Raw genomic sequence first — 115,343 nt, 5'->3', positions numbered from 1 at the left:
AGCAGCAGCATTATCACCAATAGGTGCCCCAGCACCAACAGCTCCACCAAGAAAAGAACCAGCAGGCAACCCTATTTTCTCTTCTAAAACTTTTACAAGTTCAGAAGCCTCTAATAGGTTTAAAGATAATATTTTATCAACCAAATCACTTGTTACATTACTCATAATTACCACCTTACTTAACAACAAATTTATTTTTTAGAACTATAATAATCCAAAACTCTCATAAGCCTCATAGAAGATGAATTAATAGACAACGCTAACCGAGCAGGAATATCATAAGATATTAAACGCATAATTTTAACACGCAATTCATCCAGAGAAGGCAACTTAGCCAGTTTATTAACATCTTCCACTGTTAACAATTCATTTAAATGAGCTGCGCAAATCACAGACATTTTTTCTTTGTTAGCATTAGTAAAATCAACTATTAATTTTGCAGCTTCTACTATGCCACTAGAGTATATAATAGCAACAGGACCGGAAAATTTGCCTGATAAATAAGAGAATTTACCAGTCCTTTCCAAAGCCAAACGCGCTAGAGTGTTTTTAACTACTAATACCCCACCTGCTATAGACTTCAGACTATTCCTCAGAGTTAATGAATCATTAGCATTTATAGATTTAAAATTTACTAATATCAAGAAATCATTATTTACAAATACGTTTATTGTGCTCTGTATAAATTCATCCTTATCTTTACGCTTCACGGTATCACTCCCTTAAATTATATCTTCCACTTTGCCTATCTTATAAGCTTTACCCATAGTTGAATTTAAAAAAACACCCTTAAAGTAAATTCCTTTCGCAGAAATAGGTTTATTATCTTTAATTACTTTAAGAAAGGCTTTTAAATTTTCTAGCAAGTCATCAATATCAAATTTAATATTTCCTAATTTACCATGAATAACACCATTTTTATCTGTTCTAAATTTTACCTGACCAGACTTAATGGTTTTAATAGCTTCTGCAATGTTAGAAGTCACAGTACCAAATTTAGGGTTAGGCATCAGCCCTTTAGCACCCAATACTTTTGCAATAGGAGTGATTTTTGCCATAAAATCAGGAGTAGTAATGCACCAATCAACATCTAACTTTCTACCTTTTTTTATTTCTTCAACTAAATCCTCTCCTCCTGCAATATCAGCACCAGCTTTTTCAGCTTCTAATAAATGTTTATCTTGAGCAAAAACAGCTACTTTAATATTCTTCCCGATACCTTTAGGCAAAACTACTGTACCACGCACCTGCTCTTCAGATTTACGTGAATCTACGCCTAAATTGACCGCAATATCAACTGATTCATTAAATTTTGCTGAAGCAGACTCAACAATCTTCTTCAAACACTGCTTAGGATTATCATTATATGTATTCATTTACCTAACCTTCCACAACTTCTATACCCATAGATTTTGCAGTGCCTACAACCATTTTCACTGCTGAATCTTCATTATCCACTTTCATATCAACCATCTTGCACTTTGCTACTTTAATTATAGCAGACATAGGTAATTTAGCCACTAATTCTTTACCAGGATTACCAGAACTTTTACTTAATTTAGCCTCCTGCTTAAGTAAATAAGCCACAGGCGGACCGCTGACAGTAAAATCATGAGAGCGATCATCCTTTATGGAAATTCGCACTGTTACTAAATCGCCTACTTTATAATTAGCGTTAGCAGCACTAGTAACTTTATTAAAAGCTTCACAAAACTTAGGAACAGGTATACCACGTGGACCAAGTACTGAAGCAATTTTCGGTCCTGGAACTGCTTTCCCAGCTTCCATAAGTAAGTTAATCTTAGCAACTATAACACTCATAATTAATCCTCTATTTTCTCTACTTGAGCCAGATCAAGCTCTATTATTGTCGGCTTACCTAAAATCGATACTTCCACATTAATAATTTTTTTCTCATCGTTTACCATATTTACCTTACCAGTAAAATTTTGAAAAAGACCATCATTAATTTTCACTTTTTCACCTTTTTCATAACCATAACCTAACTTCTTTGTCTCTTGAGCATTATAAAGTGCATTACACATTGAGTGAATCTCATCATCCAAAATCACCTTTGGAATATTACCGTTTTTCAAAAATCCATAAACCTTAAGAGATTTTGGTATATTATTGATAAAATTCAATACTTCATCGCATAAATTCACGTATAAAAAGACATAACCAGGAAAGCATTTCCTTCGTGTAGCAATTTTCTTAGATTTCAACTCTACTTCACTTAGCTCTTCATATGGAATAAAAACTTCCTTAAAGTAATCATTAACACCCAATCTCATAGAATTTTCCAATATATGTTGGCGCACTTTCTCTTCACAATTAGAAGCAACTCTCAAGATATACCATTTATACCTATTAAATTCCTTACACTTTAAACTTATCTCATCATCTAAAATCATCTCAAAATTACCAGATTCGCCACTGCAGAATCCAGGCGTTTGATTCAAAATATTTTTGCTTTCATCACACAGATGCATATATACATACACTTCACATAATTCTTTTATATCAGACTTTGAATTACATACCGTTTGATAAGGAATAAACACTTCCTTAAAATAAACAGCATTACTTACCAATTCGCGTATACCTTGCTCATATCCATAATCAACTTTAATGATATACCATTTATATTCACATTCCATAAATAATTCCAAATAAAGCCTTAATTACGTAAAGAGACATAAAATCCACAAAACAGAAGAAAATCGAAAAGCATAATATAACAATCATTACAACAAATAGAGATGACAACACCTCCTGTTTCTTTACCCAAGCAATTCTTCGTATTTCTTGCTTTATATCACAGAAAAAACCACACAAACTTTTTAACATTTCCACCACAACATTAATGCAGGAGCGATAGGAATTGAACCTACAACCTCTGGTTTTGGAGACCAGCGCTCTACCAATTGAGCTACACTCCTATAACTCAAACTCTCACTCCAAAATTTCAGAAACAACACCAGAACCAACAGTTCTACCGCCTTCTCTTATCGCAAAACGCAATCCCTTATCCATTGCTATCGGTACTTGCAATTCTACTTCTACACTCACATTATCTCCTGGCATTACCATCTCCTTCCCATCTAGTAATTTTATGCTCCCAGTTACATCCGTTGTCCTTAAATAAAACTGTGGCTGGTAATTCGCAAAAAATGGTGTATGCCTTCCTCCTTCCTCTTTCTTTAATATATAAACCTCCGCCTTAAACTTTCTATGCGGCGTTATCGTCCCCGGTTTTGCTAATACTTGCCCTCTCTCCACTTCTTCTCTTTTTGTTCCTCTTAACAATATTCCTACATTGAGTCCTGCACTTCCCTTATCCAGCAACTTCTTAAACATCTCAACCCCTGTGCATATCGTCTTTTGCGTCGCTTGCAGACCTATTATCTCTATCTCTTCTCCCGTCTTTATCTCTCCCTTCTCTATTCTTCCTGTTACCACTGTTCCTCGCCCCGATATCGAAAATACATCTTCGATTGGCAATAAAAATGGTAAATCCACAGGCCTTGGTGGAACCGCCACATATTCATCTAACTTTTCCATCAATTTGTCTATTGATTTTTTTCCATATTCGCTGCTGTCATCCTCCAGCGCCTTGAGTGCTGAACCAACCACAACAGGCACTTCATCCCCTGGAAATCCGTATTTATTCAGCAATTCCCTCACTTCCATTTCCACTAAATCTATCATATCAGCATCAGCAACATCAGCTTTATTTATATACACCACGATATATCCAACACCCACCTGCTTCGCCAGCAATATATGCTCTCTCGTTTGTGGCATTGGCCCATCAACCCCTGACACTACCAATATCGCCGCATCCATCTGTGCTGCACCTACTATCATGTTCTTTACATAGTCAGCATGTCCAGGACAATCAACGTGTGCATAATGCCTTTTTTCCGTCTGATACTCAACATGCGCTGTTGCTATCGTTATCCCCCTCTTCCTTTCTTCTGGCGCTTTATCTATCTGATCGTACGCTACAAAATTTCCATAATGCTTCGTTATCGCCGCTGTCAACGTTGTCTTCCCATGATCCACATGTCCTATTGTTCCCACATTTACATGCGGCTTTCCAAATGCTTCCACTACTGCTGTCATAATTATTACCCTTAATTATACTCTAACTTTAACTCATCAACCACATATTGTGGCACTTGCTCATAACAAGAAAAATGCATACTATACTGCGCCCTTCCCTGAGACATAGAACGCAAAACGTTGATATAACCAAACATATTTGCAAGAGGTACCGAAGCAGTAATTATTTTACTATTATTACCTAAATCGAGCATATCAGCAACATTTCCTCTTCTACTATTTATATCACCCATAACATCACCCATATATTCTTCAGGAGTAATGATTTCAACTTTCATTATAGGCTCCAGCATTTTTGGACCAGCTTTATTTGCCATCTCTTTAAAAGCACCTTTAGCAGCAAGTTCAAAAGCTAAAGGACTAGAATCAACCTCATGAAAAGCACCATCAAGAAGGGTAGCCTTAAAATCAATCAACGGAAATCCCGAAATTATACCACCTTCTTTTATCAACTCCAAGCCATTTTCTACCCCAGGAATATACTCTTTTGGAATAGCACCACCTACAATTTTACTTTCAAATTGAAACCCAGAACCAGGCTCAAGAGGTTCAAATTTTATTTTAACCTTAGCAAACTGACCAGCTCCACCAGATTGTTTTTTATGAGTGTAATCAATTTCAACAGATTTAGTGATAGTTTCACGATATGCAACCTGAGGAGCACCGACGTTAGCCTCAACGTTAAATTCGCGCTTCATTCTATCAACAATAATCTCAAGATGGAGCTCACCCATGCCTTTCAATATAGTCTGGCTACTTTCCGCATTTACTGACATTCTCAAAGAAGGATCTTCTGCAACCAACCTATTTAGAGCAATACCTAATTTTTCCTGATCTGAAGTGGTTTTAGGTTCCACAGCAATTTCAATAACAGGCTCAGGAAATTCCATACGCTCCAATAATATAGGAAAATCAACAGAACATAAAGTATCTCCGGTGGTTGTTTTCTTTAGCCCAACTAAAGCAACTATATCTCCAGCCCTAGCCTCAGTTATATCTTCTCGGTTATTTGCATGCATAAGTAACATTCTGCCAATCCCTTCAGTTTCGTTTTTTAACGCATTTGAAACGGTAGATTTAGACTTTAATTTACCAGAATAAATACGGATAAACGTCAAGCTGCCTACAAATTTATCCGTCATCACTTTAAATGCAAGAGCAACAAATTTCTCTTTTTCTGAAGGTTTGACCTCAATTTTCTTTTCTGAATCTTTAGGATCAATTCCAACAATTACATCAACATCAATAGGAGAAGGTAAAAAGTCAACCACACCATCTAAAAGTGGTTGTACGCCTTTATTTTTAAAAGCTGATCCACATAACACAGGAACAAATTTTCCTTTAATGGTCCCATTTCTCACGCATTTTTTCAGTAAATCCACTGGCAGATCATTAGACTCAAAGTAAGTATTCATCGCTTCATCATCCATCTCAGCTGCAGCATCTAATAAAAGATTTCGATATTCTTGAGCCTTATCAAGCAAATCAGAAGGAATATCTTCATAAGAAAATTTAGCGCCCAACGTTTCTTCTTGCCATATAATGGCTTTCATAGAAATAAGGTCAATTATACCTTTGAAATCTTTCTCACTCCCTATTGGTAAATGAATAACTAAAGGTGCTGCACCAAGCTTCGTCTTTATCATATCAACACATCGATAAAAATTTGCCCCTATTCTATCCATCTTATTAACAAAGCAGATACGAGGAACGCTATATTTATCAGCTTGACGCCACACTGTCTCAGATTGAGGTTCAACTCCAGCAACTCCATCAAATACAGCAACTGCACCATCCAAAACCCTTAAAGATCTCTCAACTTCAATAGTGAAATCAACGTGACCAGGAGTGTCTATTATATTGACCCTATGATCATTCCAAAAACATGTTGTTGCAGCAGATGTGATTGTAATACCACGCTCTTTTTCCTGCTCCATCCAATCCATAGAAGCTGCACCATCGTGCACTTCACCAATTCTATTTTGCTTACCAGTATAAAATAAAATACGCTCTGTTGTGGTAGTCTTACCAGCATCTATGTGAGCCATTATCCCTATATTTCTGTATTTAGATATTCCAATTTCCATATCACAATTAATTAGCTAACATTAAAAACGAAGATGAGAAAATGCCTTATTAGCTTCAGCCATTTTATATTTTTCTTCGCACATCTTAAACGCACCACCGCGTTTATTATAAGCATCCAATATTTCAGATTGCAAACAATCAACAGTGGTTTTTCCACTCTTTTTTCGAGCAGCAGAAGTTGCTTTAGCAATCCACCTTAACGCTAAAGAAACCGCTCTATCTTGTCGAACTTCAACAGGTACTTGATAAGTTGCACCACCAATGCGTCGAGAACGCACTTCTATAGAAGGAGTAACATTTCCTACTGCTGTCTCAAAAATTGATAACCCACCTTCGCCTATTTTCTTTTCAGCTAAAGACAAAGCGTCATAGATAATCTTTTCTGCAGTAGATTTTTTACCACATTTCATGATTGTATTAATGAAACGCATCAGCAAAACACTGCCGTAACGCGAATCAGGACTTATTTCTCTTTTTTTTGCTTTATTCCGACGAGCCATAAACTTTAACCAGATTTCTTTACACCATATTTTGAACGAGCTTTCTTTCGATTTTGCACACCACGCAGATCAAGGGCACCTCTTATTATGTGATAACGCACACCTGGCAAATCTTTAACCCGCCCACCACGTATCAAAACAACAGAGTGTTCTTGTAAATTATGACCTTCACCAGGTATATAAGCCGTCACTTCACCATACCCACTAATTTTTACTCTGGCTACTTTACGGAGTGCTGAGTTAGGCTTTCTAGGAGTTGTAGTATACACCTTAGTGCAAACACCTCTCCTTTGAGGGTTGCTTTCTCCCAAAGCTGGTACCTTTTTCTTATGGGTCAATCCTAATCTACCCTTACGTATTAATTGATTTATCGTAGGCATATGTTATAAACTCAAGCTCATTAAAATAACTAAGTTTTTAGTTATAAAATAATAAACCTCAATAGTCAATATAAAAATAAACATTACTACTCTAATAATTAAGCTCAACTGCCTTGAAAGCCATCAGTAGACTTCTTGCACTACCTCCCAAGCCACAACTGTCATTCAGTAGAAACGAAAAAACTTACTTGACACCCTTCGCCAGCCCCATTATCATGGTACTGAAGGTATTCATTTATCTTCAATCTGTGCAGATTAAATGACAACAGTATTACGTAATTGGCGTCTTATTTTTAATTTTTTGCACTATGCACACTTTACGTCTTCACAACATTTCTGGGTTTTTACCTATATAAGCTGAAACGCGCTTATAAAGCGTTTAAGACAGTATAGTACGCCAATTTGCAGGATTAGAGAGTGACAACTAGCTAATACGGGATATCTTTTGCCTTTTTTTCTGCTTGGTAAATTTCTTAAACATTTAAACTAAGGTGAGTTGCATTTAAAATGCAGCTAAATTGCAGTGTTTAAGACTTAAAAAACGCCAATACTGAAAATAGACAATGACTAGGGCTTCTTTTGCCTTTTTTTTGCTTGGTAAATTTCTTAATATTTATGGCAACATGAACTGGGCAGGAAGGTGTCATTCCAGTGCTTGACACTGGAATCCAGTTTTCCATATAATCTCATCGAAAATGTTGTAACCACTTTCTGTACTAGTTTGCTTGCTTACAAGCAAACTTTTCTGGATCCCAGTGTCTGAGCACTGGGATGACAGGGGAGGGAGGCTACTTGGATGACACCATTCTTTTTCCTGGATCCAAGTAGTCAGGGCACTGGGATGACAGGAGAAGGTACTAGGATGACACCCTGACCTCGTCGTCCCGCTGCTTGTTAGCGGGATCTCTTGTTAGCGCCGCGGCAGTATGACGGTTCGCGGCGGCATGACGTAGAAGCTATACTTTTATGCTCACCAACTTAGCTGGATCCAAGTAGTCAAGCTACTTGGATCTGCAAATTGCAATGTTCGTACAGCTGCGTGCTTGACACTGGGATTTAGTGCAGCTACCCTAAACTGGAAGCTCATCTTGCTATTTTTGGCTGAAAGGAACACATTTTTAGAATAATGAAAACAATCAGCACTTTAATTCAAGAAGGATCGGAGTTATTATCGTCACATAAAGTTGAATCACCACATTTAGATTGTGAAATCATCATGCAGCACGTACTTGGAGTGGAAAGATCATTTATAATTGTGAACCATGCTGATCAAGTGCCGATGGAAAAAGAACTTTTATTTTGGAAATTAACAAAAAAAAGAGCGGAAAGATATCCAATATCGCAAATAATAGGTAATCGTGAATTCTGGGGTAAAAATTTTATAGTTAACCAGCATGTTTTGGATCCAAGACCAGATAGTGAAACAATAATCCTAGCAGTGTTAAAATATTACCCAAATAAAAAGCAGAAACTAAAAATCGCGGATTTTGGTACAGGTACAGGCTGTTTATTGATATCCGTACTTAGTGAGTATGAATATGCTGTTGGCGTCGGTTTTGAAAAAAGCTTGGAAGCATACAAAATTGCCTATCAGAACACAAAAAAACATGATCTTCTCAGCAGAGCCAAAATATTTCCAAATTCATGGACAGAGTGCAGAGGCTCATTTGATCTGATAATTAGCAATCCTCCATATATTAAAAGAAGCAAATTGAAAGACTTGCAAGCTGAAGTGCAAAAAGAGCCAAGAATTGCTCTTGATGGTGGAATTGATGGTTTGAACTGTTACTTGAGCATTTTTCCAATATTAAGGAGGTGCCTTAAAAAAAATGGGTTTGCGATATTGGAGATAGGTGAAGATCAAAGCAATATTGACAAAATAATCCCCTCATACGAATTAGCTTTTCAGGAATATGTATATGATTTGGCAGGAATGAAGAGATGCATAGTTATGCAAAAAACATAGCTAATGTTTTCTTGTATTATCTCCTTCATCCCATATTATCCTATGTCATCCCAGTACCCTCTACCTCGTCATCCCAGTGCGTGACACTGGGATCTATATTTAACTAGATCCTATGGTCAAGCCATAGGATGACAGGAACGGTTTTATGCATTTTTTAAAAGGGCAACATGTTTAAGCTTTGCTGGCAAAGTGGAAAGTAAGGCCAGCCTCTATGCCGTGTGTATGAAAAAAGCCGTTCTGTATGGTAGTGGATACTTGATTATTACCTGTTTGTTTAGCCATTTGACTTGTTGCGGTATCCCACTTTAAGGTTTCTAGTTTGTACTCACTGCTACCAATAGCACCAAAACCTCTATATCCGATATGCATATTTACATCTTCGTTTATGCGATAATCAAGGCCAGCTTTTAATTGACCTGCGGGTCTTATTGACGATTTTTCAAACATTGTCATTCTTGTTGCACCGACTCCAACCCCAACATAAGGAGAAAAAGAGAAACGGTCACTTTTCCAATGATGATAAACATTTGCCATTACAGATATGTTCTCAATTTGGTCATGATTAATAATTGATCCATATTTATCGCTGCCTTCTGTGTACGATATTGTCATCTGGCCGCTTGTTAAACCAATATTATCCACTTTTACAGAAGAATACATTCCTTCCAATTCAGCTCTGTAGCTATTGCCATTCAATTCCCCTGTATAACCCAATGCTACATTTGCAGCAAAAGGCGGATTATAATCTCCTTTATACTTACTTAGTAATTGACCTTCTGTATTCTGAGCATCCCTGTCATTTATAGATACCTTATTAGTATCTGCAGCATCCTTATCTCCAATTTTTGCTTTCAATTCACCCATGCCATTAAAAAATTGACCATAATACCCACTACCAAAGTAAAATCCTTCTGTTTCACTCGCAAAAGATTGTTGTGACAACAATAAAGCAAGTGCTGTAACCGCTAATGTTTTTTTACTAATCATTACTACTCCCCTAGTTAAAATAGCTAATCTAATACTAATTAATTAAAAATGGCTTAATATGAAAAACCTAATTATTTGCATAACTTGCACTTTTCTGAGCTAAAAATAGGCAAAGTTAACCTTACTTCTCGTCATTTTTTAATTTATCGTCAATATCCTCATCTTCAAATTCATCCTCCTCTTCTTCGTCATCAAACCCATCATCGCTCCTATCCTCATCTTCCTCGTCATCATCATCTTCAAACTTATCGTCGATATCTTCGTCTGCAAATTCATCTGATTCATCATATACTGCATCTTCGGTTTTAGTTTCAACAGGATAATCAACTGAATTAGGTCCCTCAAGAACATTATTCCCCTCGTTATTAACCTTATCTTTGCTCGCAGCGGCAGAAAGAACTTTGTTTGGGTCATATGGTTCTTGTGTAGGCACACGAGTTTGTTTGAGCAGCCTTCTTGTGAAGGTGGTATCACTGTAGTACAAAATTTTCTTTGATTTAATTGGGTAAGTCGACTCTATTAAAATTATCTGATCGTCACGTGGCAACATAATAACTTCTTGAGGCAATAGCAATGCTCTTTGTATTTCAGAGATATGTAATGACCTTGAAGCAGGATTTAAATCTAAAAATTTAGGCTTATTCAACGATTCTTGTTGTACAGTTTTGTTTCCTATAAGTTGCGATATTAAATTAGCTGTTTCAATATTATTGGCTGCAAAAGTTATTCTGTAAGTCGAGTTTGACAAAAAGGAGTTCATCCCTGCTTCTTCGTATATTCCTTTGAGCTGCTCAGTATCTTGAACAATTAAGAATAACCTAACTCGATAACCACGAAAATATGCAATACCTGTTTGAAATTGCTCCATTTTTCCAAGTGTAGGAAACTCATCCATTAAAAACAATACACCATAAGGCTCATCATCCGATGGCAATTTTCTACATAAAAACTCAGTTGCCTGTTGGTAAAAAACCTGCATTAAAGGCCTGAGCCTAGTCAAGTTGTCAGGAGTTAAACCAACATAAACTGTAATTTTCTTCTTTTTAAAATCTAGAATATTAAAATCACTTGACGCAGTTGCAGTATCAATCAATGGGTTTGCCCACAATTCAAGTGATGAGTTCATGGTTGATACAACACCTGACCTTTCTTTATCAGCTTTTTGTAAAAAAGCTGCAATATTCATATATGCTACAGGGTGTAGTATTTTACCCATTGTATCAAGAGCAACAGCAAGATTATAAACTACATCATCACTACGCATCGTACGCACAACTTCACCAAAAGATTTAACTTTCTCTGGTGCAGCAAGTAAGTATAATACCACTCCAACAAATAAGCTTCTTGCTTCATTCTGCCAAAAGTCTTGTTCAGGCATGATTAGGTTAGCTATTTTCTGCACATCGTCAACCATCTGCCCAGGTTTTTCACTAATCCATTGTAATGGATTGTAACAGTGACTTATTCCATCTGGCTGCGCTGGATTCCATACGTATACTTTTTGTCCTTGTCGTTCTCGCCAACCACTTGTTATTTCATAGTTTTCTAATTTTATGTCGTGTACAATTACCGAGTCAGTCCAAAATAATAAATTAGGAATTACAAAGCCAACACCCTTACCAGAACCTGTAGGTGCAAATAACAATGCATGCTGAAACCCATCAGAAATGAAGTATCCTCTTTTATCTTTACCAAGCAATAATCCCTTTTTGCTTCTTAATCCTGCTTTTCGTATGTCTTTCTCTGATGCCCACTGCGAATCTCCATGAAGTGATTCTTTCTTTTTAAATGGTCGCCACTCAATTATCCTTTCTCTTAAATTCCATAAAATAATCATTAAAACAATGATAGGCAGTGCAGAAGATATAATTAATGTGATTTTGAGCTCAAGGCTATATAACTCTGGATGATGCCAACAATATTGTATATGATCAAAAATCGTTGGCCAAAGAGCTTGAGGGAAAGGCGTCAAACTAGGATTAATTGCCTTAAAATCCACAGCATCCGGACCATCAGCAAACAGAACAAACAATATACCAGATAGATAGAAGCAAAAATCAAGTACGCTAAAAGCTACTACACCTCCTATGAGAATATTACGTAGGTGATTTCCATTACTCATAAACTACTCTTCCTTAACTTATGTATAAATTTAAGCATTTTCGCTCGCAGATCTAGTAAATAATATCTCAGAAATGCTTCTTTTGCCCCCACCGGTTCTTTTTAGCTGAATAACAATATCAATCACATTTCTAATGTATGGTATAATTTGGTCTGGAGGAATGCCAAGATTTGCCTGCATAACCATCAATTTTATTTGCTCAAGGGCCATTGTTGGACTATCTGCATGAAGGGTTGATATTGATCCAGGGTGACCAGTATTTATCGCCCTAAGAAAACTAAAAGCTTCCGCTCCACGGAGCTCACCAACTATTATTCTGTCTGGCCTTAAACGTAAGCACGCTTCTATCAAATCTTGAGTGGTTACTTTTGCTCTGCCCTGCCCTCCTTTAGAGGCAATTAGATGGACTTTATTGGGATGATCGTTCAAAACGATTTCCCTTGCATCCTCAACAGTAATAATTCTTTCCTCAGCTGGAATAGCACGCAAAGTAGCATTAGTAAAAGTAGTCTTACCAGTGGAAGTTCCACCACTAATTATAATATTTTTCTTACTTATTACAGCGTATTCTAAAAACTCTTTTATTTTTTTTTGCCTTAACAATAAATCCAAATGACGGTCAACTGGATTATCAGTTGCTTCTGTAACAGTTTCAGAAAAAGCCCCCATTTTTTCGTAATCATCGAGTGCTAACTGCATGCTAGAAGGCTTACGAATCGACATGACTACTTTATCAGGTTCACATGCTGGCGGAAATACTATCTGTATACGATAACCATTTGGTAATGTTGCCGAAAGTAACGGCGCTTCTTCGCTAAGTTTTTGTTCTGTAGCTTGAGCAATCAGTCTGCCAAGAGATTTCAAATGGTTAAGATCGAATACTTCTAATTTTTCACACCTTATTTCACCGCGATTTTCAATCCATACTTCCTTTGGCTTATTTATTGATATTTCATTTACGCCTTCTTCTTGAAATATGCCTTGTAATGGCTCCAAATATGTATCAAGTGCAGCATAGTTCATTTCATTGATTTAATATTGCCTGTGGAGGAAATACTATATCTTGGTTAATAAATACTTTCAATGCAGTGCCTTGATCAACATAAATAGTTGGTTTTTTATCTGTGTATCTGCCTACTATATCCCGCATATCTTTAGAAAAATCCTCGATTGACTTCCCGATTGCTTCATCATAAACAGACTTGCTTTTTCTTTGAATTTGTTCTAACAGTTGATTTACAATTTCCAGGCTTATATTTACCTTGTCTTCTCCAATTCCTAGTGCTTTTGCTATTTCCTCTTTCATTATTTTTAGTAAATCTTGTCTGCTTTTGGCACTCCGAATTCTTCCGATAGCCCCAAGGCCTAATTTCCATTTGTCACTAGATATCTTCTTTTCTGGGTCAATAATGAGTTGGAGAGAAGAAAAATCTATTTCGGTTGCAGTGATAGACTTTACTGCATCCATGGCAGTTAGCGCATCAATAAGATTAGAAGCCTTTTGCCCTATAACAGCCGAACCAATCGAAACGCCAGCAAGTGTCACTGAAGAGAATAACGCACTTACTATTTTGTTATCAACTATTCCTGCTATCCCTGCTCTACCAAGCTCGTCAGTACCAAGTGATGAGATTGCAATATCTATTCCATGTGGCAGAATCACTCTATTCCAGTTTATATTTACACGAGATTTAGCAACATTCGAGTCAAATGAATAACTGCCTATCAATCTTGAGCCTTTAGGTATTAAAACTGTATCACCAGTTTCTGCATAAACATCTCTACTCACCATAGCACGCAGCATTCCTTGCAGATCAGAGTTTATTGCAGTTTCAAGCACAGCATCAATAATTTTACCTTGAGTAACCATTAAACTAAGCTTTCCTACTCTGGTAGCTTTGCTCGATTGTGCTGAAGTGTCGGATAAAATAGCATCAGCAGCCTTGTTCTCTCCACTACCACCTGAAATTGTTAACATTTGTGCACTACGTCTGTCTCTAGGATAACCGCCACCCCCTATTGTAGGAAACGAGGTAGGTAAATTGCCCATAACATTACTAGAAGGAAAATTTTGCTTTGGCAAAATAGGTATATTTGACACAGGAGTTTCTTTTGGTTTCTCTTCTTCTTTTCTAATTTGTTTTATTTCTGGTATGATTGGTGGTGTAGGAAGAGGAGGTAAGGGTGGTAAGGGATCAGTTATTATTCTTTCAGGAACCATTACATTATCTGGAACTTGTTCCAACTTTCCTTTCAATTCTTGAACGTTTTGCTTTGTTTCCTCTTTTTTAATAACTTCTGAACCCTCTTTATGAGAAGGACTAAAATAGAGATAATACACTCCACCAACCAGAAGCACTAAAATAATGACCATCAATGCCCTATGACCTTGATTAGAGCCAACTGTTACTACCTTATTCTCTATTTCTGATTCATCTTCTAAATTGTTACGCCTTTCTTTATTCATATTGCATGTACCACAGCTAAAGTGACCTATTTATAATTTCAACTTCACCATCTTCATAACGCATAAATAGCTTTTTATGTACTCCTTTTATTATAACATAATCATCAAATAACAGCCTTTTACAAGGTTTATCCTCCCCTTCTACAAAAACCTGAGGTATTTTATTATTATTTCTAAATTTTAAATAGGTTAAATAACCATCATCAAATAACTCGATCGGAACTATATCCGCATTACCACCTTCATCAATATATGTATAATTGTACTTCGTATCATTTTCTTGTATTATTTTTTCTAGCTTGTCTGTAGTATATTGCATTTGAGTAGGTAAAGAAACCTCATCTAAATCAACATCAAATTCACCTTCTTCTTGAGGATAATAAAAACGTACTACGTAAGATATATCCTTTTCAGCAGAATAATCGTGATCCACTTTCTTAGCATCAGTATCCGGGTATTTATCGTAGTTTGGCCTTGAGATTAAATCAAAAATGTAATTTCTTTTTTTAGTTGTCGTAATAATCATGTTAGTGCGACTACTAACTTCAAATGGCATAATAAGCAATTTATTGTCATAAGGATTAATTTTCCAACTTGATGCATCACCAACAGCGATATTTTTAACTTTTTCTCCTTCCGCAAATTCAATATAAGAATAGTAACCCTGACTAAAAACCACCGTAAATACTTCATTAGGGCTATACACAAAAGTCTTTATTCTACTATCTACAGAAATAGGCTCATTATAATTAATGGATGCGTTTAAATTGCCACTGACAAGTAAAGCTAAAACTAATAATATCCTATACATATTCATCATCCACTCTATATGAAATAACTTGAAATCCTAATGGGTTAATATATCTTTGCTGATCATCCATTTCAAGCGATGCATACCTATATGACATAATAACTATCTTGTTTTTTCTTGTGGAACTTCCATCTTTCCGTGTAAATTCCACAAAAAATCTCACCTGAAGAGCATCGTTACCCAATTTTTGAATTGAGCGAATTTTAAATTCACTTTTGGTATCTGAATATAAATTAAAAAGATCATCCATATTCTGCGATCCTATATAATTTCTAAATTCATTATACACATTAGGTGAGGAAAACAACCTCACCTTTGTATAATAGTTATAATTATAATGATATGGATCAAAAACCTCCCTTGCTTTTATATACTCTGAAATAAAATAATCGTTTAGCGCTTCATCTGCAGAATACTCTTTTACTGTGACAGGATCAACCAATTGCACTATTCCTGATTTCTTGTCAATTTCTATAACAAATGGCTCAATAGTGCTACTTGTGCTAATTTTAAATATGACTAATATGCTGATAGAGATCGTTGCTAATAATATTAATGCAAATAAAAGTAGAATATTTCTTTGAGCAATAACTGTGCTGTAGCGGTTTGAATTCCAATTTATATCCTTATCTAAGGATTCAGTATTTTTTTCTCGTTTAAAAAATCTTAGCATTTTAGTATTCCTAAAAATCTTAACTTATGTTAATAAACATAGCAAATTAACAAAGTAGTTACAGCAAAAAAGCTAAAAAACTCTTAATCTATGGCCTAATTTACCAAATTTTGTCTCCATATATGAATCGTTATATTTATTACGTTCCACAATAAGTGGTAGACACTTTGTAACTCCTATACCACTACTTTCCAATTCTGACAATTTTCTATCATTGTTTGTAAGTAATTGGATTTTGTTAATGTTCAATTTCTTAAGCATTTTAGCTGCAACAGCAAAACTCCTTTCATCATCTTCAAAACCCAATGTTCTATTTGCATCAACAGTATCAAGATTATGTCCTCTTTGCATACTGTACGCTCTTAACTTATTAGTTAAACCAATGCCCCTTCCATCTTGCATCAAATACAATATAATACCACTTCCAGAGTCAGCTATCATTTGAATTGCTTGATGTAACTGACTTCTGCAATCGCATGACAAGCTATCTAACAAGTCACCCGTATAACACGAAGAATGAATTCTTACTAATGGTTCGCCATCTTTATCTGGATTGCCAATGATAATTGCATGATGTTCTCTTCCACCACTTTCGGTTCTATAAGATATGATATTTACTTCTTGAGTCTGTTTTAAAAATAATGATGTTTTGCACACTTCATATACATCCTGATTTTCTTGAAAATTATTTATGAATGACGTGTCCAGTGCAATAACGTCATTTTTCTCGCACCAATTTCGCATTTCATGATTATTCTCAAAAGTCATATCAGCCACTAACGCGTATGGCAATAATTCTGAGAACTTAAGCAAGGCAATAGCACATTCATCTATTGTCTTTGAGCATTGCAACTCTTTTATGCAATCTTCCTTTGAACAGTTTATTAAATGGAGCAGTTCATCAAAATTATTCACCAACAGACGTTTGCTGTTATGTTCTTTATTCTGAGATATGTATTTTACCTTACTTGAAGTTAAAGTAACATATACATTACTTGATATAAGCTTGTATTGATTAAATAAATCTCTTTCTAAAGCCTCAGCAGCAGCGAACAATAGGTAATTACTTTCATCATATATTACAATTGGCCGACCGCGCCTGATTTCGCTGATAGCTCTTTCTACCTTATTGCTACTCTGATTTCCTATAAACATTTTTACCCATATTAAACAGCGATAAAAACTGGTGCGGCCGAGAAGACTTGAACTTCCAAGGCCTTATGAGCCACAGCGACCTCAACGCTGCGTGTCTACCAATTCCACCACGGCCGCACTATATTCTAGTTTTTATATAATTATTTTAAATTACTTAATCATTTTAGAATTTTTCATCTAGAGTGTCAATCTGATACTAGAATAATTTAGAAATTGTTTGTATAATTTGATTATGAATTTTGTGATTACAAATTTTAATCATTTAAGATAACCTTACTACTAATTTTTAACTAAGGTTCTTATACAAATGAATATAGCTAATATCTTTATTTTTTTAACTCTCTCTCTTATAACTAGCTTTCATTTCGTCCATGCACAAATATTATACACATGGTCTCAAGTTATCCCAGAAAATAAACTAAGCATACGTGCAATTACAGACAATGACATGTGTCCCATTGTTTATGTCGATGGCGAAGAAATAGAAATGCTGAATCGCAGCTCAATTAACAATGGTGATCATAACGAAACAGTTTGTGAACTGACAGTACAAACAAGTGCCAAAAACATTAGTATTGAGGATCTACGGGTTCCTATATTACCAAAAAAGGTTAATAAAATTGCTTTCATTGGTGACACGGGCTGTAGAATAAATATGTTATTTCAGCAGGAATGTAATTCGGTAGATAGCTGGCCTTTAAAAAAAAATTTAGATTCAATCGCCCTTCATAAACCAGATTTAATTATCCATGTTGGTGATTATCATTATAGACAAACAAAATGTAGAAATACAAAAAAGTGTGGCGATATTTATGGATATAATAAAGAAGTTTGGTACGCTGATTGGTTTGAGCCTGCAAAGGATATTTTATCACAATCCCCTTTCCTTTTTGTTCGTGGAAACCATGAGAGTTGTGATAGAGCTTATGAAGGATGGTTCAGGTATCTAGATTCATACCCCTTTTCGTCTGAAAAATGTGGAAACTTCGTTTCTAGTTGGTCCTTAGATGCTGGACCGATGAAATTTTTTATCTTCGACTCTTCATCCGGTGAGGATATTTTTACAACCCAAAGCACAATTGATGCTTTTGAGAGGCAATTTGATAAATTGATACAAAATAGTTCTGACAAGCCCATGTGGTTTTTAACTCATAAACCGCTTTGGAGATCTCCAAAAAAAGAATTTTTGACATTAAAAAGCCATGGCAATCTTACACAAATTGAAGCTTTTGGGGATAGATTTCCAAGCAATGTTACTACCATAGTTTCTGGCCACATTCATATAGCCCAGATTTTATTAATGGATAATGTTCCAGACCAGATTATAGTTGGGAACGGTGGTGCATTATTACATGCTCAAGATCAAGAACCCGTCTACCAAAATGTAGAATTTGACTATTCAAATGGTAGAAACTACTTAGCACACGAAGTTAGAAACTTTTTCGGCTTTGGCTTTGCAATACTAAACTTAGATGATCACAAATTTACCTTCTATAACCAAGATAATAAGGAAATGTATTCTGCAAAGCTAACAGAAGATTTTAAACTTAAACGGATTAAAACTATAGTCGATTCATTTTAGGATTTGTTATTAGCTATTTTAAAAACGCTACTTAAACATTTTTTTTAATCGATTGATTTCATCAGCAAATTTTGAGTCGGTCTTTATAAAATTTTCTACTTGTTTTACTGCATGTATAACAGTAGCATGGTCTCTGCCACCAAAGTTTCTCCCAATATCTGGTAGGCTTTTTTGCGTAAATTTTTTGGCAAAATACATAGCTATTTGTCTTGGCCTTGCAAGACTGCGAAGCCTTCTATTAGATTGCATATCTGCAACCTTTATATTGAAAAATTCAGCTACTTTCTTTTGTATTTCTTCTATTGTAATTGACCTATGATTTGACCTAAGAAGATCGATTAGGGTTTCACTAGCTGACTCCACCGTCATACTTCTTCCAATTAATGAGGTATGGGTAACCTTATTTAATGCTCCTTCTAATTCTCTTATATTAGATTTTATGTTCCTTGCTAAAAACTCTAGGACATCTTTCGGAACATACATATTCATCTGCTCCACTTTTGCCTGCAATATACCAAGTCTTAATTCAAAAGTTGTTTCATTAATATCTGCCACCAACCCCCAACCGAGTCGTGATTTTATTCTTTCTTCCACTCCATCAAGATCACTAGGAGACCTATCAGCTGATATAACCAATTGTTTATTTTGGTCTATCAATGCATTGAAAGTGTGAAAAAATTCTTCTTGTGTACTATCTTTACCACTGATAAATTGCACATCATCTACCATCAATACATCTACTGATCTAAATTGCTCTTTAAATAACATAATATCTTTGCTTCGCAGCGCTGTAATATATTGGTACATGAATTTCTCTGCTGATAGATATACCACTTTTCTTTTTGCTGATGGGGAATTGACTATGTGCCAAGCTATAGCATGCATTAAATGTGTTTTACCAAGTCCCACTCCACCATATAGAAACAAAGGATTGCTGCCTGATATTGGATCTATAGATTCCGCTACACGCTTTGCCGCTGTAAATGCTAATTCATTTGACTTTCCTACCACAAAATTATCAAAAGTGAATCTGGGATCCAGTGGTGAACCAAGATTATGATTACTTTCCTCTCTGTTTTTTAGTATAACATTAGAATTTGAATTCCTTTCTTCAATTACTTGAATATCAATAGAACATATACTTTGATCCTCGCTTTGCCATAATGATAATATTTTTTTCATGTAATGAACTGTAATCCACTCTTTTATAAACCTTGTTGACACGGATAAAAGAACTTCCCCATTTCTGCTACTGACAAATTTTAGTGAACTCAGCCAGCTGTTATATGTTGCTTCTCCATAGAGATTATAAAGACAATTTTGAATTTTTTCCCAAGTAACATTGTGATCCGTTACTGTAATAATCTGATCAAAAAACATAGTAGAAACCTTAGGGCTAGTTAAGTTCATATACCACACCAAGAAAAAACAATAATCAGAAAGATGCAAGATAATCAACAGCTTACTGCAAAATGAAAAGCTAATATTACTTAATACATACTAAAAATTATGGTGATTTTTTGATGAGTTGTAAAGGGTATAAAAACACTAAAATTGATCATTTTTATTTCAAAAAAATGAAAAATTTGTAAATGTCGCTTGTATCGAGGATTAGAAGCATGCTATTAAAAACAGTAATACATTATGTATAAATAAGATGTTAAATTTACTGGCAAATAAGTAAAGTATTCATATAAATATAGCTAACCTAATATAGATTTACTGAAGCAAATTTATGATTATATTAAGTAATTTGAGTTGTTATGCTGTATTCGGTATTGAACTAGAGTTTTACATTGAAGGAATAGAAAAAGAATACTTATTTCTGAATAGCATCAAAAATAAAATAGCATCTCTTGAATTTTCTTGCGAGAAGGAGAATTCTACACATCAGTATGAGATAAAAAGTGGTTGTTATACGAACTCCGACAATTTAATTAAGCATTTTGAGTTAGCAAAACAATCACTTACTGAAACAGCACAAAAACTAGGTGGGAATATTTCTTTTAAAGCAAAGCCCTATTTGGATAGAGCAGGCAGTGCATTAAATGTGCATGTTAATCTCGTGAATTCAAATAACGATAACTTATTTTATATCAATGAGCAAAAGTACAGTGACTATCTGATTCACAGTATTGGTGGATTATGTGCAATGATGAAAAAACATATGTTGTTTTTCGCTCCAAATGATGATTCATATTTAAGATTTCAGTACCCGGATATTTATACTCCAACTACGATTAGTTGGGGGGTAAATAACAGAACTGCTGCGATAAGAATTCCCTATTTTGGCAACGATTCCAAAAGATGCCGCCTAGAGCACCGTGTTCCTGGAGCAGATTGTAACCTTGAAAAAGTACTCACAGCAATAATTGAAGGCATAGTTTTTGGTATAGAGAACAAAATTGCTCCGCCAAATAGAGTGTATGGCATTGCATCTGATCCTCAATATAAGATGGAGAGTTTGATATAGCAACTACCTGTTAAACCCTAACCCATTAAACTCCTTTGAGATAATTGGCCATTCTAGCACTTTCCTCACATCATTATTTACATTCCCATACTGTAATAGCAAGTCTGCAGCAGATAGTTTCTGCGTACTTTTAGATGATCCAAGCCCTATATTGGTAAGGTTGCTCGGTGGCTGCTCAGGAAGTGGATTACCAGATACATCCATGTGTTCAGGGAGAGATTTCATCTGATTCTTTATAGAGCTAGAGTTATTTTGTGCAGGATTTCTATCATCTGACATGTCAAGAATAATTTTCTCAGGTACTACCATAGTTTTTGTATAATCAGCAGAATGACTGCCTTCAGTGTTCTTAAATTCATCAAGAATTGGTTCGCCAAACGCATTTATAGGGCCACCAAGTGATCCTTTCTCCATGCGCTCTTCTGCTCTTTTCCTTATTATTTCTTCTGCTAGCTCAGTTTCAGTTCTTTTTGGTTCTTTTACAGTACCTTTTTCTTCACCTTCATCTCCTGAAACACCAGTAATTTCAGCAGGCTGTTCTTTTTTAGTTCTTATTTTATGAATCAGCGAAAGTAATAAGTAAGTAACTGCAGCAGCAGAAACGATAATGGCTATCTTTGCGGCAATGTGGATTGCTGTTAAAAATATTAAAGCTGATAAAGCTCCAGCTAATCCAGACACAATAACTTTATTTTTGCCTTTTGTTATATTTAGAATTGCCACCATAATAACCTCTCAAATACTGTTCTAGAATTATTATACAGAAATTTTCTTATACTTGCAATTTTGCAAAAATTTTAATTATTTGCGTAAAGTTTTAAAGCTACACAAGGATTAATTAATATGCAATGTATCTCGACTATAATATTGTACAAACGCACATATTCAGCTAACATTCAACATGCAGAGCTTACTCATAGAGCGAAACAGGGCGGTGGTATTATTACTTATAGTAATTTTTATCTTCGGTTCATACGTTTATGTAAAAATGCCAAGGGAAAGCAATCCTGATATACAGATTCCTATAATCAGCGTGTTTGTTGGACTTCCTGGGATTTCTGCTCAAGATAGTGAAAAGCTATTAGTGCTTCCTATAGAAAATGAACTAAGATCCATCGAAGATGTAAGAGAATTGAGAGCTTTTGCAACTAATGATGGTGCTCACATGGTACTCGAATTTGGAACAGAGTATGATAATAAAGAAGTGCTCGATAATGTCCGTTCAAAGCTTTCAAACATAAAATCGAAGTTACCTGTTGAAGCGGAATCTCCGATAATCAATGAAATAAACTTGAGCTTATTTCCGATACTCAATGTCGGCTTAATTGGTAATTTGCCAGAAAGAGCCTTAACTGAAATAGCACGCAAGTTAAAGAAAGAAATAGAATCTCTGCCAAATGTTCTCAAAGTTGAAGTGGCAGGTATGCGTAAAGAAACAGTGGAAGTTATAATTGAGCCCACAGTTCTAACAAAATATAACATTCAATCAAACGAAATATTCCAAGCTATATCAAGCAATAACAGACTAGTGGGAGCTGGGTCACTGGAAAATGATACCGGTAAATATTCGATTAAAATATCAGGGTTATTAAAAGATATAGAAGATATTATGAATATTCCTATTAGATCTCAAGGCGATGCAGTTTTGAGAATCAAAGATATAGCAAAAGTATACCCTAGGTTTGAGGATCACCAAGGATTTGCTCGCATTAATGGATTACCTAGTGTCGTGCTAGAAATTTCAAAACGTAACGGAAAAAACATAATAGACACAGTAAATCAAGTAAAACACTTAATGGATAAGGCAAAAGATCAATTACCTGAAAATTTAAAAGTGGTGTACTTAAATGACCAGTCAAAAAACGTCCGCGATGTGCTTGATGACTTGGAAAACGGCATAATATTTGCTGTGTTGTTAATATTGATCATAATGATGCTTTCTATGGGAACAAGGATTGCTATTCTTGTGGCACTCTCGATACCCGGTTCCTTTCTGATTGGGATAATAGCTCTTTACTTTATGGGTATAACCTTAAATATCGTTGTGCTCTTCAGTTTAATTATGGCTGTTGGCATGCTGGTTGATGATGCAATTGTGATCAGCGAATCTGCCGATAGAAAGATGATCTGCGGAATGGACAAAGTAGAAGCTTTTTACACTTCAGTTCGCGATATGTTTTATCCGGTTCTATCATCAACGTTAACTAAATTAGCAGTGTTTTTTCCTCTATTATTCTGGCCTGATACTGTTGGTAAATTCATGCAGTACATACCAATTACAATAATTCTAACTTTGACTGGATCGCTCATTATGGCTTTGGTTTTTATACCAACACTTGGTGCAATATTTGGTAAGCCTTCGATAACTTCAAAAAAAGAAATAAAAAAAATGAGTGCTATAGAAAGTGGTGAAATAAAAAATGCTGGGCCTATAATAAGAGCTTACGTACGCATGCTAGAGAAGGTTTTGGATCATCCTAAAAAATTCGTATGTGCTACTGTATTCGTTTTGTTTTCATTTAGTGTGCTGTACTTTACTTTTGGTCCTGGAGTAAAGTTTTTTCCGAAAGTGGATTCAGATAATATTTTAATCAGTGTTAAAGCAAAAGAAAGCTTATCAGCCAAAGAACGAGATCTGATACTCAAAGAAGTGGAAGAACGCATTTTGAGCATTGAAAAAGAAATTCATGTTTCTTATGCTAGATCAGGAGCATTTTCAGACAACGTTATCGCCAGAATACAACTAGAACTTATGGATTGGCGCTTCAGGCGCAAAGCTAAGCACATACTAAATGATATAAGGAGCAGTGTGCAAGACATGAAAGGAATAATAATTAATGTTCAAGAGGAAAAGCCAGGACCGTCGGCTGACAAGCCAATACAAATTAACCTCAGCGGGAGTGTATCCAGTTTGAATTTAGCAGCAGAGAAAATTCTAGAAATTATGAACCAACCTTCATCCGGGTTTATAAATATTCAAGATAGCAGATCAGCACCTGAAATAGAGTGGAATATGAGTGTTGATAAGAGTAAGGCTACAAGCTCTGAAGTAAGTGTTGCAACCATTGGCGATTTTATAAAGATGGTTACAAATGGAGTGTTGATTGGAAAATATAGACCAAATAACACGGATGAAGAAATCGATATTGTACTCCGTTTCCCTGGAAAGGATCGCAACATGAAGACTATAGACAATCTTTTTATCAATACAGTTAATGGCCCGTATCCTATGAGCAATATAGTAAAATATGCTCCCGAAAAAAAGGTAAACAAACTAAACAGGATTGATGGATTACGCACAGTGACAATCTCTGCTGACGTTGATACTGGCTATCTTGTTGATGAAAGAGTAAAGTTCATTCAGAATTCTATTGCCCAGGATTGGGACAAGGGAGTAAAAATTGATTTTAAAGGCGACAAAGAAGATCAACAAAAATCAGGAGCATTTTTGTTAAAGGCTTTTATATTAGCGATTACACTAATGATATTGGTATTAGTGACACAGTTTAAGAGGTTGTCCACAAACCAGTAAATCAAGCATATTCCCTACTTAACATAACTTTACTCATAGCCAGATATATGAAACTTTCAGTAGATGTTGTAAGTAAATCGTACTCCTTTGATAGCCTTCTATTTCTATTGATCCAAGCAAAAGTCCTCTCTACCACCCACCTTCTCGGCTGTACTGAAAATCCAGGATCCCGTTGTGGCAATAGTTCTAGTGGTGTATCTTTATGCACCCAAAACCTACATGGAGGCCTTTTGACAATTTCAATATCTATCCCATATTCTCTCTTTACGTAATCCTTTAAATCTTTTCCTTGGTATCCCATATCAGCCCACATTTTCTTAATATTGCTGTATTTTTCCTTCATATTGTCCAATGCCATCTTCACCCCATCTCTGTCATTTTCGCTTGCAGCTCCTACATAGCAACCAAGCACAAATCCTTGAGTATCTGTGATTATATGTCTTTTTCTCCCCTTTACCTTTTTCGCACCATCATAACCTTTGACCCCCCTTTTTCCGTGGTTTTTACCGATTGACTGTCCACTATGCATGCGCTCGGCTCCTCATTTCTTCCCATTTTTGACCTACTATATTTAGTGATATCATAGTTCATTTTCTCAAAAATTCCCTGCTTTTTCCATCTTCTAAACTGTTCATGCACAGCCTTCCACGGCGGAAAATCGTGTGGTAAATAGCGCCATTGACATCCTGTGCGCAGTATATAAAGAATTGCATTTACTATCTCACACTTACTGTATTTTGGTGGCCTTCCTCCTTTCTTGTACGATACTCTGAAGTGTTTTTCTATTCTTGCCCATTCCCTTTTACTTAAATCTGTTGGATATTTTTTCCTCATCTCTTACCTCAATATTCTTTCTTTATATACTACGTATTCCTTGGTTTGTGGACAACCTCTTACAATTACGTTGTACAGTTCTCCTTCTATTTCGTTATACACTTTATAAGCCTCACAATAAAAATTGAATATAAAAATTATTACTAATATAGTATAATTATTATGAAAAAGCGTGCTATGCTTTAACAATAAGCTAGTATATAAATATGGGGCTGTAAATCAAAAATTTTAGCAATCTAAAGAAATTTTACTATTACCTTCTATATTGAATTCTCTACGAAGATCAGCAGACAAGTTTATGCTTTCCCAAGAAAATCCACCGTCACTTTTTGACTCTTTACCAAAATGTCCATAACAGGCTGTACGTTTATATATAGGGCAATTAAGCGATAAATGCTTGATTATGCCTTTTGTTGATAAATCTATATTATTCTCGATAAACTTTTTAATTACTCTTTCCTCTACCTTATTCGCACCAAATGTATCAATATAGAATGAAGTAGGTTTTGATACACCAATTGCATAAGAAAGCTGCACAAGACAACGTTCAGCCAAACCTGCAAAGACAATATTTTTAGCAAGGTATCTTGCCATATAAGCCGCAGATCTATCAACTTTAGTTGCATCTTTTCCGGAAAATGCCCCTCCACCGTGTGGAATATAACCTCCATAAGTATCAACCATAATTTTTCGTCCGGTTAATCCACAGTCACCAACTGGTCCACCAATAACAAATCTACCAGTTGGATTGACTAAGAGATTTTCCTCAGAACACATCCATCCTTCAGGTAAAGATGAAACTATGTAAGGGTAAATTATTTCTTTTACTTTTGATTGATCCAAATCCTCAGGGTGCTGTATTGAGACAATAATACTTTCAGCACGTACTGGAAGGTTATTCTCATATGCCAAAGTGATTTGTGACTTTGCATCTGGACCAAGTTTTGCTTCTTTAACTGCACTCATGATATTTTTCAGAATCGAGTGTGCATAAAAAATGGGTGCCGGCATAAGGTTTTCTGTCTCTATTGTTGCATAGCCATACATTATGCCCTGATCCCCAGCACCTTGATCCAACCCTATTGCAATGTCATTTGATTGCTCATGCAGCAATATATTTACCTTCACTTTTTTCCAGTGGAAACCATCATGCTCATAACCAATATCTTTTATTGTATTCCGTACAATACTTTTAATCTTGCTATTCTTAATGTTAGGCCCAAACACTTCCCCAGCTATAATAACGTTATCTTTGGTGACTAAAGTCTCTATTGCAGCTCGCGCAAAAGGATCAGTAAAAAGGTATTTATCAAGTATTGCATCTGAAATTTGATCTGCTACTTTATCTGGATGACCAGCCGCAACTGATTCACTGGTTACTAAATTTTTATACAAACTCATGTTTTTGCTTATACAATATCAAAACCGCTATAGAAAACACAGTTAGTAACTACTAAATGGTGGGTCTGGGAAGAGTTGAACCTCCGACCTCACGCTTATCAGGCGTGCGCTCTAACCACCTGAGCTACAGACCCATGATTTATTCAAGCTGAAGCTTTCATATTATCTGTAGGCACGATATCAATAAAAGTCTTTTTATTTGCTGACCTTCTAAAACTGACCCAGCCTTCTACTTTAGCAAAAATCGTATGATCTTTACCTATACCAACATTCTTCCCAGGATGGAATTTTGTGCCTCTTTGGCGCACAATTATGTTACCAGGAATAACCTTCCCATTCTTCTTTATTCCTAACCTACGACCCGCTGAATCTCTACCATTACAGGAACTACCACCTGATTTTTTAGTTGCCATATCTTACCTCTTACTTTTGAAGACTAATTTCATTTATACGAAGAACAGTTATATACTGCCTATGACCAGTTTTCCTACGGTAATTTTTTCTTCTTTTCTTCTTAAAGATTATAATTTTTTCCCCCCTGCACTGCTCCAACACTTCAGCTTTAACAGTAGCATTAGATGAATAAGATAAGCCATTATTTGAAATACAAATCACCTGATTGATTTCCACCTCTTTTTTTTCTTCAGCTTCTAACTTCTCTACCTTTATTATACTACCTTCTTTTACTAAATATTGCTTTCCACCAGTCTCAATTACTGCAAACATGATAAATATAAATTATTGTTATTAACTTTAATCGTAAACGATGTCATATACGCTGTCAATATAAATAAAAAGCATGACTTAACGTTCTTTTTGAGCTATCTAAACACTTCTATCTTTCTTCACCCTTTATCTACTTTTTCTCAGACAGTAGACTTCTTGCATAACCTAAGCAGAAAAAAGGCAAATAGTTATTATAGCTCTAAGTTTACCGACGATAAGAACCGTCATTCAAGTAGCCCCTCCCTGCCATCCAAGTAGCCTCCTTCTCCTGTCATCCCAGTGCCCAGACACTGGGATCCAGGTTGGATACTGAGTTGGTAAGTATAAAAGTGTTGTGTTATGGCTAACGCTAACTCTACGTCATACTGCGATTCATTCGCGGTATCTCTAGATCCCGCTCACAAGCAGCGGGATGACGGTTGTCGTTTAGCCATAAATATTTAAGAAATTTACCAAATGAAAAAAAAGGCAAAAGAAACCCCGTGGTGCTGGTTTTGACCCTCTAATACTTTAAATTGGCGCTATAATAATGTGCTGACGCTTAGTTTAAGCGCGGTTTGGCTGAATGTAGAAAAAATTTAAAAGACATGCAGCAGCTATAATTTTATGTAATCCGCCAAAAGATACCCTGAGTTTTTTACTGAATTTTGTCATTGAACCTGCGCAGATCAAAAACAAGTTTTGAGTCAAAAAGACCCTTAATACTATAATAAGGGGGCTGGCGAAGTTTGTAAAGCAATTTTTTTTGTTTCTATTGAATGACAGTTGTGGCCTGGGAGGTAATGCAAGAAGTCTAATATAATTACAGCGAATTACTTTATTCTCTTAATCACCTGCTTTTCCCTTGCTATTGCAAGGCTTTTTTCTGGTACATCCTCAACTATAACACTACCTGCTGCAATTACAGATTCATCATGAATATTAAGCGGCGCAATTAGTGAGCTATTGGCGCCAACAAAGCAATTGCTCCCTATATTCGTTTCATGTTTATTTTTCCCATCATAATTACAAACAATAGTGCCTGCTCCTATATTACTCTCCTGCCCTACTTTAGCATTTCCTATATAACTTAAGTGTTTTATTCTAGTGTTTTGACCAACTTCACTTGTTTTCACTTCCACAAAATTTCCTATTTTTGCCTTATTACCAATTGTTGTGTTTCCGCGTATTCTGGTAAATGGACCGACCTCAGCATTACTTTTAATTAAGCAGTCTTTTAAATGCGAAAATGGCAGTATTTTCGCACCAGACTCTATTTTCACTCCAGGACCAAAAAAAACGTATGGGTAAATCACTGAATCTCTGGTAATTTGCGTATCAAGAGAAAAGAAAACAGTTTCTGGCGCAACAAGCGTTACTCCGGAGTCGGTAAAAACTTTTCTTTTATTTTCTTGAAAGTAAAATTCAGCTTTTATAAGGTCATTTCTGTTATTTATTCCAGTTGCTTCTTCTCCACCGGTAATAACGTAACCGACGTTCAAACCATGTTCCACCGCAATGGAGACTATATCGGTTAAGTAATACTCATGAGTTGAGCTATTGCACTCTATTTTCTCCACCAATTCACGTAAATTCTTTGCATATGCAACCATTATTCCAGCATTGGCAAGGAACTCTTCATCAACATTTTTGTCATTTTGTGCCTCTAAGATTTCTACTAAAGAACCATCCTTGATGATTAACCTACCGTATTCTTTATTGCTTGTTTTGAAACCAAGACAAACTAGAGCCTTGCCTTCTAAGCAACCAACCATTTTAGTTATTGTGCTGCTTTTTATGAGCGGAGTATCTCCATACTGCACAACAACTATGCTTAAATCTGGCAATTCTTTCAGGTTTCTCATCGCAGTTTTGACTGCATCTCCCGTACCGAGTGTTGATTCTTGTGTAATTAACTGTATATCCTCAAAGCACTTTAGTCTTTCAATTAAAGGCAGATCAACTACAACAGCAATATTTTCAGGATTTAACTGTTTTGCATTGTAAATGACATGCTGGAGCATGGAAAAATTGCCTATTTTGTGCAGAACCTTAGGCAAATCTGAATTCATCCGCCTGCCATGCCCGGCAGCAAGTATGATAAAAGTATGAGCTTTATTTATCACTTATCTTAAAGATGAAAAATGAAAACCATAATGATCAAGCCAACTGATTTTGTTATCGTAAAAGCTTCTTAGGTCACTGATTTGATATTTTAGCATCGCAAGCCTTTCTATACCAATGCCAAACGCAAAACTGTTGTATTTAGTATGGTCTATTCCAACATTTTGAAAGACATTTGGATGCACCATACCACATCCAAGCACTTCTATCCATTTACTATCTTTATAACTTATGTCCACTTCCGCAGAGGGTTCAGTAAAAGGAAAAAAACTATTACGAAAACGTATCTTCAGCCCTTTATCTCCAAAAAACTTATTAAGGAAGTGATGAATAGTAAATTTTAACTGGCCCATATTGACGTTTTCATCGACATATAACCCTTCTATCTGGTGAAACATAGGAGTATGAGTTGCATCAAAGTCGTTTCTGTATACTCTACCTGCGGCTACTATTTTAATTGGGAATTTTTTTGTTTTTTCCATGGTTCTAATCTGTACAGATGAGGTATGAGTGCGCAGCACCATTCTTTTATCATCTATTTTATTCTTTAAGTAGAAGGTATCTTGCTCCTCTCGCGCAGGATGGTGACTTGGAGTATTCAGTGCATCAAATACATGAAATTCATCTTCAATGTCAGGGCCATCAACTGCTTTAAAACCCATATGTGCAAAAATAAGCTTTACTTCATTTATAACTTTACTGAGTGGATGGATCTTGCCGATTTTTTCTGGTCTAACAGGCAACGTAATATCAACTGCCTCGTTCTGCAATTTAAAGTTAACTTCTTCTGTTTTTAGCACATTTTCCCTATTCATGATAAGATGATCTATCTTATCACGTAAAGCGTTAATAACTGCGCCTAAATCACGCTTTTTTTCTGCATTTTCTATCTTTTTTAAGTTATCAAAATACGCTCTAACTACACCCTTTTTTCCCAAATATAATAGCCTAACTTTTTCTAAATCTTGCAAAGAAGAAGCATTCTCAATTTCGGAAACTGCTTTATCTTCAAGTGAAAGTATGTCATCTAATAACTCTTTATTCATCTTAAAAACGCTGGCTTAAACTTTCATTATAGTGAAATTTTAAATATCATCAACAATCCGAAAAATTGCCCTATTCTGATTATTAATTTATTGACTGATTAATCTTTTTTATTTACCTTTGCGTTGATGAATTTGCTGTATCAACTATGCACAACAGTAACACTGAAACTAAGAATAAGTATAAAATAGAGGATTTATCTAAGCTCTTTAAGGAAAAATCAAAAAACATAAGTAAAGCATTTTCTAGCGAAACAATTAAGATCAGTACTATTCGCTCGAGAAGTATTGAAAGCAATATACAAAAATTTTCATTTGAGCTAACAGCAACAGATAAAGACACCTTTAATATAAGATTATTTAGAATAAACCCTTTAATTGATTTTTTCAAAATCTGCCTTCCTCAGGAAAAAAATTTTACAGTCAACATGAAAGTGCCGAAAGAAAGCAGTGAATTATATAATAACCACTGTAAAACTAACAGTTATAAAACTGTAGAAGAATTCATAAATAATGCTCCATCTCAAATTCTCTTACAAGGAGTAACAATAACACTACAAACAGATGCTAAAGACATTAACCTGGATAATTTGCACCAAATCGAGTTATTTCTAAATGAAAAGCTACAACATGCAGAAAAAACTGAAAATCAAGACAAAAAAGAACAGAGTGAGACTAACCAAAAAAACGCACAAAATAGACAAATCGTACCAGTTACAGGCCTGTTTGGCTATAATTTAACAAGTAGTAAAAAGCAAGTGATGCGGGTTCCAATAGTTGTTGCTGCAATGCGTGACAATTTTTTTTGGTTTGGATCTTTTTTTCGGCTACCCAATTTTTTTAATACAATACAATTCTTCTTTCAACAGCCACCAAAACTGTCCATACGAAACCAGAGGGCTTTGACTTACCACCCAACACTTCAAGAGGCAAAACAGGACAAGGTAACACAAAAAGATGGAATCGATGAAAGAAGAATAGAAGACGTCACAACGCTTATTTCTGATTTCGGTCAAACTACTTCGCACACAGAGTATTTTAAAGCTAATAGAAAAAAATCGAAAAAGCAAGCTCAAGAACTACCAGAAGAAGAAAAACAACCTACCATAAAACAAGCACGAAATGATGCTAGAGTAGCTATGATAGATAACCAGATTGAGCGCAGGGGAAAAAAACTCGATGAAATATTTATTGAAGTGATAAATGGATACAAAGATCAAGATCCAGAAACATTTCGCAATGTTTTTAACTCAATATTCAATATTATTTATTTTCAAGATAAACAATTACATGAAATATTAGAGTCAGGTGAGATATTAGAAGTATTAGAAATACCACAACTAGCTGGCAAGTCTTCTTTTCCAAAAGAGTATCTACAAAAGCAAGTATATAAAAAAAAAGAGCAATTGCTCAAATTAGTTTCAGGTGTTTACATACAACAACCTCCTACGCAACATAAAAATACTCCTCATAAATCTACAAACCCTTTACCAATTAAAGATCCTTCACCAGCAACAAATGAAGCCACACCTACTAACATTACACTCAAATCACCGTTAAAAACTGTATTTTCCTCAAAAAAGGCTTATTTTTGTCTATTTATAATAGTAGCATCTGCATCAACACTTTGCTTATGGCATTTTCCATTAGGAAAAGTGTCAATGTTAAAAGGATTAGTGCCACCAGAAAAAAGGGAAAGTATTGGGTTAGCATTGAACATAGGGTTGCCAATATTAATCGCGCTGTGTATTTTGAATTTAGCTCGCTTTATATATTCTGAATATTCTATAGAATCTATTAAGCAAGTAAGTGAAAACGATCCCCTTTCTCGCACCTATAGCTAGTGCAGACTCAGTTTTCCTGCGTCATACCGCGATTCATTCGCGGTATCTCTAGATCCCGCTAACACGTAGCGGGATGACGAATTTGTCGTTTTTTAAATTGTCGGTAAACCAGAATTACTTTAACTATAACAAAATAGAAATAAGTTGTTGTAAAAAATTTTTCATGGTAAAATTATTTATTTTCACCATATGTTTAAAGGAATTATCACGGATATCGGGACTATAACTGATACTACCACTCACTCCAACTCTGATCAAATTTTCCATATCAAGACACAAAATTTATCCTCTATAAATAAAGGAGATTCAATAGCTTGCTCTGGTGTGTGTTTAACTGTTGTTGATATAATGAGCGATACATTTACAGTCCAAGCATCTCAAGAAACTATGAAGGTTGCTAACTTAAATACGTGGAGAATAGGAAAAAAAATAAATCTCGAACAAGCAATGAGATTAAGCGATAAGATCGATGGCCACCTGGTTCAGGGTCATGTTGATGGGATAGTAAAAATTTTAACAATTAATCAAAGTTTAGATTCTCATGAAATCAAACTATCGTGCCCACAAGAATTAATTAAATTTGTTGCAAAAAAAAGCTCCGTTACACTAGATGGGGTTTCCCTCACAGTGAATTCAGTTATTAATCAGGAATTTACAGTAAATATCACTCCCTATACATGGGAAAATACAACTTTTCAGTACAACAAAGTAGATGATTATCTGAATTTAGAAATTGACATGATCGCTAGGTATTTAGATCAACTGATGCAGCATAAATACAATTAATTTTACAACCTCGTTATTTATAACTATTATATCTTGAAAACCATACAGATATAAAATATGCTTTTCGATAGTCTAATTATCTTCATTGTTGTTCTATGTGTAATAATCTCGGTAACTAGAGGCTTCATAAAAGAGCTATGCGCACTAATGTTTCTATTTTTATCAGTTTTTCTGACAGCTAATCACTATGATTTTTTCACTCTAAATTATAGTAAATATTTTGATTCTAAAGTTACGTTAAACATACTCTCTACAATTTCTGTATTTATTATACTTAATCTTATATTGATGATAATAAATAACTGGCTAATGTACATATTATCGCCCATAAGATTGGGGTTTATTGATAGAGTTACTGGAATCTTTCTCGGAGTGCTTAAAGGAATATTGCTCTCTTATGTATTATTTTTTGCTGTGCACTTATATTGCTACACAGTATATGACAAAAAAGAGGGAGAGTATAAAATAGAAGCAGAAGACATATTGCCTAATTGGATAATAAATTCACACTCTTATCAGGCTTTATTTGTGACAGCAGAAGAAGTAATTGACATGTATGTACCAGAGTCGTTGATACTAAAAATAAAAGAGATCGGTGGAGAAATGGTTGATCAAGAAAAACCTAAAAACAATAAAAAAGAAGAGTAAATATTTATTTATAAATATGTTCATTGGAAGTATTCAAAAATCCATATGTGTCAGGTTAAGAGCACAGAATTTTTTACTGGAAATCTTAATTTTGTTTTAGCAATAAATCAACTTAAGGTCATAATATCTTGACATTTATTTAATGTTGCTATATAATAGCTATGTACATTTTGTGTACTATAGCAATAAAATTACCTTGTAATAGGTGTATTGGACCCGAGGGCAGTACTCGGCGCCTCCACCATGTTTTTTAATTATACGGGGGCGATTAAGGATCGACATGCATAGTAAAGATGGTAGCTTTGCTCGGTTAGACACCACCGCTAAGAGTTCATAATTTAAATGCAAACGATAATTTTGCTGCTGAAGGATATCGTGTTGCTGCTTAATTTAGCACAACCGGTTTATTACTAAAGCACGGTTTAGGGAACGCCGGGTAACAGAAGTTCCCCCAAAATTTACGTATGTGAAAGTTATATGGAGCAAACAGATTACAAAAAACTGCTTAATTCTGCTAAGTTTCAAGTTATCAAAAAGACTTTAGATGTTATATCAGGTAATGGTTTTATCCCTCACTTAGAAATATTATTTTTCACATATTTTAATGGTGTGACCATGCCAGATCGTTTGAAAAAGTCATACCCTACTCAAATGCTTATTATATTACAGCATCAATTCTATGATTTAAAAGTTTCTGAGGATAAATTTAGCGTCAGTTTGAGTTTTCAAGGAAAACAAGAGCGAATTACTATACCGTTTTTTGCTATTAGTGAGTTTCGTGATAAAATTTCAGGAGATGTTTTAATATTTGACAAAATCAGTATCGACTCTGATAAAGAATACAAAAGTGAAAAATGTACTGAAAAACTATCAAACGGTAGTATTATATCCATAGATCAACTGCGTGATGAGTAACTGCTCATCTTTATAAACAAAAAATATTAATAGAAAAAAGTGGTCTAACTTAAGTAATAGAATAGAGGGTAGATAAATATGCTAAATCTTTAATTATTTATTAACGCAGGTGGCAAAATTTTTCTTACATATCATCAACTTCCTTTATTGAAAAATTCAGAAAAATGTTGTATAATTATTAGTAGACTTTGGTAAAACATATGACAGATTCAGGAATTAGTATAACTTTTGACCCAAAAACTTCACATAACCTTACTAAGTTAGCTGAAATCACCAAGGAATCCGTTCAAGAACTAGCAGAAAGGTTAGTCATCGAAGGAATCGAGTGCGAAGTAGAAGATATTGCGTTATATAAAACTATTAAGGAATGTGAGGATGTAGACTGGAACACAGTACTATCTGAAAGGGAGAGGACATAAACTGAAATACGATATTGTCTACTCAAAAAACTTTACTGAAAGAGATTTTCTAAATCTTCCAAAAACAATAAGATCAAGGATTACAAAAGCGATAAACGAGCGGCTTACAACTGATCCAATTAAATTTGGTAAACCATTACGTGGCAGGCTAAAAGGGTATAGAAGAATAAGGGTTAGTGATTATCGAATTATTTATACTGTAAATATTGCAAAACATAAGGTGTTTGTTGCTACAGCAGGACATAGAGACACCATTTATGAGAAGGCTACTTGATAAACATTAAATATATTTTTATACAGCCCTCCTTCCTTTCTTTATTGAAAAATTAAAAAAAATGTTGTATAATTATTAGTGGATTTTGGTAAAACATATGGCAAATTCAGGCATTAACATAGCTCTTAGCGAAGAAACTTTAAAGCATCTTGCTGAATTATCTGAATTTACTAAACAGCCCGTTCAAGAATTAGCAGGAAAACTATTTAGAGAAGCAGTTGAGCTTGAAATGGAGGATTTTTTAGTATCTAAAATTTCTGATGAGCGTGATGTTGAAGGTGCAGAAACAGTTGATTTTGAAGATATTAAGTGGGATTAGAGTGTTACAAGGTTAAGTCTCTAAAGAGTGTTGTTGAAAAAGATTTACCAAACCTTCCAAAGACAATAAGGCTAAGAGTTCAAAAGGCTATAAAAGAACGTCTTACAGTTACCCAATAAATTTTGGTGAACCACTACATCATAACTTAAAAGGACGTAGAAGGCTAAGAGTTGGTGACTATTGTGTAATTTACAGAGTAAATCAATTAGATCATATAGTAACTATCACAGAGATAGGACATAGAGATGATATTTATAAGAAATAAATATCAACATTAATATATATTATACACCCCTCCTTCCTTGTCCATTCTCTACTTTAGGTGGCTTTGCGCAGCTCAAAAAATGAAGTTTTTTTGGTTCAGCAAAAACAACATTTTGAGTTTGAAAAGGCTAAATACTTGTCTTTTATATAACTTTCGTGTAATAGATATGTATGCATCCAATCATATATCTACTCAATACGTTACTTGATCTTTATAGCTTCATTCTAATATGTTGGGTTGTCCTAAACTGGCTGGTTAAACTTAATATGGTGAACATATATAATGAAACTGTCAGTAGCATAATGCACATCTTGAACCAATTGACATATCCACCACTAAAGATTATTAGAAGATATATACCACCGTTCAACGGATTAGATTTATCTATAATGATATTGCTAATAACAATTCACTTTGTAAAATATACAGTAGCTTACTACTTTAGGTAGATGTTAAAAAAATATCTAAAATCAGCAATATATCTATCCCTTTTAATATATATATCAGTTTTTAGCTATAACTATAAAGATCCTTCCTTAAACACGGCTACAAATGAGGAAGTGACAAATTTAGGTGGAATAGTAGGTTCATATTTAGCTGATATATTGGTTCAATTTCTCGGATTAACTAGTGTTACAATAGCTACAACCATAGTTTACTTGTTGATCTTCAGGCCATTAAAAAGGCTGCTGAAAATTCTCTATTTAATATTAATCAATTTAGGGGTATGTGCTATATTACCACAACTTTCGCTAGGCGTCACTGCAAGGTACAGACACAGTGGAATAATAGGGAATGTACTCGTTAATCACTGTCCGTTTTATGTATTTGTGATAGTAACATCAATAGGTCTTGTAGGATTGGTTGGTTGGAAGAGAACAACTTACTCTATATTTTTCCTATTCAAAAAAATAGCTTGCTTATTTGTAAATGTTCTATTCTTCAGATCGCGTAAAACTGCTGAATATTCAGTTGCACCATTAGTAGTAGAAGAAAAACATAGAACTCAAATCACCACTAAACAGCAACCAAGAAAAAGACAGGAAAAAGCCACTGAGGAGATTTTTAAACCTTCCAGTGAGTTCGAATTTCCAAGCATTCATTTACTTTCCAAAGCAGAGGAGTCTTTGCAGAGAAAACAGCTGAATGAAATGGAGAGCAATAAAAATTTATCTCTGCTGGAACAAGTCCTGAGTGATTTTGGCGTGCAAGGAAAAATTATCAGTGTATGCTATGGGCCGGTTGTGACTTTATACAAACTTGAACCACAAGCTGGTACGAAATCTGCAAGAGTAATTGGCCTTGCAGATGACATTGCACGTTCGATGAGTGCACTCTCTGCACGTATTTCAATAATTCGTGGGCAAAATGCTATGGGAATAGAGTTGCCGAACAAGGAACGGGAAATTGTAATGCTGCGTGATTTGCTTGAATCACCAGAATACCAAAATGCAAACTTAAATCTTCCAATTGCGCTTGGCAAAGAAATAAGTGGAAAACCAGTTATTGCAGATCTAACTAAAATGCCTCACTTGCTCGTTGCTGGAACCACAGGGTCTGGTAAATCAGTTGCGATTAACACTATGATTCTGTCGCTCGTTTATCGATTAAGTCCTGATGAATGCAAGATGATAATGATCGACCCAAAAATGCTTGAGCTTTCAATATATGATGCAATACCACATCTAATAACGCCAGTGGTAACAGAGCCAAAAAAGGCTGTAATTGCTCTTAAGTGGATAGTGAAAGAAATGGAAAACCGCTATCGCATGATGTCGTATTTGAATGTACGCAATGTTATAAACTATAATCAAAAAATCACAGAAGCGATGAATAGTGGAATAGAATTGGAGCGCGTTGTGCAGATTGGCTTTAACTCAACAACAGGCAAACCTCTGTTTGAAAAAATACCAATCAAGATGGAAACATTTCCGTATATTGTAGTGATCGTGGATGAAATGGCAGATTTGATGCTTGTTGCCGGCAAAGAAATAGAGTGCTCTATTCAACGCTTAGCTCAGATGGCTCGTGCTGCAGGAATACACATCATAATGGCAACACAACGCCCATCTGTGGATGTGATAACAGGTGTGATAAAAGCAAACTTTCCAACAAGAATCAGTTTTGCTGTTACTTCTAAGATAGATAGCCGCACAATACTTGGCGAACAAGGGGCTGAACAATTGCTTGGTATGGGTGATATGCTCTATATGGCTTCTGGTGGTAAGATTATTCGAATTCACGGCCCATTTGTGAGCGATGATGAGGTACAAGATATAGTTGATCATCTGAAAATGCAAGGTGAGCCAAACTACATGGAGGAAATCACCAAAGAAGATGAAAATTCTTCTACGGAATTGGGTGATGAAACAGAGGATGAAGAAAATGACCTCTATAACCAAGCAGTGGCCATCATTCAAAGAGATCAAAAAGTTTCAACCAGTTACATTCAAAGGCAGCTTAGAATAGGCTATAACAGAGCAGCAAACATCGTTGAAAGAATGGAAAAGGAAGGTATTGTCAGCGCTCCAAATTACTCAGGGAAAAGAGAGATATTGGTTGAATAACAATCTTGTAATACCTTAATTTAAGTTTTCGCACTTTCAAAAAGCAAGTCAAACAAAATTATTAAAAGGTCAATACATAATGACAGTTAATTTAATAATAATTTAAACATTGGGAATGTAAAATTATAATATATTAATTAACTAGGGGGTTAAAATGGTAAAAGGAATTTTGTGCAATTGGTTAGGTGTAACAGAATTGCAAGAAAGTCAAAAAATCGATGCTGAGCAGTTTGAAAAAGTTTTTGGTGCATTAAAAGAATGGCAAGAAGCTCAAAAGATAGATGCTAAACAGTTTGAAGAGGTATTTAGTGCATTAAAAGAATGGCAAGAAGCTCAAAAGATAGATGCTGAGCAGTTTGAAAAAGTTTTTAGTGCATTAGAAGACAAGATTGGTACTGAGCAGTTTCAAGCTATGCAAGAGCACTTAAACGGCCTGCAAGAAAAAGTGGAAACACTTGCAGAGGCAGTAGCAGATCAAGAAAAAACACTACTAATTTGTACCATAGCCACTGCTGTTGCCGTAATAGCGATAACTAGTTTTGTTGCATTCTGTATCTATCAGGGAGTTAAGTGTGAAAGGGAGAAAGAAAAGAACTTGTCTAAAGATACACCAGACGCAAAACTTAATAATGTAGATGCTACCGATGGTACTAAAAAACTACGGAATGACTTAAAAGTTGACAAACATATAGCTGCATAACACTTTTCTTGAAAAGGTGTTACGCAACTTGTAACACCTTCCTCTTCTCTTAGCCTATGTAGATTTTTTGATAGTAAACATATCACTTTTTAGAAAAATATTTGTATTGTAAAGTTAGTAAAGATTCTGGTTTACTTAAAGTTTGTTAATTGCTATCTTTTAAAACACGATATTTACTATAGCACCATATGCTTAGGATTTTTTCTAAAGTTTTGTTTATATTAATGTTTTTGGTTTCTAGCTTTTTTACTGTGCATAGTGCTGGAGCTAAATCTAAGCTCAGTAAGAGATACATACCTCCTGGTAACCCTGGTGGTGCAAACTTTCATACAGATGAGGATTTTGCTGAGTCATATAAACTGTATGAGAAGCGTAGGGAATTGCTCAAGAAAAAAAAGTCACAAGATCGGGCTATAAATAAAGAAGATCTAATCAAAAAATTAAAAGAGAAAAAAATTGCTAGTCTTGATAATGAGCCAAATGACATGGAAGCGTGCATAGTCGACGATGAAGAGAGCGCTATGATAAATCAGCATGGTATTAATATCGCACGTTTAAAGGGTGCTGTATTTATAGATCAAGAGCCAGTTTCTCAGTATGAAAGTAAGCAGCATGAAAGTGAACAACAAGAAGGGAAGAAAGTTACTTCAACACGAGAAAAGAAAGTTTCTCCTATAAATATCACTATAAAAGAAACTCCTTCAAGAAGAACGTGCTCACATGATTCTATTGCTAATTTGGATAACGTAGATGCTTATAGTTTGAATGGTTCAAGTTCATTTGGCAGCGTAGCTGACACAGTAAAATAGTATCACAATTAATAATATGCTAGATACAGACCTGATATTGAATGACGATGCATGTGAATTATCGCCAATTTCCAGGCACAAAACTCATGTTGTAGAAGTTGGAAAAGTAAAGATAGGCGGAAATAATCCTGTAGTTGTACAATCTATGGCGCTTGGTGTGCATATAGATTCTGATAATATAAAAAGTAGCGCAAAACATTATGCAAAAGAAATAACGGAATTAGCGCGTGCAGGTTCAGAGTTAGTACGGATTGCTTTGAATTCAGAGGAAGTAGCAAGGGCAATACCTTATATAGTAGAAGAGATAAATAAAGAAGGCTTTGACGGTAAAATATTGGTAGGCTGTGGTCAGTATGAGCTAGATAAATTAGTTCAAGATTATCCAGACAACATCAAAATGCTGGGTAAAATTAGGATAAACCCAGGCAATGTAGGCTTTGGCGACAAACGTGATGAGAAGTTTGAAAGGGTGATAGAGTATGCAATAATGCACGATCTTCCGGTTAGAATTGGGGTAAATTGGGGTAGTCTTGATAAATACCTTTTGCAAAAATTGATGGATGAAAACTCTTCGCTTAGTAATTCAAGGCCTTCTGACGTTATACTGCGCAAAGCACTTGTAATGTCTGCTCTTGATAGTGCAAAAAAAGCTGAAGAAATTGGTCTAAGTTCAAACAAAATAATCATTTCATGTAAAGTTAGCAAAGTGCAAGATTTAATTTTAGTTTATACGGCACTTGCAAAATCTTCCAATTATGCGCTGCATTTGGGTTTAACTGAGGCTGGTATGGGCAATAAAGGTGTGGTAAATACCGCAGCAGGGCTTACTTATTTATTGCAAAATGGCATTGGAGATACAATACGGGCTTCTTTGACTCAACGTCCTGGTGAATCGCGTACTAATGAAGTGGTGGTGTGTCAGGAAATATTGCAGTCTATAGGCTTGCGATACTTTAACCCTCAGGTTAATTCATGTCCTGGTTGTGGGCGCACGAGTAGCGATCGTTTTTGTATATTAACTGAAGAGGTGAATGGCTATATAAAAACTCATATGCCGATGTGGAAGAAAAAAAATCCAGGTGTAGAGCATATGAGCATTGCTGTTATGGGATGCATAGTAAACGGCCCTGGAGAAAGCAAACACGCAAATTTGGGAATCAGCTTGCCTGGATATGGAGAAAAACCTGTTTCAGCAGTCTACAAAGACGGCAAATATTTCAAAACTTTACAAGGTAATAATGTCTCTGAAGAATTTAAGGCAATTATTGATAATTATGTGAAGGAGCATTACACGTAACCTTTCACGGTTAATTAATAGATAAATCGCAAATAAAAAAGAAAATTAAACCTTGTTTTTCTTTTTTCGTTGGGAATGTTCAAAAAAGTGTGTCAAACCAAAAAAAAAGTAATGAATTGATATAAAAAAAATGGAGGTTTGACAATGAGTCAAAAAATAGTAAACAGAATTACCGGATTGGTAGATTATAAAGAATTAGAAACAAATATCCTGTCGTCTATACGAGAAGGAAGGCCGTTGACAGGAAGGGATGGAGCATTTACACCATTTATAAAAAGACTGCTGGAGGCAAGTTTGGAAGGTGAAATAGAAAATCACTTATTAGCTGAAAGTGAAGAGAATAATCGAAGAAATGGGAGAAATGGAAAGACTTTACGGACAAGTGCAGGTTCATTTGAGCTTTTGACGCCTAGAGATAGGGAGGGAAGCTTTGAACCCCAAATAGTCAAAAAAAGGCAAACAAACCAGAGCTTGAAACGAAGATTTTGAGCACATTTGCCAGTGGTATGGGCTATAGAGATATAGCGTCACATGTTGAGGAAATTTATGATCACAAAATGTCGGCGGCAGAGATATCAAGTATTACCGACAAATTACTGCCGGTAATCAATGAATGGCGCAGTCGTCCATTACAGTCTGTGTATCCAATAGTGTTCATGGTTTTTTAAAGTCAAAGAGGACGGACATTGTGTAAGTAAATGTATGTACAATATATTGGGCATAGACCAAAATGGCAGAAAAGAAGTATTAGGTTTTTATTTGGCTGAAAGTGAAGGAGCTAACTTCTGGTTGGGAGTACTAAATGATCTCAAAGAAAGAGGAGTAGAAGATATTCTAATTGCCTGTGTAGATGGGCTAAAAAGCTTTCCTGCAGCCATAAATAGTGTATTTCCTAATGCAGAGGTACAGCTATGTGTGGTACATCAGATACGCAATTCTCTAAAATATGTATCTAGCAAAGATGTGAAGATTTTTATGAGTGATTTGAAAAAAGTATATCAGGCTTCAAGTAGAGAAATTGCTGAAAATTATCTGCTTGAGTTGGAAGAAAAATGGGGAGAAAAATATCCACTAGTCATAAAATCCTGGCAGAATAATTGGATCCGGCTATTTCAAGTATTCTGGCCCAGTCAGGAGGCTAATTTATACTACCAATCCTATTGAGGGACTGCATAGACAGATTAGAAAATTTACTAAAACTAAGGGCTCATTTACCAGCTTGTATAAACAGGTATATTGTGCTATAAAAAAGGCAGAGCAAAATTGGACTATGGCCATACCCAATTGGGCTTTAACTATATCTCAACTTGATATCTTCTTTCCCGGCAGATTGAAAATTGACCTTACCCAGAAAAAGTAGAGAGAAAGTTTGGAATGTTTTTCACAAAGAGAATGATGAATCAAAATGCTCAGGAATGCAATAGTTAATAGTGACGTTGTTTGTTATAAAAAATTTCTATATATTCAAATATAGCAGTTTTGATATGCTGTTTAGAGTGCCGAGAGGTGTCTATTGGTAACTCCCTTTTTAGAGAACTGAAGAAGCTTTCCACAACAGAATTGTCGTAACAACAACCTTTATGACTCATCTATGTTTTTTATGGATAAGAGATATTGATAACCTTGCGAAGTATATTGTGAACCTTGATCACTATGTAATAGTAGATTTTTGGCAGGTTTACGCTTGTTAACGGCCATTAATAAAGAGTCCATAACCAATTGTTTATTTATTGAACTGCTCATTGACCAGCCAACTACCATGCGTGAATATAGATCGATTATTGTTGCCAAATATAGCCATCCTTCTTTGGTTTTTATATAAGTAATCCCATACTTTATTTGGTTGATCGACAATAAAGTTTTGGTCTAATATATTGGGAGCTACGACTCTACTGTCCGTTTGTTGTTTCTTAATTTTAAATTTTCTTCTCAATATAGCCTGAATACCATTTTTCTGCATAATACTTTGCACTGTTTTTAAGTTGCAACTTTTACCCAAAGCCTTTAATTCAGCATGAATTTTAGGAGCTCCATATCTACATTTAGAAGCTTGATATATTTTTTGAATATCTGCTAATAACTCTTTATTTGCTGATTCTCTACTGCTTATTTTCCTTGTAGTCCACTTATAGTAGCCACTAGCAGAAAACCCTACATAATTCCTGCACTTTATAGTGTTTACTATGCTCTTTTATGAAAAAATATTTTACTCTTTTTGACTGGCCAGGGCTTTTTTTAAAATGTCTCTTTCTCTTGTTACTTTTGCTAACTCTTTCTGTAAATCAAATCTCTCTTTGTCATAAGGTGCTACATCTGGAAATGCATTTGCCGCTGACTTTTTTTCGTTATATTTCTTCATCCATTTTCCTAATACACTATCCCTTATTCCTAGATCTCTTGCTACTTTTGCAACTGGTTGACCTACCTTTCTTTGTTCATTTGCCAGCTTAACAGCTTCCAATTTGAATTCTGCCGTATATTCTCTTACCATTTCTAATCCTCCAAAATTTTATTTTACCCGAAAAAACTCCTTTCTTTCTCTCCACTTTTTCTGGGTAAGGTCAGAGTTTTTTTACCTAATTTTAGTGAATGAAACCTCTCTCCTTTTCTGCAATATCCGTATGGGTAGTCTTCTGTATTGTCTATCCCAGATTCATCAATATATACAAGATTATCACGATGTTTTGTCGCTATAACCCTTGCAAATTGAGCTCGCTTTTCTTCATTTCTTTCTTTATATCCGTAGGTCTTTTTTTCTTGTAAATCCAATATTTTTAAGTGCGCGGTGAATCATTTGTCGACTCCAGAGTTTGGCCATCTCTGACTGAGTCTTGCCACCATGGTTTTTTGCAAATTCGGTGAAGACATTCCAGTCGGTAATTTTATGCTACGCTTCCAGGCTTTTTTGACTGAAAATCTCCCGTTTCCTCACGCCTTTTCTGCCACTCATATAAAGTCGTTTTTCCAATTTTAAATCTCTTGGCAACAGTTGCTCTACTTTCTCCTTCATCCAATGCTTCCATTGCTTTTTTCCTTAAGTCGTAACTATACGCTGCTGGCATACAAACCCCTCTACCATAAATCCATTCTTACCTTATTTGGGTTATTATGAGAAGAGCTATAACTCTATGGGAGGGAAGCAAAATCTGGGATTCGGCCTTAATGGCATTAGCGTCGCATCAGCTTCACCCTCCCTGTGAGGTATTTTAGCTCTAATGCCTCACATCATAAAGATACAAGTGTCAAGCTACTTGGATGACAGGGGAGGGAGGCACTGGGATGACAGGAGAAGGTAGTGGGATGACACCCTGACAACCGTCATCCCGCTGCTTGTTAGCGGGATCTAGAGATACCGCGAATGAATCGCGGCATGACGTAGGACTGCTTTCATTCCAGTGCTTGACACTGGAATCCAGCCTTTCTGCAATCTCATCGAAAACGTTGTAACCACTTTCTATGCTAGTTTGCTTGTGAGCAACCTGGATTCCAGTGTCAAGCACTGGAATGACACCGTTATAAAGGAACCAGTGTCAGCTACTTGAATGACACAGTCTTTGCTTAAACCCGTAACGTTCGTACATTTTGCTAAAAGTTCAAATATCAACATCATGCACGTTGAGTGCATTGCTATTAATAAAATCACGGCGTGGTTCAACTATATCACCCATTAGTATTGAAAATATGGAATCAGCTTCTTCACAATCTTTTATTTCAACCTTTAGTAAAGTTCTAGCCTCAGGATTTAACGTAGTATCCCATAGCTGATCAGCATTCATTTCACCAAGACCTTTAAATCTCTGCAGAGTTAAACCCTTTTTACCATAGTCTATTATTATTTTTGCAAGCGTACTTGGAGAAGTGATTCTTATTTCAGTTTCTTGTGATTTTAAAAATGAATCACCATTAAATAAATTACTTATACCATCAAGCAAACTTAATATGTTTTGCATATCTTTGCCTTCAAGCATACTAAGTGCAAATATATATTTGTCTGCCAATCCTTGAAACAATTTAGAGATGTGAATTTCTTTTTCTTCATCTTTTATTTCCACTTCCCAAGTATATTCGCTGTACATTAACTTCAAATACTTTAATATATCATCAGCCGATGATAGAGCATTCTTTTTGCTTAAAATTAGCAATGACTCTAAGAGATTTTGTGGTATCTCTCTATCATAATTTTTGCTAATATTAGAAATGCTAACGCATTTATTCAAAATAAGGCGCAAATCGTTAAATTCTGTAGCTGTACTACTTAGTGTTAATCTTTTAACTGCTGAGTTTATTATATACTCTTCAAAAGTTTCGTCATCTTTAATATAAGTGTCTTTAGCATTCTTTGTAACTTTATAGAGGGGTGGCTGTGCTATGTATAAGTAGCCTTTTTCAATAACTTCACGCATGTGTCTAAAAAAGAAAGTCAGAATCAAAGTTCTTATATGTGAACCATCAACATCTGCATCTGTCATGATGATAATTTTATGATATCTAGCTTTTTCAATATCGAAGTGTTCACTCCCTATTCCAGCACCAATTGCAGTAATTAAAGAGCCTATTTCTGCAGATGAAAAAATACGATCTAAACTTACACGTTCTACGTTTAGAATTTTTCCTCTTAAGGCAAGCACTGCTTGTGTTTTACGATTACGCCCCTGCTTTGCAGTACCACCTGCTGAATTACCCTCTACTATAAATAATTCCGATAACTCAGGAGCTTTTTCCTGACAATCAGCAAGCTTTCCTGGCAGAGTTGCAATATCAATATTGTTTTTGCTTTTAACTAGCTCTCGTGCTTTTCTTGCGGCTTCTCTTCCTTTTGCTGACCTAATTGCTCTTTCTACTATGCTTGCCGCCAATTTGGGATCAGTTTCAAGGATTGTGCTCAATTTATCAGAAACTATACTTTCTACAACTGCACGTGCTTCAGAACTAACTAGTTTATCTTTTGTTTGTGAAGAAAACTTAGGGTCAGGCATCTTGAGAGATAAAACACAAGTTAAACCTTCTCTAACGTCCTCTCCAGTTAAATTTACTTTTGCTTTCTTTAAAAACCCTTCATTAGTTGCATAGTTATTGATACATCTAGTTAGTGCAGATCTAAATCCTGCCAAATGCGTACCACCATCTCGTTGTCTTATATTATTTGTGAAGCATAACATATGTTCATAGTAGGAATCATTCCATTCCATCGATATTTCCAAGCTGATGCCGAGATCTTCTGCATCTCCTTTCATACTGGCAATTTTAGTTACATGTGTCTTATTCTTATCTAAGTACCGCACAAAATTCGCTGTACCAAAATTGTCTTTAGATTGATTGCTCTGATTGAAATGAGATTCTATATATGGTTCATTGCGCAGATCACGTAAAGTAATGTCGATATTTGAATTTAAAAATGCTAATTCTCTTATACGACTTTCAAGCGTTGAGTAACTGAAATTAATGCCATTAAAAGTCTCTGTTGATGGCATGAACGTGACTTTAGTTCCTCTTTTATTTGTATTTTCGTTGACTACCTTTAAAGGTTCAATAGACTCACCATCTTCAAAACGTATAAAATGTTCTTTCTTATTGCGCCAAATAGTTAATTCCAACCAGCTTGATAATGCATTCACAACTGAGATTCCAACACCATGTAATCCCCCAGAAACTTTATAGGTATTACTGTCAAATTTACCACCAGCATGGAGTTGAGTCATTATTACCTCTGCTGCTGATATTCCTTCTTCTTCATGAATGTCAGTTGGAATGCCACGACCATTGTCGGTTACTGATACTGAACCATCTTTATTTATGCTAACTTCAATTTTATCACAATATCCAGCTAAAGATTCATCTATTGCGTTATCAACAACCTCATATACCATGTGGTGCAAGCCAGATCCATCGTCAGTGTCACCAATGTACATACCTGGACGTTTTCTTACAGCATCAAGACCCCTTAAGATTTTTATTGCATCGGCATTATAACTATTTTCCATTAGATTGCTTCATTTATACACGTTAATTGATGTTACATTCAGATATACTAGTTAGCAACATTTTTAAACTGATAACCCATATTAAAAGCACAATTTTACGAGTATCTGTTCAGATGCATGGCTAATGCTGAAACAAAAATTCCAGTGCTCCCTTTCTTGTCATCCCAGTGCTTGACACTGGGATCCAGATTGGGCACTAAGTTGGTAAACACGAAAGCGCTTTACAACGTTTTTGATGAAACTGTGCAAAAGGACTGGATGCCAGTGTCACGCACTGGCATGACACCCATTTGTTCCTATAGTTGTCTTTTCTCGTCTACCTTATTTTGCCACTCTGCTCAACAGATACCTTTACGAACGTTTATTTTTGAAGACAGCAAATAGTGTCATTCCAATGTACCTTCCCGGTGGAGATTGAATTATAATGCTCATGCAGTTGCGTGCTCGACTAATTAACAGAAAAACCTATAATTCAGTTTACGTATTTTCTTATCTCAGCCAAAATCTTATCAGATTGACTTTCGTCTGAATTTAAATCAGCTGCAAAGTGTGTAACATATTTTCCTCCAGGGCCAATAAGATATATTATTGAAGAATGGTTGATTTCTTCTTCTCCGTCTACTTTGCTTGCATATACTTTATATTTTGCAACTACTTCGTTTATTTTTTCTCTTTCACCAGTTAACATTTGTATTCTATGGTCAAATTGCTGCTGAAATTCTTTAAGTCTTTCCGTGCTATCGCGCTCAGGATCAACTGTGATGAAGAATGTTTGTAGCTTGTTGTTAGTTTTCTCATCTAACTTTGCAAGTGTTTCTGAAATTATTCCAAGGTTCATAGGGCAAATTCTTTTGCATGAGGAAAACCCAAAGAAAATCATCATGTATTTATCTTTAAAATCACTACTGCGCAAGATCTGTCCGTCCTGATTAATTAAAGAAAAATCTCCGCCTATCTTAACTTCTGCGTTGTGAATCGCTGCTGGGGCAAATATGCCTTTTTTAGTGAAATAACAATAACCTAAAAAAACAACTATTAATGCTGCTAGCACATTAGATAACAATCTTATAAACCTTACCATTAGAATGCTCTCAGTAAAATTAAATTGTATCTTTATTAGTTGACCTATTCAATATATTTATTCCAAAGTGTATTGTTAATTTTGTCTAACAGTTTCTTATGTTCATCAATTTCTTCACTATTTGGTAAATGTTCTCTGGGAGTTAGATTACGTACTTTATGCTGAACGAATGTGGAGTTACTGTCCTGATTGCATTCATTATCAAACAGAAAGGTTTGTAACCCTCCTGTAAGTTCAACATATACCTTTGCAAGCAATTGAGCATCAACTAGTGCTCCGTGCAATTCTCTATTCTCTAGCGATATATCAAAACGCTTACATAATGCATTCAAAGAAGCAGGTGATCCTGCGAATTTTTTCCTCGCAAGAGGTAATGTATCTAGCACTCTGTCTGAGGAAATTAACCCAGCATTCAGCTTGCTTAACTCCATGTTAAGGAACTTAACATCGAATTCAGCGTTGTGAATTACCAAAATATCATTAGATATAAAGTCAAGAAATTCAAGTGCAACATCTGAAAATAATGGTTTATCTTCTAAAAATTCTTCACTAATACCGTGAATCTTAAACGAGTGATAAGGTATATCTCTTTCTGGGTTAAGGTACCGATGGAATACTTTACCTGTTGGAATACGATTAATTAATTCCACACACCCTATTTCAATAATTCGATGACCAGATTCAGTGTCAAGACCTGTCGTTTCAGTGTCAAGTACTATTTCGCGTAGCTTGCTTTCCATTTCAAATAAAACTCATCTTACTTGTCATTTGTCTTATCGTTACTTGTCTTTTTATAGTGAATAGAAACAAGCAACCAGCTTGGGTCTGATGAATTAACATTTTTTTTGAATTGCCATACATCCTCAACTTTATTAATAGTGGATGTACTACCTGATATGATATCCCCTTTATTATTCTTAACGAAGTTAATTTGCTCTGAAAGGAAATATGCTGCAATAAACACTACATTTTTTACTAGCTTTATTTCTAAAATCTTTTGTGAAACGATAGAAACAATGATAGACTCGTGCACCTCTTTACGATGTTTAATCTTCTCTGCAAAATTATCATATAAGTCTTTATCGAGAAGTGGTTTTAACTGAGACAAATTTCCTTGATTGAAATACTTTATTATTAATTCAAAAGCTATGCTTGAACCTTCTATAAAGTGGGAAATAGAAAAATCTTTATTTTTTTTTAATATTTGTTCATAAGTAACTTTTATTGAATTTTCATCATTGCTATCAATGTAACCCTCAATGTTTTCTACTACGTCTTCTCTACTTCGGCTTACATCCAATACACTAGTTAGCTTTTTTAGGTTGAGGTTGGCTGATCTTCCTAAAGAATTATACAAACGTGAAAAAATGAACGCCGCTAATAAAGCATATATTACAAGCTCTATCATAGTAACTCAACTCCTTGGCATATAAAGTATCCGAACATTATTAATTATTAATGAAAATATGTTTTTCATATCAACTTATAATCAGGTTTGCTATTCGTTTGTAAATGAATATATTATATAAGAAAGTATTAAATATCTCAACTTAATTAAAGGAGACGTAAGAAATGCCACAACAAAAAATGAGAATTCACGGTCAATATGTTAAAGATCTGTCATTTGAGAATCCGAATTCGCCATTCCTTTCTTCTAGTAAAGCTCCAGATATTAATGTAATGGTTAATATCAATTCAGCAAAATTAGAAGGGACGAAAAACAAAGAAGAAATGAATGAAGAAAAATCTTTCCATGAAATTACTTTACATATAGAAGTCAGAGCAACAGTAAAAGATGAAGGTATAAAAGATGGTGTAGCTTTCATTTGTGAGACGAAATATTGTGGTATTTTTTCAATAGAAAATTTAAAAGAGTTGAGTGAAGAAGAGGTAAGACGAGCTTTGTTTATTGGCGGACCTACTTTTCTTTTCCCTTTTGCAAGAGAAATAATTGCAAGAGTTACAAGTAGTGGTGGATTTCCCCCACTGATGCTAGATCCTATGGATTTTGAAACTATGTATGAGCAGCAAGGTCAACAACAAAAAAGTAACGGTAGTAATTCCAATTTTAACTAATACAGTGTAATATATAGCTGAAAATAGCTGTGCTACTGAGGTACCAAAGGAGGAAATATCTGAAATGAAGCAGAATATGCATAATAATTTTGAATGTGATCTATATATCCAGTTGTCATCCAAATGTACTTCATCCTTGTCATCCAGGTGCAAATTATTCTTGTCATCCCAGTGCGTGACACTGGGATCTAGTTCACAACTGTACGAACGTTGCAATGTGACACGATGTTGCATAATAAATGATGTCATTCCAGTGCGTGACACTGGAATCCAGTTCTTATTATACAGCTATCTGGTGTACTTATTTAAAATTAAGTTTTCTGGATCTCAGTGCCAAAGCACTGGGATGACACCCTTCCTGGCGGAGATTATTCTCAAATCACAATGTTCGTACAGTTGTGGATCCAGTTTCGTTGTTCAATTTCATCAAAAGTGTTGTATAGCGTGCTTATTTGCAATCAAATTTTCTGGATCCCAGTGTCTGGGCACTGGGATGACATTGGTAGTTATGCTTACTCTACTGCAACACGGGACGTTCGTACAGTTGTGTGTCATGCACTGGAATGACATCATTAGTTGATTTTTCACTTAAAAATGGTTATGCAGGATGAATAATTCTTTAAACGCAAAAACGACTTTAAACATTGACAGGAAGTCATACAACTATTTTAGCCTAAGTAGTGCTAGTGAATTTTTAGGAATAGATGTGACTAAATTGCCCTGCTCACTTAAGGTTCTGCTTGAAAATTTATTGCGCAATGAAGATGGAGTAAACGTAAAGCTGGATGACATAAGAGTACTAGCAGACTGCGTTAATAAACACACTAATCACGAAATTAGCTATAAACCAGCAAGGGTGTTGATGCAAGATTTTACAGGGGTTCCTGCTGTTGTTGATTTAGCTTCAATGCGGAGTTATGTTAAGAAAAATGGAGGAAACCCGAGCAATATAAATCCGTCTGTACCGGTTGACCTTGTGATTGACCATTCTGTTCAAGTAGATAGTTATGGAAGTGTTTCCGCATTCAGTAAGAATGTTGAGCTAGAAGTAAAAAGAAATTTGGAGAGATATCAATTTTTAAAGTGGGGGGAATCGTCCTTCACAAATTTTAGAGTAGTGCCGCCTGGCACAGGGATTTGCCACCAAGTGAATCTTGAGTATTTAGCGCAAGTTGTATGTAATAAGGATGGAGTCATATATCCTGACACTTTAGTTGGTACTGACAGCCATACTACAATGGTTAACGGATTATCAGTCCTTGGTTGGGGTGTTGGAGGCATAGAAGCTGAATCTGTGATGCTTGGTCAACCAATTAGTATGGTGATTCCAGAAGTAGTTGGATTTAAATTAATTGGCAGATTGTCGGAAGGAGTAACTGCGACTGATTTAGTGCTGACAGTTACCAATATCCTAAGAACAAAAGGCGTTGTTGGTAAGTTTGTAGAATTTTATGGTGATGGTTTAGATTATTTATCTTTGGCAGATAGAGCCACTATAGCAAACATGGCCCCAGAGTATGGTGCAACTTGTGGGTTTTTTCCAATTGATCAGAAAACACTCGATTATTTACATTTAACAGGGCGACCAGAAAAGCTGATTAAGTTAGTTGAGGCTTATGCGAAAGAGCAAGGATTGTGGCGTGGCAATAATGAGTTAGCATTTTTTGACGCACTAGAACTTGATTTATCAAGCGTGAAGCCAGTAATGGCTGGTCCCAAAAGACCACAAGATAAAGTTTTTCTTTCACAAGTGGCAGAGTCTTTTTCTAAATCATTTTCAGTTAATGAGTCAAAGGAAAACGATAAACTCCAAGATGGAAGTGTAGTTATTGCAGCAATAACAAGCTGCACTAACACCTCAAATCCAAGTGTAATGATTGCTGCAGGTCTTGTAGCTCGTAATGCAATTAAACTTGGATTAAAATCAAAGCCTTGGGTTAAAACTTCTCTTGCTCCAGGCTCACAAGTTGTAACAGAATATTTAGAAAAGTCTGGATTGCAGGTAGATCTAAATGCTCTGGGCTTTAATTTAGTTGGATATGGTTGCACAACTTGCATTGGGAATTCTGGTCCACTTAATAAAGATATAGAAGATGGCATTAAAAACAAAAACTTAACCGTTGCTGCAGTTTTATCTGGCAATCGTAACTTTGAAGGAAGAATTCATCCGTTAGTCAAAGCTAATTACTTGGCATCTCCGCCACTTGTTGTTGCATATGCACTTGCTGGTACTGTGCAAACTGATTTGACAAAAGATTCAATATGCAAAGATAAGAATGGAAATGATGTCTATCTCAAAGATATATGGCCAACAAACAATGAAATCGAAGATTGCGTTAAAAGTGTGGTAACACGTGAGATGTTCATACAAAAGTATAAGGATGTTTTTTCTGGTGATGAACATTGGCGAAAGATAAAGTGTGAAAAAAGTGAAATCTATAATTGGGATGCAAACAGCACTTACATACAAGATCCGCCCTATTTTGATAATTTATCACCTAAAAATAATAAAATCGATATAAAAGGTGCACAAATATTGGCAATGTTTGGCGATAGCGTAACCACTGATCACATTTCCCCTGCTGGAAATATTGCCTCAAGTAGTCCTGCAGGTATATATTTAAAAAATCTTGGGATTGAGCCACAGGACTTTAATTCGTATGGATCTCGTCGTGGTAACCACAATGTAATGATGCGTGGGACTTTTGCTAACATTAGAATAAAAAATGAAATGGTTAGCACCGAAGGTGGATATACAAAATATATTCCTTCTCAGGAAATTATGTCAATTTTCGATGCAGCAATGTGCTACAAGGAAGCTCTCATCATTGTGGCAGGAAAGGAGTATGGCACAGGTTCAAGTAGGGATTGGGCAGCAAAGGGTACTTTATTGTTGGGGATTAAAGTTGTAATTGCAGAAAGCTTTGAGCGTATACATAGGTCCAACTTGGTCGGCATGGGTGTTCTTCCACTTATATTCCAAAATGGAATAACCAGAAAGATATTTGATGGTAGCGAGGTAATAAGCATAAAAGGTGAAATAGTGCCAGGTGGAAATCTAGAATGCATCATCAAAAGAAAGGATAATTCAAAGCAATCAATTCAACTCAAATGCTGTGTACAAACCGCAACTGAGACTAAATACTTGATGTGTGGTGGAGTGTTGAGCTACATACTTGCACAATCCTTTTGATTTAGTGAAGTTATTACATGGACTTCTTTTAGCCAGCCCTGGTCCCTTCATAAATAACAATTTGCTCTGCGCAAAGTTATGATATAATTTCACCATACATATGGTGTCAGAGTATTTTTTGGAGATAATTATATATGATAAGCTCTATACAAGAACCTAATGAACTCAGAAAACGTTTACAAGGGTTTTATCGTACTGATGAAAAGAGTTATATACGTTATCTTGTAGAAAAAGCAGAGCTTTCAGCTGATTCAAAAAGTAGAATTTATAATATTGCAAAACAAGTTATTGAAAAAATCAAACACAATAAATTAAGTATTGTAGATTCCTTTATGCAGCAATACTCGCTTTCCAATGATGAAGGAATAGCATTGATGTGCCTTGCTGAATCGCTACTTAGAATACCAGATGATTATACAATAGACGAAATAATCAAAGATAAAATTGCCAATCAGGAATGGAATAAATATTTAGGGCACTCTTCTTTGTTGTTTGTTAATGCTTCCACATGGAGCTTGATGATAGGTAGCAGTATATTGAGAGATAATGAAGGCGATTCGAAGTTCTATTACGCAATTTCTAAGTTACTTAAGAATTTAGGAGAACCGATCATTCGCAAAGCAGTAAAACAAGCAATGTCTATGCTTGGTAATCATTTTGTTGTTGGAGAAACCATAGAAGAAGCTTTAAGGTACGCAAAACTAGATGACAATAGTAAGTTTTTATACTCTTTTGATATGCTCGGTGAAGCTGCTCACACAGCTGAGGATGCAGAAGAGTATTTTAATTCATATATGCATTCAATAAAAGCTATAGGTGAATCCACTGAAATAAATGATTGTTTTAAATCCCATGGAATTTCAATCAAACTTTCTGCTTTACACCCACGTTATGAATTTAGTCAATTTGGCCGAATTGCTGGTGAGATATTCACTAAGGTTTTAGAGCTCTGCCGCGAGGCAAAAAAATACAACATTTCACTATGCATAGACGCAGAAGAAACAGAAAGGCTTGAAATTTCCTTAATCTTGTTTGAACAATTACGGCTTGATGAATCACTTTCTGAGTGGGAAGGGCTCGGCTTGGCTGTACAAGCATATCAAAAACGTGCTTTGTCTGCTCTTGACTTTGTAGAGGATGTTGCTATTCGATCAAATCATAAAATTATGGTGAGGCTTGTAAAAGGTGCATATTGGGATTCAGAAATCAAGCGTACGCAAGAATTGGGATTAGAGGTTGTCCGGAAACAAGTAAATTCAAGCATATTCCCTCTTTAACATAACCCTACTCATAGCTAGGTATATGAAATTCTCAGTGGATGTTGTGAGTAAATCATACTCCTTCGATAGCCTTCTATTCCTATTAACCCAAGCAAAAGTCCTTTCTACAACCCATCTTCTTGGCTGTACTTTAAACCCTTGTTCTCTTGTTGGTAGTAGCTCAGGTGGCGTATCTTTGTGCACCCAAAATCTACATGGAGGCCTTTTAACAATTTCAATATCTATGTCATATTCTTCCTTTATGTGATTCTTTAAATTTCTTCCTTGGTATCCCATGTCAGCCCACATTTTTTTAACTTTAGTATATTTTGTTCTCATATTGTTTAATGCTATTTTAATACCATCTCTATCATTTTCGTTAGCAGCGCCTACGTAACAACCTAGTATAAAACCCTGAGTGTCTGTAATTATATGCCTTTTTCTACCCTTTACTTTTTTACTTCCATCATAGCCTTTGATCCCCCCTTTTCTGTAGTCTTTACAGATTGACTATCTACTATACAGGCACTCGGCTGCTCATTCCTTCCTATTTTTCTTCTACTATATTTCATAATTCATTTTCTCAAAAATTCCCTGCTTCTTCCATTGCCTGAACTGCTCATACACAGTCTTCCATAGCGGAAAATCATTTGGTAAATACCGCCATTGACACCCTGTACGCAATACATAGAAAATTGCTTCTAATATTTCTCTTTTGCTATACTTTGGCGGCCTTCCTCCTTTCTTGTATGATACTCTGAAGTGTTTTTCTATTCTTGCCCATTCCCTTTCGCTTAGATCTGTTGGATACTTTTTTCTCATCTTTACCCCGTACTAAAATTTCAGATATTATAGCCTTTTACTTGTTTCCGGACAACCTCTAAATGATTACTCAGTATTTACAAGAAAAAGCTATACTGACGTATCTTACCTCGTGTGCGCACAGAAACTTTTGAGTAAACCAAACAGCTTTTACCCATGCTTTGGAACTCATAACGTCTATACTTTTGCTTCTATTATGGAACTTGCTGATAAAAACCACCCTGGATTTGAATTTCAACGCTTACATGGAATGGCAAAAGACTTATATGATTATGCAATGTCAGAGCTTGCAACAAATGTTAGCTGTCGTGTCTACGCACCCGTTGGGGAACATAGTGACTTGTTGCCTTATCTTATAAGACGCCTTCTTGAAAATGGAGCTAATAGTTCGTTTGTTAATCAAATAAGTGATCCTAACGTTAAAATCGATGAGTTAATTTCAGATCCACTGGAAAAAGCTATAAATTTTAATTATGAACCTCATCCAGGCATTCCATTACCACAAGATATTTTGGGACTAGAAAGAAAAAATTCCTTGGGGATGGATATTAGTGATTCTGTGATAGTCTCACAATTTGCAGATGATATAAAGGGTTTTAGTGAAAAAAAGTGGCAAGTTGGACCAATAATTGATGGAAAAGCACTATTTGACAGTGCTGAATTTATCGAAGTAGTGAATCCTGCACATTTGGAAAATGTAATTGGAGAAGTGTCAAGTGCAACAAGCGATCAAGCTTTAAACGCTCTTGAAATAGCACATAGTGCTTTTACTAAGTGGCAGAATGTTTCAGCAGTAGAGCGCGCTAAATACCTCGAAAAAGCTGCAGATTTGCTTGAGGAAAGGATGAAAGAGTTAATTTACATTCTGATTGTGGAAGCAGGAAAAATTTTATCCGATGCAATAGCAGAAGTAAGGGAAGCAATTGACTTTCTGCGTTATTATGCAATGATAGCAAAGAATGAACTGAGCGACTGGAAAAAATTGCCAGGTCCAACAGGTGAAGATAACTTCATCTTTTTTGAAGGCAGGGGAGTTTTCTTATGCATATCACCATGGAATTTTCCACTTGCTATTTTTCTTGGGCAGGTTTCAGCTGCACTTGCAGCAGGTAACACGGTGCTTGCAAAACCGGCAGAGCAAACGCCGATTATTGCCTATGAAGCTGTTAAGATACTACACGAAGCTGGGATACCAAAAAATGTGTTACACCTCATTCCTGGGGATGGTGGATATTTAGGCAAAATATTAGTTCCAGACAATAGAATTGCCGGAGTAGCTTTTACTGGCTCAACACAAACTGCTCAAATAATCAATAAAATGCTTGCAAATAGGGATGGTCCTATCGTACCACTTATTGCTGAAACAGGAGGGCTCAATGCTATGATAGTTGATAGCTCTGCTCTTTTAGAGCAAGTGGCTATGGATGTTGTACTTTCTGCGTTTCGCAGCGCCGGCCAACGCTGTTCTGCACTTAGAGTGCTGTTTATTCAAGAGGACATAGCAGAGAAGCAGATAAAAATGATATGCGGTGCAGCGCAAGAACTCAAGATTGGTGACCCAATACAACTTAGTACTGATATTGGTCCAATAATTGACAAAGCATCTATCGATATGCTAACTCAACATACGCAAAAAATGTCAGAGGACGGAGATTCAAATCTGTTATTTAAAGTACCCATGGATACAAATTCTCATAATGGTTATTTCTTTCCTACATATATTTATGAGATACAAAAAATTTCGCAATTAAAGCAAGAAGTATTTGGTCCTATTTTACATATCATACGTTTTAACAAGTCACAATTAAATGAAGTTATAAGTGATATAAATAGTACTGGATATGGACTCACGTTTTCTTTGCAGAGTCGTATACAAAGTCAAATTGACACTATAAGTAAAAAAATATCAGTTGGAAATGTCTACATCAACTGTAACCAGATAGGTGCAGCAGTTGGGATACAACCATTTGGTGGTAGAGGACTATCTGGCACTGGGCCAAAAGCTGGTGGTCCTCATTATTTACAGCGTTTTTCTACAGAAAAAGTTGTAAGTGTTAACACTACAGCATTTGGTGGTAACACTACACTTATGTGTTTGGATTAATTTGCGGGCCATAATTTTTCTTACCCCTAAACTAGACGTTCGTGCAGACAGCGCTAAAATCCGAAAAGGACCAGTTCATGCACTGAAATAAATCGTATCCGTTCAGCCAATGGCGTCAACTTAAGAACTTTCATTAGCAAACCCTCCTAAAGACATGATGGCGTTTAGGCTTATCTACTTTATTGCGGCTGTCCTGGTCGGATCTTAACTTTAGCGCGTATACTTAAAAAGGGCTTGAAAGTTTTTTGGCGCAATAAGTACCTGATAGAGTTTCTGCCTCATTACACCAAATAAAACTGAAAAATTTAAACGATACTCAGTAATTTGATCTGGGTTCCAAGGCCCTTGTGCATCACACATATGAAGCGATAATATATTGCACATGACCAAGTTTGCCCAAAATTCTTGTATACAGCCTCTCCAGAAAAATTCTCTAACTCTGCTCCTACTTTGAGTCGTTTCCTCTATGTGCCACCTTAACACATCAGCTTTGCTCCAAAGTCTCGGTCAAAAGCTCTGTTTCTCAGTTGGCTAATGTCAGCACTATAACTCTTACTTTCTGTCCTTTCATTTTATTTTTTAGCTTTTCATTTTCTAATATAAAATCAAAATCTAATTCGCCAGCGTTCCCATAGCTTACTATAATTTCTTTTTTGCAAGCGAAAAATAAAATCTACTTCCAAATCATAATGCTGCTGAATGAATTTTACTGAAGACGATCATAGATAAATAATAATTTCTCTTGATTTAATAAACGCATTTGAGTGATAACTTCGGGTAATTGCTCTGCCGCCAACGTTTGTTCACCTATATTCCAAGCTGCAAGACGAGCACTACAAATCAGCGAAGTACACAAATCAACAAACAAATTGCCAATGGTGCCTGTTGTTCCATTTGGTTCAAACTCGGATACAATTTCCCCAGAGCTGGGTACCAGAACCATCTGCTGCAATAAGTCTATAGCCTCTCCAACTCAGGTTCATCCTGATAGGCTGTTTGGATGCTTAAATTCTTGAAAGCCTGTATGGCAAATCTTATACCTTGCTTTAGAAAAAGCTTGCTTTGAGGGTACATGTCAATGGCTCCATAAGTTCACATTCTATTCCCAAACTTTTTTTAACTAACTTTAAAATCATAGAAAATACTGTCGAAAAAGGAAGTTTTCTTGTTCGTGTAAAACTCAACACAATGGATTTTCTGAAAAGTTTTCGAGTATATTGCATTTTTAATTTGTAAGATAAGATCTTTTCCTTTTTGCATGCCTCACCTAAAAAAGACACATTTTAAACTTTTTTGTTGCAATAAAATAGAAACAAAAGTGCTGTCCCTTGCACTCTTTGGATAATTTAATGATAAAAAATTTAGAGAGAAATTTTATACACTATCGCTGATATTTTTCCTTAAGTTGACGCCATTGTCTGAACGGTTACGGTTTCCCGTCTTCACCATGCTGTATAGAAAAAAGTCTGGATTCCAATTTGCATGACAATATGGAGTATCTGCTTCTTTCATCCCAGTGGGATCTTTTATTCCATTTTATCAACAGTTTGTTTTGCAGTATCAAACAATTTTAATCCTATAATCCCGAATGTAACTAAAATAAAGCATATTACTTCGAATAAATTAACTGGTTCATCAAATAGGTAAACTCCAAGTATCGAAGCTCCTATAGCGCCCACTCCAGTCCAAATTGCATAGCATACTCCGATAGGTATAGAACGTGTAGCGAGCGAAAGTAAATATGTACTAAGAGCCATGGAGAGTATGCTAATTATTGATGGTACGAGATGAGTAAATCCATAACTATGCTTAAGTGTTATGACCCAGAACACTTCAATTAGTGACGATAAGAGTAAATATATCCAATTCATGCATAAACTTTAGGTTTAAATAGAGAGCTTTAGCCCTATGGTTCCTATTACAATTAAAACGATACATAAAACTTGAGATAAATTAATATTCTCTGTGAAAGTGGTTGCACCAATTATAGTTATTCCAATTGTGCATATTCCAGAGGAAACTGCATAGCATACTCTAATAGGTAGAAAGCATGCTGCAAGAGATAAAAAATAAATGCTAATGATCATAATTACCAATGTTGCAATCGAAGGCACAACCTTAGTAAAACTGTTACTAAACTTTAGCGTTACAGCCCACAGTATCTCTAGGATACTAGACAGCAACAAATATAACCAGCACATTTTCGTAACATTTCAATCTTGTATTGTAACAGAAATTGTTAGTTAAAACTACACTAAAGTGCAATAAATCTCTCTTTCGAAATTGCTTTAATATCAAACTTAAAATAACATCCTAAAAAACTTTTCTACGAAATTCAATTCCTGCACGTCATTTGCTGCATAAAGTGGTGTAGTTTGTTGCTCAATACCTGGTATTTCTACAAAAACTTTGCCCACTTCTTGACCTTTTTTAATGGGTGCAGGTATCATATCTTTATATTCAATACGCACCTTAATTTGGTCATGCAATTTGCGGTTGTAAGTTATGGTAACATCGTTTGTAACTGTAATAGGCACTTTTCTATCTTTTCCATAGAGAACATTTACTTCCTCAACTACGCTGTCTTTAACGAATATTTTCTTAGTGTTAAAATGATTTAAGGAGTATTGTATCAATCTTTTTGCTTCTTCTATTCGCTCTTTCTCAGTGTTTAAACCATTTACGACAGCAAAAATTCTCCTATCATTTCGTTTTGCAGATGCTACAATGCCGTAACCACCAGCATTTGTATAACCGGTTTTTAAGCCATCAACCCCAATATCGTGAAAAAGTAGAAGATTTTTATTCTTTTGTACAATTTCATTATATGTCAAATATTGTTCGGAAAATAAATCATAATATTCAGGAAAATCGGTGAAAATCCTTTTTGCCAGCATTACCAAGTCTTTTGCGTTCATAAAATGATCTTCATCTGGCCACCCGCTTGAGTTGACAAAATGACTGTCATTCAGATTCAAATTTTGTGCAACTTCATTCATTTCAGCCACAAAATTCTCTTCTGATCCTGCAATGCCCTCGGCTAGTGTTATGCAGGCATCATTGCCTGAGACTATTGTAATTCCTTCAAGTAATTCCCTCACCGTAACGGATTGACCTTCTTTCAAAAACATAGAAGAGCCTCTCCTTTCCCACGCTTTTCTACTTACTCGAAATTTATCCTCCATGTGTATTATTCCAGCTTTTAGATAATCGAAGGTTATGTATAAAGTCATTAACTTGCTCATTGAAGATGGGGCCATTTTTTCATCGGAATTATGGTCAAAAATGAACGAGTCTGAAGCTAAATCTAAGACTACTGCTTGCTTTGCTTTGGTTCTAAACTGGTATGAGTATGAAGAAAAAGGAAGTATAAAAACTAATAGCAAAATTACCAATCTGCTTAACATATTTATAATTTTAAATTTACAGTGCACTAATTAATAGTATGATTTTACAGGGGCATTTCAATAGATCTCTTGCATAAAAATTCCTTGACAAACTCCGCCAGCCCCCTTATCATGAAACTGAAGCTATTTATTTATCTTCTCTGTACAGATTAAATGACAAAAAAACTCACGTATCTGGCGTCTCATGTTTAATTTTTTGCACTATGTGCACCTTATGTCTTTATAAAATTTCTAGGTTTTTACCTAATATAAGCTAAAATGCGCTTATAAAGCATTTAAAACATAAAAAAACGCCAACTTAAAAAATGGATAGTGAATAACTAGCTACCCTAGGGTTTCTTTTGCCTTTTTTTCTGTTTAGTAAATTTCTTAAACATTTATGACTAAAGGTTAGTTGTATTAAAAAGCAGCTAAATCGCGGTTATTAAGCGTTTAGAATAAAAAAACGCCATACTTGAAAGTATAATGTAAGTAATTAGCCAACCACGGGGCTTCTTTTGCCTTTTTTTTCATTTGGTAAATTTCTTAATATTTATAGCTAACATGAACAAACATTTGAGAGTAACTTCCGCTAGTAGGGTGTCATCCCAGTGCTTGACACTGGGATGACACCATCATAAAGGAATCAGTGTCAGCTACTTTCATGACACCATTCTTTTTCCTGGATCCCAGTGTCTGGGCACTGGGATGACAAGGTAGAGGGCACTGGGATGACAGGAGAAGGAGGCTACTGGGATGACAGCTAGCCTGACAACCGTCATCCCGCTACGTGTTAGCGGGATCTATGCCAAGAGATACCGTGAATGAATCGCGGTATGACGTAGGATTGCTGTCATTCCGCTGCTTGTTAACGGCTGAATACCGCGAATGAATCGCGGTATGACGGTTAAGTATCCCGCTGCTTGGATGACAGCAGATCACCTCTTCACAAAGATTTTATCAGTAATACGCATATCAATAATACTCCAATCGCTGAAAGTAAAATCAGTTGTATTGTGTAAGTGGTTTAAATAGTCCCATGCACTATAAGGGTTATCTTCAGGCAGTTTTACTGTGGAATCGTTATCAAGTATGATATTCCATCTTCTATTCCCTATATAAGCAAAAGAAGAAATGTGGTCTCTTAATTGAGTTTTACTCTCCAACACATCTCTAACAAATTCTAGGTTTGATAACGAGTTTTGTCCTGTAATTACAACAAGATCATCTACTAGATAGTCATCTACGATCACTTTACCTTCAAAATCAATTACCGAGGTTTTGTTATTATCTTTCCAGAGAGCAAACGGTTTATGCTCATCTATATTAATGTGTAGAGTATTGGGCAAAATTCTGTGAACTCTTACGTGTTTTATCCACCTGCTTACGGATTGTATGTTACCGGCAAGTTTTGAAAGTGATATATACAGGATAGGTTGCGTTCTATCTGTCAAACTTAGAATATCCTTTTTGTTTGTAAATTTATTGCCGCTCACGACTACTTCGTCGATTGAAAATCCACTACTGAGTAATAAACTAGATAGGCAGTCATTATACCAAGTAAAGTAGTAATTAAATCGATTTATTATTTTATCAAGTGAGCTGTAAAGTATTAGCGTAAGAAAAAGTGCTGTGATAATAACCAAGGCACACTTACGCAAAAAACTCCTTTGGCTTCTAGTAATACTGCTCAACATGACTTAAATCCCTAATATTTTTGTGCTGCAAACTATCTTCAATAATAATTTTAACTAATTCATTAAAATTGATTCCTTTTGCCAATTTTGCAATTTCTGGCACTAACGATAACTCAGTAAAGCCAGGATGTGTATTAATCTCAAGCATTTTTAAAGTGTTATTTTTGGGATTATAACGGAAATCTGAGCGGGAAATAGTTTTGCATCCTAAAAATTGATGAACTTTCAGTGCGTGTTCCAAGGTCATTTTATATATATTGTTAGGAATTTCAGCAGGAAATATATGTTCTGCAAATCCATCTGTATACTTTGCTTCATAATCATAGAATTTATTTTTTGGTCGTACTTCTATAGTGCCAATTGCTTCATCCAGCAATACAGCAGTATGTAACTCTATGCCCGGTATGTATTCTTCTACGATCATCTTTTCCATTATAGTAGAACTATTATCTTTCAGTTCTAAGTAATCCTCGTGCGAGAAAATTATGTACACTCCAATACTTGAACCTTCATTAATTGGTTTTAAGACGTACGGATAATCGATTTTAATATTATTTTTTAGTACATCTTCTCGGCTAATTACATAACCTTTTGGAGTATCAATACTAAGGGACCGAAATATATGCTTTGACATCACTTTATTCATAGCAACAGCAGAAGCCATAACTCCTGAGTGTGTATATTTTATACCTAAAATCTCCAATAAACCTTGAATGCAGCCATCTTCACCATAAGGTCCATGCAGAGCAATAAAAGCAAGCTCAGGATTAATTTTTCTAAGCTTTTCAGCAACGTTGCTGTCAACATCTATTTCTATTGCATTATATGAAAGGCTATCGAGCGCTTTCTTTACTGCTTTTCCGCTCATAAGCGACACTTCTCTCTCACAAGAAAATCCACCACTTAAAATTGCTATAGTTGGAATCATGGGCATTCTATGTTTTACTACATAGCATATATAAAAGATGCTCTTATCTTCAATAGAAAAAACGCTTTGAAAAATTCTATAGCTCTATCCTATGCACAACTGTACGAACGTTTGTTTTGTTAAGATACAACAAATGGTGTCATCCCAGTGCCCTGACTACTTGGATCCAGGATTTTGATTAGCACTAAGTTGGTGAGCATATAAAGTGTTATGTTAAAATATAACGTTTTTACGGAAAGTCTGGATTCCAGTGTCTGGGCACTGGAATGACACCATTCTTTTTTCTGGATCCCAGTGTCAGGGACTGGGATGACATCATAGAAGGCTACTCGGATGACATCATAGAGGCCACTGGGATGACATCATAGAGGCACTGCCCTTTTGGATGGAAACCAGTGTCAGCTACTTGCATGACACCATCTGCCACCTGCAAATTGCAATGTTCGTACGATTGTGCGTCACGCGCTGGAATGACAAAGAAGAGTGAGTTGCTAGTTTTTCATATGGTTATGCAAGGAGTCTGATCTTTTTCTTTGTTAATATTATTCTAAATTTTCATCAAAATAAGTTGTTTTATCCTTTTTTTCCTTATACTCTTCTGCAGTATAGAGAGGTTGTTTTTTAGCTGTGATATTTGGCCATTTTTGTGAGTATTCTACGTTTATGTTGTAAAATGACTTGAAAGTTTTTTGTTCGCTGCTCAGCAACTCTTCATCTAGTTCTAAAATATCTTTTATGGAATCATCAGTTACAATTGCATCCACCGGACACTCAGGTATGCACACTCCGCAATCAATACATTCATCTGGATTAATCACGAGCATGTTTTTACCTTCATAGAAGCAGTCAACGGGACATACTTCCACACAGTCCGTATATTTACATTTTATGCATTTATCTGTAACAAAATGCGTCATAAAACACTGTATATTTGCATTATCTTGGGTACACTAAATTGATAAGAAATTCAAGCCTTTTATGAAGATAAATAAATTGAACAACAAAGAATTAGAAGTATGGTTAAGCTTGGCTAGAACTATAGGACCAATAAAGTTTTTTAGTATACTAAGAACACATGGATCGCTAGATGAGGTGTTGAAATATCTCAATAGGGTGGCTAATAATAAGGTGTATGGCATTCAAGATGCACGAGAAGAAATCAATAATGCAGAAAGAATTGGAGCTAAAATTATACCTGCATGTGACCCAGATTACCCTGATCTTTTAAGAAATATCTCTAATTGTCCTCCTGTAATAACTGCGTTTGGTGATATATCATTATTAAGCCGTGAGATAATTGCAATAATCGGTGGGCGTAACTCTTCGATGAATGGAAGAAATTTTGCCAATAAGTTGGCACTTGATTTAAGCGAAGCTGGTTTTATTATCGTTTCTGGACTTGCAAAAGGAATCGATACTGCAGCAAACAGTGTAATATACAAAAATCATCCCACTATTGCTGTTACAGCAAGCGGAATTGATGTGGTGTATCCAAAAGAGAATTTTGATCTATACAAAAAAATCACTGGGAATGGTGGTTTAGTAATTACTGAGCTTCCATTTGCTACTAAACCAAAGCCTCAATATTTTCCTCAAAGGAATCGAATTATATCTGGCCTATCGCTGGGTGTTGCAGTGATTGAAGCATCGAAACGTTCTGGCTCTCTAATAACAGCAGATTTTGCTTTAAATCAAGGGAGAGAGGTGTTTGCAGTTTCTGGTTTCCCTTTAGATTCACGCTGTAGTGGTAGTAATTATTTAATTAAAAACGGTGCTAAGCTTATCGAATCCGCTGATGACATAATAGAGAGTATTAGGTTTAGTTTACCTCCGCAGCAAAAAAACCTATTTGATGTTGAGCACCATTTTGTTAACCAAAAACAAGAAAAATTACAACAGGCAAAATCTGTTATAGTTGATCATATTAACTCTGTACCTGTTGATATAGATGAACTTATATTAGCAAGCGGACTTTCTACCAACATAGCTCTAATGGCTCTTTTGGAACTAGAGTTGGAAAACAAAATAGAGCGTTCACCGGGGAATAAAATATCGTTAATTTTCTAGATTACTTTAGCTATGTCGTTTTACTAGATGCTCGTACAGATATATACTTGATACTGAAATGATGCCATTTGTCATAGGATTCTTAGTTACTGATTTTAGAATTGATAAGAGAAAACTTTTTTTCAACCTGTTGTATGATTTTATAAAAGTGATCGAAATCTAAGCTTGCACTGCCAATTAAAACTCCTGATAAATTTGAAATATTTAACAAATTTTCTATATTTTCTGAACTGACTGAACCACCATATATAATGTGTTTTTTACTAGTACACAATTTTATTACCTCTATCACCTCAGCAATTGTATCATTATTTGGCACATGACCTGTGCCTATTGCCCATATTGGCTCATATGCTACGGTATATTCACCGTGTGTTGGCAAGCGGTTTTTGCATTGATATTCTATTACTTCTTTTGTTTTTTCATTCTTATAATCTTCTGAATTTTCACCTACACAGATAATTGGGTGTAAGCCTGATTCTATTGCTATTTCTGACTTAAGTTTTATTTCACTATCTTTTTCATTGGCCCTTTCAGAATGCCCAAGTATTACGTAAGTACACCCTAGTTCTTTTAACATTTCTGCGCTAATTTCACCTGTGTAAGAACCGAACTTTTTATGATGGCAATTCTGTGCTCCTATATTAATATTATTGTTCAACTCTATACTGCTTGGAAATGACGTAAAAGGAGGGCAAATTACTAATTTAGAGGTAATTTCGTTGCTCTTGTCGTTAAGTTTGCCTATAAAGTCAACAAATGAAGAACGCATTCCATTCATTTTCCAATTTGCTACTATTAAAAAGGACATCAACTTTACTTATATGAGTGAGAGTGCCGGCTGTCGGACTTGAACTGACAACCTACTGATTACAAGTCAGTTGCTCTACCAATTGAGCTAAGCCGGCGTTAAACACATTAATAATATACAATTATCAATGAATTTTAGTCAACTAATTTTTAAAATACTGTATAATGAAAATAATATGAAAAAATTTTTACTGAAGCCAAAAAAGAGTCTAGGGCAAAATTTTATTTTATCGAGTGAGATAACAAAAAAAATCGTCGCTTTAGCTGGTAGTCTGGAAAATTTTAATGTCATTGAAATTGGTCCTGGATATGGTGCATTAACAAGAGAAATATTGGTGCATAATCCAAAGTCTCTACTTTCTATAGAAAAAGATAGAGATTTAGTAAAACACCATGACCAACTGCTAAATGAGCATCAAGGAAAGTATAGAATTATAGAAGCAGATGCACTGCATGTTACAGAAGAAGAGCTGATAGAGCGCCCAGTTAAAGTTATTGCTAACTTGCCTTACAATATCTCGGTAGTGTTATTTTTAAAGTGGTTAAATAATATAAAATTTTTTACGAACTTGACATTAATGTTTCAAAAAGAGGTAGCAGATCGCATTACGGCAAGACCCAATTCTAAAGATTATGGTTCCTTATCAGTGCTAAGCCAGTTACTATGTGATATAAAAAAGGAATTTGATATTGAACCTAAAGAGTTTTTTCCAAGACCAAAAATACATTCTTCAGTAATTACAGTAAATCCTTTGCCTATCCCAAAATTTGCAGTAAATTTGGAAACCTTAACAAGATTAACACGTGCTGTTTTTTCTCAAAGAAGAAAGATGCTGAGAAATAGCTTGCAAAATATAACGAACCGCCCTGAAATCATCTTTGAAAACGCTAAATTGAGTGGAAACGAACGCCCAGAAAACTTAACTATTGAGCAGTTTTGTTTGCTGGCAAATAATGTAGAATGCTTATTTTGCAATAAAATGTATTAGCAGCTATATATTCTGGTATCTCTTCTATCCCCTAAAAACAGTGAGAGCTATACGACAGAGCTACACCAGCTTCTATAGCTCCGCTTCTGTCATCCTATGACTTACTGTACGAACATTGCAATATGGCACATAGTAAACGATGTCATTCCAGTCTGGAATCCAGCTTTTTCATAATCATTAAAACGTTGTATTTTAACATAAAACGGCTACTTTTATACTTAATAAAATTCCTGGATCCCAGTGTCTGGGCACTGGGATGACATCATAGGGACACTGGAATGACATCATAGGAGGCTTGGATGACACCTTAACGATTTGAAGAACCGTCATCCCGCTGCTTGTTAGCGGGATCTAGAGATACCGCGAATGAATCGTGGTATGACGTAGGGAAACCTTTCTTGGGTTAGCTATAGAATGCTTATTCTGCAATAAAATGTATTAGCAACCATATAGCTTTTCTATCTCCTAAAAACAGTTAGAGCTATACAATTAAAGGCTCCTAGCTAATTTTGCCTATTGCAATTTAATTAATTGGCGTATAAGCTTTAAATAAAGCCTATGAAAAAAATGGAAGCTTGTTATTCGTTTGACGATATACTTCTTTTGCCAGCCTATTCTAATATATTGCCTTGCGATGCAGATACAAAAACTTATTTAACAAATAGTATAGAACTAAATATCCCTCTCATATCCTCTGCAATGGATACTGTTACTGAATCGGGCTTTGCAATAGCTATTGCCCAACATGGAGGGATAGGTTGCATACATAAGAATTTATCAATAGATGAACAAGTTTTAGAAGTAAGAAGGGTGAAAAAATATGAAAGTTGGATCGTGTATAACCCAATTACGATTTCACCGGATAAAACAGTTGCGGAAGCAATTTCATTAATGAGAGAGCACAATTATTCTGGCATTCCTGTAGTCGATCAACGCAAGTTAGTTGGAATTTTAACTAACCGAGATGTGAGATTTATTGAAGACCAGAACATGAATGTAAAAGTTTCCGAAGTGATGACAAAAGATAAGTTAGTGACAGTGCGGGAGCAGGGAGTGAATAGTGCCTCAGCAATGAAATTGTTGCATGAAAATAGAATAGAAAAGCTTTTGGTCGTAGATGAAAATTCTTGTTGTATAGGTTTAATTACGGTTAAAGACATTGAAAAATACAATAGATACCCAAATTCATGTAAAGACAGTAAAGGGCGTCTCAGAGTTGCCGCTGCAATTGGCACTGGTAAAAAAGATGGTATAGACAGATGTGAAGCTTTGATCGGAGAAGAAGTTGATGTAGTTGTTGTGGATACTGCTCACGGTCATTCCGAAAACGTTATCAATACCATTAGGGAAATAAAAAAGATGTATCCTAATACGCAATTAATTGGCGGAAACATTGCAACAAAGGAGGCTGCTGAAGCGTTGATTGATGCGGGTGTTGATGCAGTGAAGGTTGGAATAGGACCAGGATCAATCTGTACAACCAGAATAGTTACAGGTGTTGGTGTGCCACAATTCTCTGCAATCAAGAATGTTGCAGAGGCGTGTAGAGCAAGAAACGTCAGACTAATTGCTGATGGTGGGGTAAAATACTCAGGAGATGTTGCAAAAGCTATTGCAGCTGGTGCTGACTCTGTGATGATTGGTTCGATTTTTGCTGGCACTGACGAAAGCCCAGGTGAGATTATTATGTATAAGGGCAGAGCATATAAAGGCTATCGAGGAATGGGATCTATTAGTGCAATGAAACGAGGTTCAGCTAGCCGTTATTTTCAAGATAAAGATTCAAAACTCAAATTAGTTCCACAAGGAGTGGAAGGAAGAGTTCCATTCAAAGGTCCAGCTTCAGGAGTAATCCATCAATTGATTGGCGGATTGCAAGCTGCAATGGGGTATACTGGTAATAGGAATATAGAAGAGATGAAAAAAAATTGTAAATTTGTTACTATTACTGCATCAGGATTAAGAGAGAGTCACGCTCATGATATAGTCATTACACAAGAAGCTCCAAATTATGCTTATCAAACGTCCAATTTGTCAACCGATTCGGAGTAGTCCAGAAAAAGTAGAGAGAAAGTTAAGACGTTTTTGGAGTAAAATAAAACGTTTTTTCAAAATATGACAAATAGAAGAGAATATACAGCAGAATTCAAATTAGAAGCTGTTAAGCTGGTTAAAGAAACAGGTCAAGCAAGTACAAAAATAGCAAAAGATCTAGGTATAGATGGCAGTATGTTAAGTAAGAAAATATGATGGAAAAATGTCTGGAGCATACGCATTTCCAGGCAAAGGCTCCTTATGACAAAGAAAGATTTGATCTAAAAAAAGAACTAACAAGAGAAAGAGACATTTTAAAAAAAGCCCTGGGCAAAGAAAAAGAGTAAAGTATTCTTTTATATAGAAATTGCTATAAAACACAGGAACTATGTAGGGTTTTGTGCTGGTGGTATGGGTTGCTAAGGAAAAAAGCAGTAAAGAATTAGCAAAAGAAGGGCTTCTAGCAGATATTCAAAAAATACATCAAGCTTCTAAATGCAGATATGGAGCCCCTAAAATTCACGCTGAATTAAAAGCTTTAGGCAAAAATTAAAACAGTACAAAGTGTTATGCAAGCATCGAACAGACGAAATCTGTCAAATCAGAAAGAAACACACAAATTTAAGTTTTTAGTAGTTTTCAAGTATAGTTGTACAGGGAGCGCCTTTGCAGTTATGACCGACATTTTCAATGGTGCCTAAGTGCCCGTATGCAAGCATGGTTTTGGAAGGAACGGTCAAATCATTGATGGAGTCATTTAGACTACCTCGGTTAGGAGATTGTACTATCAACCGTTCCAAGCTGAAGCGTTTCCCTATTACAAATTATATGTAGGAGTTACCATGAAAAAAGCAAAAAGTAAATTAGAAATAGTGAATCCTAATGCAGCAGGAATAGACATTGGTTCAGCTGTACACTATGTGTGTGTACCTGAAGGAAGAGATGAACAACGCGTTCAGAAATTTGGCTGCTTTACTGAAGACCTTCATAACTTAGCACAGTGGTTGAAAAAGTGTAAAGTTACAACAGTAGCTATGGAATCAACAGGAGTATATTGGATTCCTTTATTTCAAATACTTGAGTCATACAAATTCGAGGTAAGATTGGTAAATGCACGGCATGTAAAGAATGTACCTGGTAGGAAGTCTGACGTTCAAGATTGCCAATGGCTCCAACAACTGCTTAGCTACGGACTGCTTCATGGATCGTTTAGGCCAGATAATCAGATGTGTGTATTGCGCAGTTACGTGCGGCAACGCAAAAATCTCACTGAAAGTGCATCTACACATATTCTGCGTATGCAGAAGGCATTAATTCAAATGAATATACAATTACACAAGGTTATTAGTCATATTACTGGGATAACTGGTATGAAAATCATTGAAGCTATAATTGAGGGCGAAAGAGATTCTGAAAAATTGGCAGAATTCAGGGACGTGCGAATGAAAAATGATCAGTCTACTATTGCAAAAGCGTTAGCTGGTGACTATAGAGAGGAACACTTATTCACGCTAAAGTAAGAATTTGAACTATATAATATTTATCAAGAAAAAATAGCAGAATGTGATAGAAATATTGAAGCCTATTATAAAACGTTTGAAACAAAGTCTTGTGAAAGCAAACAGCTAAGTAAGCAAAAGAATAAAAATAGCAAAAGTAAGCCAAGCTTTGCTTTGTATGAGGAACTGCACCGAATAACTGGTATGGATTTCACTAAAATTCCTGGATTTGATGTATTAAGTATACAAACCATAATTTCAGAAGTTGGTATAAACCATAGTAAATGGCCAACAGAAAAGCACTTTTCATCGTGGTTGGGACTCAGTCCTGCTAATAAAGTTACAGGGGAAAAAGTGTTTAACACAAGAACACGTAAAGTCATTAACCGTGCTGCAAATGCTTTGCGAATAGCTGCTCATTCTGTAGGAAATAGTAAAAGTGCATTGGGTGCATACTACAGAAGATTGAAAAAACGACTAGGAGCACCAAAAGCAATAACAGCTACTGCAAGAAAAATGGCATGCATATTTTATAGTATGCTCAAATACGGACAGGAATATGTAGAAAAAGGAATGGAATACTATGAAACACGCTATAAAGATAGAACTGTAAAAAATTTGATCAAAAAAGCGAGCGAATTTGGCTACATATTAGTTCAACAAGAAGAGTTAGTTGAGTGAGTTTCTTAGGAGAAAATGGCATTAAAGCCAAGTTTAGACGAAGGTTCAAAAATAAAAAACAGCAAATAAGCAACCGAGTTGTGGCTCCGAACATATTGGATCAAAATTTTACTACTGATCAGCCAAATAAAGTTTGGGATTACCTACATAAAAACTAAAGAAGGTTGTTGGCGGCAATAATTGACCTATATTCACGCATGGTGGTTAATGAGTAACATGATAATTAGTTATAGATTCTTTATTGATGGCCGTTGATAAACGCAAACCCGATAAAAATCTGCTGTTACATAGCGATCAAGGGTCAGAGTATACCTCTCAAAATTACCAATTTCTATTGAATACAAAAAACATCATTTCCAGCATAAGCCATAAGGGCTGTTGTTACGATAACTCTGTTGCAGAAAAGTTCACTTAAAAGGGAGCTGCTTATTGAGAGGTTGTCCGGAAACAAGTAAATTCAAGCATATTCCCTCTTTAACATAACCCTACTCATAGCTAGGTATATGAAATTCTCAGTGGATGTTGTGAGTAAATCATACTCCTTCGATAGCCTTCTATTCCTATTAACCCAAGCAAAAGTCCTTTCTACAACCCATCTTCTTGGCTGTACTTTAAACCCTTGTTCTCTTGTTGGTAGTAGCTCAGGTGGCGTATCTTTGTGCACCCAAAATCTACATGGAGGCCTTTTAACAATTTCAATATCTATGTCATATTCTTCCTTTATGTGATTCTTTAAATTTCTTCCTTGGTATCCCATGTCAGCCCACATTTTTTTAACTTTAGTATATTTTGTTCTCATATTGTTTAATGCTATTTTAATACCATCTCTATCATTTTCGTTAGCAGCGCCTACGTAACAACCTAGTATAAAACCCTGAGTGTCTGTAATTATATGCCTTTTTCTACCCTTTACTTTTTTACTTCCATCATAGCCTTTGATCCCCCCTTTTCTGTAGTCTTTACAGATTGACTATCTACTATACAGGCACTCGGCTGCTCATTCCTTCCTATTTTTCTTCTACTATATTTCATAATTCATTTTCTCAAAAATTCCCTGCTTCTTCCATTGCCTGAACTGCTCATACACAGTCTTCCATAGCGGAAAATCATTTGGTAAATACCGCCATTGACACCCTGTACGCAATACATAGAAAATTGCTTCTAATATTTCTCTTTTGCTATACTTTGGCGGCCTTCCTCCTTTCTTGTATGATACTCTGAAGTGTTTTTCTATTCTTGCCCATTCCCTTTCGCTTAGATCTGTTGGATACTTTTTTCTCATCTTTACCCCGTACTAAAATTTCAGATATTATAGCCTTTTACTTGTTTCCGGACAACCTCTGATACTTCTTGCTCAACAAACCAGAACTGCCATATTTGAATACATAGAAATCTTTTATAACAAATAACGTAGACATTCTACTATTAACTATTGCATTCCTGCACAATTTATTCTCATGATAAAAACGTCTTAACTTTCTCTCTACTTTTTCTGGGTAAGGTCAAATAGAGAATTTTACAAAAATCTATTTTTAACTTACAATCAATTATTACAATTTTAAACCTACAACTTATGTATAACAGACTTATAGTCAAATCTTTTTCAGTATTATGCATCTGTTTATTTGCTTTATACATAACACTGCCAAATTTCTTTGATAATAAGCTTTTTATTTCGAAAAAAAGAATAAACTTAGGCCTTGACCTGAAAGGAGGGGCATCTTTGCTTTTAAACATAGACTTAGACTTCTATTTTAAGGAAAAGCTAAGCATGCTAGCTAACGAAATAAAAGAGACATTGCTAACAAAAAATATTGAATCTAACGTACAAAATAGCGTTATAACTTTAAATAATATTGATGATTATAAAAAAGCATCTGTGTTGATTAATGCGATAAATCCAAATTTAGAGCTAAATAGAAAAGATTCTTCGATTCTCATTTCGTATAAACCCCATTATAAAAATTCTTTGATCAGTGAAGTAGCTGCAGAATCAATAAACAATGTCCAGCGCCGTTTGGACAAACTTGGCACAAAGGAAGTCAGCGTTCAAAAACAAGGGCAGAATAAAATATTAGTGCAGGTGCCTGGAGTAGAAGATACCAAGCAGATAAAATCTCTGCTTGGCAAAACTGCTAAGCTAGCTTTTCATTTGGCAAACACTAACATAGCCAAGGTGCAGGATATAGACCATGAAACCACTGTCATGCTCAAGGATTCTTTAGGTAATTCTTATCCAATATTCCGCAAAACTGAAATAGGTGGTGATTCGCTGGTTAACGCATCAGTTAGATTTGGTCACTTAGGTAAACCAACAGTGCATTTTAAATTTGACAGCATAGCGAGTAAAAGATTCGCAAAAATCACTAAAGAAAATGTGGGAAAACCTTTTGCAATTGTTCTGGATAACACAGTCTTAACAGTACCTACAATACGTGAGCCAATTTTAAATGGAGAGGGAGAAATTAGCGGTAATTTCACTGAAAAACAAGCAAGCGAACTTGCAATACTTTTAAAATCTGGAGCACTGCCAGCACCACTTAAAATAATTGAAGAAAAAAACATTGGCCCAAGTCTTGGAGAAGAATCAATAAAGGCAGGGGAAATGGCAGCAACAATCTCTATTATAGCCGTGGCTTTATTTATAATCATCACTTACGGCAAATTAGGTGTATTGGCCTCTGTTGCACTTTTTTCTAATGTAGTTCTTATATTATCAATTCTCACTCTGCTTGAAGCAACTCTAACTTTACCTGGAATTGCCGGTATTGCACTTACTGTTGGTATGGCGGTGGATGCAAATGTTTTAATATTTGAGCGAATTCGTGAGGAAATCAAATCTGGCAAGAGAGTGGAACGTGCTATTGAAGAAGGGTTTAAAAACGCTATAAAGACAATACTGGATTCAAATATCACTACATTAATTGCTGCAGGAATAATGTTCATTATTGGCAGTGGAGCAATAAGAGGCTTTTCTGTCACTCTATCAATAGGAATTTTATGTTCGATGTTTTCTGCAATCACAGTCACAAAACTCCTGATAGAGTTGTGTATGAACCCGAAGGAACTAGTGCTTTGTTAGTCAACTACCTTCATTCCCACAACGTTATATCCTGAATCAACGTGCAAAATTTCTCCAGTAGTGCCACTACTTAAGTCGCTTAATAAGTATAACGCTGCCTTGCCAACATCCTCTATTGTAACATTGCGTCTGAGCGGAGAATTATTTCTATTCCATTCTGATATGGAGTGAAAATCGCTTATTCCAGAAGATGCTAAAGTTCTGATTGGACCAGCGGAAATTGCATTTACTCTGATATTTTGTGGCCCGAGATCACATGCTATATATTTTACACTTGCTTCAAGTGCTGCTTTACATAAACCCATAACGTTATAATTTGGCATAACTTTTTCAGCGCCATAATAAGATAAAGTAAGTAAACTACCACCATTTGACATCATTTTTTCAGCCCTTTGCGCTAAAGCAGTAAAAGAATAGCACGATATATGCATTGCATTGAGGAAGTTATCCAGTGAAGTATTGACATATTTACCATCTAACTCATTTTTATCGGAGAATGCTATTGCATGCACCAAAAAGTCAAGAGTACCACATTTTTTCTCTATTATTTCGAAAGCGTTATCTATGATTTTTTCATTTGAAACGTCGCAGTGTAATATTAGCTCCACATTTAGTTCATCTGCTATTGGTGATAGTTTTTCTTTTATTATTTCATTCTGGTAGGTGATTGCAAGTTCTGCTCCATGCTCTGAGAGAGTTTTTGCTATACCGTATGCTATTGATCTCTTATTTATTATTCCGGTTATTAATCCCTTTTTGCCTTGTAATAGACTTGTCGTCATAGAACTATCTGTTTTTTTATAATTTGGAATATTAACTAGGCAAAGTCAAGATATCACTATGTTTTAAAACATTTTTTGCAGTAACTTGAAGTCTATAAACAGTAATCTTGATTCTTCTACAACAAAGCCATCCCATATGACATTTTACCTATACCTAATTAAGCATATTAATAAGTAAGTAAATCTTAATATAATCTTATTATACTTATAAATACGCTGTATAGAATGAAAGTATGGATGATTTCATAACTGCAAGAAGAAAAGATGATGCTGTGGTATCTGTTTGTCAGGATAATAAGAAAAAAAACGTGTTAATTTTAGGGCTCAATCAAGCTGCAAGGAATTTGTTAAAATACGAGGAAGGGAATTTACTTAATAAGCCGTTAATCAATATTTTAAGTGCAAGAGCAGCTGACGACATGAAGAATTATTTAGAGTATACCGAAAATGGGCACGATTTACTTGATATATTACCTAAAGTGATAGATTTTTCCTTAACTGATGCTAAAGGAGAAGATATCAGGACAAAAGTAAAAGTTTTCCGCACTGCACAATTTGCCAGTAATAAAATAAATTATGAGCTATTAATACGTGATATCAGTTTGTCCCATAAACTAGGAATCTTTAGAGATAAATATCTAATGGGTAAAAAATATAAAAACCATGACTTATTCGATATACCGGGCAATGAGTCCACTATTCTAGAGTTATACGTTATATTAAATTTTGCCTTTCAACATCAAATTAATGCAGCTATAGGAGTGATTGGCTTAAATAGTAGCTGTAGTGAGACAAATAATGCACTGAAAGTTATCATAGAACATTTTTATAAAAATTGCCGTAGTGATGATTTTCTAGGGTATATTGATGAGAATAAAGTGCTTTTTGTTTTGATTAACTGCGATGTAAAAAGTACATCTAAAATAATTAATCGTATACATTCTGCCATTAATAAGCAGTTATTAATGCAAAAATTACCAAGTGTATCAATAATTTATGGGAATATAGCTCAAAAACAGGCAGCAAAATCTACCAGCGGTGCCTTCTGAAAAGTTGTTTTTTATTTATATTGAGTTTAAACTTAAATTTTTATAAAGATTTAAGTTTATTTATGAAGTTAAAGTACTACCTGGTAGCACTGCTTTCATCATTGTTTTTGCAGAATAGTGCTAGCTCTAAAACAATTTTGGATAAGGAAATATTTTATGCAGAACTAGACGGAAAAATAGATTTGAGATTCGGCTACGCCTTCAACAGAGATTCTTTCAATGCTAAGCCTAAGGATAAAACTTCAAGTTATTCATACTTGCGCTTTCTTTATTTACAGCAAGTTTATCCAAATACTCAAATGGGGGTTAATGTTAAGGCAGGGGTTTCTGGTATTGCAAACCTAAAAGCGTTAGACATAGAAAAGTTAGACATGGAGGAATGGTATTTTATCATAAAAAACCAGGAACTTGGATCAATTGAATATGGTAAAAGAAGTTTAGTTGGTCAGAGCATGTTAATTAACACTTCAAAAATTTATGCAGCTGCTGGAGGAGTAAATGGTTGCTGGGCAAACTATGCAAATTTGCGCGGTGATCCTAAAAAAGATGGTGACCCTGGATATGATAAAGACAAGGTATTTTGGGTAAAACCCAACATTTACAGTGAGTATAATGGACTCGAACTAGGGTTAAAACAATCATCAATTAACTACATCTCCCCTAAAATCTATAACTTTCAACTCGGGTTCAGTTACGTCCCAGGAAAAAATAACTTACAATATAGCAATCTAATTGCTGCTGGCCTTTCCTATAAAAACAGCTTGTCAGATGATATAGGTTTTACTACTGCCTTAACTGGTGAATTTGCAAGAGAAAATTTAACTGATTGCTCAGATGGGACTTCTAAAAATTATGAATGCCGCAATCAATTACTACACTGGAATTTTGGTTTGAAGCTAAAATTGTTCGATCTTGATTGCATTTTTTCGTATGGTAATGGTGGTAAATCTGGTGAGAAGCGTAATCCTGAAACAAATAATACGTATTATATGAATGCAGGTATCGCTTACCGTTCTGATTCTTATAAATCGAGCTTAACATATTTTAGTAGTGGTAGGGATATTGCAGGCGAAGGTACAAACGAGTTAACATCATATGCTTTAAGTCTTGAAAATTCTCTTTTTTTAGGTACTTCATACTATTTCGATATTGTAAAGTTTAGTACAAAAGAGCCTAAAATAGAAAATAACAACTCTGGTTATGTGTTCTTGGCTGGACTGAAATTAAGTTTTTAATATTGCCTCCTTCCAACACTCTTTTCTGTCATCCAAGGTAACCGTTCACAGATTTCCACTTAATTTTTCAATCTCACTCATGGAGAGGCCAGTAAACTTAATAATAGTGGTGACATCAACATTATTAGCCAGCATTGTTTTTGCAACTTCAATTTTTCCTTCCTTTTTAGCATCATCAAGTTTTTGACCTTACCCAGAAAAAGTGGAGAGAAAGAAAGGAGTTTTTTCGGGTAAAATAAAATTTTGGAGGATTAGAAATGGCAAGAGAATATACGGCAGAATTCAAATTGGAAGCTGTTAAGCTGGCAAATGAACAAAGAAAGGTAGGTCAACCAGTTGCAAAAGTAGCAAGAGATCTAGGAATAAGGGATAGTGTATTAGGAAAATGGATGAAGAAATATAACGAAAAAAAGTCAGCGGCAAATGCATTTCCAGATGTAGCACCTTATGACAAAGAGAGATTTGATTTACAGAAAGAGTTAGCAAAAGTAACAAGAGAAAGAGACATTTTAAAAAAAGCCCTGGCCAGTCAAAAAGAGTAAAATATTTTTTTATAAAAGAGCATAGTAACTGCTATAAAGTACAGGAATTATGTAGGATTTTCTGCTAGTGGCTACTATAAGTGGACCACAAGAAAAATAAGCAGTAGAGAATCAGCAAATAAAGAGCTACTCGCAGCTATTCAAAAAATATATCAAGTTTCTAAATGTAGATATGGAGCTCCTAAAATTCATGCTGAATTGAAGGCTTTGGGTAAAAGTTGCAATTTGAAAACGGTGCAAAGTATTATGCAGAAAAATGACATCAGGGCTATACTGAGAAGAAAGTTTAAAATTAAAAAACAACAAACAGATAATAGAGCTGTAGCTCCCAATATACTAGATCAAAACTTTATTGTTGATCAACCAAATAAAGTATGGGATTACTTACATCAAAACCAAGGAGGGATGGCTATATTTGGCAGCAATAATTCTCACGTATGGTAGTTAATGAGTAGTGCAATAAATAAACAATTGGTTATGAACTCTTTATTAATGGCCATTAATAGGCGTAAACCTGTTAAAAATCTACTGCTGCACAGTGACCAAGGTTCACAATATACTGCGCAAGGGTATCAATATCTCTTAGCTGTAAAGAATATAGATGAGTAATAAAGGCTGTTGTTACGACAATTCTGTTGCAGAAAGCTTCTTTAGCTCATTGAAAAGAGAAATACTTATTGATACTTCACAACACTCTGCTCAACAAACTAGAACTGCAATATTTGAATACATAGAAATTTTTTATAACAAACAACGTCACTATTAACTATTGCATTCCAGAACAATTTGATGCATCATTCTTTTTGTAAAAAACATTCAAAACTTTCTCTCCACTTTTTCTGGGTAAGGTCAGAAAGGGTTTGGTTGGAAGAAGTGGAGTAGCGAATGGATATACAAAACGCTGGGTCTATATTTAGACTACAGAATAAGGTATTACAAACCGAAAGCATCACCAGCACAATATGTTATAAACTTTGGTAAAGAATCTGCTAGGAAAGCGTAGTGCGGATGCTGCGTTTGACGAGGCGGGAGCTGGAAACGTTAACATGGGAATTTGGATTGAGGCCTATTGTGAAAACAATGGATCAGCCACCAAACCCTAAAGTAGGCGCGCCAGTTCTCGACCCTACATATTTTTTTGAAGGTTAAATCCAGCTTAGGGTCGAGAAACTTAGATAAAGCCATAGTAAAAATACTGAGAAAAGATTAATAATTATACACACAAATATTCAATCTTTTTTGATATTCGTTCAAGTGTGGCAGAAGAACTTATTCAAATAAAGTAGGTAGTAAAATATAAACATTTTATAAAGTGAAAAATGGACTTTTCAGGCCACTGCTGACTCAATACCCAGTCAATATCCTTTCCACCAGTTCTTTTACTGCCGGTACGTAGCCATTCTCATAAAATGGATCTTGCTTAAATTTGTACACATTGTGCCCGGAAAACATGAGTTCGTTCTCAATATCACCATCGTGTATAACGTTTTGCAGTGTTTTTTGTATGCAAAAACTACGCGGATCTGGCTTTCGTCCTGTTGAATGGTCACCATGATCTTTCCAATTGCTAAATAAACAATGGCTCAAACATCCCATACAATTGATTTGATCTTCTCTTATTTGTTTAAATTTATCTGGCGTCACAAAAATAACAGTTGAATCTGGGGTTTTCATTGCTTCTGTGTACCCTGCTTTAGTCCATGTATTTGCCAGTTCTTTGTCTTTTGCAGTAAGGTAGATCTTTCTACCTCTGCTACCCATTGCAAATTCATTATTAAATTCTTCGCTAGCATTTTCTGAAAACTTTATTTGACGTGAATTCCGTTCCTGCAACTCACGTATGAAGTTATTTTTTACTGCAGATGAGTAAAACCCTGTTGGACTGAATTTATTTAAAAATACATCACCTTCTTCTAAAGTGAGTAGCTTCTTTTTCCACTCTGCAGAAATTGGGCTTTCTTTCGTCAAAAGTGGACGAGTGCCAAACTGAAAAGCTATTGGTCCAATTTGCAGATTGTCAAACCAATGTTCCCAATCTTTCAAATGCCACACTCCTCCTGCCATAACAATTGGTGTTTCTGAAAGACCGATCTCGTTCATGAAAGATCTAAGCTCTGCAACTCTTTCAAATGGAGCCTGTGGTAGCTCTGGGTCTTCACTGTTACTGAGTCCATTGTGCCCTCCAGCAAGCCATGGATCTTCATACACTACTCCACCAAGCAAATAGGAAGATATTTTTTGGTAAGTACGTTTCCATAATGCTTTAAAAGCACGCACCGATGAGATAATAGGGTAATAATAAACCTGATATTTAGCTGCAATTTCTCCAAGCCTATAAGGCATACCAGCACCGCAGGTAATACCATGAACTAAGCCTTTTGCTTTTTCTAATATGCCATGAAGCACGCGTTCTGCTGCCCCCATTTCCCAAAGCACATTCATATGTACTCTTCCACGGCCTTTTGATATTTCATTTGCTATTCTTGCCTGACTAATTCCAGCTTTAATACTATACTCAATCAATTCACTGTGTTTTTCATTTCTTGTTTTGCCTTTGTAAATCAGCGGCACTAACTCACCATTATCATCAATAAGCTTAGCATTTGCACCAGAGAACGTACCCACAGCATCTGCTGCAGCAAATGCTCCGCTTGACCTTCCATCACTAATTGCAATGCCTTTACCACCTTCGATGATTGGCCACACTTCCTTTCCTGAAATTACTATCTTTTTTATCTTATTTTTCAAAACTTCCTCGCAATCTTTCACTCTATTTTACTTAATTACTAAAAAAATGATAGCTGTTTATTTTTTCTTGTATCATCAGAGCCTCTGCATAGCCAAATTTGGGTTTTTAGTAGACACAGCAGCTACTGTAAATATAGTTTCAAAAGAAGTTAATGCATTTTGCTATATGATTATAGGTCTAACAGGCGGAATTGGGGTAGGAAAGAGCTTTGTAACTAATTGCTTTCAAGAGTTTGGTGCTGCTGTATTTGATGCTGATTCTGTTGTACACCAACTTTATAGAGTGGATAAAAGCATAATAAGTTATGCAGAGAAAAATTTTCCTGGAGTGGTGGCAAATGGTGAAATAGATAGAACAGTACTGTCTAAATATTTCTTAGCCTACGATGAAAACTGGAAACAATTTCAATCTTTGGTTCACTCTGCTGTGCTGCGTGAATTAGAATTTTTTATTGCTAAGGAAAAAAAGATCGATAGAAAGCTTTTAGTTTTAGATGTGCCGCTTCTATTAGAAACAAAATTTTATTTATATTGCAACCTTATTGTTTTCGTCCATGCAGATAGCGTTGTGCAAGCTCAAAGACTTAACGAACGCAACATAGATAAAGAAAAGCTAAATTTAATCTTCAATGTTCAGTTATCTATTGAGGAGAAAAGGAAGATGAGTGACTTTATTATCGATACCAGTGTAAGCAAAGAGTATGTTTTTTCTCAAGTAAAAAAAATAGTGGATTCATTAAACCTAAACACGTAGCTTTACGTCATACCGTCACTTGGCCGTTAACAAGCAGCGGGATGACGGTTGTCAGGGTGTCATCCTAAGTTGACACTGGTTCACTCTATAATGGTGTCATCCCAGTGCTTGACACTGGGATCCAGGAAAGTTTGCTTGTAAACTAGCACGGAAAGTGGTTATAATGCTTTCGATGAGATTATATGGAAAACTGGATTCCAGTGTCAAGCACTGGAATGACATCCTTTTTTGGTCCTCTAAGTAGCCTCCTTCTCCTGTCATCCAAGTAGCCCCCTATGGTGTCATCCCAGTGCCCAGACACTGGGATCTAGCTTTTTGGTAATTTTATCGAAAATGTTTGCTCGTTTACAATCAATTTTCCTGGATCGAAGTAGTCAAGGCACTGGGATGACACCCTACTTAACCGTCATACCGCTGCGGTATCTCTTAGCCACTAACACGTAGCGGGATGACGATTGTCGATAAATCTAAGTTACTTTAGCAACAGTTATTCTCCACTAAATTACTCTGAATTTTGGTTATATTATTTGCGGATTTCACTGCTGAAATCTCAAATTTTGAGCTTGTGTTCAAAAATGATTCAACTGACCTGCCAAAAAAATCATATCTCCATCCCTTGAATAATTTATCTGTCTGTCCAGATATTGACCCGGTTAACTCATCTTTTGAAGAAACTAATTTCCTTGATATGTTACTTTCTTTACATTTACTATCTAAAATAATTGAGAGTATATCAAGTACAGATTTGTCATAATTACTCGATAAGGTGTTGTTTTGCTGCATCCAATTTCTCTCATTTTCATTAAAAATATTCACAAACTCTAGTAAATCCGCATCTTTTATATTTTTTGTATTCCTCTTGAGATCATCTAAAATCTCATCAACATGCTCTACATTTTTTTCAATAAAATCAGCTATTACAGCATTATTGATTATTTTATTACGGTTCATATTATAGCGCTGTGCTAAGGTTTCTTGCCACTCACTAACTGCTTTAACAGTTAGTATCAATCTTGGATTTACTTCATAATTAAATTTAATCCTCTTCCATGCATCTTTTGGGCTATGTAAATACTTATTTATATCAACTATTGATTCCATCTCTTCTTGAAACCAACCCATCCTATTATTTTCTTCAAGTTTATTGCACAATATTTGGTATAGGTCATATAGGTGTACCACGTCGTTTACTGCATAATCTAACTGATCTTCGGACAACGGACGCCTTAACCAATCTGAATTTTTAGCTTTAATTTTATCCAGTGCTATTCCTTGATATTGCTCCACTACTTTTGAGTAACCAATAAAGTCATGATAATAATGACAAAACATAGCAGCAACTTGGGTATCAAAAATGGGAGTGGGAATACATTTAAACACAGTGAGTAAGGATTCTATATCCTGCCGGCAGCTATGAAACACTTTGGTTATCCCCTGATTTAGCATTATTTTCTTAATGAATGATAAATCAATTTCTGGCACTAATGCGTCTACAATAAAACTCTTCTCTCCGTAAGAAATTTGAATTAACGATAATTTTGGGTAGTAGATTAAATTATTTCTAATGAACTCCGTGTCAACTGCTATAAATTTTGGCTTTTTTGCTATCAACCCCTCACATATGTCCTCCAGCTCCGACGTTGTATTAATTAACATATGTTTTTTATTCAGTGGTTCTACTTTACCACTTATATTAAATTTTTGCAATTAATGACTTCTTGCAGAACTTTCTATCACTCATTGGCATCACACAAATAGCCTTTTCCATCCCAATCCCAGTGCTTCCTTCTCCTGTCATCCCAGTGCCCTGACTACTTGGATCTAGCAAGCTTTGCTTGCAAATAAGTCTAATACGCGTCGCGTTTTATGCCAAAACACAATTGGAGTTACATGCAAAATAGATCCCAGACTGGGATGACAGCAGTCCTACGTCATACCGCCGCGGTATCTCTAGATCCCGCTGCGGGATGACGATTGTCGTTTAGCTATAAATATTAAGAAATTTACCAAATAAAAAAAAAGGCAAAAGAAGCCCTGGGGTTATTATCCGCTTTAAAATATTGGCGTTTTTTATGTTTTAAACGCTTGACAAGCAAGATTAAGCTGCTTTTAATTGCAACTAACTTACGCTGCAAATATTTAAGAAATTTACTAAGCAGAAAAAAAGACAAAGAACCCCCGAGTTAGCTAGTCTTTTACTATCTCTGTCGAGTATTGGCATTTTTTGATGTCTTGTAACGCTTTATAAGCGCGTTCAGCTTATTTAGATAAAAATCTAGATGTAGATGAAGTTTTGTAAAGACATACAGTATCTATGTACTGCAAAAAATTGAACATAAGACGCCGATACATTAAGTAATCCTTACCTTTTAATCTGCAGATTGGCGAAAGCAAATACAATAGCTTCACTATCATGATAAGGGCGCTGGCGAAGGGTGTCAAGTAAGTTTTTTCGTTTCTATAGCTACTACCACGATTGTATAGGTAATTCTTCACTTATAATAATGATTCAAGCCTTCAGCTCCTCAAACACTTCACTTGCTCTATTTAAAACAGAATCAGGAAAACCAGCAAGTTTTGCTACATGTATTCCATATGACTCATCTGCAATGCCTTCAATTACTTCATGTAGAAAAATAACCTCTCCGTTCCACTCTCTTATTTTTACACAAAAACATTTCGCGTTCTTCAAGTATTTGCTTACTTTAGTTAATTCATGATAATGAGTTGCAAAAATGGCGCGGCACTTATTTACATTGTGAATATGTTCAATCACCGCCTGTGCAATAGATAATCCATCATACACCCCTGTGCCCCTACCAATTTCATCAAGTATCACCAAGGAACGGTCCGTTGCCTGATTTACTATCGTTGCTGTTTCGATCATCTCTACCATGAAGGTAGAATAACCAGCTGTTATATTATCCGTTGCGCCAACCCTGCTGAATATCTTGTCAATCACTCCAATATGTGCACTCTCTGCTGGCACAAATGACCCCATGTGAGCTAAAATTGCAATGAGAGCGTTTTGCCTCAAGAAAGTGCTTTTTCCAGCCATATTAGGACCAGTAATTAGATGTATACCAGCTAAATTGATGCTATTTGCAATGAATTTATCGTTAACTTCAACCACTGGATGTCTTCCGCTACAGATATTGAACTCTTTGCTGTCATCAATAATGGGTTTTACGTAATTATTTTGCACTGCAAGCTCTGCAAATGCGGTTCTAATATCAAGTTTTGCCAAAGCATTTGCAGCAAGAGCAATTTTTTCAGATTCTTTAGCGACTTCACTACACAGTTCACTAAAAATTTTCATTTCTAAGCCGATTGCAGCATCACGTGCCGTAAGAATTTTATTTTCTAGTTCTTTCAATTCATTAGTAGTGTAGCGCATGCTATTTGCTAAGCTTTGCCTATGAATAAATATATCCGAAGTTATTTTGTGATTTGCCGACACTTCAACGTAATAACCAAGTATGTTGTTGTGTAATATTTTGAGTGCGGCAATGCCAGTTAGGTCGCGATAAGATTCACGGAGCTTAGTTACCAACTTGTTACTGTTGTTCAATATATAAGATAACTCAGATAATTCTGAGTTGTATTTTGAGTGAATAAATCCTCCTTCTTTCACGGAACTGAGGTTATTATCAAGTATAGCACTATTTAGCAGTTCAAATAGGTCTTTATGATTGCCAAGGCTTTTATGTATTGTGCTTAGCTCACTCTCGTCTGATTTTACTGTCATTCCAGCGCGTGACGCTGGCTGGATCCCAGTTTGGATGACATATTGTTGTGGGAGAGATCCATTTTCACCTGATTCAATTTTACATAAGAACTCAGACAACTCTAAAGTTTTTCCTAGGCCTATTTTTAATAGGTTCATATCCTTTGGTGAACCACGCCCTAGTATTAAGCGCGATAAAGACCTCTCAATATCTGGAATGTTAGATAATATCTCTCGTATTTTTTTGCGTGAATCATGATTATTTACAAAAAATTGAGCGGTGCTGAGCCTTAGGTTAATTGCCTTAGAACAAGCAAGTGGTGAAGCAAGCATTTGTTTTAACAGGCGTCCACCAGAGGCTGTAACTGTGTGATCAATAACTGAAATTAGTGAACCTTTCTTTTCACCAAATTGAGTTGAAAATAACTCAAGATTTCTCCTTGCTGAAGCATCAATAAGCATGAAATTTTGTTGCTTATAGGTTTTTGGGAATTCAAGCCTTGGAATAGAGCCCCTTTGTGTTACTCTGACATATTCAAGCAGTGCACCGCACGCCATGATTTCTACTTTGCTGAAATTTCCTATACTCCCAAGTTCCCTGATTTTATAAAACTCGCATAACGTTCTGTGAGATTTACTATACTCAAAAAAGCTCTGTGCGTGTTGCGTAATTGATATTTTATAGTTTTTTAAAATCGATCTAATTTTTTCGTCCTCAGTGAATTTTTCAGAAATTAATAATTCTCTTGGTGATATACGCAATAAATCACTATCTAGAGCTTTCAAACTCGTTAAAGTGTGAAAAAATTTTCCCGTTGATAATTCAAGCCAACTAATAGCATATTCGTCATTTTGTTCAACTATGGATGCAAGATAATTATTGCTTTTATCCTCCAGTAGTGAATCTTCTATAATTGTACCTGGAGTTACAACTCGCACTACATCACGTTTTACTATGGATTTATAGCCCCTCTTTTTTGCTTCATCAGCAGTTTCTAATTGGTCACAGATTGCTACTTTGAATCCTAAATCTACTAGCTTGTGTAGGTAAGATTCACTACTGTGTGCTGGCACTCCACACATTGGTATTTCTTGCCCATTGGAATTGCCTCTCTTGGTTAGCACTATATTCAGCAATTTCGCAGCTTTAATAGCATCATCGAAAAACAACTCATAAAAATCTCCTAGCCTATAAAATAGCAGATGATCCTTGTATTGAGCTTTCAGGTTCAAATACTGCTCCATCACAGGGGTGTTTTTTTCTTTTACGAAGCTCATAATGTTTTTTAATATATTGTATTGATAAACGTTATTATAGATTATATTGCACATGTGAATAACATAAATTTTAAATAGGTGTATAGAGGGGAAAATTTAAAACAATTAAATTTCTTGGATCCAAGTAGTCAGGACACTTGGATGATATAAAGAGTAGGAGTATTCGATGACAAAAAAGCAAAAAATGCAATTGTCATTCCAGCGCGTGACGCTGGAATCCAGAATGTCCTAATTACAAAGTTTATTATTTAGTTTGAAAAATACTATAGCTTTTTCTGTAGCTAAGCTGACCTAGATTTACCAACAATTTGAAAAACCGTCATTCCGCTACTAGTTAGCGGAATCTATACCGCGCATAGCTGTACGAACATTCATTTTTGAAGGTAAATTGCACAGCAAATGGTGTCATTCCAGTGCTTGACACTGGAATCCAGCTTCTATGCAACCTCATCAAAAACATTCATTTAGTGTAAGATCAGCTACTTTCCATGCTAGTTTACAAGCAAACTTTTCTGGATCCCAGTGTCAAGCACTGGGATGACATCATAGGGGCGCTGGGATGACACCCTCCTTGTGTGTATTATAGCTAAAGTGACTTACGACAATTTGAAAAACGACACATTCGTCATTCCGCTACTAGTTAGCGGAATCTATACCGCGAATGAATCGCGGTATGACGTGTTGCTTGGGTCAGCTATATGTAAGTTGTGGCCCTTCTTTATTATTTTTATTAGCGGCAGTTGTATCATCAACAGATATTTCAGAGCTAACAGTGCTAATAGTTTTTTCTATCGCTTTAGCCTGTTCATAGTCTTGACTCAAAAAATACATGGCCAGCCCAACAGCTATACTAGCAACAAGAACAGATGCTATCATTACACCTAGTATCATACCACCAGAAAGACTTACTGCAACATACACACCAGCTCCAAGTACAACACCAAGAAAACCACCAATCATTATGCCAGGCACCAAACTGCCTACCATAGCGCTTTCTTTTTTCGTATTAGAGGTTGTCCGGAAACAAGTAAATTCAAGCATATTCCCTCTTTAACATAACCCTACTCATAGCTAGGTATATGAAATTCTCAGTGGATGTTGTGAGTAAATCATACTCCTTCGATAGCCTTCTATTCCTATTAACCCAAGCAAAAGTCCTTTCTACAACCCATCTTCTTGGCTGTACTTTAAACCCTTGTTCTCTTGTTGGTAGTAGCTCAGGTGGCGTATCTTTGTGCACCCAAAATCTACATGGAGGCCTTTTAACAATTTCAATATCTATGTCATATTCTTCCTTTATGTGATTCTTTAAATTTCTTCCTTGGTATCCCATGTCAGCCCACATTTTTTTAACTTTAGTATATTTTGTTCTCATATTGTTTAATGCTATTTTAATACCATCTCTATCATTTTCGTTAGCAGCGCCTACGTAACAACCTAGTATAAAACCCTGAGTGTCTGTAATTATATGCCTTTTTCTACCCTTTACTTTTTTACTTCCATCATAGCCTTTGATCCCCCCTTTTCTGTAGTCTTTACAGATTGACTATCTACTATACAGGCACTCGGCTGCTCATTCCTTCCTATTTTTCTTCTACTATATTTCATAATTCATTTTCTCAAAAATTCCCTGCTTCTTCCATTGCCTGAACTGCTCATACACAGTCTTCCATAGCGGAAAATCATTTGGTAAATACCGCCATTGACACCCTGTACGCAATACATAGAAAATTGCTTCTAATATTTCTCTTTTGCTATACTTTGGCGGCCTTCCTCCTTTCTTGTATGATACTCTGAAGTGTTTTTCTATTCTTGCCCATTCCCTTTCGCTTAGATCTGTTGGATACTTTTTTCTCATCTTTACCCCGTACTAAAATTTCAGATATTATAGCCTTTTACTTGTTTCCGGACAACCTCTTAGCTTGTTTTTTCATACTTTTAATAAGCACTTCTTTTGTTTTTCCTTGAGCTAAATCTAAAGGAACTTTATTATCCGCGTTTTGTATCAAAGGATTTGCACTATATGTAACAAGAAGGGTGGTTATTTCTTCAGTTTTATTACCTATAACTGCATGATGTAGTAATGTATTTCCCTCTTCATCTTTAAAGTTTATATGAGTACGAAATTCTTCATCTAGATTTCTTATTGGGTTGTTTTTTGCATATATCCCAGATTGTATTGCTCTATCTAAGCATTGTATCACTTGTTCTAGTGATTGCTCGCCAGGATTTTGTATAAAATGAAGCAGAATTTCGTGTACTATCGCTTCCTTTGTAGTTTGTAGGCATCGTAAAGCATAATTAAATGTCTGTGTAGTGATAACGTCTTCTTTTCTTTTTTTAAGAACAACCCTTAAATCTTCAATCGCCTTTTCACCATCTTTTATTCCAAGAATTATTGAATCCAAATTATTTATCATGCTATCCTCCTTGGTTTGATTGCATTACTCATTAATAAATAGTATAATAAATCCTGCTAAAAGTCAAGCAATTAATTAATAAGTTAATACAATCCTCCAAAAGGAGCTCCTTACTTTTTGTTCAGCATGTCCATTGGATCAGACTCTTTAAGCTTGCTGTTTGCTGAATTTATTCATCACAATAGCTACAATGTGCTATCGAAGTTCTCTGTAATCTTAGTTGGTTCTTCTAGAATATTCAAAATATCAGTTGCACAATAAACCCGATCTCTCTTTCCTTGAGAAGTTTGTGAAACGATGCCTAAATCTTCAAGCTTTACGATTGCTCTTTGGGCTGTTGTAAATACGATACCTAAGTTTTCAACCACTTTCCTTATAGTAAAGTAAGGGTTTAAAGACTATTAACTAAATCATTGTCCCATTCAAATTTTGGTGGCAAGGGGCTTGGTATAAATGCCTGATAACCAGCGAATACTTTGCCTGATGGTGATCCTTTAATATACATTCATTCAACCTAGCACACTATTTTTATAGTATATATTATTTTCAAATAAAGTCAAAAATGAAAATAAGGCTTTATCTTATTTGCGTGCATGAAAATAAGAAGCTCTCTTATTATTGATTTTGCTCAAAAACGAAAATAGAAGAAGCTGCTGAACTTTATATATCCTGTTTTTCTGGAGAACTGCTATAAAACTTCTGAGTGAAGTCACTTAATTTTTACACATCTATTGTAGAGTAAGAAGAACCGAATTTGAAACAAAAATGCTAACTGATGCTTGGACTTTACTGACACTTACACTACTTGAAACTATACTTAGTGTAGACAATTTAATCTTTATTTCTCTAGCAATAGATAAGGTACCAAATGTGCTGAGAGAAAGAGTGCGCCTTATGGGCCTTGGATTAGCGCTATTAATGCGTTTTGTAATACTATTTTTTACATCATCTATATTGTCAATGCAAAAACCTATATTTCACACTGCATCAGCAAGGGATTTACTTATGATCGCAGGGGGATTATTCCTTATTGTTAAAAGCTCTATGGAGTTACGGGATGACATCTTTGTATGTAAGAAAAATAAAAAGAAAGCAAACGTTAAATCAAAATTTTTTTTAGTTGTGCTACAAATTATATTAATAGATTTAGTTTTTTCGGTTGATTCGATATTAACTGCTATAGCACTAACTTATAACATGGTAATAATTGCTACAGCATTTACATTTTCCATGCTAGCAATGCTGTTTTTATCAAGTTATACCGCCCAGTTAATCAAATCTAACCCAGGGTTAAAAATAATCGCCATTTTATTTATTTTACTTGTCGGTGTGTACCTCATACTTCATGGATTTCATATAGAATTACCAAAAGGATATTTGTATTCTTCATTTATGTTTGCACTGCTTGTGGAAGTTATGAGCAAAATAAAGAAAATTAACCGTCATACCGTGATTCATTCGCGGTATCTCAGCCGCTAACAAGCAGCGGGATGACAGCAGTCCTACGTCATACTGCTGCGGATAGATCCCGCTAACACGTAGCGGGATGACGAGGTTATCGTCATGTTGCCGCGAACCGTCATACCGCGATTCATTCGCGGTATCTCGGCAATAAATCCCGCTAACAAGTAGCAGGATGACTAGACTTTTTAATTTACTCCCACTCAATAGTTGCAGGTGGTTTAGAAGTGATATCATAAACAACTCTATTTACTCCGGGAACATTATTAACAATTATACTGCCAACATTCTGTAAAAAGTCCCAAAACACTAGCGAATGCTGATCCTTATCCTCAAATGGAAATGCATCAGCCGTCATACCATCGGACGATGTTACAGCCCTTAAAGCACAAACATATCCATACGTACGACCATCTCCCATAACGCCTACAGTTTTTATTGGTAATAATACAGCAAAAGCTTGCCATATCTTATCGTATAGATCGTAATTTTTCATCGTATTAATATATATTTCATCTACTTCTTGCAATATTTGCACCTTTTCTTCATCGACTTCACTTATAATCCTCACTGCAAGTCCGGGTCCTGGAAATGGATGTTGAAATATTATCTCATCTGAAAGCCCAATTTCCTTTCCAAGTAGCCTTACCTCATCTTTAAAGAGGTAACGTAAAGGCTCCACTAGCTTCAGGTTCATCTTTTCTGGTAACCCACCAACATTATGGTGAGACTTAATTGTACTAGTGTTGTCTGAGGCATGCCCTGACTCAACTACATCAGAGTAAATGGTACCTTGCATCAAAAAATCTACATCACCTATTTTTTTTGCTTCTTCTTCAAACACTTCAATGAAAGCGTTACCGATGATTTTTCGCTTTTCTTCTGGATCAGTTATTCCCTTCAACCTACTCAAAAATAAATTTGATTTATCAACGTAGTTTATCGGAATCTCTTTCAACATAGCAATGGTCTGGTTCTTGCGTAACAACCCAGTATCGATAAAAATACAGTTCAATTGTTTTCCTATAGCTTTATGTGTGAGAGCCGCTGCAACACTTGAATCAACTCCACCACTTACTGCAGCGATTACTTTTTTCTCTCCTACTACATTTCTGATTTTTTCCTTCTGCTTTTCAATAAACGACTTCATTGTCCAGTCTCTTTCGCAATTTGCAATATCCAAGAAGTTAGAGAGCAATTTACTGCCATTTGTTGTAGGCTTAACTTCAGGATGGAACTGAGTACAGTAAATCTTCCGCTGTTCGTTGACAATCATTGCAATTGTTTGATTTATCACACCTGATGCGATAACAGTAAATCCCTGTGGTATAGTATCAACACTGTCCGCATGGTTCATTAATACATCCACTTCAGAATTAACATCCCAGGTATCCTTTATAATGGGGGATTCTTTTAGTATCTTGATTTTAGTTCTGCCAAACTCCTGTTTAAAACTCTCTTTTACTTTTGCTCCAAAATAATGACAAATGAGTTGCTGTCCATAGCATATTCCAAGTATAGGAACGTTTGTTGCCTCATTAAGTTTTATAATTTCATGTACTACTCTACTTGTTTCAGAACAATCATCATTTACAGATTGTGGTCCTCCAGAGAGAATAAACCCATTGAATTTTGATATTGTTTCAAAACTGATGTTGCTTGGAAATATCTCACAATAAACGCCCATTTCTCTGACTTGTCTTGCGATAAGCTGTGTAAACTGTGAACCAAAATCAATAATGGCAATTGCTGACAATTTGCTCCTCCATATTATTTTAAGCAATATCTGATAATAAAGAAAATAATGGAGCAAGTAAATCAAGACCTGTTTAAAAGCTTTAACGCGTGGTACAAGTTAGCTATATAGCTAATTTTCCTACACCATACCGCTGCGGCGCTAACACGTAGCGGGATGACGGTTGTCAGGCTAGTGCCTTCTCCTGTCATCCCAGTGCCCTGACTACTTGGATCTAGCAAGCTTTGCTTGCAAATAAGTCTAATACGCGTTGCGTTTTATGCTAAAACACAATTGGAGTTACATGCAAAATAGATCCCAGTGTCAGCTACTCGGATGACAAAAAAAGGAGCACTGGGATGACAGCAGTCCTACGTCATACCGCCGCGGTATCTCTAGATCCCGCTAACAAGTAGCGGGATGACGAGCTTATCGTCACGCCGCCACGAACCGTCATACCGCGATTCATTCGCGGTATCTCATCAGCTAACAAGCAGCAGGATACTTAACCGTCATACCGTCACGGTATCTCTTAGCATAGATCCCGCTAACAAGCAGCGGGATGACGATTGTCGTTTAGCCATAAATATTAAGAAATTTACCAAATAAAAAAAAGGCAAAAGAAGCCCCGTGGTTGGCTAATTACTTACATTATACTTTCAAGTATGGCGTTTTTTTATTCTAAACACTTAATAACCGCGATTTAGTTGCTTTTAAACCGCAACTAATCTAAATTATAAACGTTAAGAAATTTACTAAACAGAAAAAAAGGCAAAAGAAACCCTAGGGTAGCTAGTTATTCACTATCCATTTTTTAAGTTGGCGTTTTTTTATGTTTTAAACGCTTTATAAGCGCGTTTCAGCTTATGTAGGTAGAAGTTTTATAAAGACATAAGGTGCACATAGTGCAAAAAATTAAACATGAGACGCCAGATACGTGAGTTTTTTTGTCATTTAATCTGTACAGAGAAGATAAATAAATAGCTTCAATGTTTATGATAAGGGGGCTGGCGGAGTTTGTCAAGCAAGTTTTTTCGTTTCTATTTCCAAGAAAAGTTCGTTATATGGTTATGCAAGAAGTCTATTTACCCATTTGCTTAACTTTCTCTCTACTTTTTCTGAGTAAGGTCACTATTGGCATGACAAACATTCATCGTAGTCAATATCTGTTTTTTGCTGCAATATTTCACTTTTTTTGAATATGTCATGCGAGACCTTATCGGCTCTCTGCATTGATTGTGATCTGCAGTAATATAAGCTCTTCAATCCTTTTTTCCAGGCAAGCATGTGTATTTTATGCAAGTAACGTTTATGTACGTTAGCAGGTAAGAACAGATTTACTGATTGAGACTGGCAAATACACGAAGTTCTATCACTTGCATGTTCTATAATCCATCTTTGGTCAAGCTCGTACGCTGTTTTAAATGTCAATTTTTCATGCTCACTGAGAAAATCTAAATGCTGAACGGAACCCTCGTTTGTTGAAATTGAAGACCATATTTTATCATTGTCTTGATTTTTTTCTGCTAATAGTTTTTGCAAGAATTTATTTCGCACTACAAATGAACCTGTAAGTGTCTTTTGTATGAATACGTTTGCTGCATATGGTTCTATTCCAGGAGAGGTATTACCTGCAATAATGGAGATCGAAGCAGTAGGAGCAATAGCGAGCTTGTGTGTAAACCTTTCCATTAGATCAACTTCTTTGGCATCAGGACATGCTCCCTTTTCTTCTGCTAATTTTTTAGAAACTATATCTGCTTGCTCGCGTAAATACTTAAATATTTTTTTATTCCATTGTTGTGCTGTTACTGATTCAAAAGGAACCATTTTGCTTTGTAAAAATGAATGAAAGCCCATCACACCAAGACCAATACTGCGTTCTCTTATTGCAGAATATTTTGCTCGCTGCATTTCATTCGGTGCTTTATTTATGAAATCTTCCAATACATTATCAAGAAAGCGCATTATATCTTCTATGAAGAGTTTATTGTCTTTCCATTCTTCGTAGTACTCAAGGTTTACGGATGATAGACAACACACAGCAGTGCGTGATTTATTCAGGTGATCATAACCTGTGGTTAAAGTTATTTCACTGCATAGATTTGACATCTTGATGTCTAAGTTGAGCTTTTTGTAAGATTCTGGCTTATTGTTATTTGTTGCATTAAGGAAAATAATGTAAGGTTCTCCAGTTTCAACTCTTGCTGTTAATATTTTGATCCATATATCCCGCGCTTTTACAGTTGAAATAACCTTATTGTTGTGAGGGCTTATTAAATTCCATTCTTGATCATTCTCAACAGCCTGCATAAATTTATCTGTTACTATTACAGCATGATGTATATTTAACGCTTTGCGATTTGGGTCACCGCCTGTTGGCTTACGTAAATCCAGAAACTCTTCTATCTCCGGATGAGATACAGGAAGATAGACTGCTGAACTTCCTCGCCTTAAGGATCCCTGACTAATTGCAAGCGTTAGAGCATTTTGCACTACAATAAATGGAACAATTCCTGATGTTTTGCCGCTACCCTTTACGCTTTCGCCTATTGAGCGTAAATTTCCCCAATAACTACCTATTCCACCACCACGTGCAGCAAGCCAAACATTTTCATTCCATAGATCAACTATTCCCTGCAAGCTGTCTTCGGTTTCATTAAGAAAGCAAGAGATAGGTAACCCTCTCTTAGTGCCACCATTGCTGAGTATTGGTGTTGAAGGCATGAACCACAAGTTGCTCATGTAGTCATAAAGACGCTGCGCATGTTCTTTATTATCAGAATAGTAATTAGCAATACGTGCAAAGAGGTCTTGATAACTTTCATTTTCTATTAAATACCTGTCTGATAGAACTGCTTTTCCAAAGTCGGTTAATTTGCTGTCCTTTGCGTAATCAATAGTAATGTTATTCATAAAATTCCTTTTATCCTTTTATTATATATAGATACTTAAAAGCCACTTTGAGTAATTTTTAAGTTAGGTTTTTCGGACTTTCTTGTTGATGCTGTAATGCAAACAAGATACCGTCAACCTGACTGCCATATATTTTACAGTAACTCATATAACTTATTTGCATATTTATTTCTTTTGCAACATGTTGAACATAACTTTCTGAGTGACGAAAATAGTCTCCTTTGTTTACAAAGTCAATACCTTCACCTTCCTTTCTTCTTATTAAACATACAATAACTCCTTTTTTGCTCGTAGATCTTTTTGCTAATTCCAATTCTTCTTGAAAGTCATGTAGATAATGTAGCACTTCAGCAAAGATAATTACATCATACTGCTGGTTTTTCTCTTGTTTAAGAAACTCTTTCATTTCCATATGTATTAATTCATTGTAAACAGGCTTACCTTTTATAAAGCATCCTCTTGCGATATTTAGCATTCTACTTGAAATGTCAATTCCTGTTATATGGTTTCCAATACTATTTATTTTCAAGAAATGACCACATATTCCAGTTCCACAACCAAGGTCAAGTATATTGAGCTCAGAAGTGGAGTTGTTGAAGATTTTTGTAATTATCATGTGTACAAGTTCATGCCCTCTATATTGTTTGGCAATCAACCAATGCTCAACAAAATATTCACCTGTGTAATCAAAATATTGTCTTATGAGGTTTTTTGGCAATTCTCTAATAGGCGCTGAGTTTGTCATTTTTTTTATATAGTAAGACGCCTCCTCGTGGTCATTATCTAATTTTAGTGTCCTTGTTAAATAATTATAAGCTTTGTTAGTATTCCCTACCGCAAAATGACACCTTCCGATGTTATACCAGACTATAGATAAATGGGGGTAAAATATGCTAATTAACCAAAATCGTAACTTTGCATCTGATATGCTACCTTTATAAAAGTGATATAAACCGATTTCAATGTTGGTGTTTAACAGGTTCTTAGATTTTTTAAGAAGCACTGTCATTTCTTTATGAAGAGTATTATATTTATTCACAATGAAGTGTTTTACTTTCTTAATATTTAATACGCCAATGAGCTTAGACATACAATTTAAAGCAACGTTTTTTATAAAAGAGAGATTACTTTTCATACGTTAGAAATACTCCGAATGTTTATTATCATTTTTAGGCAATTGATTTTAACACATTTTATCTTACAAAATATCTTTTTTATTAATTTTTACTGTATATATAAGTTTACCACATATTTCTCAGATTATACTGTTTAGGATTGCTAGTATATTGTTGTTGATAATATAAGTAAATGTTTTGTGCAAAAAGGCGTTGACATATTATTTATTAGGTTATAATATATAAAAGATTAATTTAGTTTTTAGATGTTTGACAAGTTTTATGGTAGAGATTAATTTAATCTCAATTCAATTTTAATAATATTTAACTCTGCATATTCTGCATATAGTCGGATAAATAAATTATTAAGAGCACTTGATGGATGCCTTGGCGTTAAGAGGCGATGAAGGACGTGGCAGGCTGCGATAAGCTGTGGGGAATTGTCAACAAATTTTGATCCGCAGATTTCCGAATGGGGAAACCCAACTAGTTTAGCTAGTTATTACGTACTAAGTATGTAAAGCAAACTTGGTGAACTGAAATATCTAAGTAGCCAAAGGAAAAGAAATCAACCGAGATTCTGTTAGTAGTGACGAGCGAAAGCGGAAAAGGCTAGTGATTTAAGAATAAGAATTAGAATACTCTGGAAATAGTAACCATAGAAGGTGATAGTCCTGTATAAGTAGAAAGTTTTTAAATCCTTGAGTAGAGCGGGGCACGTGAAATCCTGTTTGAATATGGGGGGACCATCCTCCAAGCCTAAATACTCCTTAACGACCGATAGTGAACAAGTACCGTGAGGGAAAGGTGAAAAGAACCCCGGGAGGGGAGTGAAATAGAATCTGAAATCAAGTGCTTACAAACAGTTGGAGCTCTATATCAATTTATTGATATTTAGAGTGACAGCGTACCTTTTGCATAATGGGTCAGCGAGTTAATCTATGAAGCAAGCTTAAGCCGTTAGGTGTAGGCGTAGCGAAAGCAAGTTTGAATAGGGCGTTTTAGTTTTATGGATTAGACCCGAAACCAAGTGATCTAGTCATGACCAGATTGAAGGTGTGGTAAAACACACTGGAGGATCGAACCAGTTAATGTTGCAACATTATTGGATGAGTTGTGATTAGGGGTGAAAGGCCAATCAAACTTGGAAATAGCTGGTTCTCCGCGAAATCTATTTAGGTAGAGCGTTGTATGTATGTTGTTGGGGGTAGAGCACTGGATAGACTAGGGGGATTCACCGTCTTACCAAATCTAACTAAACTCCGAATACCAACAATTAATTATACAGCAGGCACACTACGGGTGCTAAGTCCGTGGTGAAGAGGGAAACAACCCAGATCACTATCTAAGGTCCCAAAATTACAGCTAAGTGGGGAAGGAAGTAGAAAAACCATTACAGCTAGGAGGTTGGCTTGGAAGCAGCCATCCTTTAAAGAAAGCGTAACAGCTCACTTGTCTAAATAAGTTTTTCTGCGCCGAAAATGTACCGGGGCTAAAGCTGTATACCGAAGATGTGAGTGCTTATTGATTTCGATCAATAGGCGCGGTAGCGGAGCGTTCCGTAAGTCTGTGAAGGTGGTTTGTGAAAACTGCTGGAGATATCGGAAGTGAGAATGCTGACATAAGTAGCGTAAAAGAGTGTGAAAAACACTCTCACCGAAAATCTAAGGGTTCCTACGTTAAGTTAATCTGCGTAGGGTTAGTCGGTTCCTAAGGCGAGTCCGTAAAGGAGTAGTCGATGGCAATTAGGTTAATATTCCTAAACCTCTTAAGTGTGACGGGTTTCGTATTTGTATAGATCTTATTGGATTGATCTATGCTTAAAAGAAGCTCCAGGAAATAGCACTTATATTTATGAGGCCGTACCGCAAACCGACACTGGTGGATGAGTAGAGTATACTAAGGTGTTGAAAGAATGATGTTGAAGGAACTCGGCAAATTATACCTGTAACTTCGGAAGAAGGGTAACCTGCTTTTAGGCAACTATGAGTAGGTGGCACAAAATAGGGAGTAGCGACTGTTTACTAAAAACACAGGACTCTGCAAACACGTAAGTGGAAGTATAGGGTCTGACGCCTGCCCGGTGCTGGAAGGTTAATAGGAAGGGTGCAAGCTCCGAATTGAAGCCCCAGTAAACGGCGGCCGTAACACTGACGGTCCTAAGGTAGCGAAATTCCTTGTCGGGTAAGTTCCGACCCGCACGAATGGCGTAACGATTTCTCCACTGTCTCCAACATCACTTCAGCGAAATTGAATTCCCCGTGCAGATGCGGGGTACCCGCGGTTAGACGAAGAGACCCCGTGCACCTTTACTATAGCTTTACATTGCTATTAAAAGTGTGATGTGCAGGATAGGTGGGAGACTTTGAAGTTATGGCGCTAGCTATAATGGAGTCAACCTTGAGATACCACCCTTTACACTTTTGATATCTAACTATGTTTCATTATCTGGAACTAGGACATTGTATGGTGGGTAGTTTGACTGGGGCGGTCGCCTCCTAAAAAGTAACGGAGGCGTGCGAAGGTAAGCTAGAGCTGGTCGGAAATCAGCTTGATAGTATAATGGCATAAGCTTGCCTGACTGCGAGGCTGACAAGCCAAGCAGAGACGAAAGTCGGTCATAGTGATCCGGTGATTCTGTATGGAAGGGTCATCGCTCAACGGATAAAAGGTACGCCGGGGATAACAGGCTGATGGTGTTCGAGCGTTCATAGCGACGACACCGTTTGGCACCTCGATGTCGACTCATCACATCCTGGGGCTGAAGAAGGTCCCAAGGGTTCGGCTGTTCGCCGATTAAAGTGATACGTGAGTTGGGTTTAGAACGTCGTGAGACAGTTCGGTTTCTATCTGCCGTGGGTGAAGGAAATTTGAGAAGGTCTGACTCTAGTACGAGAGGACCGAGATGGATATACCTCTGGTGTACCAGCTGTTATGCCAATAGCATCGCTGGGTGGCTATGTATAGATGGGATAATTGCTGAAAGCATATAAGCAAGAAACCCTCTTCAAAAAGATTTCCCAATTAAGGCCGTGGAAGACTACCACGTTGATAGGCTAGGTGTGGAAGCATGGTAACATGTGAAGCTAACTAGTACTAATAGCCTGATTGATTTATTTGCTTTCTATATGTGTGTATGCAGTGTTAAATATTAAGTTAAAATTGTTAAGTTAGAAATTTTTATTGACTTGGTGGCTATAGCAAAAATGAACCACCCGATCTCATCTCGAACTCGGAAGTGAAACTTTTTAGCGCTGATGGTACTTGAAAAGGGAGAGTAGGTCGCCGCCAAGTTTATAAAAATTTCTTTGTTAATTAGACAGTAGGTATACTTATATTTTAACTTTCTTGTTTTGTTACTATTCTTTAAGTTTTTACTTTAACCACGATATCTTTTTTTTCTTATATGTTCTTGGTCATTTTCTACATTATTTAGCATTGTTCCTACTTCCCCTAATTGATTCCCTTTTGAAGGAGAATTACTGATTTCTGGTAATATTACATTACCTCCCACTTTTTTAAATAATTCTTCTTGTTGGCGAAATGCTGACCTCCAATCTGTTCCTGTTCCTTTAGGAAGAAATAAGAATTGATACATCTGACCAAAGCCTGTGTTATTTACCTCTTTTATATGCTCTACCATTCACCACACCCATTAACTATTTTTAAAAATTTTACCTATATTATCATAAAAAATATAGTTGTAAATACCTTAATTGAGATTTTTTTTTATTTTATCTTTTTTAAGCAAATAGTTAGATCTTTTTGTAAGTTTTTATAACTTGCTTGCATAATGTTTCTATGAGTTAGTATTATGTAGTAGTGCCCTATATTACTTATATTTAAAATGCTAATTTTAGCAAGCATTCGTAGTTGCCTTTTTATTTTATTTCTTTTTGCTGCTTTTCCGGTTTTTTTACTGATAGCCAGACCTACTCTAATAGTATGAATGTACTTTTCAGGTTCTCTTTCTTTTATAGCGTACAGTGATATATAAAGCCCACGATAAAAAAGACTGTTGAGTGCTAACTTATTTTTGAAAGCAGAAGAAAAATCTTTTTTTTTATACTTACTATGCGCATAATTTGTTACACCCTAATGAACGGCGCCTATTAAGGATTTTTCTTCCAGCTCTTGTTGCCATACGTGAACGAAATCCGTGTCTGCGCTTTCTTATCAAATTTTTTGGTTGAAATGTTCTCTTCATTGTTTTTATATTAATATAATTATTTATTTTAAATTGTTTTACTTTATTGTCAAATAATGGTGAACTTGTATGACATTTTCGTAGAATAAAATTTGATGCATGGAAGAATGAATTCGGTGATAGTCATACCTGTCTTACTAATCCTTTTATTTTGTTTTAGTAGGTTTCAAGAAGTAAATAAGGTTAAATCTTATCTATATCTTAGTTGTGTATGGATGCTAACTTGGTTGTTAGTATTCTATAATAATTGTTTTGTAACTTTTATTTCTATAGCGTTACTTTTTTTCATGCTTGCTTTTATCTTTAAAAATAAAAGAAATAAAATAATAAAACTTTCGTTATTTGTGGCTTTGGCCATATCATTTTTTATCACTTTATTTATAATGCTGTCTATTTTTATTCAATCCATTAGTTTTTTTAATAAAGTAGCTATTTCAGAATTCTTGTTTTGCTTGAAATGGTGCCACAATGTAGTCACTATCAATGAAGAGAAGATAGGATGTTTTGGTATAGCGCCGCTTTTGGTGGGTACATTACTTATAACTATTATAGCAATGTTAGTTGTCGTTCCGCTTGGTTTATTTTCTGCAATATATATTAGTGAATATGCGAGTGAGAAAGTGCGTTATATTGTTAATACAACTTTGCAAATTTTGTCTGCTATTCCTACGGTTGTATATGGATATTTCGCGGTTGTGTTTTTGTCTTTCTTTATAAAGCAGGTAGCAAATTTTTTTGGTTTAAGTATACACTCAGAAAGTGCCTTAGTTGCCGGTTTATCGATTGGGATAATGATTCTTCCTTTTATTATTTCTTTACTCGAAGATGCCATAAGATCTGTTCCAAAAAGCTTGCGTTATGGCTTCATGGCACTTGGTGCAACTCCAGCGGAAACTATATGGCATATAACAATACCTTATGCAATGCCTACAATTTTAAGTGCAATTTTATTGTCAATTTCAAGAGTGATAGGTGAAACAATGATTGTGCTAATGGCTGTGGGAATCAACGCAAATTTGACTTTTAACCCTCTTAATTCAGTTACTACCATTACCGTGCAGATCGCTACATTACTTACCGGAGATCAGGATTTCAATAGTGTACAAACTCTTGCTGCTTATGCGCTTAGTTTAGTATTGTTTATTATTACTTGGCTATTAAATGCATTTGCATTGTTTGTAATGAAGCGTAACTAGTAAGCGTTTTAATGTTGCAAAATTTCTATTAATAATATAAAATTTATTTTCTTTAGAAGTTCTTTTATGGAATTATAGTGTTAGGTGATAAAAATAAAGAGATGAATATAGGTAGAGCGATTAAGGTAACTCAAGCAGTTGTTGATATAAAATTTGAAGGTGAATTGCCTAAAATATTTAATGCTTTAAAAAGCAAACTAAAATATAAGGATAAGGAGCTGGTTTTAGAAGTTTTGCAGCATATAGGTGACAATATAGTTCGTTGTATTGCTATGGATAGCACAGATGGCATGTCAAGGGGGGATGAATTTGTTGATACAGGTGCACCAATATCGGTGCCAATTGGGCGTTCAACTTTAGGAAGGATTTTTAATGTTGTTGGAGAGCTTATAGATGAGTGTGGTCCACTGAAGGGAAAATATAACTTAGAGCCTATACACAGAGCACCTCCAAGTTTTACTGAACAGAGAATACAGGAAGAAGTTTTAGTTACGGGAATAAAAGTTATAGATCTTCTTGCACCTTATCTTAAAGGAGGAAAAATTGGCTTATTTGGTGGAGCCGGTGTTGGTAAAACAGTCCTAATAATGGAATTAATTAATAATATAGCAAAAGCTCATAAAGGATTTTCTGTGTTTGCCGGGGTAGGGGAGAGAACGCGTGAAGGTAACGATCTTTATCACGAGATGATCACTTCAAATGTAATAAATATAAATGAGCATGAAAAATCTCAAGCTGTTTTGGTTTATGGTCAGATGAATGAGCCTCCTGGAGCAAGGGCTAGAGTTGCTTTAACAGCACTTACTATGGCAGAGTATTTTCGTGACCGTGAAAACCAAGATGTTCTATTTTTTGTGGATAATATCTTTAGATTTACACAAGCTGGTTCTGAAATTTCTGCTTTACTTGGAAGAATACCGTCAGCTGTTGGTTATCAGCCAACCCTTGCAACTGATATGGGTGCAATGCAAGAAAGAATAGCTTCAACAACTTCTGGCTCTATTACTTCTGTGCAAGCTATATATGTTCCTGCGGACGATTTAACTGATCCAGCCCCAGCAACTACGTTCTCTCACCTTGATGCCACCACAGTGTTGTCAAGGCAAATAGCTGAAATGGGAATATACCCTGCTGTTGATCCACTTGATTCAACTTCTCAGTCTTTATCTGCTGAAATCATTGGTGAAGAACATTATAAGGTAGCTTCTGAGGTGAAACGTATATTGCAAACTTATAAATCACTGCAAGATATTATTGCAATACTTGGTATGGATGAGCTATCTGATGAAGATAAAATTATTGTTGATAGGGCTCGTAAGATTCAGAAATTTCTTTCTCAACCTTTTCACGTTGCAGAAATATTTACTGGCATGCCTGGTAAATTTGTTTCACTTTCTGATACTGTTTCCAGTTTTAAAGGGATTGTTGAAGGCAAATATGATCACTTACCAGAGGCCGCTTTTTATATGGTGGGGAATATAGATGAAGCAATAAAAAAGGCTGAATTAATACAAGCTGAAGCTAAGTAAAAGTTAAAGATTATGAATACTTTTAAAGTGCAATTTTTCTCTCCTGATGATCAAATTTCATTCAGTGGAGTGGTTTCTCTTTCAGTAACTGGGCTCGAAGGGGAGCTTATGATTTTAGCTCACCATGCTCCTTACTTAATTTATTTATTGCCTGGTATGATTACTGTTAAAATGAGTAATCAAACAGAAAAGAAGGTTGTAATTGATAGTGGCGTATTAGAAGTTGCAAGTAATAATTGTAGCATTATAACAAGTCAAATTCAGGTTTTTGATCGTGCAATTCATGATGAGAAATCGTTTAAAAATAAGAGAATTAGTATATATTTAAGTTATCTTGATGAGAAGTTTCTTTCTTAGTTATTTTAGGCAAAAAGTCAATTATCATTCAAGTGGCTATAAGATTTTTGCTCAGGGGGCTCTTTTTTGTCATCCCAGAAACCCCGGGGTGTCATCCCAGTGTCGGAGTACTTTAGGTGTATGATCCCAGAGTGTGATGGTATGGGACCATACACCTAATCAAATAAAAATTAAAGAAGGAGAGTTGGTTGTAACGGTTGGAGATAACGACTTTGTTTTACCTGGAATTTACGTTGGATAAACTACAAAAAATAACAGGTAAAAATCAACGTAAATTTAAGATAAATCGATTTTATTAGTATTATCAAATCAAAATCTGTTTTTAATTAATCAATAATACTTTTTTACATATTTTCATCCCCTTTCATGGATTTTTTAATTTTATAGATGATATCTAATATTATTAGAAGCATTGTAAAATATCTTATGAGAAAAGTTATAAAATATATTAGCATTATTGGTATTGCATGTTTAGTATTGTTATTTTTTATATCTAATGTGGAAACACGCGTAAAAACACAGGAAGAACAATTATTCCTAGCTGTAGAAGATGGTAATGCACAAGAAGTAAAACTATTACTCAAAAATGGTGCAGAACCAAATTGACCTTACCCAGAAAAAGTAGAGAGAAAGTTAAGACGTTTTTATCATGAGAATAAATTGTGCAGGAATGCAATAGTTAGAGGTTGTCCACAAACCAAGGAATACGTAGTATATAAAGAAAGAATATTGAGGTAAGAGATGAGGAAAAAATATCCAACAGATTTAAGTAAAAGGGAATGGGCAAGAATAGAAAAACACTTCAGAGTATCATACAAGAAAGGAGGAAGGCCACCAAAATACAGTAAGTGTGAGATAGTAAATGCAATTCTTTATATACTGCGCACAGGATGTCAATGGCGCTATTTACCACACGATTTTCCGCCGTGGAAGGCTGTGCATGAACAGTTTAGAAGATGGAAAAAGCAGGGAATTTTTGAGAAAATGAACTATGATATCACTAAATATAGTAGGTCAAAAATGGGAAGAAATGAGGAGCCGAGCGCATGCATAGTGGACAGTCAATCGGTAAAAACCACGGAAAAAGGGGGGTCAAAGGTTATGATGGTGCGAAAAAGGTAAAGGGGAGAAAAAGACATATAATCACAGATACTCAAGGATTTGTGCTTGGTTGCTATGTAGGAGCTGCAAGCGAAAATGACAGAGATGGGGTGAAGATGGCATTGGACAATATGAAGGAAAAATACAGCAATATTAAGAAAATGTGGGCTGATATGGGATACCAAGGAAAAGATTTAAAGGATTACGTAAAGAGAGAATATGGGATAGATATTGAAATTGTCAAAAGGCCTCCATGTAGGTTTTGGGTGCATAAAGATACACCACTAGAACTATTGCCACAACGGGATCCTGGATTTTCAGTACAGCCGAGAAGGTGGGTGGTAGAGAGGACTTTTGCTTGGATCAATAGAAATAGAAGGCTATCAAAGGAGTACGATTTACTTACAACATCTACTGAAAGTTTCATATATCTGGCTATGAGTAAAGTTATGTTAAGTAGGGAATATGCTTGATTTACTGGTTTGTGGACAACCTCTAAAGGCTTTTTCTGGATTGATTTTCCTCAAAATACTAATAGCTTTTCTAATCGCTTTTTCTCTCTTTTTATTATCTTGCTTTTCATTTAATATCAGATGTTCAGTTTTGGTAAAAGCATTACCTTGATCACTCTTTGCAATGTTACAAACGATGTTTTTTACAACTTTTTCGGTTGCTGCATAATCTATTTCTTTTGCAAAGCAGTCAACAAATGATTGCCAAACTTTTTTATTAACAAGCTTACTTGTCTTATTTTCAAAATCTTCTATATCTTTTATATCTTTGAATCCCAAAATAGTATAGAGATTTTTTTCGATTATTGGTTCGGCATGTTGTTTTGCCACTTTACCTTTTATATTAAATGGAAATTTACTAATCTTAGTTGTACCCACAATGTTACCTCAATATTAACGCTATCTATAAAAGTATAAAGACTTAATATTTAATTTTTAATTAATAGTAGCACAGCTAACTACGGGCTAGCATCAATAGCAAGCGTCAATTAACACTTTAACTTCTTACTTGTCATCAGTAATATTGTTTATATAAAAACTATAATTTTTTATGCCTGAACTTGGGAATATATTGCTATTGCTAGCCTGCTTATTGTCTTTGACATATTTGTTTTTACCGCTTAGTTCTTGTCGGTTTATTACCACTGCCATATTTTTTTGTGTATCAGCGTCAATGGCTATTTTGATCTACTGCCACATTACAAATGATTTCTCACTCGAAAACGTATATTACCACTCACACACAACAAAACCTTTGATCTATAAGATTTGTGGTGTTTGGGGAAATAAAGAAGGGTCCATGTTGCTTTGGGCATTAGTGCTTGTCATGTATTTATTACTAATGGATATTTATATACCTTCTGTCATCCCAGTTTCCCCCTCTGTCATCCCAGCCTCTTCTTCTGTCATCCCAGTGCCTAGACACTGGGATCCAGACAATTTAATTGCAAATGAGTACATCAAATGGCAGTGTAATAAAAACTGGATTCCAGTGTCAAGCACTGGAATGACACCAGAACGAACTAATGGTAGTAAATTAAAAAAAATATCTCTTATCACTCATGGGCTGATTTGCTTTTGTTTTTTACTGTTCACTTTAATTGAATCCAGCCCCTTCACTAAAATGCCAGGCATTGAAACAGATGGATTGGGTTTTAATCCGATATTGCAGGATATAGGCCTTGCTATTCATCCACCGATATTATATTTGGGGTACCTTGGATTTAGCGTTCCTTTTTCGCTCTCTATAGCTGGATTAATTTTAAATACTGAAGGAAATGTTTGGGCTAAAATTGTCAGGCCTTGGGTACTTATTTCTTGGTCGCTGCTCACTTTGGGCATCAGCTTAGGTAGCTGGTGGGCATATCGCGAACTTGGGTGGGGTGGATTTTGGTTTTGGGATCCAGTGGAAAATGTTTCTCTGATGCCGTGGCTAATTGCAGTAGCGCTGACACATTTGTTGCTCGTTGTACGAAATTTCAATACTTTAAGGAATTTCGCTATTTTACTTACGCTTACAACTTTTGTCTTGAGTGTAACTGGAACATTTCTAGTCCGCTCAGGAATACTCACTTCAGTGCACACGTTTGCAGATGACCCAAGATATGGACTATATATATTAGCTCTACTTGGTGTAATTACAGTCAGTAGCTTAGTAATATTTGTAGTGTTTACGAGAAAAAATCACACATCTGCAATGTCATTCCAGTGCGTGACACTGGAATCTGAAAAGAAACTTGCTACTCAAGTGACAGAGGGTAGAAGATTCTTTTCACGCCTTACGATGATGCTGATGAACAATTTATTATTTATCACTGCCTTTTTCATTGTGTTCGTTGGCACTTTATACCCTACAGTGCTTGAGTATTTAACCGGTGAATTAATTTCAGTTGGAGCACCATATTACAATTCTTTATTTAATCCTATTGCACTCACTATTCTAGTGCTCACCATGATCGGGCAATACTGTAGTTGGCGGGGAAATAGTCTATTGCCAATATTCCGTGAATACAGATTCTCATTCTGTAGTGCTGCAGCTATTTTGCCGTTTATCTTTCACATGGAGCTAATGATTGTGCTATCAATTACCATCTCCATAGCATTATTAATCTTTGTTTTAGAAGCATATAGTAAAAGAATTTGTTTATTTAAGGTAGCATTTGGTGAATCAATTTTATTAGCAAGAAGAGTTTCTAAATCCTACTATGCAATGATGGCAGCTCATGCTGGAGTGGCAATTCTAGTGTTTGGTATAACTTATTCAGTTGGTTGGCAGGAGAAAAAAGAAAATTACTTAAAAATAGGGGATAGCATAACAGTCAATAAATTTAAAGTTACTTTACGAAATATTGAGCTAATAAAAGAAAAAAATTTCCATGCAGTAAGAGGAACAATGGATATCAGGAATTTGTTGAATAACAAGATATTGGGTGAGATAACTCCTGAATATAGATTTTACCTTGTGGAAGGTCAGAAAAATGTTGAAAGCAGTATCTACCACAATTTATTTTCTGATATTTATGTTGTAATCGGTGAGATTGATAAGAGTAAGAGCAAAATCGCAGCCAAAGTGCACTATAAACCTGGAATGTCTATAATCTGGCTTGGATCCTTCCTCATCGCTTTTGGCTCGCTCCTTGCCGCTTTTCCTTCTAGTGGACGAGCAAGGGTTGTCTAGCTGTCGTGGATTTATTAACAACGCTCCTAGGTCCAGAGTGCAACGTATGAGAAATTACCGAGCTATAGATACTGATTTGCAAAGGTTAGAACCAAAGAAAGTTATATTTTTTTATTGACAGACCTATATATTACGATATTCACTAAGGGATTAGTGAGTAATGGTTATACAATATGAATGGTGGGGTATCAGGCAAGGAAAAAGTTATACGCACTGCTTTCAATTTTAAGGACCTTTGCAGCGAGTGGCGTCAAACTCTTGAAAGTAATGCACAAACTCCTCTACAGCACTCCGATGATTCTTGTACAAGTGATAACAGTAATAATCATAGTCAAGTGCTTTTCACTACGTACCGTTCTAATCAACAGTATAACCCTTCCAACTATGATTCGTCGAGCGAAATAGATGAACACGATATAGAAACTCAAAAGATTGAAGAAGGTGATGGCCATGATTCAGGTATTAGTTCCGATGATGAGGATGACCGGACAACTTATACAGCAGTACAATTAACTAATGATTCTCTTGATAGCCAAAGATATACAGGAATATATATTCCAACAACAACTGATGGTTGGGTAGGTGAAAATAATCATCAGACTGGTTTATCAGGTAATTTGCCAGACGGAAGTAATAATCCACAAATTTTTGAAAGTACTGATTCAGTAGAGCATAATTCTACCTGCAATGATCATGTAATTTGTGATTCAGGTCACAATTCTGACGATGAGGATCAGATTCCAGAGGACTTTCTTTCAAGGACACAAGTACGATCGATTGAAATTGATCAGTTTGAACTGTTGTACGAAAAGGAGAAAATAGAAGCACAAAATAATCAAAAATATACAGAAAATGTATGTAATCCAACAAATGGTGGTTTGTTAGGTGAAAGTGATAATCAACAGATTTCTGAAGATACAGAAATAACTTCTGATTGTAATCCAGATGATTCAGATCCAAAAGGGAACGAGGGCTATGGTTCAGATGGTTCTTGTGAAAGTAAAGAAAATTTGACAAAGGGCGCTGACGGTAGTAATCAGACTTTTGAAGGTGAACAGAAAAGCTCAGAATTTCCGAAAGTTGACAATTGGTCAGATAGTGATGGGAACTCAGAAGATAGTTCGGACTGTGGTGATGATGATGTTGGTCATTATGATACAGATTGTGGTAAACGCTACAGTCATCTGAGTTTTCATGATGAAAACACAAACATAATAAAAGAAGATTCTTTTTCTTTAGCCCAAATAGAACTGAATAAAGCAGAAGAGGAAAAGTATGAAAGTATTTGGCAAGAAATGGATAAAATCCTTAGTGATTCAGATGAAGCTGGTGAATGTGAAGAAGATGATATTGGGGAGTTGAAAGGGAGACTTGATGAAGTTATAAGCCAAGCACTGGAACAAGGAATTATGTTCACTTTTCCATATAAAGACGGCGAGTCCTTTGTAGACCATATAATTAATACAATACAAGCACGATATTGGGTCGATTCTACTGAGAATTTTAGACTTCTAGAGGAGAAAAAGATATTACAAGTAATATCGGAGGGTGCAACTTTAAATAAATTTACTAAAGAGAATCACGATAATTATGTAAATTGTATTTACAGAGAAAAAGAGATTTTAAGTCAAAGGAATAAAAATATTTTAGGACTTAATAATTTAGCATATGAAAGTATTGTAAACAAAAGCAAGCAGACTCAAAATGTATTAGGAGTAGACAAGGATAATGGATATTTTTGTGTAGAATACTCGCAAGATAGTATTGTTGAAGTTGCAGAAATCCTAAACAATGAAAAAGTCAAAGACTTAAATTTAAGAGTTGGCATTCTCAAAATTGGAGAAAGTATAGTAAGAGTTGAAAATGTAGAAGAAATAGGGGGAAAAAGAAATTACATGGATGTCTCAAAAGGTGGTATTGAAATGTCTTTTACCACTGAGGTAGGAGAGATAAGTATTTATCTAAGTCCTAGTGAGAAAGACAGCAATAAAATAAAAGTGGAGATTGATGGGGAAAACAGAGCAAGGCTTAATGAGTTAAAAGATAAGGGAAAAAGTTTAGGGGAAAACTGTCTTTTAGGAGGAAAAAGTGTTGAGGAAGCTGTAGAGCATAAAAGTTTTGAAAGATATGGCAGTGTACCTAACACTGCTATGAAGGAACCTAGCTTAGGTTGCGTTGCTAACATAGCAAAGGCGGGATGAACTTGCAGAGATAAAATGATGGGCCAAATTGGCGGTATTTTGCTCTTGTCATGTACTTCAAAATTGCAAAGTTTGCACTAGATAGAACTTAATTGACAGACAAGAATCAACTGACAGAAAAATTTACATAGTCAAACAACCACAAAATAAACTAGTGAATTTTTTGAAAAGTATATAAAATTCAAGTTTAAGTAAATAGCATGGCACTTAGACTCATTCCAGATAACCTCAATATCAAGTTTAGTAAATATAGGGATTTGACTGCACTCGTTAGCATTATTCTTATCATCTTTTCAATGCTCACTGTTGTGCTGCGTGGAGTGAACTTAGGCATAGACTTTGCAGGCGGAATTTTGATAGAGATAAAATCTTCAGATGAGAATCACTCTATTCTCGATGCATTAAAAGAAAATGGTTTTACAGTGCAGAGTTCAAAAGCGGGTGATAATTTAGTCATGCGTTTTAAAGATGAGGGAGACGAAAATAAAATCAAAAAGATAAAAAGCATACTAGAAGAAAAGCTGGGGAGCTCAATAAGCTATCGTAAAATAGACTATGTTGGCCCACAAATAAGCTCAACACAAATATTTGAAGGAATGTTATCCATGTTGATTGCAATTGTTGGAATATTTTTTTACGTTTGGTTTAGATTTAATTGGCAATGTGGATTCAGTGGAATAACAGCACTGATTCATGACGTGATTTTAACTATTGGTTTTATTAGCCTAACTGGCATTGAGTTTAATATTTCATCAGTTGCAGCTCTCCTCACTGTCATTGGTTATTCAATCAATAACTCAGTAATTATATACGATCGGATTCGAGAGTATTGCAAGAGTGGTAAAAGTGGGCGGATGAGTGAGATAGTGGATGCAAGTATCAACGCTACATTATTTCGCACTATATTAACCTCGGGTACAACCCTTCTTGCTGCTCTTCCTTTGGCATTAATCTGCACAGATGCAGTGAAAGACTTCAGCTTGATCATTTTTTTTGGTATTTTGATTGGCACTTGTTCTGCAATATTTATTTCTGCTCCTATATTGACCTACAGAGCTTTAGATCATAGGAATATTTAGTCGCGGTATAATATCAACTTATTATCTCTTATAGTGAAATGAAAATACCTTAAAAAGCTCATTCCAAGTAGTGAATGAGACATAGAATGAGTGTTAACGCTTGCCTGTACATCATTAATCAAAAAATTTCCTATTTTAACTTGAGGTATTTGAACCACTCCAGCTTTTATTTGACCTTTCGCAGTTTCATATATTTTAAAATCCTGAACGTTTTGTAAGTTAATACCAGCATGTAATGCGTCTTTTTGTGATAGAACAATATCGGTTGCTCCAGTATCAAGCAAAAACGTTATATTGCTATCATTGACTTGAGCCTGAATATAAAAGTGTCCATCGTATGATTTCGTAAATTCGATACTTCCACTATTTTGAATTCTTCCTTTATATGGTAAAAAAGTACTGAGAAATCTGTCGCTTAGTTTGTCCCTTTGTGAATCAATAAGCATTGAAGTGGCGGCTATTATTAGTAACCAAATAACTAGATTTTTCACCGCGTTCATATTGTTAAAATTTGAAGCTATTAAAATAAATTTTAAAGATTAGCGTTAAAAGTTATTATTAAAAATAAGTAAATTTCATTGTTTTAGTACAATATTTAGTATACACTTTAAGAAGATATGTTTGATTTAATTTCATGTCAGAAGCAAAAAGTTTAATTTTGGCAGCTATCCTTTCCATGTTAATCATGGTGTCTTGGCGTATTATTTATGATAATTTTTTTAGTACAAACCAAAACCAGCCATTGATTGAAAATATTGAACATATCGAATCTTTTAACGACCTTGCTCCTATAATATACCAAAATCGTTCTGAAATTATTAATTCTACTCGAGAACAGAGGGTTAGTTTAACCAATAACATGATTAAAGGATCAATTGCTCTGAAAGGTGCAAGGTTTGATGACTTAATTTTAACTAATTACCACTTAGAACCGAGTTCTTCTTCTCCACAAGTGGTGTTACTGTCACCTGCAGAATCAAAAGATGTATATTTCGCAGAATTTGGGTGGCTCGATCCGAATAACAAGATTAAAGTTCCAGATTCTAAGGCAGTTTGGCAAGCAGAGAAACTCAATCAAAAAGAGGTCAATTTACTCTGGGATAATGAGAATGGCATTTTGTTTAGAATGAAAATTAGCCTCGACGATAACTACATGTTTAAGGTTGAGCAAATTATTGAAAACAATACAAAAGATAATGTAGTTTTGGTTCCTTATGGTAAAATCAACCGTAAACGTGACAATATCAACGAATCTTATTGGATATCCCATGAAGGAGTACTGGGTACATTTGATAATAAACTAGAGGAGTGGACATATAAGGATATTTCCAAAAAACATTTAATAAAAGCAAGTACAAGTGAAAAAAATTGGTTTGGTTTTGCTGATAAATACTGGCTCACAGCCATCATACCTGAAAAATCTGATAAAATAAATGTAAGCATTAAACATACTAACGCTAATGATATTGATAAATTTCAAGTAGATTTTGTTAAGTCTTATAAGAGTATACTTCCTGGTGCAAGCACTTCTAATGTGAATTATTTTTTTGCTGGAGCAAAAAAGTTGAATTTACTGGATTCTTATAAGGATACTCTCAATATACCTTTATTTGATAAAGCTGTAGATTTTGGTGTTCTTTATTTTATAACCAAGCCAGTGTTTTTACTGCTTGAATATTTTAACTTCGTTTTAAAGAATTTTGGCTTAGCAATATTGTTGCTCACTTTAGTAATCAAACTTTTGATGCTTCCCTTATCTAATAGATCATATATTTCGATGTTCAAGGTGAAAAGCCTGCAGCCTGAATTAACTCGTATAAAAGAGTTGTATAAAAATGACAGCTTAAAGCAGCACAAAGAGACAATTGCGTTGTTCAAGAGAAACAACGTAAACCCAATGTCGAGCATTTTTCCCATGCTAATACAAATACCGGTATTTTTTGCTCTATATAAAGTATTATTTGTTACTATAGAGATGAGGCATGCTCCTTTTTTTTTATGGATTAAGGATCTTTCAGCTCCTGACCCAACGAACATCTTTACATTATTTGGGTTGTTTAATTATAACTTTCCTATTTCTATAGGCATTTTGCCTATAATTTTTGGTATTACTATGATAATTCAGCAGAAGCTAAGTGAGAAAGATCAAACCAATAAAGATGATATTCAAGTAAATGTTATGAAGTTTTTACCTTACATTTCTGTATTTATTTTTTCTTCTTTTCCTGCCGGCCTGATAATATATTGGATATTTAGTAATATTATAACTTTAATTCAACAGTCATTAATAAAGTTGTTTTTAACAAAAAAAGTGGTAGTAAATGTCGAAAATACTAATAGTTAATTCGGTTTATTATGCTGAAATAGCAAACCTTTTACTTGAAGGTGCAGTTGATAGATTAAAAGAAAGTCATGTAAGCTATGACATAATTGAAGTTCCTGGTGCATTCGAGATACCAGCTACAATTCTTTTTGCGGTCAAAAGTAAAAATGCTAATTACGACGGTTATTTAGCTCTTGGGTGCGTGATTCGCGGTGAAACTGATCATTATAAATACGTTTGTAAAGGAGTAATCGAAGGCTTAAATGAAGTTATTATGCATTATGCAATGCCCCTTGGTATGGGCGTAATTACCGCTGACAGCAAAGATAAAGCACTAATTAGAGCTGACAAAAACAAAAAGAACGTTGGTGGCCATGCAGCCTCAACTGTTTTGCATATGATAGATTTATACAACAAATTAAAGTAATGGAGGAAAAACCGGTAGATAAAAAGTGGCGTATAAAAAGAAGCACGGCAAGGTTTCTTGCCGTACAAATTGCTTATTCAAATATTTTTGTAGGTTACAACAAAAGCACTTTTAAATTGGAAAATTTTGAGCTTAAGGACTACATAAGTAAGTTGAAAGATATATTTGAATGTGAAGAATTTGAACATCAGTTCTTAGAAAATTTGTTATATAAGGTTATAAAAAGCAGTGAAGAATATGATAAAATAATAGAGTCTTACTTACACCCAAGCTGGTCCCTCTCACGGTTAAATCTTATAAGCTTATCTATCTTGCGCGTTGCAATATGTGAGTTAGCTAATTGTGATACGCCAGTTCCAGTTGTTATCAATGAGTATACTAACATTGCATCTGATTTGCTTGATAAACCAAGCGAAATTGGTTTTATTAATGGGTTATTAGATAAAGCAAAAGATGCAGTTAAATTAAA

The 115,343-nt window shown here is 35.4% G+C and carries 111 protein-coding genes, 4 tRNA genes, 2 rRNA genes, 1 other RNA gene and 13 pseudogenes (2 of these 131 cut by a window edge); 58 read left to right on the top strand and 73 right to left on the bottom strand.

What is annotated here, in order from left to right:
• From rplL to AAGD70_RS05710, 12 genes are all read right to left on the bottom strand, one after another.
• Positions 1-165 carry the beginning of a 50S ribosomal protein L7/L12 gene (rplL, locus tag AAGD70_RS05765; RefSeq protein ID WP_065094733.1) on the bottom strand. 237 nt of this gene lie to the left of the window's left edge, so the window shows 165 of its 402 coding nt (coding positions 1-165); the start codon lies at positions 163-165; the stop codon falls past the left edge of the window.
• 26 nt (positions 166-191) lie between these two features.
• Complete coding sequence (gene rplJ / locus AAGD70_RS05760) at positions 192-710, bottom strand: 50S ribosomal protein L10 (RefSeq protein WP_006279539.1); 519 nt, start codon at positions 708-710, stop codon at positions 192-194.
• A 12-nt stretch (positions 711-722) separates the two neighbouring features.
• Positions 723-1,376, bottom strand: coding sequence for a 50S ribosomal protein L1 (gene rplA / locus AAGD70_RS05755; RefSeq protein WP_065094732.1), 654 nt, complete (start codon positions 1,374-1,376; stop codon positions 723-725).
• A 4-nt stretch (positions 1,377-1,380) separates the two neighbouring features.
• On the bottom strand, positions 1,381-1,821 hold the full coding sequence (locus AAGD70_RS05750; RefSeq protein ID WP_006279541.1) for a 50S ribosomal protein L11: 441 nt from the start codon (positions 1,819-1,821) through the stop codon (positions 1,381-1,383).
• A gap of 2 nt (positions 1,822-1,823) precedes the next feature.
• Complete coding sequence (gene nusG, locus AAGD70_RS05745) at positions 1,824-2,660, bottom strand: transcription termination/antitermination protein NusG (protein ID WP_065094731.1); 837 nt, start codon at positions 2,658-2,660, stop codon at positions 1,824-1,826.
• Positions 2,650-2,859 carry a preprotein translocase subunit SecE gene (gene secE, locus AAGD70_RS05740; RefSeq protein ID WP_006279543.1) on the bottom strand — a complete coding sequence of 70 codons (210 nt, stop codon included), beginning with the start codon at positions 2,857-2,859 and terminating at the stop codon, positions 2,650-2,652. The genes nusG and secE overlap by 11 nt, the downstream gene beginning before the upstream one ends.
• A gap of 10 nt (positions 2,860-2,869) precedes the next feature.
• A tRNA-Trp gene (locus tag AAGD70_RS05735) sits at positions 2,870-2,942 on the bottom strand.
• 13 nt (positions 2,943-2,955) lie between these two features.
• Entirely contained in the window at positions 2,956-4,128 is a 1,173-nt protein-coding gene (gene tuf / locus AAGD70_RS05730; protein ID WP_341814072.1) for an elongation factor Tu, read from the bottom strand.
• An 11-nt stretch (positions 4,129-4,139) separates the two neighbouring features.
• The gene (fusA, locus tag AAGD70_RS05725; protein ID WP_065094648.1) at positions 4,140-6,215 is read right to left on the bottom strand and encodes an elongation factor G; all 2,076 of its coding nucleotides are present in this window, start codon (positions 6,213-6,215) and stop codon (positions 4,140-4,142) included.
• A 21-nt stretch (positions 6,216-6,236) separates the two neighbouring features.
• On the bottom strand, positions 6,237-6,716 hold the full coding sequence (rpsG, locus tag AAGD70_RS05720; RefSeq protein ID WP_007549313.1) for a 30S ribosomal protein S7: 480 nt from the start codon (positions 6,714-6,716) through the stop codon (positions 6,237-6,239).
• Between the two features lie 5 nt (positions 6,717-6,721).
• Positions 6,722-7,096, bottom strand: a complete 375-nt coding sequence (rpsL, locus tag AAGD70_RS05715) for a 30S ribosomal protein S12 (RefSeq protein WP_006279787.1) — start codon at positions 7,094-7,096, stop codon at positions 6,722-6,724.
• A gap of 527 nt (positions 7,097-7,623) precedes the next feature.
• Entirely contained in the window at positions 7,624-7,776 is a 153-nt protein-coding gene (locus AAGD70_RS05710; RefSeq protein ID WP_007549315.1) for a hypothetical protein, read from the bottom strand.
• Between the two features lie 446 nt (positions 7,777-8,222).
• Here AAGD70_RS05710 and prmC point away from each other — a divergent pair, with 446 nt between their 5' ends.
• Together prmC and AAGD70_RS05700 are read left to right on the top strand one after the other, a co-directional pair.
• Positions 8,223-9,062, top strand: a complete 840-nt coding sequence (prmC, locus tag AAGD70_RS05705; RefSeq protein ID WP_065094647.1) for a peptide chain release factor N(5)-glutamine methyltransferase — start codon at positions 8,223-8,225, stop codon at positions 9,060-9,062.
• A complete protein-coding gene (locus tag AAGD70_RS05700) occupies positions 9,038-9,169 on the top strand; it encodes a hypothetical protein (protein ID WP_255356229.1) in 132 nt (43 codons plus the stop codon). The genes prmC and AAGD70_RS05700 overlap by 25 nt, the downstream gene beginning before the upstream one ends.
• Before the next feature lie 64 nt (positions 9,170-9,233).
• Here AAGD70_RS05700 and AAGD70_RS05695 read toward each other — a convergent pair whose 3' ends face one another.
• From AAGD70_RS05695 to AAGD70_RS05660, 8 genes are all read right to left on the bottom strand, one after another.
• Positions 9,234-10,049: a P44/Msp2 family outer membrane protein gene (locus tag AAGD70_RS05695; RefSeq protein WP_065094646.1), complete on the bottom strand. Its 816-nt coding sequence runs from the start codon at positions 10,047-10,049 to the stop codon at positions 9,234-9,236.
• 121 nt (positions 10,050-10,170) lie between these two features.
• Positions 10,171-12,171: a type IV secretory system conjugative DNA transfer family protein gene (locus AAGD70_RS05690; protein WP_065094645.1), complete on the bottom strand. Its 2,001-nt coding sequence runs from the start codon at positions 12,169-12,171 to the stop codon at positions 10,171-10,173.
• A 30-nt stretch (positions 12,172-12,201) separates the two neighbouring features.
• The gene (gene virB11 / locus AAGD70_RS05685) at positions 12,202-13,194 is read right to left on the bottom strand and encodes a P-type DNA transfer ATPase VirB11 (protein WP_065094644.1); all 993 of its coding nucleotides are present in this window, start codon (positions 13,192-13,194) and stop codon (positions 12,202-12,204) included.
• Position 13,195: 1 nt separating this feature from the next.
• The gene (locus tag AAGD70_RS05680; protein ID WP_065094643.1) at positions 13,196-14,638 is read right to left on the bottom strand and encodes a TrbI/VirB10 family protein; all 1,443 of its coding nucleotides are present in this window, start codon (positions 14,636-14,638) and stop codon (positions 13,196-13,198) included.
• Between the two features lie 16 nt (positions 14,639-14,654).
• On the bottom strand, positions 14,655-15,455 hold the full coding sequence (virB9, locus tag AAGD70_RS05675; protein ID WP_174525402.1) for a P-type conjugative transfer protein VirB9: 801 nt from the start codon (positions 15,453-15,455) through the stop codon (positions 14,655-14,657).
• Positions 15,442-16,122 (bottom strand): virB8 family protein, encoded by a 681-nt coding sequence (locus AAGD70_RS05670; protein WP_065094642.1) that lies wholly within the window; start codon positions 16,120-16,122, stop codon positions 15,442-15,444. The genes virB9 and AAGD70_RS05670 overlap by 14 nt, the downstream gene beginning before the upstream one ends.
• A gap of 72 nt (positions 16,123-16,194) precedes the next feature.
• Positions 16,195-17,277, bottom strand: a complete 1,083-nt coding sequence (locus tag AAGD70_RS05665; protein WP_065094641.1) for a GTP cyclohydrolase II — start codon at positions 17,275-17,277, stop codon at positions 16,195-16,197.
• Positions 17,278-17,306: 29 nt separating this feature from the next.
• A tRNA-Leu gene (locus AAGD70_RS05660) sits at positions 17,307-17,394 on the bottom strand.
• A gap of 190 nt (positions 17,395-17,584) precedes the next feature.
• Here AAGD70_RS05660 and AAGD70_RS05655 point away from each other — a divergent pair.
• Positions 17,585-18,859 (top strand): metallophosphoesterase, encoded by a 1,275-nt coding sequence (locus AAGD70_RS05655; protein ID WP_065095325.1) that lies wholly within the window; start codon positions 17,585-17,587, stop codon positions 18,857-18,859.
• A 27-nt stretch (positions 18,860-18,886) separates the two neighbouring features.
• On the opposite strand, the gene dnaA is transcribed toward AAGD70_RS05655, so the two are convergent.
• Complete coding sequence (dnaA, locus tag AAGD70_RS05650) at positions 18,887-20,269, bottom strand: chromosomal replication initiator protein DnaA (protein ID WP_065094639.1); 1,383 nt, start codon at positions 20,267-20,269, stop codon at positions 18,887-18,889.
• A 325-nt stretch (positions 20,270-20,594) separates the two neighbouring features.
• Here dnaA and AAGD70_RS05645 point away from each other — a divergent pair, with 325 nt between their 5' ends.
• On the top strand, positions 20,595-21,332 hold the full coding sequence (locus AAGD70_RS05645) for a glutamine synthetase (RefSeq protein ID WP_065094638.1): 738 nt from the start codon (positions 20,595-20,597) through the stop codon (positions 21,330-21,332).
• 3 nt (positions 21,333-21,335) lie between these two features.
• Here the strand turns inward: AAGD70_RS05645 and AAGD70_RS05640 are convergent, their stop codons facing one another.
• A complete protein-coding gene (locus AAGD70_RS05640; protein WP_065094637.1) occupies positions 21,336-22,058 on the bottom strand; it encodes a hypothetical protein in 723 nt (240 codons plus the stop codon).
• Positions 22,059-22,233: 175 nt separating this feature from the next.
• Between AAGD70_RS05640 and AAGD70_RS05635 the strand changes: the two genes are divergently transcribed.
• A complete protein-coding gene (locus AAGD70_RS05635) occupies positions 22,234-24,864 on the top strand; it encodes an efflux RND transporter permease subunit (protein WP_281173535.1) in 2,631 nt (876 codons plus the stop codon).
• A 1-nt stretch (position 24,865) separates the two neighbouring features.
• Here AAGD70_RS05635 and AAGD70_RS05630 read toward each other — a convergent pair.
• From AAGD70_RS05630 to pheS, 7 genes are all read right to left on the bottom strand, one after another.
• A protein-coding gene (locus AAGD70_RS05630; protein ID WP_264718686.1) for an IS5 family transposase occupies positions 24,866-25,698 on the bottom strand; the annotation gives its coding sequence in 2 pieces (ribosomal slippage) (positions 24,866-25,332 and positions 25,332-25,698; 834 coding nt in all).
• Positions 25,699-25,926: 228 nt separating this feature from the next.
• Positions 25,927-27,099 (bottom strand): methionine adenosyltransferase, encoded by a 1,173-nt coding sequence (gene metK / locus AAGD70_RS05625; RefSeq protein ID WP_065094688.1) that lies wholly within the window; start codon positions 27,097-27,099, stop codon positions 25,927-25,929.
• Positions 27,100-27,156: 57 nt separating this feature from the next.
• Positions 27,157-27,233 (bottom strand) — tRNA-Ile (locus tag AAGD70_RS05620).
• A gap of 9 nt (positions 27,234-27,242) precedes the next feature.
• Positions 27,243-27,512, bottom strand: coding sequence for a 50S ribosomal protein L27 (gene rpmA / locus AAGD70_RS05615; protein ID WP_038249057.1), 270 nt, complete (start codon positions 27,510-27,512; stop codon positions 27,243-27,245).
• A gap of 10 nt (positions 27,513-27,522) precedes the next feature.
• Entirely contained in the window at positions 27,523-27,825 is a 303-nt protein-coding gene (gene rplU, locus AAGD70_RS05610; RefSeq protein WP_065094687.1) for a 50S ribosomal protein L21, read from the bottom strand.
• Positions 27,826-28,637: 812 nt separating this feature from the next.
• Positions 28,638-29,930: a bifunctional UDP-N-acetylglucosamine diphosphorylase/glucosamine-1-phosphate N-acetyltransferase GlmU gene (gene glmU / locus AAGD70_RS05605; protein ID WP_065094686.1), complete on the bottom strand. Its 1,293-nt coding sequence runs from the start codon at positions 29,928-29,930 to the stop codon at positions 28,638-28,640.
• Entirely contained in the window at positions 29,931-30,974 is a 1,044-nt protein-coding gene (pheS, locus tag AAGD70_RS05600) for a phenylalanine--tRNA ligase subunit alpha (RefSeq protein ID WP_065094685.1), read from the bottom strand.
• A gap of 146 nt (positions 30,975-31,120) precedes the next feature.
• On the opposite strand from pheS, the gene AAGD70_RS05595 reads away from it, so the two are divergent.
• The 16 genes and pseudogenes from AAGD70_RS05595 (at position 31,121) to AAGD70_RS07845 (ending at position 43,174) form a co-directional block, all read left to right on the top strand.
• On the top strand, positions 31,121-32,815 hold the full coding sequence (locus tag AAGD70_RS05595) for a hypothetical protein (protein ID WP_065094684.1): 1,695 nt from the start codon (positions 31,121-31,123) through the stop codon (positions 32,813-32,815).
• A gap of 189 nt (positions 32,816-33,004) precedes the next feature.
• Positions 33,005-33,601 carry a riboflavin synthase gene (locus AAGD70_RS05590; RefSeq protein WP_065094683.1) on the top strand — a complete coding sequence of 199 codons (597 nt, stop codon included), beginning with the start codon at positions 33,005-33,007 and terminating at the stop codon, positions 33,599-33,601.
• A 57-nt stretch (positions 33,602-33,658) separates the two neighbouring features.
• Complete coding sequence (locus AAGD70_RS05585) at positions 33,659-34,249, top strand: CvpA family protein (RefSeq protein ID WP_065094682.1); 591 nt, start codon at positions 33,659-33,661, stop codon at positions 34,247-34,249.
• A gap of 124 nt (positions 34,250-34,373) precedes the next feature.
• Positions 34,374-34,704, top strand: a transfer-messenger RNA (tmRNA) gene (gene ssrA, locus AAGD70_RS05580).
• A 22-nt stretch (positions 34,705-34,726) separates the two neighbouring features.
• Entirely contained in the window at positions 34,727-35,164 is a 438-nt protein-coding gene (locus AAGD70_RS05575) for a ClpXP protease specificity-enhancing factor SspB (RefSeq protein ID WP_006279412.1), read from the top strand.
• A gap of 200 nt (positions 35,165-35,364) precedes the next feature.
• A complete protein-coding gene (locus AAGD70_RS05570; protein ID WP_065095334.1) occupies positions 35,365-35,583 on the top strand; it encodes a hypothetical protein in 219 nt (72 codons plus the stop codon).
• On the top strand, positions 35,564-35,857 hold the full coding sequence (locus tag AAGD70_RS05565; protein ID WP_306700832.1) for a type II toxin-antitoxin system RelE family toxin: 294 nt from the start codon (positions 35,564-35,566) through the stop codon (positions 35,855-35,857). Before AAGD70_RS05570 ends, AAGD70_RS05565 begins: the two co-directional genes overlap by 20 nt.
• A gap of 97 nt (positions 35,858-35,954) precedes the next feature.
• On the top strand, positions 35,955-36,176 hold the full coding sequence (locus AAGD70_RS05560) for a hypothetical protein (RefSeq protein ID WP_006279415.1): 222 nt from the start codon (positions 35,955-35,957) through the stop codon (positions 36,174-36,176).
• Positions 36,177-36,291: 115 nt separating this feature from the next.
• Positions 36,292-36,441 (top strand): type II toxin-antitoxin system RelE family toxin, encoded by a 150-nt coding sequence (locus AAGD70_RS07855; protein WP_342665728.1) that lies wholly within the window; start codon positions 36,292-36,294, stop codon positions 36,439-36,441.
• A 170-nt stretch (positions 36,442-36,611) separates the two neighbouring features.
• Positions 36,612-36,890, top strand: a complete 279-nt coding sequence (locus tag AAGD70_RS05550; RefSeq protein WP_006279515.1) for a YggT family protein — start codon at positions 36,612-36,614, stop codon at positions 36,888-36,890.
• Complete coding sequence (locus tag AAGD70_RS05545) at positions 36,891-39,008, top strand: FtsK/SpoIIIE family DNA translocase (RefSeq protein WP_065095333.1); 2,118 nt, start codon at positions 36,891-36,893, stop codon at positions 39,006-39,008. It begins immediately after the preceding gene.
• Between the two features lie 154 nt (positions 39,009-39,162).
• A complete protein-coding gene (locus AAGD70_RS05540) occupies positions 39,163-39,708 on the top strand; it encodes a hypothetical protein (protein ID WP_065094680.1) in 546 nt (181 codons plus the stop codon).
• 188 nt (positions 39,709-39,896) lie between these two features.
• Positions 39,897-40,517, top strand: a complete 621-nt coding sequence (locus AAGD70_RS05535; protein ID WP_065094679.1) for a TRP75-related protein — start codon at positions 39,897-39,899, stop codon at positions 40,515-40,517.
• Between the two features lie 16 nt (positions 40,518-40,533).
• A complete protein-coding gene (gene ispG, locus AAGD70_RS05530) occupies positions 40,534-41,814 on the top strand; it encodes a flavodoxin-dependent (E)-4-hydroxy-3-methylbut-2-enyl-diphosphate synthase (RefSeq protein WP_065095332.1) in 1,281 nt (426 codons plus the stop codon).
• Between the two features lie 144 nt (positions 41,815-41,958).
• A pseudogene (locus AAGD70_RS07850) lies at positions 41,959-42,482 on the top strand (transposase).
• Between the two features lie 34 nt (positions 42,483-42,516).
• A pseudogene (locus AAGD70_RS07845) lies at positions 42,517-43,174 on the top strand (IS256 family transposase).
• A gap of 64 nt (positions 43,175-43,238) precedes the next feature.
• Here AAGD70_RS07845 and AAGD70_RS07840 read toward each other — a convergent pair.
• From AAGD70_RS07840 to gyrB, 8 genes and pseudogenes are all read right to left on the bottom strand, one after another.
• Complete coding sequence (locus AAGD70_RS07840; protein WP_081600772.1) at positions 43,239-43,403, bottom strand: IS3 family transposase; 165 nt, start codon at positions 43,401-43,403, stop codon at positions 43,239-43,241.
• Positions 43,393-43,668 carry a DDE-type integrase/transposase/recombinase gene (locus AAGD70_RS05520; protein ID WP_082942384.1) on the bottom strand — a complete coding sequence of 92 codons (276 nt, stop codon included), beginning with the start codon at positions 43,666-43,668 and terminating at the stop codon, positions 43,393-43,395. Before AAGD70_RS05520 ends, AAGD70_RS07840 begins: the two co-directional genes overlap by 11 nt.
• Before the next feature lie 124 nt (positions 43,669-43,792).
• Positions 43,793-43,873 (bottom strand): annotated as a pseudogene (locus tag AAGD70_RS05515) (hypothetical protein); the annotation flags it as partial.
• A gap of 147 nt (positions 43,874-44,020) precedes the next feature.
• Positions 44,021-44,305: a transposase gene (locus tag AAGD70_RS05510; protein ID WP_041573518.1), complete on the bottom strand. Its 285-nt coding sequence runs from the start codon at positions 44,303-44,305 to the stop codon at positions 44,021-44,023.
• Between the two features lie 77 nt (positions 44,306-44,382).
• Positions 44,383-44,876 (bottom strand): annotated as a pseudogene (locus AAGD70_RS05505) (IS630 transposase-related protein); the annotation flags it as partial.
• Between the two features lie 180 nt (positions 44,877-45,056).
• Positions 45,057-45,314 carry a hypothetical protein gene (locus AAGD70_RS05500; protein ID WP_010962372.1) on the bottom strand — a complete coding sequence of 86 codons (258 nt, stop codon included), beginning with the start codon at positions 45,312-45,314 and terminating at the stop codon, positions 45,057-45,059.
• Positions 45,269-45,424 (bottom strand): hypothetical protein, encoded by a 156-nt coding sequence (locus AAGD70_RS05495; protein ID WP_156518035.1) that lies wholly within the window; start codon positions 45,422-45,424, stop codon positions 45,269-45,271. Before AAGD70_RS05495 ends, AAGD70_RS05500 begins: the two co-directional genes overlap by 46 nt.
• The gene (gene gyrB, locus AAGD70_RS05490; protein WP_065095387.1) at positions 45,408-47,795 is read right to left on the bottom strand and encodes a DNA topoisomerase (ATP-hydrolyzing) subunit B; all 2,388 of its coding nucleotides are present in this window, start codon (positions 47,793-47,795) and stop codon (positions 45,408-45,410) included. Before gyrB ends, AAGD70_RS05495 begins: the two co-directional genes overlap by 17 nt.
• Before the next feature lie 117 nt (positions 47,796-47,912).
• Between gyrB and AAGD70_RS05485 the strand changes: the two genes are divergently transcribed.
• Positions 47,913-48,179 carry a WPE palindromic element domain-containing protein gene (locus tag AAGD70_RS05485; protein WP_341814071.1) on the top strand — a complete coding sequence of 89 codons (267 nt, stop codon included), beginning with the start codon at positions 47,913-47,915 and terminating at the stop codon, positions 48,177-48,179.
• Positions 48,180-48,267: 88 nt separating this feature from the next.
• Here AAGD70_RS05485 and AAGD70_RS05480 read toward each other — a convergent pair whose 3' ends face one another.
• From AAGD70_RS05480 to AAGD70_RS05470, 3 genes are read right to left on the bottom strand one after another with little or no spacing between them, the layout of a single operon-like run.
• Entirely contained in the window at positions 48,268-48,876 is a 609-nt protein-coding gene (locus tag AAGD70_RS05480; RefSeq protein ID WP_065094938.1) for an SCO family protein, read from the bottom strand.
• Between the two features lie 44 nt (positions 48,877-48,920).
• Complete coding sequence (gene dnaQ / locus AAGD70_RS05475; RefSeq protein WP_065094937.1) at positions 48,921-49,616, bottom strand: DNA polymerase III subunit epsilon; 696 nt, start codon at positions 49,614-49,616, stop codon at positions 48,921-48,923.
• A 17-nt stretch (positions 49,617-49,633) separates the two neighbouring features.
• Entirely contained in the window at positions 49,634-50,284 is a 651-nt protein-coding gene (locus AAGD70_RS05470; protein WP_065094936.1) for a Tim44/TimA family putative adaptor protein, read from the bottom strand.
• A gap of 164 nt (positions 50,285-50,448) precedes the next feature.
• Here AAGD70_RS05470 and secB point away from each other — a divergent pair, with 164 nt between their 5' ends.
• The 4 genes and pseudogenes from secB to AAGD70_RS05450 all read left to right on the top strand — a co-directional run.
• Positions 50,449-50,952 carry a protein-export chaperone SecB gene (secB, locus tag AAGD70_RS05465; RefSeq protein WP_065094935.1) on the top strand — a complete coding sequence of 168 codons (504 nt, stop codon included), beginning with the start codon at positions 50,449-50,451 and terminating at the stop codon, positions 50,950-50,952.
• Positions 50,953-51,028: 76 nt separating this feature from the next.
• Positions 51,029-51,532 carry a hypothetical protein gene (locus AAGD70_RS05460; RefSeq protein WP_245611052.1) on the top strand — a complete coding sequence of 168 codons (504 nt, stop codon included), beginning with the start codon at positions 51,029-51,031 and terminating at the stop codon, positions 51,530-51,532.
• A gap of 27 nt (positions 51,533-51,559) precedes the next feature.
• Positions 51,560-54,145, top strand: coding sequence for an aconitate hydratase AcnA (acnA, locus tag AAGD70_RS05455; RefSeq protein WP_065095386.1), 2,586 nt, complete (start codon positions 51,560-51,562; stop codon positions 54,143-54,145).
• A 134-nt stretch (positions 54,146-54,279) separates the two neighbouring features.
• Positions 54,280-55,377, top strand: a pseudogene (locus tag AAGD70_RS05450) (proline dehydrogenase family protein); the annotation flags it as partial.
• Positions 55,378-55,401: 24 nt separating this feature from the next.
• Here AAGD70_RS05450 and AAGD70_RS05445 read toward each other — a convergent pair.
• Positions 55,402-56,226: pseudogene (locus tag AAGD70_RS05445) on the bottom strand (IS5-like element ISWpi1 family transposase).
• A gap of 67 nt (positions 56,227-56,293) precedes the next feature.
• Here AAGD70_RS05445 and putA point away from each other — a divergent pair.
• Positions 56,294-58,330, top strand: a pseudogene (gene putA / locus AAGD70_RS05440) (bifunctional proline dehydrogenase/L-glutamate gamma-semialdehyde dehydrogenase PutA); the annotation flags it as partial.
• A gap of 133 nt (positions 58,331-58,463) precedes the next feature.
• On the opposite strand, the pseudogene AAGD70_RS05435 reads toward putA, so the two are convergent.
• The 7 genes and pseudogenes from AAGD70_RS05435 to AAGD70_RS05405 all read right to left on the bottom strand — a co-directional run bounded on the left by AAGD70_RS05435 (position 58,464) and on the right by AAGD70_RS05405 (position 65,258).
• Positions 58,464-59,590 (bottom strand): annotated as a pseudogene (locus tag AAGD70_RS05435) (IS4 family transposase).
• Between the two features lie 266 nt (positions 59,591-59,856).
• Complete coding sequence (locus AAGD70_RS05430; protein WP_006279756.1) at positions 59,857-60,201, bottom strand: DMT family transporter; 345 nt, start codon at positions 60,199-60,201, stop codon at positions 59,857-59,859.
• 15 nt (positions 60,202-60,216) lie between these two features.
• Positions 60,217-60,513, bottom strand: coding sequence for a DMT family transporter (locus AAGD70_RS05425; protein WP_245611106.1), 297 nt, complete (start codon positions 60,511-60,513; stop codon positions 60,217-60,219).
• Between the two features lie 117 nt (positions 60,514-60,630).
• Positions 60,631-61,737 (bottom strand): D-alanyl-D-alanine carboxypeptidase family protein, encoded by a 1,107-nt coding sequence (locus AAGD70_RS05420; protein WP_065095446.1) that lies wholly within the window; start codon positions 61,735-61,737, stop codon positions 60,631-60,633.
• A gap of 917 nt (positions 61,738-62,654) precedes the next feature.
• Entirely contained in the window at positions 62,655-63,413 is a 759-nt protein-coding gene (locus AAGD70_RS05415; protein WP_006280710.1) for a cell division protein FtsQ/DivIB, read from the bottom strand.
• Positions 63,394-64,347, bottom strand: coding sequence for a D-alanine--D-alanine ligase (locus AAGD70_RS05410; RefSeq protein ID WP_065095040.1), 954 nt, complete (start codon positions 64,345-64,347; stop codon positions 63,394-63,396). Before AAGD70_RS05410 ends, AAGD70_RS05415 begins: the two co-directional genes overlap by 20 nt.
• 536 nt (positions 64,348-64,883) lie before the next feature.
• Entirely contained in the window at positions 64,884-65,258 is a 375-nt protein-coding gene (locus AAGD70_RS05405; protein WP_063630600.1) for a ferredoxin family protein, read from the bottom strand.
• Between the two features lie 61 nt (positions 65,259-65,319).
• Between AAGD70_RS05405 and dprA the strand changes: the two genes are divergently transcribed.
• Positions 65,320-66,408 (top strand): DNA-processing protein DprA, encoded by a 1,089-nt coding sequence (gene dprA, locus AAGD70_RS05400; protein WP_065095041.1) that lies wholly within the window; start codon positions 65,320-65,322, stop codon positions 66,406-66,408.
• 82 nt (positions 66,409-66,490) lie between these two features.
• On the opposite strand, the gene AAGD70_RS05395 is transcribed toward dprA, so the two are convergent.
• Both AAGD70_RS05395 and AAGD70_RS05390 read right to left on the bottom strand, forming a co-directional pair.
• Positions 66,491-67,219 carry a triosephosphate isomerase gene (locus AAGD70_RS05395; protein WP_065095042.1) on the bottom strand — a complete coding sequence of 243 codons (729 nt, stop codon included), beginning with the start codon at positions 67,217-67,219 and terminating at the stop codon, positions 66,491-66,493.
• 24 nt (positions 67,220-67,243) lie between these two features.
• Positions 67,244-67,316, bottom strand: a tRNA-Thr gene (locus AAGD70_RS05390).
• 78 nt (positions 67,317-67,394) lie between these two features.
• On the opposite strand from AAGD70_RS05390, the gene rsmA reads away from it, so the two are divergent.
• The gene (gene rsmA / locus AAGD70_RS05385) at positions 67,395-68,207 is read left to right on the top strand and encodes a 16S rRNA (adenine(1518)-N(6)/adenine(1519)-N(6))-dimethyltransferase RsmA (protein WP_065095044.1); all 813 of its coding nucleotides are present in this window, start codon (positions 67,395-67,397) and stop codon (positions 68,205-68,207) included.
• Between the two features lie 192 nt (positions 68,208-68,399).
• Here the strand turns inward: rsmA and AAGD70_RS05380 are convergent, their stop codons facing one another.
• Positions 68,400-68,537: a hypothetical protein gene (locus tag AAGD70_RS05380; RefSeq protein WP_156518046.1), complete on the bottom strand. Its 138-nt coding sequence runs from the start codon at positions 68,535-68,537 to the stop codon at positions 68,400-68,402.
• Between the two features lie 228 nt (positions 68,538-68,765).
• Between AAGD70_RS05380 and guaB the strand changes: the two genes are divergently transcribed.
• The 6 genes and pseudogenes from guaB to AAGD70_RS07830 all read left to right on the top strand — a co-directional run bounded on the left by guaB (position 68,766) and on the right by AAGD70_RS07830 (position 72,836).
• Complete coding sequence (gene guaB, locus AAGD70_RS05375; protein ID WP_065095043.1) at positions 68,766-70,259, top strand: IMP dehydrogenase; 1,494 nt, start codon at positions 68,766-68,768, stop codon at positions 70,257-70,259.
• A 63-nt stretch (positions 70,260-70,322) separates the two neighbouring features.
• Entirely contained in the window at positions 70,323-70,457 is a 135-nt protein-coding gene (locus tag AAGD70_RS05370; protein WP_007548354.1) for an IS3 family transposase, read from the top strand.
• Positions 70,454-70,588: a hypothetical protein gene (locus AAGD70_RS05365; protein ID WP_259349141.1), complete on the top strand. Its 135-nt coding sequence runs from the start codon at positions 70,454-70,456 to the stop codon at positions 70,586-70,588. The genes AAGD70_RS05370 and AAGD70_RS05365 overlap by 4 nt, the downstream gene beginning before the upstream one ends.
• Positions 70,589-70,641: 53 nt before the next feature.
• A complete protein-coding gene (locus AAGD70_RS07835) occupies positions 70,642-70,794 on the top strand; it encodes an IS3 family transposase (RefSeq protein ID WP_146038203.1) in 153 nt (50 codons plus the stop codon).
• Positions 70,795-71,083: 289 nt separating this feature from the next.
• Positions 71,084-72,421, top strand: a pseudogene (locus AAGD70_RS05360) (IS110 family transposase).
• 244 nt (positions 72,422-72,665) lie between these two features.
• Entirely contained in the window at positions 72,666-72,836 is a 171-nt protein-coding gene (locus AAGD70_RS07830; RefSeq protein WP_082941434.1) for a DDE-type integrase/transposase/recombinase, read from the top strand.
• Positions 72,837-72,878: 42 nt separating this feature from the next.
• Here the strand turns inward: AAGD70_RS07830 and AAGD70_RS05355 are convergent.
• Positions 72,879-73,703: pseudogene (locus AAGD70_RS05355) on the bottom strand (IS5-like element ISWpi1 family transposase).
• 291 nt (positions 73,704-73,994) lie between these two features.
• On the opposite strand from AAGD70_RS05355, the gene secD reads away from it, so the two are divergent.
• Positions 73,995-75,503, top strand: coding sequence for a protein translocase subunit SecD (gene secD, locus AAGD70_RS05350; protein ID WP_065095131.1), 1,509 nt, complete (start codon positions 73,995-73,997; stop codon positions 75,501-75,503).
• Here secD and AAGD70_RS05345 read toward each other — a convergent pair.
• Entirely contained in the window at positions 75,500-76,285 is a 786-nt protein-coding gene (locus tag AAGD70_RS05345) for an enoyl-ACP reductase (protein WP_065095130.1), read from the bottom strand. The genes secD and AAGD70_RS05345 overlap by 4 nt on opposite strands.
• Before the next feature lie 233 nt (positions 76,286-76,518).
• Here AAGD70_RS05345 and AAGD70_RS05340 point away from each other — a divergent pair, with 233 nt between their 5' ends.
• On the top strand, positions 76,519-77,334 hold the full coding sequence (locus tag AAGD70_RS05340; protein ID WP_065095129.1) for a hypothetical protein: 816 nt from the start codon (positions 76,519-76,521) through the stop codon (positions 77,332-77,334).
• A 62-nt stretch (positions 77,335-77,396) separates the two neighbouring features.
• Positions 77,397-78,569 (top strand): porin, encoded by a 1,173-nt coding sequence (locus tag AAGD70_RS05335; protein ID WP_065095128.1) that lies wholly within the window; start codon positions 77,397-77,399, stop codon positions 78,567-78,569.
• Between the two features lie 45 nt (positions 78,570-78,614).
• Here the strand turns inward: AAGD70_RS05335 and AAGD70_RS05330 are convergent.
• Positions 78,615-78,746: pseudogene (locus AAGD70_RS05330) on the bottom strand (transposase); the annotation flags it as partial.
• Between the two features lie 80 nt (positions 78,747-78,826).
• On the opposite strand from AAGD70_RS05330, the gene AAGD70_RS05325 reads away from it, so the two are divergent.
• The 4 genes from AAGD70_RS05325 to AAGD70_RS05310 are packed head-to-tail and all read left to right on the top strand — an operon-like array spanning position 78,827 to position 79,877.
• Complete coding sequence (locus tag AAGD70_RS05325; RefSeq protein WP_038198869.1) at positions 78,827-79,111, top strand: transposase; 285 nt, start codon at positions 78,827-78,829, stop codon at positions 79,109-79,111.
• Positions 79,112-79,132: 21 nt separating this feature from the next.
• Positions 79,133-79,555: an IS3 family transposase gene (locus AAGD70_RS05320; protein WP_156518115.1), complete on the top strand. Its 423-nt coding sequence runs from the start codon at positions 79,133-79,135 to the stop codon at positions 79,553-79,555.
• A 3-nt stretch (positions 79,556-79,558) separates the two neighbouring features.
• Entirely contained in the window at positions 79,559-79,720 is a 162-nt protein-coding gene (locus AAGD70_RS05315) for a DDE-type integrase/transposase/recombinase (RefSeq protein ID WP_010082071.1), read from the top strand.
• On the top strand, positions 79,713-79,877 hold the full coding sequence (locus AAGD70_RS05310; RefSeq protein ID WP_010082072.1) for an IS3 family transposase: 165 nt from the start codon (positions 79,713-79,715) through the stop codon (positions 79,875-79,877). Before AAGD70_RS05315 ends, AAGD70_RS05310 begins: the two co-directional genes overlap by 8 nt.
• A 578-nt stretch (positions 79,878-80,455) precedes the next feature.
• Here the strand turns inward: AAGD70_RS05310 and AAGD70_RS05305 are convergent.
• A complete protein-coding gene (locus tag AAGD70_RS05305; protein ID WP_065095028.1) occupies positions 80,456-81,859 on the bottom strand; it encodes an NAD(P)H-dependent flavin oxidoreductase in 1,404 nt (467 codons plus the stop codon).
• Between the two features lie 166 nt (positions 81,860-82,025).
• Between AAGD70_RS05305 and coaE the strand changes: the two genes are divergently transcribed.
• On the top strand, positions 82,026-82,613 hold the full coding sequence (gene coaE / locus AAGD70_RS05300; RefSeq protein ID WP_065095029.1) for a dephospho-CoA kinase: 588 nt from the start codon (positions 82,026-82,028) through the stop codon (positions 82,611-82,613).
• Positions 82,614-82,709: 96 nt separating this feature from the next.
• Here coaE and AAGD70_RS05295 read toward each other — a convergent pair whose 3' ends face one another.
• From AAGD70_RS05295 to AAGD70_RS05255, 9 genes and pseudogenes are all read right to left on the bottom strand, one after another.
• Positions 82,710-82,874: a hypothetical protein gene (locus AAGD70_RS05295; protein WP_156517981.1), complete on the bottom strand. Its 165-nt coding sequence runs from the start codon at positions 82,872-82,874 to the stop codon at positions 82,710-82,712.
• A 216-nt stretch (positions 82,875-83,090) separates the two neighbouring features.
• Positions 83,091-84,269 (bottom strand): ribonuclease D, encoded by a 1,179-nt coding sequence (locus AAGD70_RS05290; RefSeq protein ID WP_006279667.1) that lies wholly within the window; start codon positions 84,267-84,269, stop codon positions 83,091-83,093.
• 37 nt (positions 84,270-84,306) lie between these two features.
• A complete protein-coding gene (locus tag AAGD70_RS05285; protein ID WP_010962423.1) occupies positions 84,307-84,441 on the bottom strand; it encodes a hypothetical protein in 135 nt (44 codons plus the stop codon).
• 681 nt (positions 84,442-85,122) lie between these two features.
• Positions 85,123-87,618 carry a DNA mismatch repair protein MutS gene (gene mutS / locus AAGD70_RS05280; protein WP_065095027.1) on the bottom strand — a complete coding sequence of 832 codons (2,496 nt, stop codon included), beginning with the start codon at positions 87,616-87,618 and terminating at the stop codon, positions 85,123-85,125.
• A gap of 334 nt (positions 87,619-87,952) precedes the next feature.
• A complete protein-coding gene (locus AAGD70_RS05275) occupies positions 87,953-88,078 on the bottom strand; it encodes a hypothetical protein (protein ID WP_281173549.1) in 126 nt (41 codons plus the stop codon).
• Positions 88,079-88,308: 230 nt separating this feature from the next.
• The gene (locus AAGD70_RS05270; RefSeq protein ID WP_245611093.1) at positions 88,309-88,659 is read right to left on the bottom strand and encodes a hypothetical protein; all 351 of its coding nucleotides are present in this window, start codon (positions 88,657-88,659) and stop codon (positions 88,309-88,311) included.
• Positions 88,652-89,476: pseudogene (locus tag AAGD70_RS05265) on the bottom strand (IS5-like element ISWpi1 family transposase). Before AAGD70_RS05265 ends, AAGD70_RS05270 begins: the two are co-directional and overlap by 8 nt.
• Before the next feature lie 37 nt (positions 89,477-89,513).
• A complete protein-coding gene (locus AAGD70_RS05260; protein WP_245611090.1) occupies positions 89,514-90,038 on the bottom strand; it encodes an ankyrin repeat domain-containing protein in 525 nt (174 codons plus the stop codon).
• 185 nt (positions 90,039-90,223) lie between these two features.
• Positions 90,224-90,406 carry a hypothetical protein gene (locus AAGD70_RS05255; protein ID WP_065095137.1) on the bottom strand — a complete coding sequence of 61 codons (183 nt, stop codon included), beginning with the start codon at positions 90,404-90,406 and terminating at the stop codon, positions 90,224-90,226.
• 397 nt (positions 90,407-90,803) lie between these two features.
• Between AAGD70_RS05255 and AAGD70_RS05250 the strand changes: the two genes are divergently transcribed.
• A complete protein-coding gene (locus tag AAGD70_RS05250) occupies positions 90,804-91,517 on the top strand; it encodes a TerC family protein (protein ID WP_065095136.1) in 714 nt (237 codons plus the stop codon).
• A 175-nt stretch (positions 91,518-91,692) separates the two neighbouring features.
• On the opposite strand, the gene guaA is transcribed toward AAGD70_RS05250, so the two are convergent.
• Both guaA and AAGD70_RS05240 read right to left on the bottom strand, forming a co-directional pair.
• The gene (gene guaA, locus AAGD70_RS05245; protein ID WP_065095135.1) at positions 91,693-93,255 is read right to left on the bottom strand and encodes a glutamine-hydrolyzing GMP synthase; all 1,563 of its coding nucleotides are present in this window, start codon (positions 93,253-93,255) and stop codon (positions 91,693-91,695) included.
• A gap of 62 nt (positions 93,256-93,317) precedes the next feature.
• Entirely contained in the window at positions 93,318-93,476 is a 159-nt protein-coding gene (locus AAGD70_RS05240; RefSeq protein ID WP_156518062.1) for a hypothetical protein, read from the bottom strand.
• A gap of 178 nt (positions 93,477-93,654) precedes the next feature.
• Here AAGD70_RS05240 and AAGD70_RS05235 point away from each other — a divergent pair, with 178 nt between their 5' ends.
• Complete coding sequence (locus AAGD70_RS05235; protein ID WP_156518061.1) at positions 93,655-93,843, top strand: hypothetical protein; 189 nt, start codon at positions 93,655-93,657, stop codon at positions 93,841-93,843.
• A 522-nt stretch (positions 93,844-94,365) separates the two neighbouring features.
• On the opposite strand, the gene AAGD70_RS05230 is transcribed toward AAGD70_RS05235, so the two are convergent.
• Together AAGD70_RS05230 and AAGD70_RS05225 are read right to left on the bottom strand one after the other, a co-directional pair.
• Positions 94,366-96,150: a ribonucleoside-diphosphate reductase subunit alpha gene (locus AAGD70_RS05230; RefSeq protein ID WP_065094930.1), complete on the bottom strand. Its 1,785-nt coding sequence runs from the start codon at positions 96,148-96,150 to the stop codon at positions 94,366-94,368.
• A 58-nt stretch (positions 96,151-96,208) separates the two neighbouring features.
• Positions 96,209-97,285 (bottom strand): methyltransferase domain-containing protein, encoded by a 1,077-nt coding sequence (locus AAGD70_RS05225; protein WP_065095372.1) that lies wholly within the window; start codon positions 97,283-97,285, stop codon positions 96,209-96,211.
• Between the two features lie 335 nt (positions 97,286-97,620).
• Here AAGD70_RS05225 and AAGD70_RS05220 point away from each other — a divergent pair.
• Positions 97,621-100,386, top strand: a 23S ribosomal RNA gene (locus AAGD70_RS05220).
• Between the two features lie 66 nt (positions 100,387-100,452).
• Positions 100,453-100,559: ribosomal RNA gene (rrf, locus tag AAGD70_RS05215) — 5S ribosomal RNA — on the top strand.
• Positions 100,560-100,644: 85 nt separating this feature from the next.
• On the opposite strand, the gene AAGD70_RS05210 is transcribed toward rrf, so the two are convergent.
• The 3 genes and pseudogenes from AAGD70_RS05210 to rpmH all read right to left on the bottom strand — a co-directional run bounded on the left by AAGD70_RS05210 (position 100,645) and on the right by rpmH (position 101,472).
• Complete coding sequence (locus tag AAGD70_RS05210; protein ID WP_065094928.1) at positions 100,645-100,908, bottom strand: hypothetical protein; 264 nt, start codon at positions 100,906-100,908, stop codon at positions 100,645-100,647.
• An 86-nt stretch (positions 100,909-100,994) separates the two neighbouring features.
• Positions 100,995-101,270, bottom strand: a pseudogene (gene rnpA / locus AAGD70_RS05205) (ribonuclease P protein component); the annotation flags it as partial.
• Between the two features lie 67 nt (positions 101,271-101,337).
• A complete protein-coding gene (rpmH, locus tag AAGD70_RS05200) occupies positions 101,338-101,472 on the bottom strand; it encodes a 50S ribosomal protein L34 (protein WP_006279898.1) in 135 nt (44 codons plus the stop codon).
• Positions 101,473-101,579: 107 nt separating this feature from the next.
• On the opposite strand from rpmH, the gene pstC reads away from it, so the two are divergent.
• From pstC to AAGD70_RS05175, 5 genes are all read left to right on the top strand, one after another.
• Positions 101,580-102,668 carry a phosphate ABC transporter permease subunit PstC gene (gene pstC, locus AAGD70_RS05195; protein ID WP_065094932.1) on the top strand — a complete coding sequence of 363 codons (1,089 nt, stop codon included), beginning with the start codon at positions 101,580-101,582 and terminating at the stop codon, positions 102,666-102,668.
• 101 nt (positions 102,669-102,769) lie between these two features.
• Positions 102,770-104,197: a F0F1 ATP synthase subunit beta gene (gene atpD, locus AAGD70_RS05190; protein WP_065094931.1), complete on the top strand. Its 1,428-nt coding sequence runs from the start codon at positions 102,770-102,772 to the stop codon at positions 104,195-104,197.
• A 12-nt stretch (positions 104,198-104,209) separates the two neighbouring features.
• Complete coding sequence (locus AAGD70_RS05185; protein ID WP_065095371.1) at positions 104,210-104,554, top strand: F0F1 ATP synthase subunit epsilon; 345 nt, start codon at positions 104,210-104,212, stop codon at positions 104,552-104,554.
• Positions 104,555-104,980: 426 nt separating this feature from the next.
• Positions 104,981-105,160, top strand: coding sequence for an ankyrin repeat domain-containing protein (locus tag AAGD70_RS05180; protein ID WP_245611051.1), 180 nt, complete (start codon positions 104,981-104,983; stop codon positions 105,158-105,160).
• 135 nt (positions 105,161-105,295) lie between these two features.
• Positions 105,296-106,128, top strand: a protein-coding gene (locus AAGD70_RS05175) for an IS5 family transposase (protein ID WP_264718686.1) whose coding sequence is annotated in 2 segments (ribosomal slippage) — positions 105,296-105,662 and positions 105,662-106,128 — 834 coding nt in all. Because the reading frame shifts where the segments join, the coding sequence is not laid out codon by codon here.
• Here AAGD70_RS05175 and AAGD70_RS05170 read toward each other — a convergent pair.
• Entirely contained in the window at positions 106,108-106,545 is a 438-nt protein-coding gene (locus tag AAGD70_RS05170; RefSeq protein ID WP_065094714.1) for a hypothetical protein, read from the bottom strand. The genes AAGD70_RS05175 and AAGD70_RS05170 overlap by 21 nt on opposite strands.
• A gap of 172 nt (positions 106,546-106,717) precedes the next feature.
• Here AAGD70_RS05170 and AAGD70_RS05165 point away from each other — a divergent pair, with 172 nt between their 5' ends.
• From AAGD70_RS05165 to secF, 3 genes are all read left to right on the top strand, one after another.
• Entirely contained in the window at positions 106,718-108,844 is a 2,127-nt protein-coding gene (locus AAGD70_RS05165; RefSeq protein ID WP_065094713.1) for a heme lyase CcmF/NrfE family subunit, read from the top strand.
• Positions 108,845-109,017: 173 nt separating this feature from the next.
• Positions 109,018-111,045 (top strand): hypothetical protein, encoded by a 2,028-nt coding sequence (locus AAGD70_RS05160; RefSeq protein WP_065094712.1) that lies wholly within the window; start codon positions 109,018-109,020, stop codon positions 111,043-111,045.
• Between the two features lie 200 nt (positions 111,046-111,245).
• Positions 111,246-112,124: a protein translocase subunit SecF gene (gene secF, locus AAGD70_RS05155; RefSeq protein WP_065094711.1), complete on the top strand. Its 879-nt coding sequence runs from the start codon at positions 111,246-111,248 to the stop codon at positions 112,122-112,124.
• Here the strand turns inward: secF and AAGD70_RS05150 are convergent.
• Complete coding sequence (locus AAGD70_RS05150; protein ID WP_065094710.1) at positions 112,121-112,624, bottom strand: TIGR02281 family clan AA aspartic protease; 504 nt, start codon at positions 112,622-112,624, stop codon at positions 112,121-112,123. The genes secF and AAGD70_RS05150 overlap by 4 nt on opposite strands.
• A 134-nt stretch (positions 112,625-112,758) precedes the next feature.
• Between AAGD70_RS05150 and yidC the strand changes: the two genes are divergently transcribed.
• The 3 genes in view from yidC to nusB are tightly spaced (each overlapping or abutting the next) and all read left to right on the top strand, a layout consistent with a single transcriptional unit that may run on beyond the window.
• Positions 112,759-114,468: a membrane protein insertase YidC gene (gene yidC, locus AAGD70_RS05145; protein WP_065094709.1), complete on the top strand. Its 1,710-nt coding sequence runs from the start codon at positions 112,759-112,761 to the stop codon at positions 114,466-114,468.
• Positions 114,446-114,874, top strand: coding sequence for a 6,7-dimethyl-8-ribityllumazine synthase (locus AAGD70_RS05140; protein WP_065094708.1), 429 nt, complete (start codon positions 114,446-114,448; stop codon positions 114,872-114,874). Before yidC ends, AAGD70_RS05140 begins: the two co-directional genes overlap by 23 nt.
• A protein-coding gene (nusB, locus tag AAGD70_RS05135) for a transcription antitermination factor NusB (protein ID WP_065094707.1) crosses the window boundary here: on the top strand, positions 114,874-115,343 show its 5' portion. Its footprint extends 13 nt past the window's final position; the window shows 470 of its 483 coding nt (coding positions 1-470); its start codon is at positions 114,874-114,876; the stop codon falls past the right edge of the window. The genes AAGD70_RS05140 and nusB overlap by 1 nt, the downstream gene beginning before the upstream one ends.

Source organism: Wolbachia endosymbiont (group A) of Nomada flava (assembly GCF_964027055.1).
GTDB lineage: Bacteria > Pseudomonadota > Alphaproteobacteria > Rickettsiales > Anaplasmataceae > Wolbachia > Wolbachia pipientis.
The sequence above is the reverse complement of the archived record's forward strand: the minus strand, read 5'-3'. Positions and strand labels throughout refer to the sequence as shown.

What these genes read in the sequence shown, in the direction of transcription:
- AAGD70_RS05590 (WP_065094683.1), top strand. Translation starts at nt 33,005, where the DNA reads ATGTTTAAAGGAATTATCACGGATATCGGGACTATAACTGATACTACC.
- AAGD70_RS05165 (WP_065094713.1), top strand. Translation starts at nt 106,718, where the DNA reads ATGCCTGAACTTGGGAATATATTGCTATTGCTAGCCTGCTTATTGTCT.
- AAGD70_RS05640 (WP_065094637.1), bottom strand. Translation starts at nt 22,058, where the DNA reads ATGGTGGCAATTCTAAATATAACAAAAGGCAAAAATAAAGTTATTGTG.
- AAGD70_RS05310 (WP_010082072.1), top strand. Translation starts at nt 79,713, where the DNA reads ATGAGTAATAAAGGCTGTTGTTACGACAATTCTGTTGCAGAAAGCTTC.
- secB (WP_065094935.1), top strand. Translation starts at nt 50,449, where the DNA reads ATGCCACAACAAAAAATGAGAATTCACGGTCAATATGTTAAAGATCTG.
- nusG (WP_065094731.1), bottom strand. Translation starts at nt 2,660, where the DNA reads ATGGAATGTGAATATAAATGGTATATCATTAAAGTTGATTATGGATAT.
- AAGD70_RS05270 (WP_245611093.1), bottom strand. Translation starts at nt 88,659, where the DNA reads ATGCTTGAATTTACTTGTTTCCGGACAACCTCTAATACGAAAAAAGAA.
- acnA (WP_065095386.1), top strand. Translation starts at nt 51,560, where the DNA reads ATGAATAATTCTTTAAACGCAAAAACGACTTTAAACATTGACAGGAAG.
- AAGD70_RS05535 (WP_065094679.1), top strand. Translation starts at nt 39,897, where the DNA reads ATGCTTAGGATTTTTTCTAAAGTTTTGTTTATATTAATGTTTTTGGTT.
- AAGD70_RS07830 (WP_082941434.1), top strand. Translation starts at nt 72,666, where the DNA reads ATGGCCGTTGATAAACGCAAACCCGATAAAAATCTGCTGTTACATAGC.
- metK (WP_065094688.1), bottom strand. Translation starts at nt 27,099, where the DNA reads ATGAGTTTGTATAAAAATTTAGTAACCAGTGAATCAGTTGCGGCTGGT.
- virB9 (WP_174525402.1), bottom strand. Translation starts at nt 15,455, where the DNA reads ATGAATATGTATAGGATATTATTAGTTTTAGCTTTACTTGTCAGTGGC.
- rplU (WP_065094687.1), bottom strand. Translation starts at nt 27,825, where the DNA reads ATGTTTGCAGTAATTGAGACTGGTGGAAAGCAATATTTAGTAAAAGAA.
- AAGD70_RS05380 (WP_156518046.1), bottom strand. Translation starts at nt 68,537, where the DNA reads ATGACGGTTCTTCAAATCGTTAAGGTGTCATCCAAGCCTCCTATGATG.
- AAGD70_RS05415 (WP_006280710.1), bottom strand. Translation starts at nt 63,413, where the DNA reads ATGTTGAGCAGTATTACTAGAAGCCAAAGGAGTTTTTTGCGTAAGTGT.
- ispG (WP_065095332.1), top strand. Translation starts at nt 40,534, where the DNA reads ATGCTAGATACAGACCTGATATTGAATGACGATGCATGTGAATTATCG.
- AAGD70_RS05570 (WP_065095334.1), top strand. Translation starts at nt 35,365, where the DNA reads ATGACAGATTCAGGAATTAGTATAACTTTTGACCCAAAAACTTCACAT.
- AAGD70_RS05185 (WP_065095371.1), top strand. Translation starts at nt 104,210, where the DNA reads ATGAATACTTTTAAAGTGCAATTTTTCTCTCCTGATGATCAAATTTCA.
- AAGD70_RS05670 (WP_065094642.1), bottom strand. Translation starts at nt 16,122, where the DNA reads ATGCTAAGATTTTTTAAACGAGAAAAAAATACTGAATCCTTAGATAAG.
- AAGD70_RS05410 (WP_065095040.1), bottom strand. Translation starts at nt 64,347, where the DNA reads ATGCCCATGATTCCAACTATAGCAATTTTAAGTGGTGGATTTTCTTGT.
- AAGD70_RS05345 (WP_065095130.1), bottom strand. Translation starts at nt 76,285, where the DNA reads ATGACGACAAGTCTATTACAAGGCAAAAAGGGATTAATAACCGGAATA.
- AAGD70_RS05160 (WP_065094712.1), top strand. Translation starts at nt 109,018, where the DNA reads ATGAATGGTGGGGTATCAGGCAAGGAAAAAGTTATACGCACTGCTTTC.
- rsmA (WP_065095044.1), top strand. Translation starts at nt 67,395, where the DNA reads ATGAAAAAATTTTTACTGAAGCCAAAAAAGAGTCTAGGGCAAAATTTT.
- AAGD70_RS05585 (WP_065094682.1), top strand. Translation starts at nt 33,659, where the DNA reads ATGCTTTTCGATAGTCTAATTATCTTCATTGTTGTTCTATGTGTAATA.
- AAGD70_RS05275 (WP_281173549.1), bottom strand. Translation starts at nt 88,078, where the DNA reads ATGTTTTTGATGAGGTTGCATAGAAGCTGGATTCCAGTGTCAAGCACT.
- tuf (WP_341814072.1), bottom strand. Translation starts at nt 4,128, where the DNA reads ATGACAGCAGTAGTGGAAGCATTTGGAAAGCCGCATGTAAATGTGGGA.
- AAGD70_RS05225 (WP_065095372.1), bottom strand. Translation starts at nt 97,285, where the DNA reads ATGAAAAGTAATCTCTCTTTTATAAAAAACGTTGCTTTAAATTGTATG.
- secD (WP_065095131.1), top strand. Translation starts at nt 73,995, where the DNA reads ATGTATAACAGACTTATAGTCAAATCTTTTTCAGTATTATGCATCTGT.
- AAGD70_RS05235 (WP_156518061.1), top strand. Translation starts at nt 93,655, where the DNA reads ATGACGAGCTTATCGTCACGCCGCCACGAACCGTCATACCGCGATTCA.
- AAGD70_RS05545 (WP_065095333.1), top strand. Translation starts at nt 36,891, where the DNA reads ATGTTAAAAAAATATCTAAAATCAGCAATATATCTATCCCTTTTAATA.
- AAGD70_RS05690 (WP_065094645.1), bottom strand. Translation starts at nt 12,171, where the DNA reads ATGAGTAATGGAAATCACCTACGTAATATTCTCATAGGAGGTGTAGTA.
- AAGD70_RS05180 (WP_245611051.1), top strand. Translation starts at nt 104,981, where the DNA reads ATGAGAAAAGTTATAAAATATATTAGCATTATTGGTATTGCATGTTTA.
- fusA (WP_065094648.1), bottom strand. Translation starts at nt 6,215, where the DNA reads ATGGAAATTGGAATATCTAAATACAGAAATATAGGGATAATGGCTCAC.
- gyrB (WP_065095387.1), bottom strand. Translation starts at nt 47,795, where the DNA reads ATGGAAAATAGTTATAATGCCGATGCAATAAAAATCTTAAGGGGTCTT.
- coaE (WP_065095029.1), top strand. Translation starts at nt 82,026, where the DNA reads ATGATTATAGGTCTAACAGGCGGAATTGGGGTAGGAAAGAGCTTTGTA.
- AAGD70_RS05750 (WP_006279541.1), bottom strand. Translation starts at nt 1,821, where the DNA reads ATGAGTGTTATAGTTGCTAAGATTAACTTACTTATGGAAGCTGGGAAA.
- atpD (WP_065094931.1), top strand. Translation starts at nt 102,770, where the DNA reads ATGAATATAGGTAGAGCGATTAAGGTAACTCAAGCAGTTGTTGATATA.
- secF (WP_065094711.1), top strand. Translation starts at nt 111,246, where the DNA reads ATGGCACTTAGACTCATTCCAGATAACCTCAATATCAAGTTTAGTAAA.
- AAGD70_RS05250 (WP_065095136.1), top strand. Translation starts at nt 90,804, where the DNA reads ATGCTAACTGATGCTTGGACTTTACTGACACTTACACTACTTGAAACT.
- virB11 (WP_065094644.1), bottom strand. Translation starts at nt 13,194, where the DNA reads ATGAACTATGCTGCACTTGATACATATTTGGAGCCATTACAAGGCATA.
- mutS (WP_065095027.1), bottom strand. Translation starts at nt 87,618, where the DNA reads ATGAGCTTCGTAAAAGAAAAAAACACCCCTGTGATGGAGCAGTATTTG.
- AAGD70_RS05460 (WP_245611052.1), top strand. Translation starts at nt 51,029, where the DNA reads ATGCATAATAATTTTGAATGTGATCTATATATCCAGTTGTCATCCAAA.
- yidC (WP_065094709.1), top strand. Translation starts at nt 112,759, where the DNA reads ATGTCAGAAGCAAAAAGTTTAATTTTGGCAGCTATCCTTTCCATGTTA.
- AAGD70_RS05560 (WP_006279415.1), top strand. Translation starts at nt 35,955, where the DNA reads ATGGCAAATTCAGGCATTAACATAGCTCTTAGCGAAGAAACTTTAAAG.
- rpmA (WP_038249057.1), bottom strand. Translation starts at nt 27,512, where the DNA reads ATGGCAACTAAAAAATCAGGTGGTAGTTCCTGTAATGGTAGAGATTCA.
- AAGD70_RS05365 (WP_259349141.1), top strand. Translation starts at nt 70,454, where the DNA reads ATGATGGAAAAATGTCTGGAGCATACGCATTTCCAGGCAAAGGCTCCT.
- AAGD70_RS05290 (WP_006279667.1), bottom strand. Translation starts at nt 84,269, where the DNA reads ATGTTAATTAATACAACGTCGGAGCTGGAGGACATATGTGAGGGGTTG.
- guaB (WP_065095043.1), top strand. Translation starts at nt 68,766, where the DNA reads ATGAAAAAAATGGAAGCTTGTTATTCGTTTGACGATATACTTCTTTTG.
- AAGD70_RS05315 (WP_010082071.1), top strand. Translation starts at nt 79,559, where the DNA reads ATGAGTAGTGCAATAAATAAACAATTGGTTATGAACTCTTTATTAATG.
- AAGD70_RS05325 (WP_038198869.1), top strand. Translation starts at nt 78,827, where the DNA reads ATGGCAAGAGAATATACGGCAGAATTCAAATTGGAAGCTGTTAAGCTG.
- AAGD70_RS05150 (WP_065094710.1), bottom strand. Translation starts at nt 112,624, where the DNA reads ATGAACGCGGTGAAAAATCTAGTTATTTGGTTACTAATAATAGCCGCC.
- AAGD70_RS05340 (WP_065095129.1), top strand. Translation starts at nt 76,519, where the DNA reads ATGGATGATTTCATAACTGCAAGAAGAAAAGATGATGCTGTGGTATCT.
- AAGD70_RS05550 (WP_006279515.1), top strand. Translation starts at nt 36,612, where the DNA reads ATGCATCCAATCATATATCTACTCAATACGTTACTTGATCTTTATAGC.
- AAGD70_RS05370 (WP_007548354.1), top strand. Translation starts at nt 70,323, where the DNA reads ATGACAAATAGAAGAGAATATACAGCAGAATTCAAATTAGAAGCTGTT.
- AAGD70_RS05480 (WP_065094938.1), bottom strand. Translation starts at nt 48,876, where the DNA reads ATGGTAAGGTTTATAAGATTGTTATCTAATGTGCTAGCAGCATTAATA.
- AAGD70_RS05680 (WP_065094643.1), bottom strand. Translation starts at nt 14,638, where the DNA reads ATGAATAAAGAAAGGCGTAACAATTTAGAAGATGAATCAGAAATAGAG.
- AAGD70_RS05645 (WP_065094638.1), top strand. Translation starts at nt 20,595, where the DNA reads ATGATTATATTAAGTAATTTGAGTTGTTATGCTGTATTCGGTATTGAA.
- AAGD70_RS05140 (WP_065094708.1), top strand. Translation starts at nt 114,446, where the DNA reads ATGTCGAAAATACTAATAGTTAATTCGGTTTATTATGCTGAAATAGCA.
- AAGD70_RS05335 (WP_065095128.1), top strand. Translation starts at nt 77,397, where the DNA reads ATGAAGTTAAAGTACTACCTGGTAGCACTGCTTTCATCATTGTTTTTG.
- dprA (WP_065095041.1), top strand. Translation starts at nt 65,320, where the DNA reads ATGAAGATAAATAAATTGAACAACAAAGAATTAGAAGTATGGTTAAGC.
- AAGD70_RS05595 (WP_065094684.1), top strand. Translation starts at nt 31,121, where the DNA reads ATGCACAACAGTAACACTGAAACTAAGAATAAGTATAAAATAGAGGAT.
- AAGD70_RS05230 (WP_065094930.1), bottom strand. Translation starts at nt 96,150, where the DNA reads ATGAATAACATTACTATTGATTACGCAAAGGACAGCAAATTAACCGAC.
- AAGD70_RS05470 (WP_065094936.1), bottom strand. Translation starts at nt 50,284, where the DNA reads ATGATAGAGCTTGTAATATATGCTTTATTAGCGGCGTTCATTTTTTCA.
- pstC (WP_065094932.1), top strand. Translation starts at nt 101,580, where the DNA reads ATGAATTCGGTGATAGTCATACCTGTCTTACTAATCCTTTTATTTTGT.
- AAGD70_RS05485 (WP_341814071.1), top strand. Translation starts at nt 47,913, where the DNA reads ATGGCTAATGCTGAAACAAAAATTCCAGTGCTCCCTTTCTTGTCATCC.
- AAGD70_RS07840 (WP_081600772.1), bottom strand. Translation starts at nt 43,403, where the DNA reads ATGAGTCATAAAGGTTGTTGTTACGACAATTCTGTTGTGGAAAGCTTC.
- AAGD70_RS05495 (WP_156518035.1), bottom strand. Translation starts at nt 45,424, where the DNA reads ATGATGTTGATATTTGAACTTTTAGCAAAATGTACGAACGTTACGGGT.
- AAGD70_RS05665 (WP_065094641.1), bottom strand. Translation starts at nt 17,277, where the DNA reads ATGTTTATAGGAAATCAGAGTAGCAATAAGGTAGAAAGAGCTATCAGC.
- AAGD70_RS05710 (WP_007549315.1), bottom strand. Translation starts at nt 7,776, where the DNA reads ATGGAAAACTGGATTCCAGTGTCAAGCACTGGAATGACACCTTCCTGC.
- rpsG (WP_007549313.1), bottom strand. Translation starts at nt 6,716, where the DNA reads ATGGCTCGTCGGAATAAAGCAAAAAAAAGAGAAATAAGTCCTGATTCG.
- AAGD70_RS05540 (WP_065094680.1), top strand. Translation starts at nt 39,163, where the DNA reads ATGGTAAAAGGAATTTTGTGCAATTGGTTAGGTGTAACAGAATTGCAA.
- prmC (WP_065094647.1), top strand. Translation starts at nt 8,223, where the DNA reads ATGAAAACAATCAGCACTTTAATTCAAGAAGGATCGGAGTTATTATCG.
- AAGD70_RS05430 (WP_006279756.1), bottom strand. Translation starts at nt 60,201, where the DNA reads ATGAATTGGATATATTTACTCTTATCGTCACTAATTGAAGTGTTCTGG.
- rpsL (WP_006279787.1), bottom strand. Translation starts at nt 7,096, where the DNA reads ATGCCTACGATAAATCAATTAATACGTAAGGGTAGATTAGGATTGACC.
- AAGD70_RS05655 (WP_065095325.1), top strand. Translation starts at nt 17,585, where the DNA reads ATGAATATAGCTAATATCTTTATTTTTTTAACTCTCTCTCTTATAACT.
- dnaQ (WP_065094937.1), bottom strand. Translation starts at nt 49,616, where the DNA reads ATGGAAAGCAAGCTACGCGAAATAGTACTTGACACTGAAACGACAGGT.
- AAGD70_RS05695 (WP_065094646.1), bottom strand. Translation starts at nt 10,049, where the DNA reads ATGATTAGTAAAAAAACATTAGCGGTTACAGCACTTGCTTTATTGTTG.
- AAGD70_RS05260 (WP_245611090.1), bottom strand. Translation starts at nt 90,038, where the DNA reads ATGATAAATAATTTGGATTCAATAATTCTTGGAATAAAAGATGGTGAA.
- rplA (WP_065094732.1), bottom strand. Translation starts at nt 1,376, where the DNA reads ATGAATACATATAATGATAATCCTAAGCAGTGTTTGAAGAAGATTGTT.
- AAGD70_RS05420 (WP_065095446.1), bottom strand. Translation starts at nt 61,737, where the DNA reads ATGTTAAGCAGATTGGTAATTTTGCTATTAGTTTTTATACTTCCTTTT.
- AAGD70_RS05210 (WP_065094928.1), bottom strand. Translation starts at nt 100,908, where the DNA reads ATGGTAGAGCATATAAAAGAGGTAAATAACACAGGCTTTGGTCAGATG.
- AAGD70_RS05700 (WP_255356229.1), top strand. Translation starts at nt 9,038, where the DNA reads ATGCATAGTTATGCAAAAAACATAGCTAATGTTTTCTTGTATTATCTC.
- AAGD70_RS05395 (WP_065095042.1), bottom strand. Translation starts at nt 67,219, where the DNA reads ATGTCCTTTTTAATAGTAGCAAATTGGAAAATGAATGGAATGCGTTCT.
- AAGD70_RS05510 (WP_041573518.1), bottom strand. Translation starts at nt 44,305, where the DNA reads ATGGTAAGAGAATATACGGCAGAATTCAAATTGGAAGCTGTTAAGCTG.
- rpmH (WP_006279898.1), bottom strand. Translation starts at nt 101,472, where the DNA reads ATGAAGAGAACATTTCAACCAAAAAATTTGATAAGAAAGCGCAGACAC.
- AAGD70_RS05405 (WP_063630600.1), bottom strand. Translation starts at nt 65,258, where the DNA reads ATGACGCATTTTGTTACAGATAAATGCATAAAATGTAAATATACGGAC.
- AAGD70_RS05295 (WP_156517981.1), bottom strand. Translation starts at nt 82,874, where the DNA reads ATGACAGGAGAAGGAGGCTACTTAGAGGACCAAAAAAGGATGTCATTC.
- AAGD70_RS05575 (WP_006279412.1), top strand. Translation starts at nt 34,727, where the DNA reads ATGGAGCAAACAGATTACAAAAAACTGCTTAATTCTGCTAAGTTTCAA.
- AAGD70_RS05635 (WP_281173535.1), top strand. Translation starts at nt 22,234, where the DNA reads ATGCAGAGCTTACTCATAGAGCGAAACAGGGCGGTGGTATTATTACTT.
- pheS (WP_065094685.1), bottom strand. Translation starts at nt 30,974, where the DNA reads ATGAATAAAGAGTTATTAGATGACATACTTTCACTTGAAGATAAAGCA.
- dnaA (WP_065094639.1), bottom strand. Translation starts at nt 20,269, where the DNA reads ATGAACTTAACTAGCCCTAAGGTTTCTACTATGTTTTTTGATCAGATT.